Source organism: Arenimonas sp. MALMAid1274 (genome assembly GCF_049195245.1).
Lineage (GTDB): Bacteria > Pseudomonadota > Gammaproteobacteria > Xanthomonadales > Xanthomonadaceae > Arenimonas.
The window spans coordinates 1-110,485 of the sequence record NZ_JBMIRR010000027.1; the positions used below are offsets into that span (position 1 = coordinate 1).

Below are 110,485 nucleotides of genomic sequence, written 5' to 3' on the forward strand. Positions count from 1 at the left end.
GCTGAAGCCGCTGCCGCCGAAGCCGCTGCCGCCGAAGCCGCCGCCGCCGAAGCCGCCGCCGCCGAAGCCGCCGCTGCCGAAGCCGCTGCTGCCGACGCAGCGGTTTTGGGCAATGACGATTTCTATGGCATGAGCCTGGAAGAACTCGAGGCGCTTACCTCGCCTGAGCCCGCCACGCCGCTCGCCACGAATGAGGCGACGATCGACTCGGAGGCCACCGAGCGCGCCGATCTCGACCTGGTCGGATTCGAGGTTTCGGATCTGGGCATCGACGAACGCGCGCTTTCCGACGCGCTGGCCGCCGAAATTCCGGAGGGGGTCCTCACCGACACCTCTACCGAAGGGGCTGCTGCGGAAGCCGCTGCTGCGGAAGCCGCTGCTGCTGAAGCCGCTGCTGCCGAAGCCGCTGCTGCCGAAGCCGCTGCCGCCGAAGCCGCTGCTGCCGAAGCTGCCGCCGCAGAGGCTGCCGCCGCCGAAGCAGAAGCCGCCGAAGCGGCTGAAGCCGAAGCCCAGGCCGCTGCCGCCGAAACCGCGGCTGCCGCTCTCGCGGCCGCCACGACCGGGGCAACCGCAACTGACGAACCCCAGCCCGCCAGCCGCGTGCAGGTGCCCCTGGCCCTGGATCCGGACGATCCGGACGCGGAGCTCGACACCAGCGACATCGATGTGGACCTGCTGGACATCTTCCTGGAAGAGTCCGGCGACCTGCTCGACCATTCCGACGGCCTGCTCGCCAACCTGCGCGAGAAGACCACCGACCGTGAGCTCGTGGTCGGCCTGCAGCGCGACCTGCACACGCTCAAGGGCGGCGCACGCATGGCCGGCATCTTCGCCATCGGCGAGCTGGGCCACGCCATGGAGTCGCTGCTCGAGGTCGTGGCCGAAGGCCGTCGCGAGCTGACCCAGACCGGCGTGGTCGTGCTCGAGCGCGCTTTCGACCGCCTGCACGGCATGGTGACCCGCGTCGCCGACCGCAAGGCGATCGTGCTGCCGGCCAACCTGATCGGCCAGATCGATGCCCTGGCCAAGGGCAAGGCGCTGTCCGAGGTCGAGACCAGCGCCCCGGTCGCGCCCATCACCGAACGCACCAACACCGCCACCACCGCGCTCGACCGCAAGGCCGCCGCCGCGGAGGAAGCCGCCGTCGCGCGTGTCGCGCCGGTGCGTACCGGTGCGGCCAACGAAATGGCGCCGCTGTCGGCGCCGATCGAAGGCCTGGGCGAGGAAGACGACGGCACCGGCGTGCGCGCCCCGCAGGAACAGGTGCGCATCCGCGCCGACCTGCTCGACCGCCTGGTGAACTACGCCGGCGAGGTGGCTATCTACCGCGCCCGCCTGGAACAGCAGCTTGGCGCCTTCCGCGCGAACCTGGGTGAACTCGGCCAGACGACGACCCGCCTGCGCGAACAGCTGCGCAAGCTCGACATCGAGACCGAAGCCCAGATCATGGCGCGCTACCAGCGCGAGGGCGAGACCAACGAGGAAACCTTCGATCCGCTGGAGCTCGACCGCTTCACCACCCAGCAGCAGCTGTCGCGCTCGCTGGCCGAGTCCGCGGCCGACCTGGTCAGCCTGCAGGGCTCGCTGGACGACCTGACGCGCCAGTACGAAACCCTGCTGCTGCAGCAGTCGCGCGTCAGCTCGGACCTGCAGGAAGGCCTCATGCGCACGCGCATGGTGCCCTTCGATGCCCTGGTGCCGCGCCTGCGCCGCGTGTTGCGCCAGTCGGGCAGCGATACCGGCAAGCAGGTCAACCTGAAGGTGGACGGCGCCGCCGGCGAAATGGACCGCAACGTCCTGGACCGCATGACCGCGCCGCTGGAACACATGCTGCGCAACGCCGTCGCGCACGGCCTGGAAGTGCCGGCCGATCGCCGCAAGGCGAAGAAGGCCGAAGAAGGCACGGTCCGCATCCAGGTGCAGCGTGAAGGTTCCGAAGTCGTGCTCAAGGTCAGCGACGATGGCCGCGGCCTGGACAAGGAAGCCATCCGCAGGAAGGCGATCGAGCGCGGCCTGCTCAAGGCCGAGGCCGAAGTCTCCGACGCCACGCTTTACGGCTTCATCCTCGAGACCGGTTTCTCCACCGCCGAATCGGTCAGCCGCCTGGCCGGTCGCGGCGTCGGCATGGACGTGGTCTACAGCGAAATCCGCCAGCTCGGCGGCTCGCTCAGCATCGAGTCCGAAGTCGGCAAGGGCAGCACCTTCACCATCCGACTGCCGTTCACGCTCGCCGTTACCCAGGCCGTGTTCGTCAAGATCGGCGACACCAGCTTCGCGGTGCCGATCGCCTCGGTGCAGGGCGTGGGCCGCATGGGTCGCGCCGAGCTCGAGAAGCAGCTGGCCACCGACACGCCCAGCTTCATGTACGCCGGCGAGTCCTACGCCATCCACGACCTGGGTCGACTGATCGGCCATGCGCCGGCCAAGGCACAGGACAGCCTGCAGATGCCCGTGCTGCTCGCCCGTTCCGGCGACCTGCGCGCCGCGATCTGCATCGACCAGGTGCTGGGCAGCAAGGAAATCGTGGTCAAGCCGGTGGGTCCGCAGGTCAACTCGATCCCGGGCATCTTCGGCGCCACCATCATGGGCGACGGCCGCGTGGTGGTGATCCTGGACGTCGCGCCGCTGGTGCGCCGCCAGGCCAACATCGACCGCAACGCGATCGTGGTCGCGCCGGCCCCGGCCGCGCCGGTCCGCCGCATCCCGGCGGTGATGGTGGTGGACGACTCGATCACCATGCGCAAGGTCACCGGCCGCGTGCTGGAACGCCACAACATGGAAGTGCTGACGGCGAAGGACGGCGTGGACGCGATCGAGAAGATGGCCGAGCGCGTGCCCGACCTGATGCTGCTCGACATCGAAATGCCGCGCATGGACGGCTACGAGCTCGCGCAGAACATGAAGTCCGACCCGCGCCTGAAGGACGTGCCGATCATCATGATCACCTCGCGTACCGGCGACAAACACCGCCAGCGCGCGTTCGACATCGGCGTCAACCGCTACCTCGGCAAGCCGTACCAGGAAGTGGAGCTGATGCGGAACGTGTTCGAAATGCTGGGCGTGGAGCCGGTCAATGCTTGAGTCGCCGGTTCGTGTAGCGCTGCTCGCCCGCCCGGGCGAGGCCCGTGACCAGCTGCGCCGCGCCCTGGCCGAACTGGGCGCGCAGATGGTGGCCGAAGGCGATCCGGCCGAGCTCGATCCTGGCATCGTCGCGGGTGAAAACCCGTCGGTGGTGCTGGTCAGCCTCGAGCCGGCGATGGAGGATGCGCTGGCGCGTTTCGACGACCTGCTGGCGGCGCCCGGCATCGAAGTGATGTACGACGATGCCGAAGTCACGCGCCTGCTCGATGGCTGGGACCTGGCGCGCTGGGCCCGCCACCTGGCCGCGAAGCTGGTCGGCAGCGACCTGCTGCCGCCGCCGCCCGGTGGCGCCGACCACCTGCCCGAATTCGACCTGTCGCTGGAGCCCGGCGCACCGCCGACGCCCGCGCAGGAAATGCAGCACGAAAAGCTTGAGGACTACGCGGCCGAATCGCTGGACCTGTCGGACTGGGTGCCCAGCAATCCCTCGCTCGCCAGCGAGCCGGTGGCGGCGGAAGACGCGCCAACCGCTGCGGCATCCGCGGACGAGGATCTCGCGCTCGACCTGGACCTGGACCTGGGCGATCTCGAGCAAGCCATGGGTCGCCTGCAGGAAGACGCGCCCGCCGCGCCTGCCGCCGGCAGGTTCCCCGAATCCACGCTGACGCTGGAAGACGTGCCCTCGGAAACGATGGACGCCGCGGCGCCGGAGCTGTCGCTGGAAGACGAGCCGACGGACGCCGTTACCCCGGCGTCGTCGGACAGCACACTGTCCCTGGAAGACGAGCTGTCGTTCGATGCCGGTGCGCTGGACATCGACCTGTCGGCCCTGCCGGAGGACGGCGCGCCGATGGCGGTCGCCGCCGACGAGCTGAGCCTGGCCGACGAAGAACCGCTGCTGGTCGACATGGAGCTGCCCAGCGAACCCGTGAAGTTCTCGTCCTACAGCGATGAGGAAACCTCGCTCGGCGAGCAGATGGACGACGACGTCGCGGCGCTGGCCGCGCAGCTGGAAGCCTTCGAGGCGCAGGACCAGCGCCAGTCGGCCAGCCAGCCCGACTTCATGGCCGCCGCGCCCACCGAACGCGCCGAGCCGGCGTCGGAGCCTGCGAAGGCCGCCGCCGCGCCCGGCTTCGGATCCAGCTTCGGCTCGCTCGAACTGATGCCGATGGACGCCGATGTGTCGGCCCCGGCACCCGCCGCCGAGCCGCCCCCGCTGATGCCGGCCGCGCCGCCGCCGCCGCGCTCGGCCACGCTGAGCCTGGCCGACGCCGAATCCACCGGCAACAACGCCACCGCACGCGGTGCCCTGCTGGTGCTCGCCGGTCTGGGCGGTCCCGATGCGGTGCGCCAGCTGCTGGCCGTGCTGCCGCCGACGCTGCCGGTGCCGGTGTTGCTTTACCAGCACCTGGATACCGGCAAACACGACCGCCTCGTCGGGCAGCTGGCCAAGGCCAGTGGCCTGCCGTTGGACCTGGCCGCCGAAGGCAAGTTGGCCTTCCCGGGCCGGGTGGCCGTGCTCCAGCCCGGCGTCGGCGTGCACTTCAGCGAAGACAGTTTCACCTTCACCCGTGTCGAGCAGCTGGCCAGCGTGGTGTCGGCGCTGCCCGCGGCCGACAGCGCAGTGCTGGTGCTCAGCGGCGCCGACCCGGCCGTGCTGCCGGCGGTGCTGGCACTGCAGTCCGAAGGTGCCTTCATCCTGGCCCAGGACCCCAGCCTCTGCTTCGACGCAGTCTCGGCCCAGGCCGTGATCGACGCCGGCGCCATTGCCGCCAGCCCGTCGGAACTGGCGCGCCTGGTCATCGAACGCTGGAAATGAAGAACGTTCCCGGAGCCTACCCATGACTACCCAGCGCGATATCCGCGGCGTGTTGATCACGGTGACCCACGGTCGCCTGCTGTTGCCCAATGCCAGCGTGGCCGAGGTCATCACCTACTCCGAGCCCGAAGCGGTCGAGAATGCACCCGAGTGGCTCCTGGGCCGCGTGCGCTGGCGCGGCTGGCGGCTGCCGCTGCTGTCGTTCTCGCGCCTGGCCGGCTGGTCGGAGGAAGACGGCCACCTGGGCGCGAAGGTGGCCGTGCTCAAGGCCCTGGGGAACAACCCCAAGCTGCCCTTCTTCGCCATCCTGTCGCAGGGCTTCCCGCGCCTGGTCACGGTGTCCACCACCGCGCTCAATGAGCTGCACGATATGAAGCAACTGCCGCTGGGCGTGCACTCGCGGGTGACGCTCAACGATGATCCGGCGGCGGTGCCCGACCTGATGAGCGTGGAGCTGATGATTTCCAAGGCGCTGCAGCAGGCCGCCTGAGTCCGCCGCGCTTTCTTCCACGACGCCCGCCTCGCGCGGGCGTCGTCGTTTCCGGGTTCAGCCGGCCAGGTCGCCGTGCAGCACCTGCAGCGCGGCGATGGCGGCCAGCCCGGCGGTTTCGGTGCGCAGCACGCGCGGACCCAGGCGCAGGCCGCGGAAGCCGGCCGCGCGCAGCGTGGCCAGGTCGCGTTCGGACAGTCCGCCTTCGGGGCCGACGACCAGGGCCACCGTGTCGCCGGGCTTCAGCGTGAGCCCACGCAGGTCGAGTTCGCCGCTGGGATCCAGCGCCAGTCGGTGCGTGGCGGACTCACGCGAGGCGTACTCCGCCAGGGCGACCGGCTCGGCCAGCGCGGGCAGCACGGCACGGCCGCTCTGTTCGCAGGCGGCAGCCACCACGCCTTGCCAGTGCGCCATGCGCTTGGCCGCGCGCTCACCGTCGAGCTTCACCTCGGTGCGTTCGCTCACCACGGTGGCGAAGGCCGCCACGCCCAGCTCGGTGGCCTTCTGCAGCACCAGGTCCATCTTCTCGCCGCGTGCCAGGCCCTGGGCCAGGGTGATGTGCAGCCCGGATTCGCGCGCGACCGGCTCGCGCGACAACACTTCGGCCTCGGCGCCGCGCTTGGCGGCGGACAGCAGGCGGGCTGCATAGTCGTAACCATCGCCATTGAACAGCTCGAAGCGGTCGCCGGGGGCCAGTCGCAGAACGCGCACCAGGTGGGTGCTGGTGTCCTCGGGCAGGTCGAGCCGACGGCCGATGGCCAGGGGCTGGTCCACGTGGCAGCGGATGGTCCTCATGCGCGGGTCGCCTCTTCGATGGCCGAGGCTGTGACCGCGGCGAGGTGTTCGAGTTCCGCGTCGCCCACGCAGTACGGGGGCATCCAGTACAGCACGTCGCCCAGCGGGCGCAGCAGCACGCCGCGCTCCAGCGCGTGCCGGTAGGCGCGCAGGCCGCGGCGCTCGGCGGCGGGGAAGGGCGCGCGCGTGCGCCGGTCCGCCACCAGCTCGATCGCCAGGATCATGCCGGTCTGGCGCAGGTCCGCCACGTTCGCATGCGCCGCGAAGGGCCGGGCCAGCGCCGCCATGCGGGCGGCGGTGGCGCGGTTGCGCACCAGCACGTCGTCGCTGTCGAAGATGGCCAGCGAGGCCAGGGCCGCGGCGCAGCCCAGCGGGTTGCCGGTGTAGCTGTGCGAATGCAGGAAGCCGCGCTCGCGCGCGTCGTCCAGGAAGGCGTCGTACACCGCGGCGGTGGTCAGCACCGCCGACATCGGCAGGAAGCCGCCGGTCAGGCCCTTGGACAGGCACAGAAAATCGGGCGTGATGCCGGCCTGCTCGCAGGCGAACAGGGTGCCGGTGCGACCGAAGCCGACTGCGATCTCGTCGGCGATCAGGTGCGCGCCGTGGGCGTCGCAGATTTCGCGCGCGCGCCTCAGGTAGGCCGGATGGTGCATGCGCATGCCGCCCGCGCACTGCACCAGCGGCTCCAGGATCAGGGCGCAGACCTGGCCTTCGTGCGCCGCGAACAGGTCCGCCAGCTGCCCGGCGCGACGCAGGGCGCAGGCCTCGGCCGATTCCCCGGGCTCGGCCTCGTAGGCGTCGGGCGAGGGCGCGAACAGCGGCTCCAGCAGCAGCGGCGCATACACGCGGCGGTACAGCGGAATGTCGCCCATCGACAGCGCGCCGAGGGTTTCGCCGTGGTAGCCGTTGCCCAGTGCGATGAAGCGCGTGCGCCCGGCCTGGCCGCGGTTGGCGTGGCTGTGGAAGCTCATCTTGAGCGCGATTTCCACCGCCGCCGAGCCGTTGTCGCCGTAGAAGACCCGCGCCAGGCCAGGCGGCGCCTTGGCCAGCAGCGCCTCGGCCAGGGCAAGCCCGGGGGCGTGGGAAAACCCGGCGTAGATCACGTGCTCCAGTTCGTGCGCCTGGGCGGCGATGGCGTCGGCGATGCGCGGCTCGGCGTGGCCGAACAGGTTGGTCCACCAGCTGCTGACCGCGTCCAGGTAGCGGGTGCCGTCCACGCCTTCAAGCCAGGCGCCGCGGCCGCGCCGGATCGGCACCAGCGGCAGCGTGTGCGGGTGCTCCTTCATCTGCGTGCACGGGTGCCAGACCACGGCCAGGTCGCGGTCGCGCCAGGCCTGGGCTTCGGCGCGTTGCCGCGCGGTGTCGGGGTCGGCCCCGGGAACGAGAGGTGGCTGCGTCATGCCGGGGATGATCCGTGGCCCGGCCCGGCCTGTCCACGCCGACGGGACGGGTGGCCGGGCAGCGGCTAGAATCGTCCCATGCCCGATCATCCCACGCCCCCGCGCGACACGGCCGCGCCGCGCGCCCTGCCCACCATCCACGGCATCGAGACCCAGGACAACGGGCACTCGCGCCGCGAGCTGCTGGACCTGGAGTTCAGCAACGGCGAACGCCGGCGCTACGAGCGCATCAAGAGCGGCGGGCACGGGTCGGTGATCATCGCGGCTATATCCGACAAGGACACGGTGCTGCTGGTGCGCGAATACTCGGCGGGCGTGCACCGCTACGAGCTGGGCCTGCCCAAGGGCCGCATGGACGCCGGTGAATCGGTGCTCGACGCCGCCAACCGCGAGCTGAAGGAGGAAGTGGGTTTCGGCGCGCGCAAGCTGACGCGCCTGCGCTCGATCACGCTGGCGCCGGGCTACATGAACCACGAGATCCACCTGGTGCTGGCCGAGGACCTGTACCCCGAGCGGCTGCCCGGCGACGAGCCCGAGGAGCTGGAGGTCGTGCCCTGGCGCCTGGACGCGCTGCACGAACTGATGCTGCGCGAGGACTGCTCGGAAGGGCGTTCGCTGGCATCGCTGTTCGTGGTGCGCGAAGTGCTGAGGCTGCGGGCATGAGCACGCTGCGCGAGGGCTGCATCGCGCTGGCGCGGGCCGCCGGTGACGCCATCCTGGTTGTGTACGCGCAGGACTTCGACGTCGTCAGCAAGGACGATGCCTCGCCCCTGACGCAGGCCGACCTGGCCTCGCACCACATCATCGTCGAGGGACTGAAGGCGCTGGCGCCGGACATCCCGGTGCTCAGCGAGGAGGACGCCGGCATCCCCTGGTCGCAGCGGCGGGCCTGGACCCGGCACTGGCTGGTGGATCCGCTGGACGGCACCCGCGAGTTCGTCAAGAAGAACGGCGAGTTCACCGTCAACATCGCACTGATCGAAGACGGGCGGCCGGTGCTGGGCGTGGTCTATGCGCCGGTCACCGACTACCTGCTGCATGCCGAGGCGGGCGTCGGCGCCTTCCTTCGGCGCGACGGGCAGGACATCGCCATCACCACGCGGCGCCCGGCCACCACGCCGCTGCGCGTGGCGGCCAGCCGCTCGCACCTGGACGAACGCACCGCCGCCGCGCTGGAGCGCATGGGCGAGACCGAACGCCATGGCCTGGGCTCTTCCCTGAAGTTCTGCCGCATCGCCGAGGGCCGCATGGACGTTTATCCGCGCTTCGGCCCCACCAGCGAGTGGGATACCGCTGCCGCGCAGTGCGTTCTCGAGGCCGCGGGCGGCGCCGTGCTGCGTCTGGACGGCGCGCCGCTGGACTACAACCGCAAGGAAAACATCCTCAATCCCGACTTCATCGCGCTGGGCGACGTGGACCTGCCCTGGCGCGACTGGCTGGGCGGACCCGTGCATGGCTGAGATCGACGAACTGCTCAGCATCATGGCGCGCCTGCGCGATCCCGAGCGTGGCTGCCCCTGGGACGTGGCGCAGGATTTCAGCACGGTGGCGCCCTACACGATCGAGGAAGCCTACGAAGTGGCCGACGCGATCCAGCGCGGCGACATGGCCGAACTGCGCGACGAGCTGGGCGACCTGCTGCTGCAGGTGGTGTTCCATGCGCGCATGGCGGAAGAGGCGGGGCATTTCGCCTTCGGCGACGTGGCGGCGGCGATCAACGAGAAGATGGTGCGCCGGCATCCGCATGTGTTCGGCGATGTCGCGGCGCAGGCCGATGCCGAATCCCAGCTGGCCAACTGGGAAGAGCTCAAGCGCGCCGAGCGCAAGGCGCGTGGCGAAGAGGACACCAGCGTGCTGGCCGGCATTGCCCGCGGCCTGCCGGAATGGCAGCGCGCGGTGAAGCTGCAGAAGCGCGCGGCCACCGTGGGCTTCGACTGGCCGGGGCCGGCGCCGGTGATCGCCAAGCTGCACGAGGAGATCGAGGAAGTGCGGGTCGAGTTCGACGCGGTGGCCGCAGGCGATGCCGCCGCGCGCGACCGGCTGGAGGACGAGCTGGGCGACGTGCTGTTCGTGGTGGCGAATTTGACGCGCCACGCGAAGGTGGATTTCGGGGCGGCGCTGCGGCGGGCCAACCAGAAGTTCGAGCGGCGGTTCCGGCGGATGGAAGCGCTGGCGGCCGCGGACGGCGTGAACCTGGCCGACCTTTCGCTGGACGATCAGGACGCCTACTGGAACCGCGCCAAGGCCGAGGAAAAGCCGGCCTGATGCCACAGGGCTGGTTTTGCGCCAGAATCAGGCATCGCCCCGCCGGAGCCACGCCATGAGCCAGGCCTTCGCCAGTTTCCGCGAGTTCTATCCCTACTATCTTTCCGAACATTCCAACCAAACGTGCCGTCGCCTGCATTTCGTCGGCAGCTGCATCGTGCTTGGCTTCGTCGCCGCCGCCATTGTGACGCTCAACGCCTGGTGGCTGCTGGCGGCCCTTTTCAGCGGCTACGCCTTCGCTTGGGTCGGGCACTTCTTCTTCGAGAAGAACAAGCCCGCCACGTTCAAATACCCCTTCTATTCCTTCGCCGGCGACTGGGTCATGTTCAAGGACATGCTCACCGGCAGGATCAGGCTTTGATCGGAGCCCAGGCGCACCCAGGGGTGGCCATCTTGCTGGCAGTGAGCATGATTGGCTGTGCTCAAGGCCCCAGCCGGGTTGAAGACGATGCTGTGCCACCCATCGAAGCGTCACAGTTCGCGCTTTCCGCGCAATGCTTCGACGCATGGGATCGGCTTTTGGACGAGTGGCTGGCTCAGGGAGGGGGTGTTCGAGCCACTATCGCCCAAACCAGAGCGGAGATCGGATCGAACGGCTCACGGCTGGCGGATATTCTTCGCGAGGCGTGGAGCGTTGCGTCGACGGCGGAGCATGGGGACTTGAAGGTATCGGTTCCTGGCATCTCGTTCTCGAATGCGGCGAGGCGTCACGTCCCCAAGGACTGCGCCGCTTACGTGTGGCTCGTGCCGCTGTTCAACAACCGCACCGATGTTTTTCCTGCGCCGGTCGAAGCTTCCCTTCTCCAGCAAGCACCCATCGCATCGCGGGAAGACAGGCCGGCGATGGCTCAGTGGGTGGTGACCCAACTGCTGGCGCCGGGCCAGCCGCACTGACTACTCCAGGAAGATCAGGAACGCGGCGACGATGATCAGGGCGAAGCCGGCGATGTGGTTCCACTTGATCTGCTCGCCCAGGTACCAGATCGAAAACCCCGCGAAGACGACCAGGGTCAGGATTTCCTGCATGCCCTTGAGCTGAGGCGCGGTGTAGACGGCGTGGCCCATGCGGTTGGCGGGCACCTGCAGGCAGTACTCGAAGAAGGCGATGCCCCAGCTGGCGAAGATGACGATCCAGATCGGGCTGGCCTTGTACTTCAGGTGCCCGTACCAGGCGAAGGTCATGAAGACGTTGGAAGCCAGCAGCAGCAGGATCGGGGTGACGTAGGCGCTCAGGGTCGGCATGGGGGCGGCACGTGGGAAGGGTGGGGATAGCCTAGCCTCACGCGGGCTTGCCGAGTCTTTCACACCGGAATCACCGTCGCCCCGGTGTAATCTTCACAAAGCTGAAGACATTCTCTTCACATCGGAGATCCCCATGCGACGCGACGATCCGGCCGGCCTCATCCTGGTGGTGGAAGACAACCGCAACCTGTCCGAGATGGTGGGCGAGTACCTGGAATCCAAAGGTTTCGGCGTGGACTACGCCGGCGACGGCATGGACGGCTACCGCCTCGCCGCCGACAACAGCTACGACGTGATCGTGCTCGACCTGATGCTGCCGCGGCTGGACGGCCTGGAAGTCTGCCGCCGCCTGCGCAACGAAGCCAAGAAGTCCACGCCGGTGCTGATGCTGACCGCCCGCGACACCCTCAACGACAAGGTCAACGGCCTCGAGGCCGGCGCCGACGACTATCTGGTCAAGCCCTTCGCGATCCAGGAACTCGAGGCCCGCGTGCGCGCACTGATCCGCCGCGACCGCCGCCAGGTCAGCGCCGAAGTGCTGAAGGTGGCCGACCTGGTGCTCGACACCGCCAGCCTGCGCGTCACCCGCGCCGGCCAAGAGATCGCGCTGTCGCCGATCGGCCTGCGCCTGCTCACGATCCTGATGCGCGAATCGCCGCGCGTGGTGACCCGCCGCGACATCGAGCGCGAGATCTGGGGCGACGGCCTGCCCGACTCCGACACCCTGCGCAGCCACCTGTACAACCTGCGCAAGGCCATCGACCGTCCGTTCGACCGGCCGCTGCTGCACACCGTGCAGACCGCCGGCTACCGCGTGGCCGACCTCGACGCGCCGCCCGCCTGATCCGGCGACGCAAGGATGCCCAACGCCCGCACCGGCCTGCGCCGCAAGATCTGGGTCGCCTTCATCCTGCAGGCGGCGGCGATCAGTTTCGCCGCCGTGCTGGGCGTGTATGGCGCCTCGGCCGTGCTCAAGCATGTCCTGATCCAGCGCGCGCTGCAGGAAGAAGCCTCCCATTACTGGGAGCGGCTGGCGAAGGACAGCCAGGCCCAGGTGCCCGACACCTACAACATGACCGGCTTCCTGATCCCGGCCGGTGGCAGCACCGATCCGTTGCCGGGCCCGCTCAGGCAGCTTCCGGTCGGCTTCCACAGCCTGCCGCGCGCGCAGGGCGGGTCGCTGGTGCTGGTGGAGAAGGATTCCAATGGCCACCTGCTGTACCTGCTGTTCAAGCAGGAACAGGTGGACAGCCTCGCCTTCTGGTTCGGCATGGCGCCGCTGGCGATCGTGCTGGTGGTGATCTACGTGATCGCCTGGAGTACCTACCGCACGTCCAAACGCGCCGTGTCGCCGGTGATCTGGCTCGCCGGCCAGGTACAGCGCTGGGACCCCAAAAAACCCGAATCCAGCGCGCTGCGTCCCGAGAACCTGCCGGTGGACGTGGAAGGAGAAACGCTGGTGCTGGCCTCGTCGCTGCACGACTTCGCCAGCCGCATCGAAAGTTTCGTCGAACGCGAGCGCGACTTCACCCGCGACGCCTCGCACGAGCTGCGCACGCCGCTGACCGTGATCCGCGTTGCCGGCGACATGATGGAAAGCGACGAGGGCCTGACGCCGATGTCGCGCCGCGCGCTCAAGCGCATCCAGGGCGCGGGTCGCGACATGGAGGCCTTGATCGAGGCCTTCCTGATCCTCGCGCGCGAAGGCGACACCGGCCTGCCCGACGACGACTTCGCGGTCAGCGAGGTCGTGACCGAGGAGGTCGACAAGGCCCGCACCCTGCTGGGAAACAAGGACGTGACGCTCGAGCTGGTGCAGCAGGCCGACTTCCAGCTGCATGCGCCGGCCCGCGTGCTGTCCGTCCTGCTGGGCAACCTGCTCCGCAACGCCTGCCACTACACCGACGAGGGCCGCATCACGGTCACGGTGCGGCGCGGCAGCATCGCCGTGACCGATACCGGCGTGGGCATGAACGAGGAAGAGCTTTCGCGCGTGTTCGAGCCCTTCTATCGCGCCGGTGACCGCAAGAAGGACGGCCAGGGCATCGGGCTGTCGATCGTGCAGCGCCTGTCGCAGCGCTACGGCTGGCCGGTGCGCCTGGACAGCGAGCCCGGTCGCGGCACCACGGCCACCATCAGCTTCCCGCACGTGCCGACCGCCGGCTGAGGCTGGTGCTGAACCGATCCGTGATCGCGGCGACCGCCCGGTCAACGCATCCGCGGCCCGGACGTTATCCTCGCCACAGCCCCGCTTCGCTCCGGAGATACGATGTCGTCCACCCCGCGCAAACCCCGCTCCACCTTCCGCTGGTGGGCAGTGATCGTGATCCTGGCCCTCGCGGCCGCCGCCTGGTGGACCTGGGGCCGGGGGCAGGGCGATGCCGCCGGCGGCTTCCGGACCGGTGCGGTGGAACGCGGCGAAGTGCGGGTGGTGATCTCGGCCACAGGCACGCTGCGCGCGACCACCACCGTGGCGGTCGGCTCGCAGGTGTCGGGGCAGGTCAAGTCGGTGGCGGTGGATTTCAACGACACCGTGACCCGCGGCCAGGTGATCGCCGAACTGGATCCGGCGCCGCTGCAGAGCCGGCTCGAGCAGGCGCAGGCCGACCTGGCCAGCGCGCGCGCCGCGGTGAATGAAGCGCAGGCCACGCTGAAGAACGCCGAGGCCGACTACTCCCGCAAGAGCGACCTGGTGTCGCGCCAGCTGATCGCCCGCAGCGAGGCCGACCTGGCCCTGGCCGCCCGCGACCAGGCCCGTGCCCGCGTCACCTCGGCCCAGGCCGCGGTGCTGCAGCGCCAGGCCGGCGTGGACAACGCGCGCCTGGACGTGGACTACACCGTCATCCGCTCGCCGGTGGACGGCGTGATCCTGCTGCGCGCGGTCGAGCCGGGCCAGACCGTGGCAGCGAGTTTCCAGACGCCGGTGCTGTTCCAGATCGCCGAAGACCTGGCGCAGATGCAGATCGACCTGAGCATCGACGAGGCCGACGTGGGCCAGATCAAGGAAGGCCTGGCGGTGTCCTTCACCGTGGATGCCTTCCCGGACCGGCAGTTCCGCGGCGAGGTGAAGCAGGTGCGGCTGTCGGCCACGTCCAATGCCAACGTGATCAGCTACCCGGTGGTGGTGCAGGTGGACAACGCCGACCAGAGCCTGCTGCCGGGCATGACCGCCAGCGCCGAGATCGTGGTCAGCCGGCGCGACGACGTGCTGCGCGTGCCCAATGCCGCGCTGCGCTTCACGCCGCCCGGCGAACAGGCACCGGCCGCGGCGGGCGGTGGCCGCGGCGGCCTCGTGCAGGAGCTGCCGCGCGTGGCCGAATCCCTTCAGCTCGACGCCACCCAGCGCGCGGCCTTCGATGCGGCGCTGGCCGAGGTTCGCGAGCGTGCTGCCGCGCGTGCCGCAGGTCGCGCCGCAACGCCGCCGCAGGGCGGCGGCATGGGCCGCGGTCCGGGCGGCGGCCAGGGCCAGGCCGCCGGCGGCGCGGGACCATCGCCTGAAGCGATGCGCCAGCGCATGGCCGAAGCGATGAACCGCAGCTTCGCGGCATTCCGCGCCAGCCTGTCGCCAGAGCAGCAGGGCCGTTGGGATGCGGAGCTGCGCGCGCTGGCCACGGCGCGCCGCGGCACCGTGTGGAAGCTGGTGGACGGCGTGCCCACCGCGGTGGCGGTGCGCCTGGGCGCCTCCGATGGCACCGTGACCGAAGTGGGCGGCGACATCGCCGAAGGCGACCAGGTCATCACCGGCCAGGAGCGCCCGGCGGCATGAGCAGCCCGGCGCCGATGATCGAGCTGACGGCACTGGGCAAGGTGTATTCGCCCGGCACGCCGGCCGAAGTGGTGGCCCTGCGCCACGTTGACCTGGTGGTGCCGCGTGGGCAGTTCCTGGCCATCATGGGCCAGTCGGGGTCGGGCAAGTCCACGATGATGAATGTCATCGGCTGCCTGGACCAGGCCAGCAGCGGCCGCTACGCCTGCGACGGCGTGGACGTGGCCACGCTCGACGCCGAGCAGCGCGCCAAGCTGCGGCTGGAGAAGATTGGCTTCGTGTTCCAGGGTTTCAACCTGCTCTCGCGCCAGACCGCGCTGGAAAACGTGATGATGCCCCTGGTGTATTCGGGCGTGCCGGTGGCCGAGCGCGCACCGCGCGCGCTGGCGGCGCTGTCGGAAGTGGGCCTGGCCGATCGCGCCGGGCACAAGCCCAGCGAGCTCTCGGGCGGACAGCAGCAGCGCGTCGCCATCGCGCGTGCGCTGATCAACCAGCCGCCGCTGCTGCTGGCCGACGAACCCACCGGCGCGCTCGACACCCGCACCGGCGAAGAGATCATGGCCCTGTTCGAACGGCTCAAGCAGGGCGGGCGCACCATCGTGCTGATCACCCACGAGCGCGACATCGCCGACCACGCCGACCGCGTTGTGGTGATGCGCGACGGCGAACTGCATGAAGAGACCGCCGCGGAGGCCGCCGCATGAAGACCTCCGACGTGCTGCGCTCGTCCATCTTCTCCCTGCGCGGCAACTGGATGCGCAGCATCCTCACCGCGCTGGGCGTGATCATCGGCATCGCCGCCGTGATCGTGATGGTGTCGGTGGGGCAGGGCACGCAGTCCGAGCTCGACCGCATGATTTCCAGCCTGGGCTCGAACCGGCTGGAGGTGTTTTCCTCGTCCTCGCGCCAGGGCAATGTGCGCGGCGGCGCGGGCAGCGCCGCCAGCCTGACCGACGACGATGCCGAGGCGATCCGCAACGAGCTGCCGGAAGTGCAGTACGTGGCCACCTCGATCCGCGGCGGCGGCCAGGTGGTGTTCGCCGAGAACAACTGGTCCACCAGCTGGCAGGGCGTGAACCCGGACTACTTCCCGGTGAACGACTGGAAGTTCGCGCTGGGCGAGGGCTTCACGCCGCGCGATTTCAGTTCGGCCGCCAAGGTGGTGGTGCTGGGGGAGACCGTACGCCGCGAGCTGTTCGGCGACGCCGACCCGATCGGCGCCACGGTGCGCCTGGGCCGCGTGCCGCTGCGGGTGGTGGGCGTGCTGTCGTCCAAGGGCCAGGGCAGCTGGGGCAATGACGCCGACGACCTGATCCTGGTGCCGCTGGAGACCGGCCGGCGCCGACTGGCCACCGCACCCTCGACCGGCGCCGTGGCGGCCACCGCCAGTGCCGCCACCACCACCGCCACGCCGGCGGCGGCACCACGGCAGGCCAACACGGTGCAGCAGATATCGGTGTCGGTGGCGCGGGCCGAGGACCTGGCTTTCGTCGAAGAGGAAATCAATGCGCTGATGCGCCAGCGCCACCGCATCAAGCCGGGCGCCGAGGACGATTTCGCGGTGCGCAACATCGCCGAGATCGTCAGCACGCGCACCGAGACCACGCGGCTGATGTCGCTGCTGCTGGGCGCCGTGGCCAGCATCTCGCTGGTGGTCGGCGGCATCGGCATCATGAACATCATGCTGGTGTCGGTGACCGAGCGCATCCGCGAGATCGGCCTGCGCATGGCCGTGGGCGCGGGGCCGCGCGAGATCCAGGCGCAGTTCCTCACCGAGGCCATGCTGATCTCGCTGGGCGGTGGATTCATCGGCATTGCGCTGGGAACGGGCGGTGCGTTGCTGGCCAGCAAGTTCGCCACCCTGCCGGTGCAGCTGGACCTGCAGGTGGTGCTGATGGCGGCGGGCTTCTCGGTGGCCACCGGCCTGTTCTTCGGCTATTACCCGGCGCGCAAGGCGGCCCAGCTCGATCCGATCGAGGCGCTGCGGCACCAGGGGTAGACTGGGGCCTGGACTGTCTGCCCGAGGCTGCCGCTGCCATGATCCGTGTCGCCCTTCTCCTGATCGGATGCCTTGCCATGCCCACGCTGGCTGCCGGATCCCGCACCGCCCTGGTCATCCACGGCGGTGCCGGCGTGATCGACCGCAACAGCCTTTCGGCCGATGACGAACGCGCGGTCCGCGCCGACCTGGATCGTGCGCTGGACGCGGGCCATGCGGTGCTGGCGCAAGGCGGCAGCGCGTTGGACGCGGTGTCGGCGGCGGTGGTGGTGCTGGAGGAGTCGCCCTGGTTCAACGCGGGCAAGGGCGCGGTGTTCAACGCCGAGGGCGGGCATGAGCTGGATGCCGCCATCATGGAGGGACACACGCGGCGTGCCGGCGCGGTGGCCGGCGTGCGTACGGTGCGCAATCCGATCCGGCTGGCGCGCGCGGTGATGGAGCATTCGCCGCACGTGATGCTGGCGGCGGGCGGGGCGGAGGCCTTCGCCGATACGCGGCCCGAGATCGCCCGTGTGGCGCCGTCGTGGTTTGACACGCCGCGGCGCCTGCAGCAGCTGGAGCAGGCGCGCCAGCGCGAGCGCAGCGGGCAGGCACAGGCGCCGGGCACCTACTTCGGCACGGTCGGCGCGGTGGCGCTGGATGCGCAGGGCCGCATCGCGGCGGCCACGTCCACCGGCGGCATGACCAACAAGCGCTGGGGCCGGGTCGGCGATGCGCCGCTGATCGGGGCCGGCACCTGGGCCGACGACCGCTGCGGCGTATCGGCCACGGGCTGGGGCGAGTTCTACATCCGGGCGGCAGTGGCGCACGACGTCTGCGCGCGCGTGGCCTACCGCGGCGACACGCTGGCGGCGGCGATGGAGGAAGTGGTGAACCGCGTCGTGCCCGCGCTGGGCGGCGATGGCGGCGCCATCGCGCTGGACCGCGAGGGCAACATCGCCATGCCCTTCAACACCAGCGGCATGTACCGCGGCTGGATCCGGCCCGACGGCAGCCGCGGGACCGCCGTGTTCGCCGAGTAGCTTACGTACCAGGTATGTTTAATTTCCTTCACACCCCGTGCCCTCGGGCACGGGGTGTGAAGGAAATTAAACATACCTGGTACGTTGGCTTCGTCGGCTTTACGACCGGAACCGGGCCCGCACCTCGGCCTTGTTGATCAGCACCAGCGTAGCCACGCCGAGGAAAGTGCCCAGCGGCACCTGCAGGCAATTGATGCCCGACACCACCGCGCACAGCATCCACTGCCGGCGCGCGGCCAGGGCCTGGGCGGCCAGCACGTTCAACACGATGCCCAGTACGCATGAAAACGCCATCACGGCGTACACGCCACGCACCAGCGACAGCACGGCGATGCCCTGGACGTCGGCGCGCGCCTGCCAGCTGCCGGGGTTGATGAAGGTGATGACCGCCCAGTAGTGCAGGCCGATGAACACCAGGCCCAGCAGGGTCATGCCCGCGAGGATGTAGTGGAAGATCACCAGCAGGCGCAGGTGTTCGTCGGTGCGGTCCATGAGCGGGTCTCCCGGGAAGACAGGCCCGTGTGGCCCGGGCGCGCGGTCCGCGAAAATATACCCGGTACACTCGGGTGTCTTCATCGGGAGCGGGATTCGGGGGCATGGATCTTGCGGGCTACCAGCGGTTGCGGGCGCAGGCGCGGCAGCTGTCGCGGCGCGAGGCCGACGTGGACGACCTGGTGCAGGACACCCTGCTGGCCGCGGTGGAGGCCGGGCGCGAGGACGAGGCCTGGCTGGCCGGCGTGATGCGTCAGCAGGCGGCGATGGCCGCGCGGGGCGCCCTGCGCCGGCGGCGGCGCGAACAGGCCGCCGGGCAGGACAGTGGCGATGCCCCGCCCGACGTGCGCCCCGGGGCCGCCGACCCGCTGCTTCGGAAGCTGCCGCCTTCGGCGCGCCGGGTCGCGGTGCTGGCCCTGCATGGCCTGCCCGCCGACGACATCCGCTGGATCCTGGGCATCGCGCCCACCGCCTTCCGGCAGCGCCTGACGCGCATCCGCCGGGCCCTGGGCGAACTGCCGCCGGCACAGCAGGCCGATGCGCTGGCCCTGGCCTACCTGCGGGATCCGGCGCGGGCGGCGGACCTGCAGTTCGGGCTGGTGCGGCGGGCGCTCAAGGCGGCCCTGGCCGGACGCGCCGGGCTGGGCACCCACGATGCCGACGGTCACCTGCTGGTGATCCGTGCTCACACCCTTTCCCCCGGCGGCAACGGATAGGCGGGAACAACCAAAAGGAGGCGTCCCATGCTCAAGGATTGCAAGGTAGGTGCGATAGTTTTCTTCGTGCTGCAGCTGGAGCGTTCGCTGGCTTTCTACCGCGACACGCTGGGCCTGGAGGTCGAGGCGGGGGAAGGCCACGACGGCCCGTTCGCGGTCGGCCAGGTCGGCGAGCTGACGCTGGTGTTCATTCCACGCCAGGCCAAGGCCGGCGACAGCCCGGTGGTGGTGTTCAACCTCGACGGCGGCATCGACGACTACGCCGAGGCCCTGGCGCGCCGAGGCGTGGAGATCGTGGTGCCGGTGAGCGAGGCGCCCGACGGCGGCCTGAGCCTGGACTTCGTCGACCCGGACCGCAACGTGCTGAGCCTGTACCAGCCCGCCGGCGCCACGCGCCGACGCTGAGACATCGAAGCCGAGATTTCGTACCAGGTATCTTTAATTTCCTTCACACACCGTGCCCTTGGGCACGGTGTGTGAAGGAAATTAAAGATACCTGGTACGTTTTCCTTAGAAGCCGCGGTCGCCGGAGATGATGCCCCCGAGCCCGCCCAGCACCGAGCCTTCGCCCTTGCTGCCGCCCTTCTGATAGGCGGCGCTGAGCATGCGGCCGGCCAGTCGCGAGAACGGCAGCGACTGCAGCCACACCTTGCCCGGGCCGGTCAGCGTGGCCAGGAACACGCCTTCGCCGCCGAACAGCATCGACTTCACGCCGCCCACCGGCTTGACGTCGAAGTTGACCGTGCTGGTCATCGCCACCACGCAGCCCGTATCCACGTCCAGGCGCTCGCCGGGGCGCAGTTCGCGCTCCATGATGGTGCCGCCGGCATGCACGAACACCAGGCCGTCGCCCTCGAGCTTCTGCATGATGAAACCTTCACCGCCGAACAGCGCCGTCATGATCTTCTTCTGGAAGAACAGCCCGATCGACACGCCGCGCGCCGCGCAAAGGAAGCTGTCCTTCTGCGCGATGATGGTGCCGCCGTAGTTGCTCAGCGTCATCGGCACGATCGTGCCCGGGTACGGCGCCGCGAAGGCCACCTTGGCCTTGCCGCTGGCGCCGGCATGCGAGAACACCGTGGTGAACAGGCTCTCGCCGGTCACCAGGCGCTTGCCCGCGCCCACCAGCTTGTCCATGAAGCCGCCGCCGGACGAGGCCGAGGAGCCATCGCCGAACACGGTTTCCATGTTCACGACCGAATCCTTGTACATCATGGATCCGGCCTCGGCGACCGCACTCTCGCCCGGATCGAGTTCGATCTCGACGAACTGCATGTCCTCTCCGTAGATGCGGTAGTCGATCACGTCACTGCGCTGGCCTGCGACCGCGCGCGGCGGCGGCACGGGGATCGGCATCGCGCCCGGCGCGGACTCGGCGCGCAGCTCGGTGCAGGCGCTGATCGGAATCCACTCGGCGAAACCCTGGCGCCAGCAGTGGCCGGACGGATCCCGGGCCGCCTGGGCGCTGGCCGCCGCCTGGTCGAGCGGGCCCATCTGCTGGCCGTTGTAGCTCAGATACCACTGGTGCATTGCAGGTCTCCTGGTTTCGGGGGGGGGCGGTTCAGGCGAAAGGTGGAGCCGAGCGCGAGTGCGGGGGCCGCTCCGTGGGAATCACAGAGCGGCGCGCAGGCCCAGCTGACCGTGGATGTCCGCGCGCGAGGCATCGTCGAGCCCCAGCTGGCCGGCCAGTCGATCCAGGAATGCGCGTTCGGCCTCGGTGTCGGCGGTGATGGCGATCAGCGCAGCCGCATAGACCTCGGCGCGCTGGTGGGCGGGCGTGCGCACGGCCAGCTGTTCCAGCGTCAGCGGCGCGCGGATCTCGGCGTCCAGGGCCTGCAGGCTTTCCGCATCCATGCCGGCATCGCGCGCGCGGCCGAGGATGGCTTCGCGCTCGGTGCCGTCGATCAGGCCATCGGCATGCGCCGCAGTGATCATCGCGCGCAGCAGGTGCATGGCCTGCTCCTGGCGCGCGGGCGTGGCGGCAGGCGGCGGCGGAGGCGCCTGGGCCGCGGCCGGCGGGGGCGGCGGCGGACCCATGCCGGCCGCCGGCAGCGGCGGCGTTGCGCCGGCGCCCGACAGCGGATTGGCCTGGTTGCCCGACGACTGCTGGTAGTGCTGGTAGGCCGCCACCGCGATGCCCAGCAGGCCCAGGCCCAGCTTGGCCTTGGTGCCGGTCGACAGGCCGCCGGAGGAGCCGCCCAGCAGGCCGCCCAGGCCCGAGCTGCGCTTGCGCTTGCGGCCGCCCAGCTGTCCCGACATCGCGTCGCCCATCAGCTGGCCGAGCAGTTTTTCCGGGTTGAACATCGCGCGCTCCTGGCAGGGAATGAGGGTTCTTCGAGGGTGGGGACGTTCCGGGGCCGGGACAAGGGCCCGAAGGTCACGGTCCGGCCGGGCACCGCGCGGACTGTGGCAAAATGCGCGACCTATCGCGATCCACGAGTCCCCGCCCACGATGGCCGACAGCACCGGCAGTCACGCCCCGCGCAGCCCGTTCCGGGCCTGGCAGGCGTTCCTGTGGTCGATGAAGGGGCTGCGTGCCACCTGGGACGTGGAATCTTCGTTCCGACTCGAGGTCTACCTCTTCATCGTGCTGGCGCCGCTGGCGCTGTGGCTGGGGCAGGGCGGCGTCGAGCAGGCGATCCTGGTGGGCTCGATGGTGCTGGTGCTGGTGGTCGAGGTGCTCAATTCGGCGGTCGAGGCGGTCGTGGACCGCTGGGGCAACGAGCACAACGAACTGGCCGGCCGCGCCAAGGACATGGGGTCGGCCGCAGTGTTCCTGGCCGACATGAACGTACTGATCTGCTGGGGCCTAATCCTGGGTCCCCGTTATCTCACCTGAGGCGGCGTCACGATGGAATGGATGTACGACACTGAAATCTGGATCGCGTTGTTCACGCTGGCCACGCTCGAGATCGTGCTGGGCATCGACAACCTGGTCTTCATTTCCATCGCCGTCAGCAAGCTGCCGCCCGAACAGCGCCCGAAGGCGCGCAAGTTCGGCCTGGCGCTGGCCTGCGTCACGCGCATCCTGCTGCTGCTGTCGCTGGCCTTCCTGGCCAGCATGGAGAACGACCTCTTCAGCCTGTTCGGCCAGGACTTCTCGGTCCGCGACCTGGTGCTGATCGCCGGCGGCCTGTTCCTGCTGGTCAAGGGCACCATGGAAATCCACGACTCGGTCGAAGGCCGGGGCGAGGAAGAGGACATCGGCACCAAGCCCTCGGCCGTGTTCGGCTACGTGATCGCGCAGATCGCCGTGATCGACATCGTGTTCTCGCTCGACTCGGTGATCACCGCGGTCGGCATGGTCGACAACCGCTGGGTGATGGTGGCCGCGATCCTGATGGCCGTGGCGGTGATGCTGTTCGCGGCCAATCCGATCGGCGATTTCATCGACCGGCATCCGACGGTGAAGATGCTGGCGTTGTCCTTCATCATCCTGGTGGGCGTGGCGCTGATCGCCGACGGCTTCGATTTCCACATCGACCGCAAGTTCCTGTACTTCGCGATGGCCTTCTCGGCCGGCGTGGAAACACTCAACATCCTGGCGCACCGAAAACAGAAGCGACGGGGCTGACGGCCGCCGTCGCCGGGAGACCGCATGACCCTGCTGCACGACATCGATCCGATCGCGGTGCCGCTGCCGTTCTGGCCGCACGGCATCCACTGGTACGGCCTGATGTACCTGCTGGCCTTCGGCGTGGCCTGGTGGATCGGCCGCCGCCGCGTACGTGCCGGCAGGCTGCCGGGCGTCAACGAGGACGGATTCGGCGACCTGCTGTTCTACGGCATGCTGGGCGTGGTGCTGGGTGGCCGCCTGGGCTACGTCTTCTTCTACAACTTCGATGCCTTCCTGGCCAACCCGCTGATGCTGCTGCGCATCAATGAGGGAGGCATGAGCTTCCACGGCGGCCTGATCGGCGTGATGGTGGCCGCGGCGCTGTGGTCGCGCAGCAGGAAGCTGCACTTCTTCGACACCATGGACTTCGTGGCGCCGCTGGTGCCCGCAGGCCTGGGCCTGGGCCGGCTGGGCAACTACATCGGCGGCGAGCTCTGGGGCAAGCCCACCGGCGGAAGCTGGGGGGTGGTGTTTCCCGACAGCCTGCCGGCGGACATGGCCGCGCTGCCGATGGAGCGCCTGCGCGAGCTGCACGCCTCCGGCGCGCTGGATCCGTTCGCGCGCCATCCCTCGCAGCTCTACCAGGCGGCGCTGGAGGGACTGGTGATGCTGGTGGTGCTGCTGACCTACTCGCGCAAGCCGCGTCCGCGCTACGCCATCTCCGGCCTGTTCGCGCTGATGTACGGCAGCTTCCGTTTCCTGGTCGAATTCGTGCGCGAGCCCGACGCCCACCTCGGCTACCTGGCCTTCGGCTGGCTGACCATGGGCCAGGTGCTGTCGCTGCCGCTGGTCGCGCTGGGCCTGTTCCTGCTGTGGCTGTCGCACCGCTCGCCCACGCTGCAGCCGGTACCGCCGCCGGCCCCGGATCCGGCCCCATGAAGCAGTACCTCGACCTCCTGCGCCACGTGATGGAGCAGGGCACGGAAAAGTCCGACCGCACCGGCACCGGCACCCGCTCGGTGTTCGGCTGGCAGATGCGCTTCGACCTGGCCCAGGGCTTCCCGCTGGTCACCACCAAGAAGCTGCACCTGCGCTCGATCATCCACGAGCTGCTGTGGTTCATCCGCGGTGAAACCAACACCGCCTACCTGCGCGACAACAAGGTCAGCATCTGGGACGAATGGGCCGACGCGCAGGGCGACCTGGGCCCGGTGTACGGCAAGCAGTGGCGCCGCTGGACCGGCAGCGACGGCCGCGAGATCGACCAGTTGCGCTGGGTGGTGGACGAGATCGGGCGCAACCCGGATTCCCGCCGCCTGATCGTCAGCGCCTGGAACGTGGCCGAGCTGCCGCAGATGGCGTTGATGCCCTGCCACACGATGTTCCAGTTCTACGTGGCCGACGGACGGCTCAGCTGCCAGCTCTACCAGCGTTCGGCCGACATCTTCCTGGGCATGCCCTTCAACATCGCCAGCTATGCGCTGCTGACCCACATGGTGGCGCGCCACTGCGGGCTGGGCGTGGGCGATTTCGTGCACACGCTGGGCGATGCGCACGTCTACAGCAATCATTTCGATCAGGCGCGCGAGCAGCTGGCGCGCACGCCGCGGCCGCTGCCGACGCTGGAGCTGGCACCCACCGCGACCGACCTGTTCACGATGGGCTACGACGACATCCGCATCACCGGCTACGACCCGCACCCCGCCATCAAGGCGCCGGTGGCGGTGTGAGCCAGGTGGTGATGGTGGCCGCGCTGGACCGTCGCCACGGCATCGGCCGCGGCAACGCGCTGCCGTGGCGGCTGCCCGATGACCTCAAGCGATTCAAGGCGCTGACGCTGGGGCATCCGGTGCTGATGGGCCGCAAGACCGCGCAGTCACTGGGCCGGCCTTTGCCCGGTCGCCTGAACCTGGTGCTGACCCGCTCGGGCGTGGTGCCGTTCGACGGCATGCAGGCAGTGGCGTCGCTCGACGACGCGATCGCACGGGCCGGTGGCTCGCCGCTGTTCGTGATCGGCGGCGGCGAAATCTATGACTTGGCGCTGCCGCGCGCCGACCGCCTGCACCTGACCTGGGTGGACACCGTGGTGGCCGACGCCGACGCCTTCTTCCCGGCCTTCGAGCCAGCGCACTGGCAGGTGCTGTCGCGCGAACGGCATGCCGCCGATGCGCGCCACGCCTTCGACTTCGAATTCGTGGACTACCGCCGCATCGCGGCGGCTCAGTTGCCCAAGGGGTAGGTCGCCGCCAGTTCGTAGCGCAGCAGCGCGGCCACCTGGGCCTCGAGCTGCACGAACTTGAGCGCCTTGGACGGCGGGATCACGCGGCTGAGCCGGCTGTAGGTGCGCTCGGTCAGCCCGGCCTCGTCGGCGTCGATCTCCAGCGCCTCCTCGGCGATGTCCTCGTACTCGTCGGCCTCCAGGGTGCCGGCCGTGGCCGCGCGTGCGGCGGCGGCCGCGTTCTCGCGGCGGCGCTGCACCAGCTCGGCCAGGTCCTTCTGGTGCTGGTCGTAGTGGGGCCAGAAGCTGGCCTCTTCGGCCGGCGTCAGGCCCATCTGGCGGGCGATGAAGGTCTGCTTGCCCGGCGCCAGCTGCGCCCGGAGCGCGGCCATGTGGGCGGCGGGGTCGCCGGCCTGGGCGCGCGCGGGGGCGGCGGCCCAGGGGCCGGCGAGGGCCAGCAGGGCGGCCATCAGGAAGGGAAGGATTCGGATCATGGCGGGTTGCTCCTGCAGCGTTGTCACGAAGCTTACAGCGGGTGAAAAGAGGCCAGGCACTAATGCCGGCGGGGGCGGGCTCAGTCCTCGACCCGGGGGCCGCCGGCGGGCAGGTCGCGACCGGCCACCTGGTGCAGGCGAAGTTCGGGGCCCAGCTCCATTGCGGTGAGCTTGCCGCCCCACACCGCGCCGGTGTCGATGGCATAGATGCCCAGGCCCATGAACAGGCCCAGCGTGGACCAGTGGCCGCACACCACCGGCAGCTCGCGCGGCGCATGGCCGGGCACTTCGAACCAGGGATACATGCCCGGCTTCTGCGTGCCCGGGCGGCCCTTGTCCTCGAAGCCGATGCGGCCGCTGGGCGTGCAGTAGCGCAGGCGGGTAAAGATGTTGATGATCGCGCGGTAGCGGTCCACGCCGGTGAGCTTGGGCGACCAGGCCGGCTTGTCGCCGTACATGTTCTTGACCAGCTTGAAGAAGGCATCGGACTGCAGCTTGTCCTCGACCTCGCGCGCGCGCGCCTCGGCCAGCGACAGCGTCCACTTCGGCGCCAGGCCCGCATGCACCATCGCGAAGCCCAGCGTGCGGTCCACGTGCAGCAGCTTCTGCCGGCGCAGCCAGCCGATCAGCAGCTCCTGGTCGTCGGCGAACAGCACGCGCTGCAGGTCGGGGTTGACCTTGCGCTTGTCGGCCTCGCGCCGGGTGGAGATGGCCAGCAGCGAGAGGTCGTGGTTGCCCAGCACGATGGTGCTGTGGATGGCCAGCGAATGCACCAGGCGCAGGGTCTCCAGCGACTGCCCGCCGCGGTTGACCAGGTCGCCGCAGAACCACAGGCGGTCCACGGCCGGGTCGAAGCGGATCTTCTCCAGCAGCCGCTGCAGCGCGTCGTAGCAACCCTGCACGTCGCCGATGGCATAGGTGGCCATCAGTGCAGGGTCCGCGGAATGGTGAGGGTGAAGGGGTCGATCACCGCGTCGAAGGTGGTGCCGTCGTCGGCCAGCATTTCGTAGCTGCCGCGCATGGTGCCCAGCGGCGTCTCGAGCACGGCGCCCGAGGTGTATTCGAAATGTTCGCCGGGGCGCAGCCAGGGTTGCTCGCCGACCACGCCTTCGCCGCGCACTTCCTGCACCTTGCCGTTGGCGTCGGTGATCAGCCAGTGGCGGTTGATCAGCCGCGCCGGCACGGTGCCGACGTTGTGGATGCGGATGGTGTAGGCGAACACATAGCGGTCGTCGTCCGGGATCGACTGGTCGTCGAGGAAGCGGGTGGCGACGATCACCTCGATGGCGTGCAGGGGCGAGTCCATGCCCGCCATTCTACGCAGGACGCGCGTCCGGGGGCAGCGCGGCCAGGTGCGCGGTCAGCGCGATGAATTCGTCCACGTGCAGCTGCTCGGCGCGGGCATCGGGACGCAGGCCGGCGGCCTCGATGTCGGCGCCGCTGCACAGCTGGGACAGGGCATTGCGCAAGGTCTTGCGGCGTTGCCCGAAGGCGTCGCGCACCACACGCTCGAACAGCGCGCGATCGCCGATGCCGATCTCGTCCGGCGCCTTGGGCACCAGCCGCACCACCGAGGAATCGACCTTCGGCGGCGGCCGGAACGCGCCCGGCGGCACGTCGAACAGCGAGGTGACGCGGCAATAGGCCTGCAGCATCACGCTCAGCCGGCCATAGACCTTGCTGCCCGGATCGGCGGCCATGCGGTCCACCACTTCCTTCTGCAGCATGAAGTGCATGTCGCGCACCGCGCCGGCGTGCTCCAGCGCATGGAACAGGATGGGCGAGGAAATGTTGTACGGCAGGTTGCCGACCAGCCGCAGGGGGCCCTCGTCGCCGGCAAGGCGGCTGAAGTCCACCTGCAGCACGTCCTTGTGGATGATGGTGAGCCGGCCCACGCCTTCGGACGCCTCCATCAGCGGCGTGATCAGGTCGCGGTCGAATTCGATCACGGTCAGCTCGCCCTGCCCGCGCAGCAGCGGGAAGGTGATGGCGCCCTGGCCCGGGCCGATCTCGACCAGGCGGTCGCCGGCGCGCGGATTCACCGCCATCACGATCTGGTCGATGTAGGTGCGGTCGGCGAGGAAATGCTGGCCCAGGTTCTTTTTCGGCGGGGCCTTGAAGCTGCTCATGCCGGCATCCTGCGGGCAGCCAGCCGCGCGCACAAGTCGGCCGCGGCGTACAGGCTGGAAGGATGGGCCAGGCCGCGGCCCGCGAGTTCAAGCGCAGTGCCGTGGTCCACGGCCACGCGCGGGTAGGGCAGGCCCAGGGTGACGTTGACGGCGTTTTCGAAGCCGGCGTGCTTGAGCACGGGCAGGCCCTGGTCGTGGTACATCGCCAGCACCGCGTCGAAGCCTTGCAGCTTCGCCGGCAGGAAGGCGGTGTCGGCCGGCAGCGGACCCGGCAGGTCCATGCCTTGCGCGCGCAGCGCCTGCAGCACGGGCGTGATCACCTCGATCTCCTCGTGGCCCAGGTGGCCGTCTTCGCCCGCATGCGGGTTCAGCCCGAGCACGGCGATGCGCGGCGAGGCCAGGCCGAAGTCGCGCCGCAGCGCCGCGTGCATCACCTGCAGGGTGCGGGTCAGGCCTTCGTGCGTGATGGCGTCGGACACCGCCCGCAGGGGCAGGTGGGTGGTGGCCAGCGCCACCCGCAGGGTCGGGTTGGCGAGCATCATCACCACCTCGCAGCCGGCCTGCTTCGCCAGCAGTTCGGTGGTGCCCGAATAGGGAATGCCGCCTTCGTTGATGCTGGCCTTGTGCACCGGGCCGGTGACCAGGCCCTGCAGCTGGCCCGACAGGCAGGCGGCGCCGGCCTGCTGCAGCGCGGCGATGACGGCAGGGGCATTGGCCGGATCCGCCTGGCCCCAGCGCACGGGACGCGGCTGCGGAATGGAGTGCAGCGACAATTCGCCGGGTCCGCAAGGCTGGTCCGGGTCGCGCAGCCGCAGCGGGAGTCCAAGCGCGGCGGCGGCCGCGCGCAGGGTGTCGGGATCGGCGTAGGCCAGCCAGTGCACCGTGCGCTCGCGCTGGGCGAGCCGCACGCAGAGTTCGGGCCCGATGCCGGCCGGCTCGCCTGGAACCAGGGCCAGCCGGACGCTCACCGCGCTCAGGGCGTGGTGGCGGGCGCGGCTTCGGCCGGCGCCTCGGGGCCGTCGAGGCGGCTCTCGACGTAGGCTTCGGAGCGGATCTGGCGCAGGAAGCGCTCGAACTCTTCTTCGGACTTGCGCTGGGCGATCACTTCACGCGCCTGGTTGCGGCGGTTCTGCTCGGTGACGTCCTGCTCGCGGGTGCCCAGGCGCTGGATGATGTGGAAGCCCACCTCGCTCTGGAACGGCGCCGACAGCTGGCCATCGCTGAGCGTCTGGATCTGGTTGCCGATGGCGCTGCCCCAGGCATTGATCGCGAACCAGCCCATGTCGCCGCCTTCGGCGCGCGTCAGGGTGTCGTCGGAGTTCTCGCGGGCGATCGTGCCGAAGTCTTCGCCCGCCACGAGGCGGCGGTGCAGGTCTTCGGCCTTCTGGCGCGCCGCTTCCACCGGCAGGGTCGGAGTGACGCGCACCATGATGCCCTGGGCCTGGTATTCGGTGACGGTCTGCTGGCCGGCCTCGCGGGTCTCGATCAGCTGGATGATCTGGTAGCCGCTGGGGCCACGCACGGGCTCGCTGATGTCGCCGGGCTTCATGGCCTGGATGATGCCCACGAAGTTGGGCGGGATCGCGTCGAGCGCGCGCCAGCCGATCTCGCCGCCTTCCAGCGCGTTCTGCGAATCGGAGTAGCGGATGGCCGCGGCGCGGAAATCCATTTCGCCGCGCACGATCAGGTCGCGCACGCCCTGCACCTTCTTCTGCGCGGTGGCGACCTGGTCCGGGGTGGCGCCGTCGGGCAGCGCGACCACGATGTTGGCCAGGCGAACCTCCGGGCCGCCGATGGCGCGCACGGCCAGCAGCTGGTCGATCTCGGTCTCGCTGACCTGCACGCGCGACTGGATGTAGCGCTGGCGCAGGCGCTCGACCAGCATTTCCTCACGCAGGCTGGTGCGGAATTCCTCGTAGCTCAGGCCGTCGGCGGCCAGGCGCTGGCGCAGCTGGTCCTCGGTCATGCGGTTGCGCGAGGCCACGCTCTGCACGGCCTGGGCCAGTTCGCCGTCGGCGACGCGGATGCCGGTGTCGGCCGCGCGCACCAGCTGCAGGCGCATGATGACCAGGCGGTCGAGCACCTGCTTCTCGAGCACGGCACGCGGCGGCAGCTGGCCGGGCTGGGAGGCGTACTGCTGCATGATGTTGTTGACCGCGCGGTCGAGTTCGCTGCGCAGGATCACGTCTTCGTCCACGACCGCGACGATGGTGTCGATCGGCGTGGTGGCCTGCGCGCGCGCCGCGGCGGGCGAGAGCAGGGTACCCAGGACCAGCAGGCCGGCGAGGAGGGAATGCAGGGCGTTCTTCATGCGTTTCATGGCTCCGGCGCCGGGGCCGGCGCCATGGGTTCAGCGTGAATATCGGGAATAATCAAGGATAGCATCATCAAGCAAACGGGCCGTGTTGCGGCCCAGGCCGCCGACGCCGTTCAGCTCCAGCTCAAGATAAATGCCCGTGGTGGAATCGCCCCCGAACTCGCGGATGTAGCGCCGGCCCAGCACGCGCAGGGCGACGCAGCAGCTGCGCCATTCGAAGCCGCCCAGCGCCTCCAGGGTCTGGTCGTCGCGCAGGGAGTAGTTCCAGCGGCCCATCAGGCGCCAGCGGTCGTTCAGGGGCAGCACGAAGGACAGGTCGGTCTGCTCGAGCAGGTCGGCGCGGTAGCGGTACGCGGCGTTGAGCAGGCCGCCCTGGCCGAAACGCCACTGGCTGCGGACCGCCGACAGCGTGGTGCGCTCGGTGTCCGGATCCCACTGCTGGGCCAGGCCCAGGCTCCAGCGCTCGCCCAGCGCCAGGCTGGCCTCGGCCACCCAGGCCGAGCCATCGTCCGAGAGCGGCGGCGCACCGGGCACGGTGACCCGCGGCGCATCGAAATAATGCACGCGGCCGATGCCGGCGCTGAGAATCTCGCGGCCATCGTTGGCGCTGAGGATGCGGCTGCTCAGGGCCAGGGTGACCTGGTCGGCATCGCCCTGGCGGTCGGCGCCGCCGAAGCGGTTGTCGCGGAACAGGCCGGGCCAGCTGAAGGTGAGGGGCTGGGTGTCGAACAGCGGCAGCTCGTCCTGGTCGCGGTAGGGAACATTGAGGTAGTACAGGCGCGGCTCGAGCGTCTGCAGGAACTTGCCGCCGCGCCAGTTGAGCTCGCGCTCGAAGAAGGCACCGGCGTCCAGGCTCATGATCGGCAGGCTGCGGCTGGGGCTGTCGCTGCCGCCGGCCGGCACAAGCGCGTCGTCGAGCGAGTAGGCGGTGTAGCGCCACGCCAGCTCGGGCGTGGCGAACCAGGCCGCGCCACCGAAGGGCAGGCGCAGGTAGGGCCGCAGGTCCACGCGCGATCCGCCATCCAGCGACTCGTGCTCGAAGCGCACCGCTTCAGCGGCGATGCCGAGCTCGAGCCAGTCGGCGAACGGACGGTTCCACTGGGCCTGGGCCGTGGGCAGGCGGCGGTAGGGTTCGGTGCCCGGCACCACGATCGGATTGGCGATCTGCCAGTCCTGCGCCACCAGGCTGGCGGTCCAGCCCAGGCCGCGGCCGTAGATGCCGGCATCGCTGGCCAGCAGGGACACCGTGGCATTGGCCAGGGAGTCGCCGAAGTCCTCGAAGTAGCGGTCGTCGCTGACGTGGTTGAGGTTGGCGCTGGCAAACCACTGCGGGCTGATCGCCGTGAAATGCTGGTAGCTGACCAGGCCGCGGTCGCGGCCGGTGACGTCGTCGTCGGGCAGCCAGGTGCCGTCGAGTACGCCGCGGCTGCGCGCAGTGAGGTAGCGGAACTCGCCGCCCAGCATCAGGCCGCGTTCCGACATCCAGCGCGGCTTGAGGGTGGCGTCGTAGTTCGGTGCCAGGTTGAGATAGATCGGCTGCTCGTATTCGAACCCGTTGCGGTCGTCGTGACCGATCGTGGGCGACAGCAGTCCGGTGCGGCGGCGGTCGTCGGTGGGGAAGCGCAGGTAAGGCAGCCACATCACGGGCACGCCGCCCAGGCGCAGGGTGGCGTTGCGGGCGGTGCCCATGCCTTCCTCCTGGTCCACGTCGATGCGCGCCGCGCGGAACTCCCACTGGCGCTGGCCCGGCGGGCAGGTGGAATAGGTGCCGTTGTCGAGCCGGCCCAGGTCGCCCTGCATGGTCAGCGTGTCGGCGGTTCCGTTGCCCAGCTGCGTATTGAACTGGTACTGCACCTTGTCCAGGCGGACGGTGTTGGCCTTCTGGTCGCCTTCGGCCTTTTCGGCGATGAAGCGCAGGCCGCGGTCCTGGTACTGCACCGGGCCTTCGGTGCTGAAGCGCTCGGAGTCGCTGAAATAGGTGAGCTTGTCGGTGCCCAGCCACTGTTCGCCGCGCAGCAGTTCGACCTTGCCGCTGAGCACCGTGACTTCCTGCTTGCTGACGTCGAGGTTCTCGGCGCTCAGGTCGGTGGGCAGCGTGGCCGGATCGGCGGCGGGAGCCGGATCGGTGGGCAGCGGGCGGAACAGCGGAATCGCATCCGGCGCCGGGCACAGGTCCCAGGTGGGCGGGGCGACTTCCTGGGCGCGGGCGGCGCAGGCCAAGGCCAGGCAGAACGGAAGCAGGCGAAGGACTGGACGGCGCACGGAGGCATCCCGGGAAAAAGGCATGATAGCTTGGCCCATGGCGGGGTGGGGGGCAACACGACGCACCGGCGATACCGCCTCAGGCGGCGACGGCACCCAGTCCCTGCAGGTGCGCCACGCTGCATGCGCGCAGCGCCGCCAGGCTGTAGCCACCTTCCAGCAGCGAGACCAGCCGGCCCTGCGCATGGCGCCCCGCCAGCGCAGCCAGCTCGGCGCTGATCCAGCGGTAGTCGTCGGCTTCCAGCGACAGGTCGGCCAGCGGGTCGAGCCGATGGCCGTCGAAGCCGGCCGAGACCAGCACCAGCTGCGGGCGGTAGGCCTCGATGCGCGGCAGCAGCAGCTCGCGCCACGCGTGCCGGAAGGCCTCGCTGCCGGCACCGGGCGCCAGCGGCGCGTTGGCCAGGTTGCCCACGCCCACGTCGCTGGCCAGTCCGGTGTTGGGATACAGCGGCGACTGGTGCGAGCTGGCGTACATCACGCGCGGCTCGGCGGCGAAGATGTCCTGGCTGCCGTTGCCGTGGTGCACGTCGAAGTCAGCGATCACCACGCGCTCCAGGCCGTGCGCGTGCACGGCATGCGCAGCTGCCACGGCCACCGCGTTGAACAGGCAGAAGCCCATTGCCACCGGGCCGGTGGAGTGGTGGCCCGGCGGACGCACCGCGCAGAAGGCCAGCCTGCTTTCGCCCGACATCACCGCGTCCACCGCGGCGATGCCGGCGCCCGCGGCGCGCAGCGCGGCCTCGGGCGAATCGGTGGACATCGCGGTGTCTTCGTCCAGTCGCACGTGGTGCGGGATCGGCGTGTCCAGCAGGCGGGCCACCAGGTCGCGGCTGTGCACGCGCAGCAGGGCATCGCGCGAGGCCTTGGGCGCATCGCGCCAGGGCAGCAGCGGATAGGCGGCGCGTACCGCGTGCAGCACCGCCTCCAGCCGCGCCGGGCATTCCGGGTGGCCGGCGCCCGGGTCATGTGCCAGGCAGGCGGGATGGGTGTAGAGCAGCACGCCTAGCCTTTCCGGCGCTCGTGGTTCCAGAGCACCTCGCCGTGGCCGCTGGCGCGGGCGAGCACGCGGGCCAGCACGAACAGCAGGTCTGACAGGCGGTTGAGGTAGCGGATGGCTTCGGGCCGCACGGCATCGTGGTGAGACAACGTGACCGCTTCGCGTTCGGCGCGGCGGCAGATGGTGCGCGCCAGATGGCAGTGCGCGGCGGCCAGGCCACCCCCGGGCAGGATGAAGTCCTTTAGCGGCGGAAGGTCGGCGTTGAAGGCGTCGAGCTGGTCTTCCAGGCGCTGGATGTCGGCGTCGAAGATGGCGGCGTGGCCGGGAATGCAAAGCTCGCCGCCGAGATCGAACATCTGGTGCTGCACCGACACCAGCACCGTGCGCACGTCTTCGGGCAGGTCGGCGGCCAGCACCAGGCCGATGGCCGAGTTGGCTTCGTCGACGGTACCGTAGGCGGTGACGCGCGCGGAATCCTTCGACACGCGCGAGCCATCGCCCAGTCCGGTGCTGCCGTCGTCGCCGGTGCGGGTGTAGATCTTGGACAGGCGGTTGCCCATCGCCGCCTCAGCCGACGCTGCGGTCGGCGGCGGACGTACCCGGGCGCAGCACGGCCAGCATGGCCAGGTGCACCACGGTGGCGAGCGCGACGTACATGCCGGTGGTGCGCAGGTAGGGCAGGAACCAGTCGGCGTAGTTCTTGGCCCAGCCGGCCAGGGTGGGATCGGCCACGCTGTTGCTCAGCCAGTAGAAACCGCCCTGGGCGAACAGGTGGCAGGCCGCGACGCTGGCCACCACGGCCAGCACCAGCAGCGCGAGCGCGTTGGCAGTGGGCTCGGGGGCGTAGCGGCGCAGCAGGCTGCCGCCGGCCCACAGGCTGAAGTGCGCGGGCAGCAGGAACCAGTAGCCCGGCGAGACGCAGTAGTGGGTCCAGAAATTCTGGCCGGTGGCCGAGATGACCAGGTAGTCGACGGCCACGGCGATCGCCATCAGCGCCGGGAAGGCCCAGCGCACGCTGCCGCGCAGCTGGTAGCCGGCGATGAAGAACACCGCCCACGAGGCATCGGGCACGCTGCCGAAATGATTGAACCGGGTGGCCGCCATGACGAGGGCGAGCACCGAGAACAGGGCCAGGCGCGAGCGGAGGGAGAGGGGCATGGGCGAGGGGCTTCCGGAGGTCAGGCCGGCATTTTAACGGAACTGCGGGGCCAGCGGGCCATCACGACGGGCGGCATGGCGGGCCGGGTATCATCCGGCCATGGCGCATCAAGACGACTTCGACCACGACATCCTGATCCTGGGCGGTGGCCTGGTGGGCAGCGCGCTGGCCTGTGCACTGCATGGCCGCGGCTGGCGCGTGAGCCAGGTGGAAGCCAGCCTGCCGCAGGACGGCGCGCCCGGCTTCGACGAGCGCAAGCTCGCCCTGGCCCTGGCCAGCCTGAATGCGCTGCAGGCGCTGGACGTGCTGCCGCGGCTGGCGACGCCGCCCGCCCCGATCCGCCGGGTGCAGGTGAGTCGCGTGGGCGACTTCGGCAGCGTGCGGCTGGAGGCCAGCGACCACGGCCGCGAGCAGTTCGGTGGCGTCGTGCTGGCGCGAGAACTGGGCCAGGCGCTGGAATCCCGGCTGCGTGACTGCGACGGCCTGGTGCGACACCGGCCGGCGCGGGTGACCGCGGTCCATCCCGGTGCCGAAGGGCCCGAGGTGCAGCTGGACGGCGAGGCCGGCGCACGACGCCTGCGCACGCGCCTGCTAGTGGCCGCCGACGGCACCCGGTCGCTCGTGCGCGCGGCGCACGGCATCGGCGTGCGCGAACATGACTACGGCCAGACGCTGCTGGTCTGCAGCCTGGCCACCGACCAGGCCCCCGATGGCACGGCCTACGAACGATTCAGCGCGCAGGGGCCGGTGGCCCTGCTGCCGATGGCTGGCGGTCACTACGGCGCCATCTGCGCCGTCGCGCGCGAGGAGGCGGCGCAGGTGCTGGCGCTGTCGGATGCCGACTATGCGGCCTATTTCCAGCAGCGCTTCGGCTGGCGTGCAGGCCGCGTGCGCCGGGTCGGTGCGCGTTCCGGCTATCCGCTGGTGCAGGTGGTGGCCGAGCGCCTGACCGCGCCGCGCTGCGTGCTGGTGGGCAATGCGGCGCAGACCCTGCATCCGATCGGAGCGCAGGGCTTCAACCTCGGGCTGCGCGACGCGCTGACGCTCGCCGAGACACTTTCGGGCGCGGACCCGGGGCAGCCGGCGCTGCTTGCGGCCTACGCGCAGGCACGCAGCGAAGATCGCGCGCAGACGCTGGCCTTCAGCGACGGACTGGCGCGCGCGACGGCCAACGCTTCGTTCCCGATGCACGTGCTGCGTTCGATGGGGCTGCTGGCGCTGGGACAGGTGCCCGGCCTGGCCGATCCGCTGGTGGCGGGCGCGATGGGATTCCGGGGCCGCGTGCCGGCCCTGTCGCGGGGTGGCGCATGAGCCGCCGTGATCCGTGGGACCTGGTGGTGGTTGGCGCCGGCGTGGTCGGCAGCGCGGCGGCGCTCGCCGCCGCGCGCGACGGCCTGCGGGTGGCGCTGGTGGAAGCGCATGCGCCCGAGGCGTGGACGCCCGCTTCGACGGACCTGCGCGTCTATGCGTTTGCGCCCGACAGCGCCGCGCTGCTGCAGTCGCTCGATGCCTGGGACGCAGTGCGCGCCGCCCGCGCGCATCCCTATCGGCGCATGCGGGTATGGGATGCCGCCGGTGGCGCCGAACTCGACTTCGACGCGCAATCGCTCGGCCGCGACCATCTGGGCCACATCGTTGAACATGCGCTGCTGGTGGACCGTCTCTGGGCGGCCTGCGGGCGCGAGCCGGGGGTGCAGCGCTACTGTCCCGACAAGCTGGTGGCGCTGGAGCAGGACGACAACAGCGTCACGGCGGTGCTCGAGGGCGGACAGCGACTGCGGGCGCGGCTGCTGCTGGGCGCCGACGGCGCCGCCTCGCGGGTGCGTGAGCTGGCCGGGCTGGACGTGGACCGGCATGACTATGGCCAGCAGGGCTTGGTCGCCTACGTACAGACCGAACACCCGCATGAAGACACGGCCTGGCAGCGCTTCCTGCCGTCCGGGCCGCTGGCCTTCCTGCCCTGCGCCGATGGCCGCAGTTCGATCGTGTGGACGCAGCCCGAGGCCGAAGCGCGGCGGCGGTTGGCCCTGGAACCGGAAGCGTTCGAACGCGAGCTCACGCGCGCCTTCGATGCCCGCCTGGGTCAGGTGCGGCTGGCGTCGGCGCGCGTGGCATTCCCGCTACGGCGCCAGCTGGCGAAGGCTTACGTGGCCGGTCGCGTGGCCCTGCTCGGCGACGCCGCGCACGCGGTGCATCCGCTGGCGGGGCAGGGCGTGAACCTGGGGCTGCGCGACGTCGCGGCGCTGCGCGCGGAGCTGCAGCGTGCGTCCGCGCGCGGCGCCGACCTGGGTGCCGCACACCGGCTGGCGCGCTGGGAGCGCGGCCGCCGCAGCGACAACGCGCTGGCCGCGTACTCCTTCGAAGCGATCAACCGCGTCTTCAGCAACGATGCGATGTGGCCCACCCTGGTGCGCGGGCCGCTGCTCGGCCTGGCCGGCAGGGTCCCGGGCGTCGCCCGCCTGCTGCTGCGCCAAGCCTCCGGCCGCTAACCCGAAAACATACCAGGTATGTTTATTCCGCGAGGCGGGAATTCATACCAGGTATGTTTATTCCGCGAGGAATGCACACACCCGGTACGAGGTCGCGGGTTCAGGCGGCTTCGGCGCGGGCGGCGCGGGGGCCGTGCAGCAGGGCCTGGCGGATGTGTTCGATCACCAGGTCCACTTCCTCGCTGGTGACCGCGAAGTGCGGGGTGAAGCGCAGCGAGTTGGTGCCGCCATGGATCACGCCGATGCCGCGCTCGCGCATGTATTCCTCGGTGGAGCCCACGCCGAAGCACTTGAACGAGGGGTCGAGCTCGCACGAGAACAGCAGGCCGGTGCCCTGAACCTGGGTGATCAGGCCGCCGCCGAGTTCGTCCTTGAGCCGGTTGATCTTGTCCACGAACTCCCGGCCGCGCTCGCGGATGTTGGCGCGCAGTTCCGGCGTCAGCAGGCCCAGCACGGTGGCGGCGATGTCCAGCGCGCGCGGGTTGGCGGTCATGGTGTTGCCGTACACGCCCTTGCGATACAGGCCCGCGGCGCGCTCGTTCACCGCCAGCACCGACAGCGGATACTGGCCGCCATTGAGCGCCTTGGAATAGGTCTCCATGTCCGGCGCCTCCAGGCCCTCGAAGCCCGGATAGTCCACCACCGACAGCACGCCGTGGGCGCGGATGCCGGCCTGGATGGAGTCCACCAGCAGCAGGGTGCCGTGCGCCTTCGTCAGCTCGCGCGCGACCGCATAGAACTCCGGCGGCACCGCGCGGCCCGGGTCGCCTTCGCCCATCACCGGCTCCAGGAACATGGCCTCGAAGTACCAGCCATGGGCGTCGGCGTCGGCGAAGGCCTGGCGCAGCCCCTCGATCGAGTAGGGCTCGATGGTCACCAGCTGGTCGCTGTGGTGCTTGTAGCTGGCCAAGTGCTGCTGGTAGGCCTTGCGCGAAGAATCCGAGTACAGCGCCGGCAGTTCGGTGCGGCCGTGGAAGGCGCCCTTGACCGCGATGCGCTTCACCCGCTTGCCCGCGTGGCGGCCACCGGCATCGGTGTGCAGCTTGGTATTGACGTCGGCGATGCGGCCGGCCAGCGACACCGACTCCGAGCCCGAGTTCAGGCACAGGAAACGGGCATACGGGCAACCGCCGCGGTTGTGGCCGATCTCGGCGCGCAGCGCGCGCACGATGCGCAGCTGCGACAGCGAAGGCGTCATGACGTTGGCCATGACCTGCGGGCGGGCCATGGTCTCGAGCACGGCCTGCGGCGTGTGGCCGAAGCCGATCATTCCGTAGCCACCGGAGTCGTGCACCACGGCGCCCTTGAGCGTCACCACCCAGGGACCGCGCGCCGCGAGGGCGACGTAGGGATTCACCGCGTCCTCGGGATAGAAATTGACGAAGCCGCCCTGCACGGCGTCGATCTGCGCCTGCTCGTCGAGCTCCAGCAAGTCGCTGAACTCGGCTCGGATGGCTTCGTACTGGGTCGCCGCAGCCTGCACTGCCTGCGCCAGCTCGGGGAAGCGCGCGGCCAGGCGCAGCACGGTGGCGTCGTCCAGACCGGCGGTGCGGACGGTCCCGGCATGGCTGCGCAGGGGCTTGAGGGTCTCGATCAGATTCATGGCGCTCTCCCGGCCCAAACAAGAACGCGAGGAAGGTCCTCGCGCGTTGGGTCTTGCGTTGAAAATCAAATACTTGGCCGCGATGTTACCACCGCGCCCATGGCCGCGTAACCCCCATCCGTTTGAATCCCGGGCGCCCCGGTGACAGCTGTCACCCGCGATGGCTGACGGCCTCCACTGGGGCGGCCTGTGCCCGCCGGCAAGACTGGCGCCACAACCTGGAGGTGCGCGATGTCCCAGCTGTCCCCAAGCCCGATGCCCCTGGCCGCCCTGCGCGGCGCGGTCAAGCGCTACGGCGCGATCACCGCGCTCGATGGCGTGGACCTGCAGGTGCACGCCGGTGAAGTGCTGGCCGTACTGGGCGCCAACGGTGCCGGCAAGACCACGGCGCTGGGCCTGCTGACGGGCCGCCTGGGCCCCGATGCCGGCACGGCCGAACTGTTCGGCGGCGACCCGCGCGACGCGGCGATGCGCCGCGGCATCGGCGTGATGCTGCAGGAGGGCTCGCTGGGCGACACGATCCGCGTCGCCGAGCACGTTCGCCTGTTCTCCAGCTACTACGCCCGGCCGCGGCCGGTGGCCGAAACCCTGGCCCTGGCCTGCCTCACCGACCTGGCCCGCCGGCCCTACGCCGATCTGTCCGGCGGCCAGCAGCGGCGCGTGCAGTTCGCGCTGGCGATCTGCGGCCGTGCGCCCCTGCTGTTCGTGGACGAACCCACGGTGGGCCTGGACGTGGAATCGCGCCGCGCCTTCTGGGACGTGATCCGCCAGCTGCGCACCGAAGGCACCGGCATCGTGCTCACCACGCATTACCTGGAGGAGGCCGATGCCCTGGCCGACCGCGTGGTGCTGATGGCCGGTGGCCGCGTGTTGGCCCAGGACACGCCGGCCGGCATCAAGGCCCGCGCCGCCGGCAAGCGCGTGCGTGCCCGCAGCACGCTCGGCCTGGCCCAGGTGCAAGCCTGGCCGGAAGTGGCCAGTGCCGAGGCCAGCGATGGCCACCTGCAGGTGCTGAGCAGCGACGTGGAAGCCCTGCTGCGCCGCTGGCTGCAGGCCGACACCGGCCTGTCCGACCTGGAAGTGCGCCCGCTGAGCCTGGAAGACGCCTTCCTTTCCCTGACCGCGGCCCCGGCCGCCCCCGAGGTGACCCGATGAACCCGTCCCTGCATCCCGTGCTCGCCGGCCTGGGCCGGCCCTCGTCGCTGCGCATCCACGCGCTGGAAGCCTGGTTCGAATTCCTGCGCGTGCTGCGCACGCCTGCCTTCGCGGTCCCTACGCTGACCTTCCCGCTGGTCTTCTACGTGGTGTTCGCCCTGCTGGTGCCGGGCCAGTGGGGCAGCCTGGACAAGGCGGCCTACCTGTTCGCCACCTACTGCGCCTTCGGTGTCATCGGCCCGGCACTGTTCGGCTTCGGCGTCGGCCTGGCGATCGAACGCGAGCAGGGCTGGCTCGACCTAAAGCGCGTGTCGCCAATGCCGACCAGCGCCTACTTCCTGGCCAAGATCGCGATGAGCCTGGCCTTCGCGATGGCGGTGGTGGGGCTGCTGACGATCGCGGCGGTGGGTTTCGGCGGCGTGGACATCAGCCTGGTCACCTGGCTCAAGCTGGCCGCCACGCTGGTACTCGGTACGCTGCCCTTTTGCGCGATCGGCCTGTGGATCGGCGCGCTGGTGAAGGGCCAGGCGGCGGTCGCGGTGGTGAACCTGGTGTACCTGCCGATGGCGCTGCTGTCGGGCCTGTGGATTCCGCTGTTCGTGTTTCCCGCCGTGATGCAGAAGTTGGCCGTGCTGTGGCCGGCCTGGCACCTGGGACAGATGACTCTGGGCATCGTCGGCCAGGCCGAGGGTGTGCGTTACGGCCTGCATGCCGCGGTGCTGGCGGTGATGACCCTGCTGTTCCTGTCCCTGGCCGCGCTGCGGCTGCGCAAGGCCTGAGGTGGCCATGAAACTGATCAAGCTCACGGTGGTGGCCAGCGCGCTCGCGCTGGGGGGATTGTTCTGGGCCTTCCAGGCGCCGGCGCCGGTGCAAGGGTCCGCTCCGGCCGAAGCCGGTGCGAGCGAGTTCGTCGTACGCGACGTGCGCGTGTTCGACGGCGAGGCCTTCATCGATCGCAGCCACGTGCACGTGCGAGACGGCCTGATCCACGCCGTGGGCCCCGATATCGCGATTCCGGACGGCGTGGCGATCGTCGAGGGTCGCGGGCGCACGCTGTTGCCTGGCCTGATCGATGCCCATGTGCACACCTGGGGCGAGGCCCGCGCCGACGCGCTGCGCTTCGGCGTCACCTCGCAGATCGACATGTTCAGCGACCCGGCGCAGTTGCCCGAGGCGCGCCGCCAGCGCGCTTCGCTCGACGCGACGGCGCAGGCCGACCTGTGGTCGGCGGGGCTGCTGGCCACCGCCGACGGTGGCCATGGCACGCAGTTCGGCGTGACGGTGCCGACGCTGGCCGCGCCTGCCGACGCCTCGGGCTGGGTCGCCGACCGCCAGGCCGAAGGTTCGGATTTCATCAAGATCGTGCGCGAGGATCTGCAGGTTTACGACAGCAGCCGCACGCTGCCCAGCCTGGATGCCGACACTGCCGCCGCAGTGATCGCCGCGGCCCACGAACGCGGTCTTCGCGCCGTGGTTCACGCTTCGGCGCAGGAGGCTGCGCGCGAATCGGTGCGCGACGGCGCCGACGGGCTGGTGCACGTATTCCAGGACGCGCCCGCGGATGCGGCGTTCGTCTCGCTGGCGCGGGACAAGGGCGCGTTCGTGGTGCCCACGCTGAGCGTGGTCGCGTCCATCGCCGGACGCCACAGTGCGCTGGCGCAGGATCCGGCGCTGTTGCCCTTCCTGTCGCCCGGGCAGCGGCAGACGCTGTCGGCCCGCATGGCGTTCGGCGAGGGCAATCCGGCCCTGCTGGACAACGCGCTGGAATCCGTCCGTCGCCTGCACGCCGCGGGCGTGCGCGTGCTGGCCGGCACCGATGCGCCCAACCCCGGCACGGCGCACGGCGTGTCCATGCACGACGAACTCACCTGGCTGGCGCAGGCCGGGCTGACGCCTGCCGCCGCGCTGGCTGCAGCCACCTCCGGTCCGGCCGATGCCTTCGGCCTGGCGGATCGTGGCCGCATCCGCGCAGGCCTGCGCGCCGACCTGGTGCTGGTGGAGGGCGATCCTTCCACCGACCTGAGCCGCACGCGCGCCATCGCAACGATCTGGAAAAACGGCCGCGAAGTGGACCGCCGCTACAAGACCGCCGACGTGCCCGTCATCGCGGCCGGACCGGTCAGCCACTTCGACGGCGCGACCCTGGACAGCCGGCTCGGCAGCGGCTGGTCCGCCACCAGCGACCGCATGGCCGGCGGACAGTCCGAGGCCGGCGTGGCGCGTGTTGCCGGTGGCGCCGAGGGCAGCGAAGGCGCGCTGCGCGTGCAGGGCCAGGTCCGGCCGGGCGCGGCGCAGCGCTGGGCGGGGGCCTTCTTCAATCCCGGCGACCAGATGATGCAGGCGGTGGATGCCCGCGCGGTATCGTCGCTGGTGATGCACGTCCGCGGCGATGGCCGCCGCCTCAGCGTGCTGGTGTTCTCGGGCGGGCAGGGCACGCCGCCCGCCGCGCGCAGCATCGAAACCACGGGGGAGTGGGCCCGGGTGGAGCTGCCGCTGGCGGAGTTCACCGGCGTGGATGCGGGCCAGCTGCGCGCCATCGCCATCACCACGGGCGAGCCCGAAGGCGCGTTCTGGTTTGAACTCGACGGCGTCGAAATCCGCTAAGGTCTGCCCACCCACGGAGCCCTCCCTTGAACGCCCTCACCGGACCCAAGGCCCAAGAACGCAGCGACATCCACGACAGCCCGTGGGTCAGCCTGGCCTACCTGGTCTTCGTGTTCGTGCCGCTGGCCTTTTCGGGCCGCTGGTCCGCGACGGCGTGGATCGCCAGCGTGGGCGCGGTGCTGGTGTTCCTGCCGATGCACTTCGGTTTCTACCGCGCCACCGGCCGTCGCCGCGGCGTGCTGGCGCTGGCTGTGGCAGCCCTGGGCTTCGCGCTGATCCCGTTCAACCCCGGCGGCCATACCTTCATCATCTATGCGGCCGGCATGCTGGGCTGGGCGGTGCCGGCGCGCTGGGCGATCGGCCTCACCGTGCTGCTGGTCGCGCTGGCGTCGCTGGAATTCTGGTGGACGCTGCCCAACGTGGCGCTGGCCATGGGCTGGAGCACCATGCTCGCGGTGATCGCCATCCTGGTGCTGGCCGGCACCCTGTTCGGCCGCGCCAAGGCGCGGCGCGATGCCGAGCTGCGCCTGACCCAGGACGAGGTGGGCCGCCTGGCCGCGATGGCCGAGCGCGAGCGCATCGGTCGCGACCTGCACGACCTCTTGGGCCACACGCTGTCGCTGGTGGCGATCAAGAGCGAACTCGCGGGCCGGCTGGTCGAACGCGACCCGCAGGCCGCGAAACGCCAGATCGGCGAGGTCGAAGCCGTGGCCCGCCAGGCCCTGGCCCAGGTGCGCGAGGCCGTGGTCGGCATCCGCGCGACCGGGCTGCAGGCCGAGCTGGCGGCCACGCGCCTGGCCTTGCTGTCGGCCGACATCCGGCTCGACCAGAGCCTGGCGCCGCTGGCGCTGCCGGCGAACGTGGAATCGGCGCTGGCGATGGCGCTGCGCGAAGCCACCACCAACGTGCTGCGTCACGCCCGGGCCAGCCGCGTGGACGTGGAGCTGGCCCAGCACGGCGGCGAGTGGCGGCTGAGCATTGCCGACGACGGCCGCGGCGGCATCGTGACGCCGGGCACCGGACTGGCCGGCATGCGCGAGCGGGTAGCGGCCTTCGACGGCCGCGTGGACATCGACAGCCCGGCCGGCGGCGGCACCCGGCTCACCGTCAGCGTGCCGGTCACCGCCTTGCCGGGGCCGGCGCCGTGATCCGCCTGGTGCTGGCCGAGGACCAGGCCCTCGTCCGCGGCGCGCTGGCCGCGCTGCTGGGGCTGGAAACCGACCTGCAGGTGGTGGCCGAAGCCGGCGACGGTGAAGCGGCCTGGCGCGCGGTGTCCGGGCACGCGCCCGACCTGCTGGTCACCGACATCGAAATGCCGCACCTCACCGGCCTGGACCTGGCCCTGCGCGTGCAGGAGGCGGGGCTGCGCACGCGCGTGGTGATCATCACCACCTTCGCACGCGCCGGCTACCTGCGCCGCGCGCTGGACGCCGGCGTGCGCGGCTACCTGCTCAAGGACGCGCCCTCGGAGCAGCTGGCCGCAGCGCTGCGGCAGGTGCACGCCGGCGGCCGCGTGATCGACCCGCAGCTGGCAGTGGCGGCCTGGGGCGAAGAGGACCCGCTCACCGAACGCGAACGCCAGGTGCTGCGCCTGGCGGGCGAGGGCGCCAAGAGCGCCGACATCGCGCAGCGCCTGCATCTTTCCCAGGGCACGGTGCGCAATTACCTGTCCGAGGCGATCGGCAAGCTGGGCGCCGCCAACCGCATCGAGGCCTACCGCAGCGCGCGGGCCAAGGGCTGGCTCTAGGCGCCGGGAACGCGCAGGAAACCGCGCGTGGCGCGCCAGTCTCGGGGCGGGCACGGGCAACACGGGGCGATTCGGGGCGATAATGCCGCCCCGCCGCACCCACCGTCCTGCGCCTTGAAGAAGTCCGATTTCCATTTTGACCTGCCGCCGGAGCTGATCGCCCAGTCGCCGCTGGCCGAGCGTTCGGCCAGCCGCATGCTGGTGGTGCCCGACGATGCGCCGCCCTACCAGGACCGCCAGGTGCGCGACCTGCCGGAGTACCTGCGCGCCGGCGACCTGCTGGTCTTCAACGATACCCGCGTGATTCCGGCCCGCCTGCACGGCAGCAAGGAAAGCGGCGGCCGGGTTGAGATCCTGCTCGAGCGCGTCACCGGCGCGCACGAGGTGCTGGCCCAGGTCGGCGCCAGCAAGTCGCCCAAGCCGGGCGGCCGCATCACCCTGGATGAGGGCACCGCGCTGACGGTGCTGGGCCGCGAGGGCGAGTTCTACCGGCTGCGCTTCGACACCGACGAGCCGCTGGAAAAACTTCTGCTGCGCGCGGGTCGCATGCCGCTGCCGCCCTACATCCAGCGCGAGGCCGGCGAGGCCGACCTGCAGCGCTACCAGACCCTGTTCGCGCGCCATGCCGGCGCGGTGGCGGCGCCCACGGCCGGCCTGCACTTCGACCAGCCGCTGCTCGATGCGCTGGCCGCGAAGGGCGTGGCCTTCGGGCACGTCACCCTGCACGTCGGCGCCGGCACCTTCCAGCCGATGCGGGCCGAATCGGTGCACGACCACCAGATGCACAGCGAGTGGCTCAACGTCGGCGCCGAACTGTGCCAGCAGATCGCCCGCACGCGAGCCGCCGGCGGCCGCGTGGTGGCGGTGGGCACGACGGTGGTGCGCGCGCTGGAATCGGCCGCACGCGACGGCGAGGTGGCGCCGTTCGCCGGCGAAACCCGCATCTTCATCTTCCCCGGCTACCGCATCCGCACCGTGGATGCACTGCTGACCAATTTCCACCTGCCCGAGAGCACGCTGATGATGCTGGTGTCGGCCTTCGCCGGCCGCGAGCGCATCCTGGCGGCCTACGCGCATGCGGTGGCCCAGCGCTATCGCTTCTTCAGCTATGGCGACGCCATGCTGCTCACGCCTGATCCTGCCGACCGCACTGCGGGCCCGGCACCTGTTGGAACGTCCCGATGAGCCGCATGCGCTTTGAAAAACTGGGCCAGGACGGCGCCGCGCGCCGCGGCCGGCTGCATTTCCCGCGGGGAAGCGTCGAGACGCCGGCCTTCATGCCGGTGGGCACCTACGGCACGGTCAAGGCCATGCTGCCCGAGTCGCTGCGCGCGATCGGCGCCGAAATCATCCTGGGCAACACCTTCCACCTGTGGCTGCGCCCGGGCATGGAGGTGATCGACCTGCACGGCGGGCTGCACCGCTTCTGCGGCTGGGACGGGCCCATCCTCACCGACTCCGGCGGCTTCCAGGTGTGGTCGCTGGCCAAGCGCCGCAAGATCACCGAGGAGGGCGTCACCTTCGCCTCGCCCACCGACGGCGCCAAGGTCTTCCTGTCGCCGGAAGTCAGCATGCAGGTGCAGCGCTCGCTGGACTCGGACATCGTGATGATCTTCGACGAGTGCACGCCGTACCCGGCCACCGAGCCGGTGGCCCGCAAGTCCATGGAGCTGAGCCTGCGCTGGGCTGAACGCAGCAAGCGCGCCCACGAGCGCAACGACGCGGCGCTGTTCGGCATCGTGCAGGGCGGCACCCACATCGACCTGCGGGCGCGCTCGGCCGAGGGGCTCAAGGCCATCGGCTTCGACGGTTATGCGGTCGGCGGCCTGGCCGTGGGCGAACCGCCCGAGGAGCGCAACGCCACCCTGGACGCGCTGGTTCCCCTGCTGCCCCAGGACCAGCCGCGTTACCTGATGGGCGTGGGCAAGCCCGAGGACATCGTGGAGGCGGTGGCGCGCGGCATCGACATGTTCGACTGCGTCATGCCCACCCGCAACGCCCGCAACGGCCACTACTTCGTGCGCGGCGGCCAGGTGCGCATCCGCAACGCGCAGTACGAGAAGGACCTGCGGCCGATCGAGGAGAGCTGCACCTGCTACACCTGCGCCAGCGGCTACACCCGGTCCTACCTGCGCCACCTGGACCGCTGCAATGAAATCCTCGCCTCGATGCTGGGCACCATCCACAACCTGCACCACTACCAGCAGCTGATGCGCGAGATCCGGGCCGCGATCGAGGCCGGGCGCTTCGAGGGCTTCCGGGCCGCCTTCCACGCCGCCCGGCAGCCCTGAACCGGCCGGCCCGGGCGGGGTTCCCGGCCGGCGGGGCGGGGCGGAGGGCGGCTGTGGCATACTTTTGCGCTTGATTCCCTGTCGGACCGTCCAAGCCCATGTCCCTGCTCGATATCCTGATTTCGCCGGCCGCCGCCCAGGCCGCCGCGCCCGCCCCCAGCCCGCTGCCCAGCTTCATCCTGATGGGCGTGGTGTTCCTGGCCATGTATTTCATGATGATCCGGCCGCAGATGAAGCGCGCCAAGGAGCATCGCGAGCTGCTGTCCAAGCTGCAGAAGGGCGATGAAGTGATCACCAGCGGCGGCATCGCCGGCCGCATCGAGGACCTGGGCGAGAGCTTCGTCACCGTCGAGGTCGCCGACCGGGTGACCATCAAGGTCCAGCGCGGCGCCGTCACCGCGGTCCTGCCCAAGGGCACGTTGAAGTCCGCCTGAACCGTCCCCATCCGAATCACCCACGGCCCTGACCGGGCCGCCACCGGTTGTCGCCCATGCTTCAGTATTCCACCTGGAAATACGTCGTAGCCGCGCTGGTCATCGCGCTCTCGCTGCTCTACTCGCTGCCCAACATCTACCCGCAGGACCCGGCCGTGCAGATCGCCGCCAACCGCGGCGGCGTGGTGGACGACGCCCTGGTGCTGCGCGTGCGCGGCCTGCTCGACGGCGCCAAGCTGCCGGCCAAGCAGGTGGCGATCGAGGACGGCAGCCTGCTGATCCGCACCGGCAGCGCCGACGTGCAGACGAAGGTGGCCGACACCCTGCGCGCCGACCTGGGTCGTGAATACACGGTCGCCCTGAGCCTGGCGTCCACCGTGCCCGACTGGCTGCTGAGCATCGGCGCCCGGCCCATGTCCATGGGCCTGGACCTGCAGGGCGGCGTGCACTTCATGCTCGAGGTGGACAAGCAGGCGGCGATCGAGAAGCGCACCAATGCCTTCGCCGAGGAGATCACCTCGGTGCTGCGCACCGGCAAGTTCGCCTACACCAGCGTCTCGCGCGCCACCGACGGCATCCAGGTCGTCATCAAGGACCCGCAGGACATGGCGGCCATCCGCGCTGCGATCACCCGCGAAGCCCCGGAGCTGGAGCTCAGCGTCGCCGGCAATGACCCGACCCGCCTGATCGCCCGCGTCACAGAGGCCCAGGTCAAGGCCATCATGGACGCGGCGATCGAGCAGAACCGCACCACGCTCGACAACCGCATCAACAGCCTGGGCGTCGGCGAGCAGGTGATCCAGCGCCAGGGCGAAACCCGCATCGTGGTGCAGCTGCCCGGCGTGCAGGACACCGCCCAGGCCCGCAACCTGATCGGCGCCACCGCCACCCTGGAATACCGCCACGTCATCGACTACGGCATGGAGGCGGTGGAAGCCGCCCGCACCGGCGTGATCCCGGCCAATGCCAAGCTCTACTACTCGCGCGACCTGGGCGCCGACGGCAAGCGCCGGCCGATCCTGCTGGCACGCCGCTTCATCGTCTCCGGCGACCAGCTGGTCAGCGCCACCTCCAACCCCGACCCGCAGGGCGGCGGCCCGGCCGTGCAGATCGAGCTCAACAACGCCGGCGGCAACCGCATGCTGGCCCATACCCGCGACAACGTCGGCAAGCTGATGGCCGCGGTGTACATCGAGTCCATCCCCGAAGTGCGCATGGTGGACGGCAAGGAAGTGCTGACCTCGCGGGTGGAGGAGGAAGTGATCAACGCCGCCACGCTGCAGGGCGTGTTCGGCAAGAACTTCCAGACCACCGGCCTGGACAGCCAGGACGAGGCCGCCAACCTGGCCCGCCTGCTGCGCGCCGGTTCGCTGGCGGCGCCGATGGTGATCGTCGAGGAGCGCATCATCGGACCCAGCCTGGGCGCCGAGAACGTCGAGCGCGGCCTCACCGCCGTGTTCTGGTCCTTCGCCTTCGTGCTGGTGTTCTTCCTGGTCTACTACAAGATGTTCGGCATCGTGACCAACCTGGCGCTGCTGCTGAACCTGCTGATGGTGGTGGCGGTGATGTCGGTGATCGGCGCCACGCTGACCTTGCCCGGCCTGGCCGGTATCGCATTGACGGTAGGCATGTCGGTCGACGCCAACGTGCTTATCAACGAGCGAATCCGCGAAGAGCTGCGCGACGGCAACACGCCGCTGGCCAGCATCGCCAACGGCTACGAGAAGGCCTCCGGCACCATCACCGACGCCAACACCACCGCGCTGCTGGCGGGCCTGGCGATGGCGGTGTTCGGCTCCGGCCCGATCCGCGGCTTCGGCATCACGCTCATCATCGGCATCCTGACCTCGCTGTACACGGCGGTCTCGGTGTCCCGCGGCATCGCCACCCTGATCTACGGCAAGCGCAAGAAGCTCGCCAAGATCTCGATCTAAACGTTTTCCAGGAGGCGGCGTGGAACTGTTCCCGTCCAACAGCAAGATCAATTTCATGGGCATCCGGCATGCTGCCCTGGTGGTGTTCTTCTCCCTCGCGGCGATCGCGGCCGGCATGCTGGCCACGCGCGGCTTCAACTACGCGCTCGACTTCACCGGCGGCAGCGTGGTGGAGATCATGTTCGAGAAGCCCGTAGACGTGGAAGGCGTGCGCGAGCGGCTGGACGCGGCGGGCTACGAAAGCCCGATCGTGCAGACCTTCGGCGCCGGCACCGACATCGTGATCCGCCTGCAGCCGCCGGAAACGGAAGGCGAAGGCGAGGGTCCGCAGGCGGCCACGCCAAGCGAGCAGACGGGCACCGCGATCCTTCGCGCCGCCCAGACCCCCGACAATCCGGGCCGGGTGATCCGCAGCGACTTCGTCGGCCCCCAGGTCGGCAGCGAGCTGGCGCTCAACGGCGTCTACGCGGCCATCTTCGTCGCCATCGGTTTCCTGGCCTACATCGCCCTGCGCTTCGAGTACAAGTTCGCGATCGCGGCCGTCACCGCCACCCTGGGCGACATCCTGCTGGTCTGCGGCTGGTTCGCCTTCAACCAGCACGAGTTCGACCTGACCGTGCTGGCCGGCATCCTGTCGGTGATGGGCTTCTCGATCAACGACAAGATCGTGGTGTTCGACCGCGTGCGCGAGAACTTCCGGCTGCTGCACAAGCTCGAGGCCAAGGAAGTGCTGAACCGTTCGGTCAACCAGACGCTGTCGCGCACCATCATCACGTCCTTCGTGGCCTTCCTGACGGTGGTGGCGCTGTACCTGTACGGCGGCAATTCGCTGCAGGGCATGGCCGAATCGCAGATGGTCGGCATCGTCATCGGCACGCTGTCCTCGATCTTCGTGGGCTGCCCGCTGCTGCTGCTGCTCGGCGTGACCAAGCAGGACCTCATGCCCAAGGCCAAGGACGACATCGAAGCCGAGCTCGCCCGGCGACCCTGATTCCGGCGCCGGGTTTCGCGGCGCCGGTCGTTGCGGCGCCGGTCGGGCCGCGGAGGCGAAGGTCACTTTCTGCTCAGAGAGGCCTTTTATTTCGCAGAAAGTGACCTTCACCTCCGCGACCCGCCCGGTGCACATCATCCGGGCTGCTGTAGGGAAGGCCCGTGGCACCGCGCTCCGATGCTTGCGCGTGTGCGATCCGGGTCGAGGCGGGTCATCTCTCCTGCCGATCGCGCGGTTAAACATTTCTCTCCACTTCCCACCCACGCGTCAACGCGTGCGTGTCCACCTGGACACGCGATTCCCTTGGTCGCGAGTTGGATGGACGGCAAGTTCGGAACACCTGTCCGCCCGGCGGCGGGTGTGAGTTCGGGGCGAGGGTGAGGAGCAAATCCGGCATCTCACAGGCCGTGTCGCGACTTTGAAGGTCCGCGTGCGGACCACGTCGGATTCTTGCCGTCCAATGTTCAACGTAGGACGAGCCATAAGCGTGTGCGGCGTCGCACAGCGGAGGCGCGGGAGCTTTTCGCTTTTCCCGCCGGATGCGCGTCTCGGGATCGCCACGAACCCACACCCGCCGCCGGGCGGACAGGTGTTTCGGTCTCGACGTCCATCCAGTGCGCGACCAAGGGGATCGCGTGTCCAGGTGGACACGCACGCGTTGACGCGCTGGTGGCAGGTGTACCGCGTCGTTTAACCGCCGGATCGGCAGGAGAGATGCCCCGCCTTGATCCTGATCCCACACGCGAAAGCATCGTAGCGCGCGGCCACGGGCCTTCCTGTGAGAACCCATGCGGAATGCACCGGCGGCGCCGTGGAAGCGAAGGTCACTTTCTGCGAAATAAAAGGCTTCCCTGAGCAGAAAGTGACCTTCGCTTCCGCGGTGACGCCGGCGCCAGACCCACAACGCGCGAGCTTCAGACCGAGAAAGCCGCCGCGTAGTTCGAAGCGACGATCGCCCGCTGCAGCGAGTCGCTGATCTTCAGGTTGCCGGCCACCAGCTGGCCGGACATCAGCAGCTTGTCGCCGCCGCCCCGGAAATCGCAGACCCGGCCACCGGCCTCGCGCACCAGCAGCATGCCGGCGGCGATGTCCCAGGGCTTCACCCCGGCCTCGAAGTAGGCGTCGGTCCGGCCGCAGGCCACGTAGGCCAGGTCCAGCGCCGCCGAACCCGTGCGCCGGATGTCCTCGGCCTCGGCCAGCAGGCCCTTGAGGCAGTCCAGGTGCGGCGCCAGGCGCGCCCGCTCGCGCGGCGGGAAGCCGGTGATCACCAGCGCGCCCTGCAGGTCCTTGCGCTCGGCCACGCGGATCTTCTTGTCGTTGAGCACGGCGCCGGCACCGCGCGAGGCGGTGAACAGCTCGTTGCGCAGCGGATCGAAGATGACGCCGTGGATCGGCTCGCCGCCCTCGCACAGGGCGATGGACACGCAGAAATGCGGCAGCCCGCGCAGGAAGTTGGAGGTGCCGTCCAGCGGGTCGATCACGAAGGTGTAGCGGCCACTGCCCATCGCGCCCGTTTCCTCGCCAAGCACGGCGTAGTCGGGGAAGGCGCGGCGCAGCTCGCGTATGATCTCCGCCTCGGCCTGGGAATCGACCTCGCTGGCGTAGTCCTGCTTCGATTTCTCGAAGACGTTCAGGCTGTCGAGCTTGCCCATGTGACGCAGGATCAGGTTGCCGGCCGAACGGGCCGCCTTGACCATGACGTTGACGACAGGTTTCTGCATATGCCCGTCCAATGACCGCTGGATTGTGAGAAGAACAAGGGGCCGGTCGAGCCGGCGCGGCGCGAATAATAGCAGGTTGGCCCGAGTGGGGGCTCTAGGCATCGATGACTGACATCCAAGCAAGCCTCCGCATCGTCCTGGTGGGCACCCAGCATCCGGGCAACATCGGCTCGGCCGCGCGGGCGATGAAGACCATGGGCCTGTCGGGCCTGCACCTGGTCGCCCCCGAGCGTTTCCCGGACGTGGAGGCCAATACCCTGGCCGCGGGGGCCGACGACCTGCTGGCCTCGGCCGCGGTGCATGCCGACCTGGACGCGGCCCTGGCCGGCTGCCATTTCGTGCTGGGCACCAGTGCCCGGCGCCGGCACGTGCCGCTGCCGGAGCTCAGTCCGCGCCAGGCCGCGGCCCAGCTGGTGGAAGCGGCGGCCCGCGGGCCGGTGGCCCTGCTGTTCGGCCGCGAGCGCACCGGCCTGGAAAACGAAGAGCTGCAGCGCTGCCATGCCTCGGTGGGCATTCCCACCAACCCGGGCTTCAGCTCGCTCAACCTGGCGGCGGCGGTGCAGGTGCTGTCCTACGAACTGAGGCTGGCCTGGCTGGCCACCCAGGGCCCGGAGGCACCCTCGGGCCGTCCCGTGCCCGGCGCCGAGCCGGAGCCGCCGGCCACCGCCGACGAGCTGGAGCGCTACTTCGCCCACCTGGACCAGGCCCTGCACGACATCGACTTCCACAAGGGCAAGCCACCGGAGATGGTGATGGCCCGGCTGCGGCGCCTGTACCTGCGGGCGGGACTGGACGCCCGCGAGCTCAAGATCCTGCGCGGAATCCTGGCCGAGGCCCAGCGCATGGCCCGGCTGGCGCGCGGCGGCCCGATGAAGGCTTGACCACGCCCCCCGGTGGCCGGGGCATGCATCCTGCCTAGCGCCTTCGCGGCCGGACGCATACAGTAGCCATGCCCGCCGACGAGCTGCCCCCGAGCCCTTTGTGACGCCAACGTTTTCCAGTGCCTCGCCCGGCGGTCTCCGGCCCCTGATCCTGCTCTGCCTGCTGCTGTGCGCGGGCCTGGCCCCTGCGGCCGACGGTGTGCTGGTGCTGGGCCGCATGAGCGATGACCCGCGCAAGCACTACGAGCAGCTGCAGCCGCTGCTGGACTACGTGGTGCCGCGCATGCGCTCGGTGGGCATCACCGAGGGCCGCGTGCTGATGGCGCGCGACCCGCAGCAGATGATGAGCTACCTGCGCCGCGGCAAGGTCGACTGGGTCACCGAAACCCCGGGCACCGGCCTGCTGATGGCCGACCGCGCCGGCGCCCGGCCGCTGCTTCTCACCGAACGCAGCGGCGCCCGCGAATACCGCAGCGTCATCTTCGTGCGCCGCGACAGCGGCATCACCGAGCTGTCGCAGCTGCTGGGCAAGACCATCGCCTTCCAGTCGCCGTCCTCCACCAGCGCCTACCTGGTGCCGGCCATGGTGCTGCGCGAGCAGGGCCTGCCGATGAGCCTGATGGTCTCGCCGCTGGAAGACGCCGACAGCAACAGCGTGGGCTATGTGTTCGCCAACACCGACTCCAACCTGGCGGCCTGGGTGCACAAGCGCCTGGTGGACGCCGGCGGTTTCAGCGACCAGGACTGGGATTCGCTGCAGCGCGTGTCCGAGGCCTTCCGGCGCGACCTGGTGGTGATCCACACCACGCCGCCGGTGCCGCGCGCGATGGAGCTGGTCAGCGGCAGCATGGACCCGGCGGTGGCCGAGCGCCTGAAGCAGGTGCTCCTGGGCGCCAGCACCGATCCGCAGGCGCGCGACGCGCTGCGCCAGTTCTTCCGCACCACCGGCTTCTACGAACCCGACGCCGCCACCCAGGCCACGCTGGACAACCTGCGCCGCGGTGCCCGCGACGTGCGCGAGGCGCTGGAGTGAGGCTGCCGTTCCGGTTGGGCCTGCGCGGCGAGCTGCTGCTGATGATGGGCGGCGTGCTGATCGTGGTGGTCACGCTGTTCGCGGCGCTGTGGTGGCACGAGAAGCGCAGCAACCAGGATGCGCGCGAACTGAGCGCCAGCGCCATGCGCGAACTGGCCCGCGAAGGCCTGCTCAGCCGCGGCCAGACGCTGTCGAGCCAGCTGGCCGACGCTGCCACCAACCCGCTGTATTACCTGGACCTGGCCAAGCTGGGCGAGCTGGCACGCGCCACGCTGCGCCAGCCCGACGTGGTGTACGTGGTGATCCACGACGCCGATGGCCAGGTGGTGCACGACGGCTCGGGCGACATCCCGGCCTTCGGCCAGCCGATGTCGGACCCGATGGCCTACGAGGCGCTCAACGCCGAAGCCGTGCACGGCCAATGGAGCGACAAACTGCTGGACGTGGCCAGCCCGATCCGGATCGGCGGCCAGCGCATCGGCGGCGTGCGCGTGGGCCTGTCGCGCGACAACGCCAACCGGCGCGAGCAGGAAATGCTGGTGCCGCTGGCCGAACGCCTGCAGGCCGCCAGCAACGAACACCTGGGCTGGCTGCTGGCCCTGCTGGCCGCCTTGGCCCTGATTGCGGTGGCGGCGATGGTGCTGCTGCAGCGGCGCATCGTGCAGCCGATCACCGAGCTGGCCGACGCCGCCGCGCGCATCGAGGAAGGCCGCTATGCCGAGGTGCGGGTGCAGTCCAGCCGCCAGGACGAGATCGGCGAGCTGGTGCGCGCCTTCTCGCGCATGAGCGAAAGCGTGGCGCGGCACGATCGCGACATCCGCCGCATGGCCTACACCGACTCGCTCACCGGCCTGTCCAACCGCCTGGCCTTCCGCGAGGCGCTGGACGAGCGCCTGATGACCCTGCAGGCCAGCAGCGGCGAGCTGGCCCTGCTGTTCGTGGACCTGGACGACTTCAAGCGCGTCAACGACACCCTGGGCCACGAGGCCGGCGACGAAGTGCTGGGCCAGCTGTCGATGCGCATCCGCATGTCGGTCGAACGGCTGGGCGGCGTCGGCGCCGAGATCGCGCGCTTCGGCGGCGACGAATTCATCGTGCTGTTCATGGCCGAGGACATCCGCGCCAGTTCGGGCCGCCTGGCCGAGGTGCTGATCGAGGAGATCCAGCGGCCGCTGGTGCTGCGCGGGCGGCAGGTGTTCCTGGGCGCCTCGGTGGGCATCACCCTGTTCCCCTTCGATGCCTCCAGCGCCGGCCAGCTGCTCAAGAACGCCGACATCGCCATGTACCAGGCCAAGGTCGCCGGCAAGGGCTGCTACCGCTTCTACAGCAAGGCCATGGACCAGGCGGTGGAGCGCCGCGTGCAGCTGGAGGAAGAGCTGCGCGGGGCCTGGGACCGCGGCGAGCTGAGCCTGCACTACCAGCCGATCTACCGCCTGGCCGACCGCCGCCTGATGGGCGCCGAGGCACTGTGCCGCTGGCAGCATCCGCGCCTGGGCGTGGTGCCGCCCTCGGTGTTCATCGAAGTGGCCGAGCAGAGCGGCCTGATCGAGGCCCTGGGCCGGCACGTGCTGGTGCAGGCCTGCAAGGACGCGGCCGAGTGGTCGCAGCCGGGCATGGAGCCGCCGTTCGTGTCGGTGAACATCTCGCCGCGCCAGCTGCGCACCGGCGACCTGCCCGACGTGGTGGCCAGCGCCCTGGCCGCCACCGGCGTGCTGCCGCGCCAGCTGCACCTGGAGCTGACCGAGACCGCGGTGCTTGGCGACGAGGTGCAGGCCAGCGCCCTGCTGTCGCGCCTGAGCGCCACCGGGGTGAAGGTGTGGCTGGATGATTTCGGCACCGGCTTCTCGGGCCTGAGCCACCTGCGCCGGGTGCCGGTGGATGGCGTCAAGATCGACCGCAGCTTCGTCGCCGACGTGCTGCGCGATCCCGATGACCTGGCGCTGACCTCGGCCATCATCGCCATGGCGCATTCGCTGGGCATCACCGTGGTCGCCGAAGGCATCGAGGCCGAAGGCCAGTACGAAGTGCTGCGCGAGCGCGGCTGCGACCAGGGCCAGGGCTTCTGGCTGGGCCGGCCGGTGCCGGCGGCGGAGATCCTGCGCAGTTTCCGCGAGTAGGGACGGGGGCGCGAAGGCGCCCGCCGGTCGCGGTCAGTGGAACAGGGCCATGACCCAGCTGACGATCTGGCCGGAGAACACGCCCATCACCACCAGCTGGGCGATGCCCAGGGCCCAGGCGATCAGCATCAGGCGGCCGTCACGTTCGATCAGCGCGATGGCGTAGGCCAGCAGGATCAGGCCGAAGGGATAATTGGTCGCCGGCAGCGGCAGCGCCAGCAGGAAGCCCAGCAGTACCAGCAGCAGGCCGGTGAAGGTCTTGGCAACCGGGTGGTCGATCACCGGTTCGGCGCGCGGGCGGCTGACCTTCTCCAGCCATTTGAGCAGGCGCGAGGTGCGGTCGCGGAATTTGGTCACGCTGCTGCGCGACAGTTCGCGTTTCGACAGGAAGCGCGGCACCCAGGGGTGCTCAAGCTGGAACAGCAGCTGCAAGCCGATCAGGCTGACCAGCGGGCCGCTGATGGCGCCGGCGCCGATGGGCAGCGGCACGAAGGCCGGCAACACGCTGATCAGCAGGAACACGCCAAAGGCGCGCTCCTGGAACTGGTCCAGCAGGTCGCCCAGGCTCAGGTCCCGGTCGCCGCTGCCTTCCACCAGGGCGTGCAGCAGGGCGCGGGTGCTGATTTCGGGGCTCATTGCGGCGAGTGTGGCGTCGGCCGGCTTTATCGGTCCTAAACCTTCAGCTGCCCTCGGCCAGTTCGGGGTCGGGCAGGCGCGCGATCAGCAGCTTGTCGATACGGGCGCCGTCCAGGTCCACCACCTCGACCCGCCAGCCCTGCCAGTCGAACAGCTCGCCCGCATGCGGGATGCGGCCGAAGCGCGCGATCACCATGCCGGCCACCGTGTGGTAGTCGTGCTCCTCTTCGCCGGGCAGGGCGTTGAGAGACAGCAGCTCGCGCAGGTCTTCGGTGGACAGGCGGCCGTCCACCAGCAGCGAGCCGTCCTGGCGGGTAATCACCAGGGCCTCGTCCTCGCTGGTTTCGGTGGCCTGCACGCGGCCCAGCACGGCGCCCAGCAGGTCGGTGACCGAGACCATGCCCTGGATGTCGCCGTATTCGTCCACCACCAGGGCCAGGGTCTGCTGCTCCTCGCGGAAGATTTCCAGCAGCTTCAGCGCATGCGTGGATTCGGACACGAACAGGGCCGGGCGCAGGTTGCGGAACAGGTCGGGCGGGCCGTCGGTGCCGGCGGCGATCAGGCCGGTGAGCGACTTCACTTCCAGGATGCCCAGCACTTCGGTGTCGTTGCCACGGTAGACCGGGTAACGCGCATAGGGCGTCTCGCGCATGGTCGCCAGGTTTTCCTCGGCGCTGGCGGCGGCGTCGAGCCAGGTGATGCGCGTGCGCGGCGTCATCAGGCCGGCGCTGCTGCGGTCGCCCAGGCGCAGCACGCGGTTGATCATGTTGCGCTCGTCGGAGTCGATGACGCCCTGTTCGTGGCTTTCGGCCACCAGCAGGCGGATTTCCTCTTCCGAGACCTGGTTGTCGCTGCCCTGGTTCAGGCCCAGCAGCCGCAGGATGGTGCGGGTGCTCAGCGACAGCAGCCAGACGAAGGGCGCGGCGATCTTCGAGACCCAGGACATCGGGAGCGACACGCCGCTGGCGAACTTCTCGGGCGCCAGCAGGGCGATGCGCTTGGGCACCAGTTCGCCCAGGATGATCGAGAAGTAGGTGATCAGGATCACGGCCAGGGCGGTGCCCAGGGCCTGGTTCACGTCCAGGTTCATGCCCAGCCACGCCAGAACCGGCTGCAGGCCGCCACCAATCAACTGCTCCAGGCCCAGCGGTGCGATCGCGGCCGCAATGCCATTGCCCAGCGCATCGCCGCCGAACATGCCGGTGAGGATGCCGATGGAGGTGATGCCCACCTGCACCGTGGACAGGAAACGCTCCGGGTGCTCGGCCAGGGCGAGAGCGGCCTGGGCGCGGCGGCTCTCCTGCGCCATCTGGCGCAGCTTGGGCTTGCGGGACGCGACCACGGACATCTCCGACAGGGCGAAGAAGCCGTTGCACAGGATCAGGAACAGGACGATGGCTAAAGCAAGGGTCATGGGCCGCCGGCAGGGGCCGGCACGGGCTTCCGTTCAGGGGTGGCGGGGAGGGGCAACTATGCCACAGGCGGTCGGACGGTCCGGTGTCGGCAGCCGGGCCGGCGCCCGGCCGGGCCCGTGTTGCACCGGGGTTTCAGCCGCGTTGCCGGGGCTTGGCCCCGGGCCTGAGAGGCCTGCCGTACGGTCGCTGAGCGGGCGGGCGTTGTAATATTGCCGTCATCTTGAGGGCCGGGGCGTTCCCGGCCAGCCACGGGGCCCCGCATGTTTTCCCTCCAGACCATCTTCGGCAAAGGCGACAAGTTCTACGGCCTGCTCGAATCCAGCGCCGCCGCCGCCCGCGAAAGTGCCCGCGCCCTGGGCGAACTGCTGGCCACGCCGCCGGCCCAGCGTTCGCTGGAGCGTTTCAAGCTGGCCCGCCAGCGCGAGAAGGGCCTGGCCGCCGAGATCAGCCAGGAACTGGTCAACACTTTTGTGACCGCGCTCGAGCGCGAGGACATCGAGGCGCTATCCAACGCCCTGTACAAGATCCCCAAGGTGGTCGAGAAATTCGCCGAGCGCTACTCGCTGGCGCACGAGCGCGTGGGCGACGTGGACTTCGTCTCGCGCGCGGCCATGCTCGAGCGCGCCTGCGCGGTGCTGGAGGAAATGGTGGGCCTGCTGCGCAAGGGCATGAACCTGGAAACCACCAAGGTCCTCAATGACAAGCTGCAGGCCATCGAGGCCGAAGCCGACCGCCTGATCCTGGAGCTCTACCGCGACACCTACACCCACGAAACCGACCCCATGCGCTACCTGATCCTGAAGGACCTGTTCGAGATCCTGGAGAAGGCCATCGACCGCTGCCGCGATGCCGGCAACGTGATCTACGGCGTCGTGCTCAAGAACGCCTGATCCCATGACCGCCGCCCTGATTCTGGTGCTGGTCGTCATCCTGACGGCCCTGGTGTTCGAGTACATCAACGGTTTCCACGACACCGCCAATTCCATCGCCACCGTGGTGGCCACCAAGGTGCTGAACCCGACCCAGGCCGTGGCCCTGGCGGCCTTCATGAACCTGATCGGCGCCCTGGCCGGCACCGCCGTGGCCAAGACCATCTCCTCGGGCCTGATCGACGACCAGGTGGTGGAGGTCACGTCCCAGCTGATCATCTGCGCGCTGTCGGGCGGCATCATCTGGAACCTGATCACCTGGTGGTTCGGCCTGCCGTCCTCCTCCAGCCACGCCCTGATCGGCGGCCTGTGCGGCGCGGCGCTGGCCGCCGCCGACAACAGCTTCGACGCCCTGATCTGGTCGCGGGCGGCCGAGGACTGGACCAAGAGCCAGGGCATCTTCTGGAAAGTGGTGGTGCCGATGATCAGCTCGCCGGTGGCCGGCTTCACGCTGGGTCTGGTGCTGATGGGCGCGCTGATGGCCATCATCAGCGCGATGAACGGCGCCGGCGGCTGGATCGCGCGCATCTCCCGGCCGCGCTGGGTGAACACGGTGTTCGGCAAGGCGCAGATTGTCAGCGCGGCCTACATGGGTTTCGCGCACGGCACCAACGACGCGCAGAAGACCATGGGCATCATCGCGCTGGCCCTGATCGGCGCGGAGGCGGCGGGCACGCTGGACAACCTGCCGTCCTGGCTGGCCTTCATGCATCCGGGCGACGGGGACGGCATCGAGCTGTGGATCGTCATCACCTGCGCCATCGTGATGGCGGCCGGCACCGCCGCCGGCGGCTGGCGCATCATCAAGACCCTGGGCCACAAGATGGTGAAGCTGCATCCCATCCACGGCTTCGCGGCGGAAACCAGCTCGGCCACCATCCTGACCCTGGCCGCTCACTTCGGCATGCCGGTTTCGACGACCCACAGCATCTCCACCGCCATCATGGGCGTGGGCGTGGCCAAGAACCCGCGCGCGCTGCAGTGGACCGTCATCCAGAAGATCGTCTGGGCCTGGATCCTGACCATCCCGGCCGCGGGCGGGCTGGCCTACCTGCTGCTGAAATTGCTCATGGCGCTGGGGTGGGATTGATTTTTGCCGCGGATTTGCGCGGATGGGCGCGGATAAAAGCGGATAGGGCATTTGACGCGGAATGACGCGGACAAGAGCAGATCAATCAGGAAGCCGAAGTGCTTTTCGCCGCCTCCGGACGTCGGCCGGGATCAACCGCTATTTGCTCTATCCGCGTAATCCGCGTTAATCCGCGTCAAAAAAATCCGCTCTTATCCGCGCCATCCGCGCAAATTCGCGGCAAAGCGTTTAAAGCAGATCCCCACCCGCCGAAAGCATGCGTTCCATCTGGTCGCCCAGGCCGCCGATTTCCAGCACCAGGCGGTCGAGTTCGGCGGCGGTGAGGGTGTCGTAGGGGCGGTTCTCGCACAGCTGCAGGTAGGGCACGGAATCGAGCTCGCCGATGGCGAGATAGCCCACGCGGCTCTGCCAGTTGAACGACAGCATGCGGCGCGGGTCGATGCCGGTCATCGGCGCCAGCACGGTGTTCACGCGCAGGTAGGCGCGTCCGTCGTCGCCCACCAGCTCCGACAGGAAGATGCTCTGGTGGCGGCGGCCCTGGGCCATCGAGAGCTGCACGCACAGCAGGTAGGGTTCGCTGGCCGTGAGCTTGTACTTGCCCTGGACGTGGCCGCGGATCTGTTCGAAGTTCTGCATGGGGGGGTCGGATTCGGAAAGCGTGGGGAGCGTTATCCTAAACCCGCATGCCCCGAAAGCCTAACCCCGAGACCCCGGCCGAACGCTCCCGCCGCCTGATCCTGGCGGCGGTGCGCGCGGTGCCGCGCGGCGAAGTGGCGGGCTATGGCGAGGTGGCCCGGCGCGCCGGCCTGCCCGGGCGCGCGCGGCTGGTGGCGAAGGTGCTGTCGGCGGGCGACGAGCCGGGACTGCCCTGGCATCGCGTGCTGCGCTCGGACGGCCGCATCGCCTTCCCGGACGGATCGCCCGGCTTTGACGAGCAGGTGCAGCGGTTGCGCGCCGAAGGCGTGGTGGTCGAGGCGGGAAGGGTGCGCGGCCAGCGCGCCGCCGCGACCTTGGACGAACTGATGTGGGCGCCGCCGCTCAGCCCGCGCGCGGACGCTGCCGGAACCAGGCGGCGACGCTGAAGCGCGGCCGCGTCGCCGGCCGCACCTCGTGCTCGATGCCGTCGCTGAGGAAGACGGCCAGCGTGCCCTGCCGCGGCGCGATGTCCTGCGGGCCCTCGGGCAGGTGCAGGCGCAGCGCGCCGCCGGCGTCCCCAGGCCAGTCGGGGTTGAGGTAAACCACCAGCGACAGCACGCGCGCGTCGTCGCTGCGGAAGCGGTCGCGATGGCGCGCGTAGGACGCGCCCACCGGGTAATGCGCGAAGTGCGCCTCGACCTCATCCAGGCCCAGCAGCAGGCGGCGGTTGAGCTCGACCCGCAGCTGGTCGAGTCCCGCCAACAGGGCGCGCGCTGCGGCGCCGCAGGCGGGATCGTCCAGCCACAGCGTGGCGTCGCCGCGCAGGCCGGCGTGGCGGCGATCGCCGGCGCGTCCGGTGGCCGCGGGCTGCAGCCGCCCGGACGCGGCATGGGTGATCGCTTCTTCACGCGCCGCGACCAGCAGCGCGGTGTCCGGCGGAAGGTCCAGCGTGGCCCAGTCGTGCGTGCGCAGGCGCGCGGCCAGCGCGTCGGTCAGGCGGTCGTCGGCCAGCGGGGAAGGCGGGGCGGGCATGCCGGTATGATACGGGCTGGTTCCTGTCCGGATGCGCCAACGATGCAGTTCCCTCCGCTTACTAAGAAGCTGCTCTGGGTCCTCGCGGCGATGCTGCTGCTGCCGCTGGTGCTGCCGCGCAGCCTGGCGCCGCACCTGATGCTGTGGCCGCTGGGCGACGACGGTTCGGCGATGGCCTCGCAGTACGGCTTCGCGCCCTGGCAGGTGCTGACGCACGTGGTGCTCGACACCGCGCCGATGCACCTGATCTTCATCGCGCTCACTGTGGTGTTCTTCGGCTCGCAGCTGGAGATGATGTGGGGCGAGCGGCGCTACGGCCTGTACCTGCTCACCTGCGCGGCGGGCGGCGGCGTGTTCCAGCTGCTGGTGATGAGCATCGGCCTGCGTTATGGCGTGATTCCCTACCTGCCGTCGGCGGGCGCCAGCGCGGTGGCGTTCGGCATCCTGTTCGCGTGTGCCTATCTGAATCCGCACCAGCGGGTGATGCTGCTCATTCCACCGATCCCGATGAAGATGTGGGTGCTGGTGGCGGTGATCTGCGGCATGGAGCTGGCGTTTGGCGTGTTTGCGTCTGACAACGGGCTGGCCCACCTGGGCTTTCTGGGCGGCATGCTGGCGGGGTGGCTGCATATCCGGTACTGGCGGGGGTTGCCGCCGTTCCGGCCGAGGCGGCCGCCGGGGCCGCGCCTGGTGCGTTGATCTGGCGTTGGTTTTTTTTGACGCGGATGAACGCTGAAAAACGCGGATAACTCTACCGGCTGCTTACTGACGTTTGGGGGCGCCTTGGCGATGGGTCTTCGTTGCGCGCATTGCGAGGCTTCGTTGGGTCAGTTCCGGCTGTTTAGTCAAAGTTGTGGGCAGTGCGGAAGCAAATACGTGGCACGTCCCGGGTTCTCGCCACTGCGAGGCATCCTGGGAATGCTCCTTCCCGCGATCTGGTTCGCGTCCTTGTTCCTGCCAGTTCCGATGTCGATCAAGCTGATCGGCGTGCCGCTGCTGCTGGCGGTCGCTGCGATCTGGCTGACGCTCGGCACCCAGGTGTGGGTGCATTCGCGTGGGCAGTCAGGGTCGGCGGCGCCGAAGATGGAGCGTTGAGGCGAAAGGGCTATCGGCGCAGCTGCAGGAAGTCGGTGCTGGCGACGAGGCGCAGGCTGTCCAGGCGCGGGCGGGCGGTGGGCAGGGCGGCGCGCAGGGCGTCGAGTTCGGATTCCAGCGCGGCGATTTCTTCGGGGCGCACGGCGGGGTTGACCTGGGCCAGGGCGCGCAGGCGGTCGATCTCGTTGCCCAGCAGCTGGTCGGCGGTGGTCAGGGCCGATTCGATGCGTTGGGCGGCCTGCAGCAGGGCTTCCTCCCGGGCGCGTTCCAGCATCGGCGGCACCAGGGCCGCGAGCACCTTGCGCTGGGGCGAGAGGTCGAAGACGCGGTCGCCGGCACGCAGGCGGGCGCGTTCGCCGGGCGCGAAGTCGGGGCGCAGCTGCAGGCGGGTGTCCACCGCCACCACCAGGGGCGCGGGCGGCAGGTAGCGCTCCACGTCCAGGCCGCGCGGGGCCACGCACTCCAGCACGCTCACGGCTTCCATCACCACGGTGCGCGGCGGCAGGCTGTCGTCCACCAGGAAGGCGGCGTTGCCCGATTCGCCCGAGACCAGCAGTTCGCCGGCCGAGAGCAGCAGCGGGTGATCGGCGCGCAGGTAGAGCAGGTCGTCGCGGCCCAGTGCGGTCATGCGGTCGAAGGTGGCGGTGCGCGGGCCGTTCTTGAACTCTTCGAAGCCGTCCACGGTGACGTGTTCGGGATCGAGCAGCCACAGGTTGGCGGCCAGCGGCTCGTTGTGGATGCCGAAGTGCTCCAGCAGGCGCAGCGCGTGGTCGTCCATCGCGGCGTGGTGGTCGTCCTCGCGCAGCGCGGTGAGCAGGCGGGTGGACGGATGGCTGCGGCTGCCCAGTTCGAGCAGGCGGTCGCGGCCTTCGGCGATGATGCGGGCCAGCTCGGCGTGCTTGTCGCGCGTGCGCTTGATCAGCTCGGTCAGCGCGGGTTCGCGGGCGTCGCCGTCCTGGGCGGCCAGCTGCAGCAATTCGGCGCCGAAGCTGCGCAGCAGCTCGCGGCCGTCGGCCAGCACGCCGCGGAAGGCGTCCAGGCCTTCGTGCACCCAGCGCAGCAGCACGTCCTGCGCGCTGCCCGCCACTGCGGCGGCGTGGATGTTGACGTCGCCGCGCTGGCCGATGCGGTCCAGGCGGCCGATGCGCTGTTCCAGCATGTCCGGGTGCAGCGGCAGGTCCCACATCACCAGGTGCTGGGCGAACTGGAAGTTGCGGCCCTCGGCGCCGATCTCGCTGGCGATCAGCAGGCGCGCGCCTTCCGGATCGGCGAAGTAGGCGGCGTTGCGGTCGCGCTGCAACAGGTTCATGTCTTCGTGGAAGCGGGCGACCGGCAGGCCGCTGCGCAGGCGCAGCGCCTCTTCCAGTGCCTGCACCTTGGCGCGCGAGCGGCACAGCAGCAGCACCTTGGCGGGCGCCACGGCCTCGAGGATGCCCAGCAGCCAGTCCGTGCGCGGGTCGCGGGCATAGTCGTGCGCGGGCTCGTCGTCGGTTTCGCCGACATCGTGCGCGAACTCGGCGCGCAGGCGGCCGAGCACGGTGGGATCTTCCGGCACGTCGAGCGCGGTGAGGTGGGGCAGGCGCACGGGGAAGCCGCCGATCGCCGCGCGGCGGTTGCGGATCATCACTCGGCCGGTGCCGTGGCGGTCCACCAGGTCCGACAGCAGGGCGTCGCGCTCGCGGGTGTCGCCGGCGGCGATGCGGCCCAGCCGGCCGACCAGGGCCTCGTCGTCGCCGGGGAACAGCGCCGACAGGGTGGCCATGTCCTCGGTGGTGAGAGCCTGGTCCTCGAGCAGGCGTTCGGCCAGCGCCGAGAGCTCCAGGTAGCGGCGCGATTCTTCGCGGTAGCTTTCCAGGTCGGTGTAGCGGGCGGGGTCGAGCAGGCGCAGGCGGGCGAAGTGGCCGCCCAGGCCGAGTTGTTCCGGCGTGGCGGTGAGCAGCAGCAGGCCCGGCGTCTGCAGCGACAGCGACTCCACCAGCGCATAGCCGGGGCTGGAGAATTCCGGCGTCCACACCAGATGATGGGCCTCGTCCACCAGCAGCAGGTCCCAGCCCGCGGCCAGGGCCTGGCGGGCGCGCTTGTCGTGGCTGGCCAGCCAGTCCACCGACGCGATCACGCACTGCTCGTCCTCGAAGGGATTGGCCTTGGGCTCGGTCAGCTCCAGCGATTCGCAGCGCTCTTCGTCGTAGATGGCGAAGGGCAGGTTGAAGCGGCGCAGCAGCTCGACGAACCACTGGTTGACCAGGCTTTCCGGCACCAGCACCAGCACGCGGCGCACGCGGCCGCTGGCCAGCTGCTGGGCGGTGATCAGGCAGGCCTCGATGGTCTTGCCCAGGCCCACTTCATCGGCCAGCAGCAGGCGCGGCGGCCGGCGCTGGCTGGCGCGCTCGGCCACCTGCAGCTGGTGCGGGATCAGGTCGATGCGCGCGCCCAGCACGCCCCAGCCCGGATGCGCGCGCGCCTCGGCCCGGCGCTGCAGGCACTCGCGCCGGAATTCGAACTGGTCGTTGCGGTCGACGCGGCCCGACAGCAGGCGCGAATCGGCCTGCGACACGGGCTGCTCGGCGTCGAGCTCGCCCTCGGCATGCGCCTGGCCGTCGCAGGTGTAGTGGATCAGCGCATCGTGCAGCTCGGCGCTTTCCACCGTCTTGTCCTGGCCGCCGATGCGCACGCGCTCGCCGGGCCGGAACACGGCGCGCAGCAGGGGCGCCGAGCCCAGTGCGTACATGCGCACCACGCCGGTGCCGGTGAACACGATCTGCACCTGCCGACCCGCCAGCCGCAGCACCGTGCCGAGCCCGAGTTCGGGTTCGGCGCTCGAGAACCAGCGCTGGCCGGGGGCGAAGGTGTTCATCAGCGCCAAAGGGCAACCTGCTCCTTGGCGGTGCGCTGCATCGGCACCTTGCCCTTGCAGCCGTACGCCTGGCCGAAGGCGGGCAGGTTGGACAGCGGGCCGTTCACGCGCCACTTGGAAGGCGCATGGATGGCGCTGGCCTGCGCGGCCGCCAGCACGGTGTCCTTGTCCTGGCGCGCCCACAGGTTGGCCCAGCCGGTGAAGAAAGCCTTGGACGCGGCGGCGTCGGGCGTGCCCTGCGCATTCAGCGCGGCCCAGGCGATCTCCAGGCCGGCCAGGTCGGCCTGGTTCTGCGCGAAGCTGCGGGTACCGTTGACCTTGGTGGCGCCGCCCGTGGCGGAGTAGGCGTTGTACTGCGCGATCAGCGGCGTGGCGCGCTTGCCCCAGGCGGCCGCGTCCGGGCCGTCCCACGTCTGCAGCGACAGGCTGAGCTGCTGCGCCACCAGCGCACCGAAGCCGCCGAAATCAGCGGCGCTGCCGCCGTCGTCGAGGATGGGCGGCTGCAGCGTGCCCGAGGTCACCACCAGGCGGTTTTCCTGCGGCAGCAGCGCCACCAGCGGCTGCCACTGCTCGGCCGGCCAGGCCATGCGCGCGCGCACCAGCGCGTACTTCTGCAGCCAGCGGCGCAGCGCCAGCACGTTGCCGGCCAGCTCGTTGCGCTTGAACTTCAGGTCGTCGAACACGTTGTCGGGCACTTCGCTGCCGACCTGGATCACCATGGCCTGCAGGCGCGCGCGCGCCGAGGCCTTGCCGCCTTCGCTCAGCCACGGCGCGCGGTCCACCGAGGCGATGGCGCTGGCGCGCACGGCCTCGGCGATGGCCTTGGCGCGCTCCTGGCGCGGCACCGGCAGGAAGCGCTGGGTGTAGGCGGCGTCGAGCAGCTCGGGCACGCGCGATTCAAGCACCCAGCGGGCGCGCAGCGCGCGCGGCGTCGGCGCCGCCTGGCCGGCCAGGGTCACTTCGTACAGCTGGCCCCAGGGATCGTTGAAGCCCTTGGACAGCGTGGGCGCCATGTCGCGCGCGATCTGCGCACGCAGGTAGACCTTCCACTGCTCGGGCTTGGTCTTGGCGATCAGCTGGTTGAGCGCCTGGAAGAAGCCCGGCGCGGTCATCGCCACCTGGCTGGCCTTGAGGCCGTGCGCGGCCAGCAGGCGTTCGAGTTCGAGCGCACCGGCCACGCCGGAAGCGTCCTTGGTGGACATGACCTGGAACGGCGTGCCGGTGAGCGTGGCCTTGGCCAGGGTGCGCTCCATCTGCATCACCCAGCCCACCTGCTCGGCCAGCTTGGCCTCGGGCGTGCCGGTGAGCCGCAGCCATTCCCAGACCGCGGCGCCGTAGCGCTTCTCCACCGGCTGCACCAGCGGGTCGGTGCTGTCGTAGAAGCCGGGGTCGGGCAGGCCGATGCCGCCGGCGCCGATCTGGGCGTAGGGCGTGCCGGTGTTGTCGCGCAGCACCTGCAGGTCCACCAGCACGGGCATGCCGGCCGCGTGCAGCGCGGCAATGGCCGGGGCCACGTCGCGGGTGCGCTTGATCTTGTCGACGATGGCCAGCAGCGGCGCCAGCGGCTTGGCGCCGGCGGCTTCGATCGCGGCTTCGTCCTGGGCGCTGGCGAACAGGTCGGCCAGCCGCACCGACACCATGGCCTGCGCCGGCGCCGTGGTGGCCGACAGCACCTGGTCGCGCTGGGCCTGGTTCTGGGCGTACAGCTGGTCCCAGCGGCTGAGCGAGCTGGCATTGGCAGGCAGCTTGTTGCCGGCCAGCCAGGCCGCATTGGCGTGGCCGTAGAAGTCGGTGCAGGCGGCGGGGGTGGCGGGCGCGCGCTGCGCGGCGGCCGGGCCGGCGGCCAGGGTGAGCATCAGGGCGACGACCAGGGGCGAGACCAGGGGCAGGCGGACGGGCATCGCGGACTCCAATTCAGGGGACCGCGATTCTACCGCCCCGGCCGGGCCCGGCCCACCCAATTCGCGCCCAAAAAGAAAACGGCCCGGGCAAGCCGGGCCGTTCCCTTACCTGAACGCAGGGGCGTGGCGGCTTACCAGATGGCAACCTTCACGTCGTCGGCCCGCACCATGGCGTCGCCGGCCTTGCAGCCGAAGGCGTCGGCGAAGGCCGGCAGGTTGGACGGCGCGCCGATGGCCCGGAAGTTGGCCGGGGCGTGCGAATCGGTCTGCAGGCGCACCTTGAGCTCCTCGGGCTTGTAGTTCACGCGCCAGACCGTGGCCCAGTTCATGAAGAAGCGCTGGTTGGGGCCGTAGCCCTCGATCTCGCCGACGCGCTTGTTCTCCAGCTCGCGCTGCAGGGCGTCGTAGGCCACCGCCAGGCCACCCAGGTCGGCGATGTTCTCGCCCAGGGTCAGCTTGCCGTTGACGGTTTCCCCGTCAATGGAGTGGTAGCCGTTGAACTGCGCCACCAGCTTGCCGGTGAGCTCCTCGAAGCCGGCCTTGTCCTTGTCGCTCCACCAGTTCTCGAAGTTGCCGGTCGGTCCGAAGCGGCTGCCCTGGTCGTCGTAGCCGTGGATCATCTCGTGGCCGATCACGGCGCCGATGCCGCCGTAGTTCACCGCGTCGTCGGCATTGGGGTCGAAGAAGGGCGGTTGCAGGATCGCGGCCGGGAACACGATCTCGTTGGCCAGCGGGTTGTAGTAGGCATTCACCGTCTGCGGGCTCATGCCCCACTCGGTCTTGTCCACCGGCTCGCCGATCTTGGACAGGTTCCACTTGTGGTTGAACTCGTTGGCGGCCATCAGGTTGGCCACGTAGCTGTCGCGGCTGGTCTGCAGGCCGCTCCAGTCGCGCCACTTGTCCGGGTAGCCGATCTTGGGCGTGAACGAGGCCCACTTCTCCAGCGCCTTGGCCTTGGTCTCCGGGCTCATCCAGGCCAGGCCCTCGATGCGCGTCTTCAGCGCCGCGCCCAGGTTGCTCACCAGCGACTGCATGCGCTCCTTGGCCTCGGGCGAGAAGGCCACCTCGACGTACTCCTCGCCCAGCGCTTCGCCCATCTGGCCGTTGATGGTGTTGAGCACGCGCTTCCAGCGCGGCTGCATCTCGGCCTGGCCGCGCAGGGTCTTGCCGTAGAAGTTGAAGTTCTCGGTGGCGAAGTCATCCGAGAGAAAGGGCGAGGCATTGCTGATCGCCTGCGTGCGCAGGTAGGCCTGCCAGGTCGCGGCGGGCACGTCGGCCAGCATCGCGCTGACTTCCTTGTGGAAGGCGGGCTGGGCCAGCGAGAACATCTCCGGCGCCTCCAGGCCCTGCGCGCTGAAGAAGGCCGACCACTTGAAGTTCGGGGTCAGCGCGTCGGCGTCGGCGACGCTGACCGGGTTGTAGTACAGCGAGACGTCGCGCGACAGCTCCTCGGCCGACGAAGACACCTTCGCCAGGCGGGTTTCGAAGGCCATCACGGCCTGGGCCTGTTCGGCCGCGGTGGCCTCGTCGGCGCCCGCCAGCTTGAGCAGATTGGCCAGGTAGCCCACATAGGCCTCGCGGATGGATGCGTGCTTCTCGTCGAAGTAATAGCCCTTGTCCGGCAGGCCCAGGCCGCCCTGGGTGGCATAGGCGATGTTGAGGCTGGAGTTCTTGAAATCGGCCAGCGGTCCGAAGCCGAACACGTAGGCCTGGCCCTTGGCGTAGCTGTTGGCGATGTAGGCGGCGATGGCCTCGCCCGAGTCGAGCGCAGCGATCTCGTCGAGCATCGGCTGGATCGGGGTGATGCCGGCGGCGTTCACCGCGGCCTCGTCCATGCCGGTGGCCCAGACGTCGCCGATCAGCTTGCCGGTGCCGGTGGCATTGGGCTGCGCGGCCAGGTTCTCCACCAGCTTCTGCTGGATTTCCAGCGAGCGTTCGGCCAGGACCACGAACGGGCCCCAGGTGGTGCGGTCGGCCGGGACCGGATTGGCGGCCAGCCACTTGCCGTTGACGAAGCCGTTGAAGTCGGTGCAGGCGGCGACATTGCTGTCCAGGTCGCTGGCCTGCAGCGAGATCGCGGGGATCTTCAGGCTGGACAGGTCCACCACGGGCTTGGCCGGGGCCGTTTCAGGCGCAGCGGCGGTTTCCGCTGGCGCGTCGGCCTTCTGGCAGGCGGCAAGCGCGACGCTGACCGCGAGGGCCAGGGCGAGGGGTTTGATCGAGCGTAGGTTCACGTGAAGCTCCAGGCCGGTGCGGCCGTGTTGGGAAAGGGGAGGGGAATCACCAGATGACGACGCGGTCGGCGGCCGGGCGCACCATCTTGTCGCCTTCCTTGCAGCCGAAGGCGGCGGCGAAGGCGGGCAGGTTGGAATGCGGGCCGATGGCGCGGAACATGCCGGGCGAATGCGGGCCGACCGTGATCTGCTGCTTGAGCTGGGCCTCGGTGAAGGCCACGCGCCAAACCGTGGACCAGTTCATGAAGAAGCGCTGGTCCTGGCTGTAGCCGTCGATCATCGGGTCGGTGAAGCCGGGGCCCTGCGCCTGTTTCAGCGCGTCGTAGGCCACGGTGACGCCGCCCAGGTCGGCGATGTTCTCGCCCAGGCCCAGACGCCCGTTGACGAACAGCCCCGGCAGCGCCTCGTAGCCGCTGTACTGGTCGGCCAGCTTGGTGGTCGCGGCCTCGAACTTGGCGCGGTCCTCTTCGGTCCACCAGTTCACCATGTTGCCCTGGGCGTCGAACTTGCTGCCCTGGTCGTCGAAGCCATGCAGCATCTCGTGGCCGATCACCGCGCCGATGCCGCCGTAGTTCAGCGCGTCGTCGGCGTTGGCGTCGAAGAAGGGCGGCTGCAGGATCGCCGCCGGGAACACGATTTCATTGGCGGTGGAGCGGTAGTAGGCGTTCACCGTCTGCGGGCTCATGCCCCACTCGCTGCGGTCCACGGGCTTGCCGATCTTGTCGAGGTTGAAGCGCGTGTTGAAGGCCATGGCCGCCATCACGTTGTCGGCGTAGCTGGCGCGCGCCACCGACAGGCCGCTCCAGTCGCGCCACTTGTCCGGGTAGCCGATCTTGGGCGTGAACGACGCCCACTTCTCGAGCGCCTTGGTCTTGGTCTCGGCGCTCATCCAGTCCAGGTTCTCCAGGCGTCCCTTGAGCGACTGCATCAGGTTCTGCACCAGGGCCTCCATCTTGGCCTTGGATTCGGGCGGGAAGGCCTGCGCCACGTAGATCTGCCCGAAGCCTTCGCCCATGGCGCCGTTGAGCGTGCCCAGCACGCGCTTCCAGCGCTCCTGCAGCTCGGCCTGGCCGCCAAGCGTCTTGCGGTAGAAATCGTAGTTGGCCTGCACGAAGGGCTGGCTGAGGTAGGGCGCGGCATTGTCGATGGCGCGGAAGCGCAGCCAGGTCTGCCACTGCTCCAGCGGCACGTCGGCCAGCATGGCGTCGAATTCCTTGAAGAAGCCCGGCGTGGCCAGCGAGAAGGAGGCCGGCGCCGGCACGTCAAGGGCGGCGAAGAACGCGGTCCAGGAAAAGTGGGGCGTGCTGGCGTCGGCATCGGCCAGCGCGACCGGGTTGTAGCGCGTGGCCGGGTCGCGCATCTCGACGCGGCCCAGCGAGGCCTTGGCCAGGCGGGTTTCGAAATCCAGCACCTGGCGGGCCTGGGCCCGGGCGCTTTCGGCGTCGGCTCCGCCCAGCGTCAGCACCTTGGCCACGTGCTCGAGGAAGGCGGCGCGCGCGGTCTGGTAGTCCTCGCGGTCTTCCAGGTAGTACGCGCGTTCGGGCAGCGACAGCCCGCCCTGCACGGCATAGGCGATGTTGGTGCCGGAGTCCTTGTAGTCGGCCATCGAGAAGAAGCTAAAGAGCATGCCCTGGCCGCGCGCGTAGGCGTCGCCCAGGTAGGCGGGGATGTCGGCGTTGGCCTGGATCGCCGCGATGCGGTCGAGTTCGGGCTGCAGCGGCGCCAGGCCGGCCGCTTCGATCGCCGGCTCGTCCATGCCCGAGGCGAAGAAGTCGCCGACCTTCTGCTCCATCGAGCCCTGCGGCCAGGTACTGGCGGCCGCGGCCTTGGCCAGTTCGTGCTGCACCTGCAGGGAGCGCTCGCCGAGGGCCGCGAAGGCACCCCAGACCGTGCGGTCGCCCGGCACGGGGTTGGCGGCTAGCCACTTGGCATTCACGAAGTCGTTGAAGTCCTGGCAGGCCTGCACCTGCGTATCGATGTCGGCCAGCTGCAGCGAAATCGGCTGCTGGCTGACCTTGCCCAGGTCGATGCTCAGCTTGGGCACTTCCGGCGCCTCGGGCGCGGCCGCGGTTTCGACCGGCGCCGGCGCGCGCTGGCAGGCCGCCAGGGCCAGGGTGATGGACAGGGCGAGCAGGAGCGGCTTGGGCGCGAAGGTCATGGCGTTTCCAGGGAGGGAGCTAGCCGACAAGGCTAGGCGCTGCGCGTGGGCGTGGGTACGGGCCATTGGTCATGGCCGCGGCGGGGTTGCCGAAAGGCGCCGGGGCGGACATCGGGCGGGCCGGTTCCCTTCGCTGCCCGCAGCGGGTAAGGTAGGGGCGTTGGTCCTGGACTCCCATGCTCATGAAGCCCCGTCTCCAGACCCGCGGACCGACCGGTCCGTTCCACACTGATTTGCCGGTCGTCCGATGGTCACAGCGCAATCGCGCGATTCGACAGCCTCCCGGCGTCGTCTTCTCTTGCCCGCACGTTCGTGCGCCGGCAGACGGTGGATTCCATGCGTAGGCAAACGGCCGCCCTTGCGGCCGACGGCGTTTCCGCGACCTGAATCCGGGGCTTGTTGCCTGTCCCGGTCCGGGGCATGGCGGCGGGCCTCCCACCGCTGTTGATCCAGGAGAAAGGCAATGCGCGTTTTGGCTTGTGATGGCATCCATGAAGACGGTCTGGCCCTGTTCCGCGATGCGGGCTGGGACGTCGAGATTTCCGATCCGATCAAGGACCCCAAGGTCCTGGCCGCGAAGCTCGAGGGCTTTGATGCCGTGCTGGTGCGTTCGGCCACCCAGGTGACGGCCGAGTCGCTGGCCCACGCCAGCGCGTTGAAGGTGATCGGCCGCGCCGGCGCCGGCGTGGACACCATCGACGTGGACGCCGCCACCGCGCGCGGCATCGCCGTGATGAATGCCCCCGACGGCAACACCCTGGCCGCTGCCGAACACGCGATCTCGCTGCTGTTCGCGCTGGCCCGGCACGTGCCGCGCGCCGATGCCGGCATGAAGGCCGGCGAATGGCCCAAGGCCGGCCTCACCGGCTTCGAGCTGGAAGGCAAGAAGCTGGGCGTGATCGGCCTGGGCCGCATCGGCGCCACCGTTGCGCGCAAGGCGCAGGGCATCGGCATGGAAGTGGCCGCGCACGACCCCTTCCTGCCGGCCTCGGCCGCGGGCAAGGGCAGCGTGGCGCTCAAGCCGCTGGAGGAACTGCTGGCCTGGGCCGACGTGGTGACGCTGCATATCCCGCGCACCAAGGACACCACCAACCTGCTCAACGAGGCCCGCCTGCGCGGCATGAAGAAGGGCGCCTTCCTGATCAATGCCGCGCGCGGCGGCCTGGTGGACGAGGACGCGCTGCTCACCCTGCTCGAGGAAGGCCATCTGGCCGGCGCCGCGCTCGACACCTTCGTGACCGAGCCGCTGCCCAAGGACTCGGCGCTGCGCGGCAACGCCAAGCTGATCCTCACGCCGCACCTGGGCGCCAGCACCGGCGAGGCGCAGCAGGCGGTGAGCACCATCCTGGCGCGCCAGATCATCGATTTCGTCGCCACCGGCGCGGTCGCGGGCTGCGTCAACCTGCCGCCGCTCACGCCCGAGACCGCGCGCGAGGTCGGTCCTTGGATGCCGCTGATGACCGCGCTGGGCAAGCTGGCCGCGCGTCTGGTGCCGGCGCCGACGAAGCTGCAGGTCACCTACGCCGGCCGCACCGACGGCCTGGACACGCGGCCGCTCACCCGCTTGCTGGTGGCCTCGCTGCTGGGCCCGGCCTCGGGCCGCGTGACGCCCGTGAATGCGCTGCATGAAGCCGCCTCGCGCGGCCTGGAAGTGGCCGAAACCCTGGGCGGCGACGGCGACGGTTTCGACCGCCTGCTGCGCATCCGCGTGCAGGGCGCGGCCGGCAGCCGCGAGATCGAGGCGACGCTGCATCGCGGTCCGCGCGTGGTGCGGCTGGACGGCGTCGAGCTCGACTTCGATCCGCTGGCCCACATCCTGCTGATGCGCAACGAGGACAAGCCCGGCGTGATCGGCCTGGTCGGTTCGCACCTGGGCGCGGCCGGCGTGAACATCGTCAATTTCTCGCTGGGCGCCACCGGCGACGGCGGCGCGGTGGCGGCGATCACGGTCGACCGTGAAGTGCCCGAGGCGCAGCTGGCCTCGCTGCGCGGCATCCCGGGCATCGTCGCGATGGAGCAGGTCTGATGAAGGTACTGCTCGCGCGTCACGGAGAAACACCCTGGAATGCCGAAGGCCGCTACCAGGGGCAGCGCGACATCGCGCTGTCGGAGGTCGGTGAAAACCAGGCGCGGCTGCTGGGCGAACGCCTGGCGCAGGTCGCCATCACCCGCGCGGTGGCGTCGCCGCTGGCGCGGGCGCGGCGCACGGCGGAACTGGCGCTGGGTGCGGAGCGTGCGTCGCAGCTTCGGCTGGACGAAGGCCTGAAGGAAATCGCCCACGGCGACTGGGAGGGGCTGCTGGCCGCCGAGATCCGCGAAAGGGATCCGGCACGCCTGCGCGCCTGGCGCGAGACCCCCGAGACGGTGCAGATGCCCGGTGCGGGTGGCGAGTCGATCGTCGAAGTGCTGGACCGCGCCTGGCCCGCGTTCGCGCGTGCCTGCCGTGGGCTGGGCGCGGACGACACGCTGCTGGTCGTGGCCCACGACGCGGTGAACCGCGTGATCCTGTGCCGCATCCTGGGCCTGCCGCTGTCGCGGCTGTGGACCTTCCGGCAGGCACCGACCACGATCAACCTGCTCGAGGGACCGGACGTGAATTCACTGGAAGTGGTGCGCCTGAACGACTGCGGGCACCACACCGCGCTGTTCGGCGAGGCGGTGCATCGGGCGCTCTAGTTTTCCGGACGGGCGCCGCCGTGCGGCGCCCGTGGCCCGAAGCCGGGGCCGTGCGCTCAGTCCTGCGGCGGCGCCGACTCGTCGGCCTCGGTGTCCGCCGCCTCGGCGGGTTCGCCGGCGCGCTTGCGGGCGGCCTTCTCGGCGTCCTTCTCGGCCTTCTTCTTCTGCTTGGCCAGTTCGCGCTGGCGCTTTTCGAAGGAATAGTTGGGCTTGGCCATGGGCGCGCTCGGGCTGGGGAATGCCGCCAGTTTACCCCGTCGACGGCCCGCCCGGGCGCTGCGTGGCGCCCGCCATGGGCGATAATCGCTGCATGGCACGCACGCTTTCCCAGTGGCTCGAGTACCAGCAGGCCGTCCATCCCAAGAGCATCGACATGGGCCTTGAGCGCGTGGGCGAGGTGGCGCGCCGGCTGGGCGTGGGTCGCGCCGGGCGGCACGTGGTCACCGTGGCGGGTACCAATGGCAAGGGCTCGACGGTGGCCTTCCTCGAGGCCATTGCCCGCGCGGCCGGCCTGCGCGTGGGCGCCTACACCTCGCCGCACCTGCTGCGCTACAACGAACGCGTGCGGGTGGACGGCGTGGACGCCGACGATGCCACCCTGGTGGCCGCGTTCGAGCGCATCGAAGCCGCGCGCGGCGAGGTGCCGCTGACCTATTTCGAGTTCGGAACGCTGGCGGCCCTGCTGGTGTTCGAGGCCTCCGGGCTTGACCTGGCGGTGCTGGAGGTGGGGCTGGGCGGCCGCCTGGACGCCACCAACCTGGTGGACCCGGACGTGGCCGTGATCACCACCGTGGACCTGGACCACCAGGACTACCTGGGCCATGACCGCGAGACCATCGGTGCCGAGAAGGCCGGCATCCTGCGCGCGGGCAAACCCTGCGTGCTGGCCGAGAAGGATCCGCCGTCGTCGGTGCTGCGCCGGGCCTACGCCCTGGGCGCCTTCGCGATCCGTGGCCATTCCGACTACCTGGTCGAGGCGCGGCCGGGCGGCTGGCGCTGGCGCGAGCCCGGGTACCGCATCGACTTGCCCGATCCCGGCCTGCAGGCGCCGGCCCAGCGCGACAATGCCGCTGCCGCGATCGCCGCGCTGCGTGCGCTGGACCTGCCGATCCCGGATGCGGCGATCCGCCGCGGCGTGGCGGGCGCGCGCGCACCGGGCCGCCTGCAGATCCAGACGGGTCCGCCGCAGCGCGTGCTGGACGTGGCGCACAACCCGCAGGGCGCGCGCCAGCTGGCGCAGTGGCTGGCGGCGAACCCGCGGCCGACCGTGGCGGTGTTCAGCGCGCTGGCCGACAAGGACCTGGCCGGCATCGTCACGCCGGTGCAGCCGCATGTGCGGGCCTGGCACCTGGGACCGATCACCGACGCCGGGCCGCGCGGGCTGGACGTCGGCACGCTGGCAGCACGCCTGCGCGAGGCGGTGCCCGACGCGGTGCTGCATGCGCATGCCAGCCTCGCGCAGGCCCTGTCCGCCGCCACCGAAGCGGCGGGAACGGAGGGCCGCGTGCTGGTGTTCGGCTCATTCCACACGGTGGCTGAAGCGCTGGCCGCGGAATGAGCCGGGCGGCCGGCCATCCCGGCTATAATTCACGCCACTCCCCGGCCGGACCGACGACCCGATGGATTCCGCCCTGAAACAGCGCCTCATCGGCGCCGCCGTCCTGGTGGCGCTGGCCATGATCTTCCTGCCCATGCTGCTGCGTGGGCCCGATGCCGAGCAGCCCGATGCCGCGCAGGTGCCGCTGGACATGCCGGCCGCGCCCGACCAGGAATTCGAAACGCGCGAGCTGCCGCTCACCGTGCCGCAGCCGCAGGCGCCCGAAGGCGGCGTGGTCGGCATGGACACCGGACCGCGTCCCAGCGACGACCCCAATGCCGTGGCCACCGTGGACCAGACCGGTGCGCCGGCCGCGCGCACCGACTATGCGCCCGTGCCCGAAGGCGAAGACGGCACGCTGGCGCCGGTCGATGCCGCCACTGGCCTGGCCCAGTCGCCTTCGCCTCCGTCCGCGCCCGCGCCGACCGCGCCGGCGGTGCCGCCCGATGCGGCCAGCCCCGTGACGCCGCCGGCCGCGGCACCGCCGCCGGTCGCGTCCACCCCGGCCGCCGCCGGCGGACGCTACATGGTCAATGTCGGCAGTTTCTCCAACCTGGCCAATGCCCGCGCCCTGGCCGACAAGCTGCGCTCGCGCGGCCTGCCGCTCACCAGCGAGTCGGTGGACGTGTCGGGCAAGCCGGCGATGCGCCTGCGGGTCGGCCCGTACGGCGATCGCGCCGCGGCCGAAGCGGCGCGCCTGCGCGTGGATTCGGTCACCGGCGGTGGCGCCAACGTGATCGCGCTTGACGGTTCCGCCGCGCCCGCGCCGGCGCGCGCCACCCCGGCCGCTGCGGCGGTGGCCACGCCGGCCCAGGTGCCCGTACCCGCGCGCGCCAGCACCGCCGCCAATGTCGGTTTTGCGGTGCAGCTGGGTGCGCTCAGCTCCGAGGCCGATGCCAGTGCGCTGCGCGACCGCGCCCGCGCCGCCGGCTTCGTGGCCTTCCACCAGCGGGTGAACACCGAACGCGGCGCCGTCTGGCGCGTGCGCGTGGGGCCCGAAGCCGACCGCGCCGCCGCCGAGCGCCTGCGCGAATCGGTGGCCGGCAAGCTGGGCATGAAGGACGCGATCGTCGTCCCGCACCCGTGATCCGCTGCCTGCGCCGATGCTGAACTGGGCCGACTACGCGCTGCTGGCCGTGCTGGCCGTGTCGATGGGCGTGGGCCTGTGGCGCGGCTTCGTGGTCGAGGTGTTGTCGCTGACGGTGTGGGTGGCGGCGTTCTGGCTGTCGATCGGTTTCGGCGATGACGCGGCCGCGCGGCTGACCGGCGTCGAACAGGTATCGGCCCGGCTGTTCCTGGGCTATGCCGGCGTGTTCCTGGGCGTGCTGATCGTGGGCGGGCTGGTCACCTGGGGCATCGGCAAGCTGATCGCCAACACCGGGCTGTCGAGCACCGATCGCGTCCTCGGCCTGGGCTTCGGCCTGGCCCGCGGCGGCGTGCTCGCCTGCGTGGCCGTGCTGCTGCTGGGCTTCACGCCGGTGCCGCGTGATGCCTGGTGGTCGGAATCGCGGCTGCTGCCGGGGGCGCAGCGCGGCGCGGAATGGATGGCCGCTTTCCTGCCGCCGGCGGCCGCCGAACACCTCAGCTTCGCACCGGCGGGCGATGCGCCCGACGCATCCCGCACCGAACCCGAGTCCCCGGCCACCGACGCCGTGGCCGAAGAACATCCTTCCAGCGCGGCCCCGCAGGCCAGCGCAAGCATCGATCCGGAGACCTGACCCATGTGCGGCATCATTGGAATCGCCAGCGCCAGCGACGTCGCTGCCGCGCTGTACGACGGGCTGACGGTGCTGCAGCACCGCGGCCAGGACGCGGCCGGCATCGCCACCATGGACGGCAACAAGGTGCGCCTGCACAAGGGCAACGGCCTGGTGAAGGAAGTGTTCGACGAGGCGGCGATGACGCTGCTGACCGGGCGCGTGGGCATCGGCCACTGCCGTTATCCCACCGCGGGCTCGGAAGGCTCCGACGAGGCGCAGCCCTTCTACGTCAACTCGCCCTACGGCATCGCGCTGGCCCACAACGGCAACCTGATCAACACCGACGCGCTGCGGCGCATGGTGTTCGAGCAGGACAAGCGCAACGTGAACACCGAATCCGATTCCGAAGTGCTGCTGAACGTGTTCGCGCACGAACTGCAGGCGCAGGGCGCGCTAACGCCGCAGGCGGCCGTGGCTGCCGTCGCCGGCGTGCATCGCCGCTGCACCGGTGGTTACGCGGTAGTGAGCATGGTGCTGGGCCTGGGCCTGGTGGCGTTCCGCGATCCCTACGGCATCCGGCCGCTGGTACTGGGCAAGCGCGAGCGCGCCGATGGTGGCACCGACTACGCGGTAGCCTCGGAGAGCGTGGCGCTGGATATCCTGGGTTTCGTGCGCGAGCGCGACATCAAGCCGGGCGAGGCGGTGGTGATCACCGGCAACGGCCAGCTGCATGCCGAGGTCTGCGCGGCGCCGCGCGAGCATGCGCCCTGCATCTTCGAGTACGTCTACTTCGCGCGCCCCGATTCCATGATCGAGAACATCTCGGTGCACAAGGCGCGCATGCGCATGGGCGTGACCCTGGGCCAGAAGATCCTGCGCCTGCGGCCCGACCACGGCATCGACACGGTGATCCCGATCCCCGACACCTCGCGCGACGCTGCGCTGGAAATCGCCAACGTGCTGGGCGTGAAGTACCGCGAGGGATTCATCAAGAACCGCTACGTCGGCCGCACCTTCATCATGCCGGGGCAGGGCGAGCGCGTGAAATCCGTGCGCCGCAAGCTCAACCCGATCCCGCTGGAGTTCAAGGATCGCGTGGTGCTGCTGGTGGACGACTCGATCGTGCGCGGCACCACCAGCCAGCAGATCGTGCAGATGGCGCGCGATGCGGGCGCCAAGAAGGTCTACCTGGCCTCGGCGGCGCCGCCGGTGCGTCACCCCAACATCTACGGCATCGACATGCCCTCGGCTGACGAGCTCGTTGCGCATGGCCGCACCGAAGCCGAGATCGAGAAGCTGCTGGGCTGCGACTGGCTGATCTACCAGGACCTGGCCGACCTCGAGGCCGCCGTCGCGGGCCCGAAGTTCCCGGGCAAACGATTCGACAGTTCCTGCTTCAGCGGCGAATACGTCACTGGCATCGAGCCGGGTTATTTCGAGCGCATCCAGCAGCTGCGTTCGGACGACGCCAAGCGCAAGCGGCGCGCGTCGTGATGGCTTAGGCGCGGTCGGACGCCCATGCCCAGCCTCCACGCCGCGGCCGCCGACTGTCTCGCCGCGTCTGATCCGGATGAAAAGCTGCGGCTGACGCATGCCGCCGCGGCGGCGTTCAGGCGCGGCGAACTGACGGTGCCGGCCAGCGCGCCGCCGCCTTCGCCGATCCGTGCGCCCGGCCGGCCCGCGCGTCCGCAGCTGATTTCGCCGCGCGACCTGCCCCAGCGCGGGCTCGGCAGCCCGCAGGGACGCGCGGCCTTCCTGCACGCGGTGGCGCACATCGAATTCAACGCCGTGAACCTGGCCTGGGATGCGGTGTACCGGTTCCGCGGCATGCCGGCCGCGTTCTACGCCGACTGGGTGGGCGTGGCCGATGACGAGGCGCGGCATTTTTCACTGCTGCAGCAGCGCCTGGCCAGCCTGGGCCAGGCCTACGGCGATTTCGACGCGCACAACGGCCTGTGGGAAATGGCCGAGCAGACCGCCGACAGCTGCCTGCGGCGCATGGCCCTGGTGCCGCGCGTGCTGGAGGCGCGCGGCCTGGACGTGACGCCCGGCATGATCACGCGCCTGCGCCAGGCCGGCGATGCCGACTCGGCCGACGTGCTCGCCCTCATCCTGGACGAGGAAGTGGCGCATGTGGCCGCCGGCACGCGCTGGTTCCACTGGTGCTGCGAGCGCGAGGGCCTGGCGCCCGGGCGCGAGTTCATCCGCCTGGTGCGCGAGGTCGCGCGCGGCTCGCTGCGCGGTCCGTTCAATCGTGCGGCGCGGCGCGAGGCCGGGTTCGACGACTTCGAGATGGCGGAACTGGAATCCATGGAGCCTGCGCGATGAACAGATTGTCTTGCCTGCTGCTGCTGGCCGCACTCACCGCCTGCCAGCCCGCGCCGGTGGATCCGGCCTTCGACGAGGAAAAAGCGGCCGAGCTGCTGGCCGGCTACGAGGCCGCGCGCGCCGAGCAGGATTTCGAGATCGCCGAAGCGCGCGGCGACGAGCTGCGCCAGCGCCACGGGGAAACCCGCGCCGCCGAGACGGTGCGCGCGACCCTGGACGAAGTGCGCGCGGGCGCCGAGGCGATGCGCGAGTCGCGCCGCCTGAAGGCCCTGTGGGATTACCAGGCGATTCCGGCGGCGGGCGGCACCCAGCACACCGCCGCGATCTCCAGCCGCGTCGAGGTCGGCGAAGATGCCGACCTGTCGCTGGAAGAAGAAGTGCAGGTGGCGCCGATCCCCGATGCCAAGCTGATCCTGCGGCGGCACCCGGAGTGGGGCGACAGTGTGTACCTGGTGCTGACCCAGCGCGATCTGGACTGTGGTCCGCCGTGCTCGCTGCAGATTGCGTTCGACGACGGCGACTTCGAGCGCTTCGAAGGCGACCCGGCCGACACCGGCACCGGGCCGGCCCTGTTCATCGTCGAGCGCGAGCGTTTCCTGAAAGCGATGCAGGCCGCCAGGCGCGTGCGCATCAAGCTGCCGGGCAGTGCGCACCTGGCGCCGGCCTTCGAGTTCGAGGTGGGCGGCTTCCGCGCCAGGCCGGGCCTGCTCGACTGATCCCCGTGCTCACGTCGAGAGCGCGGGGCGAATTCCTACCCCGGGTGACTGCGGGCTCCGATGGGATCACGACGGCGGCGTCGGCAATCTGCGGATCCGGGTGACGGGCGGCGCGGCCGCCGGCCCCGCACGAGGAGCCGCCGCATGCGCCTGCCCTGGCATCGTCATCGCGCCCTGCAGCGCAGCCGCATCGAAGCGGTCGACGCGCTCTGGCAACAGCTTCGCGATCCGGCACGGTCCGGCTGCCGGTTCCGGCGCCAGCATCCGATCGCCGGCTACGTGGCCGACTTCGCCTGCGCCGAGGCTGGGCTGGTGGTGGAGGTGGATCGCGGCGACGTCCCCGAACGCCGTGATTACGACCGTCGCCGCACCGAGATCCTGGGCGTCGCCGGCTATCGCGTTCTGCGGGTGACGGGCGCGCAGGTGCTGTGTGATCCCGGATCGGTGCTTGCCTTGATCGCCGCGCACGTCGCGCAGCTGCCGCCGCGGCCTGCCGAACGGGCGCAGCGTGGCTAGAGCCGGCTCAGCGCGATGCCTTCGGCCTGGACGCGCAGCACCGAGCCCTGCTCGTACCAGTCGCCCAGCACGATGCGCGTGGCGGGCCTGTCATCAAGCTGCAGCCGGTGCACGGCGGGGCGGTGGGTGTGGCCGTGGATCAGCCGGTCCACGCCGTAGGTGTGCATCAGCGCCTGCACCGCGTCCGGATTGACGTCGGTGATGGCCTCCGACACGCCGGCCTGGTGCTGCTGGCTGGCGGCGCGCGCCTGCGCGGCAAAGGCCTGGCGCGCGGCCAGCGGCTGGGAGAGGAAGGTGGACTGCCACGCGGGGTCGCGCACCTGGCGGCGAAAGGCCTGGTAGGCCGTGTCGTCGGTGCACAGCAGGTCGCCGTGCATCAGCAGGGTGGGGTGGCCGGCCAGCGACACCACGCAGGGATCGGGCAGCAGCTGCACGCCGCTGCGTTCCCGGATGCCCTGGCCGTAGAGGAAGTCGCGGTTGCCGCGCATCAGGTACACCGGCACGCCGGACTCGACCAGCGCACGCAGGCCGGCGCAGACCGCCGCGCCGGGTTCGCCCGGATCGTCATCGCCGACCCAGGCCTCGAACAGGTCGCCCAGGATGTACAGGGCTTCGGCCTGCCGCGCCTCGCCGGCCAGCAGCGACAGGAACTGCTGCGTGATCGCGGGGCGCGACGGATCCAGATGCAGGTCCGACACCAGCAGCACCGTCATGGCTGCGCCGGCTCGTCGGCAGGTGCAAGCGTGGCGCTGCCGGCGGCCACGGATGGCAGCACCTGCACGCGTTCGATCACCACCGGCGTCACCGGCACCCAGGCGGGGAAGGGCGGCTGGGCCGAGGTCGGCACCGCGGCAATGCGGTCCACCACGTCCAGGCCCAGCACCACGCGTCCGAACACGGTGTAGCCGGCGGTGTAGGGACTGTCGGTACCGCTGGCATCGAGCTTCGGGTTGTCGACCAGGTTGATGAAGAACTGCGACGTGGCCGAATCCACCACGCCGCGGTCGCGCGCGGCGGCCAGCGTGCCGCGGCGATTGGACAGGCCGTTGCCGGCCTCGCTGCGTACCGGCGCGCGGGTGGGCTTCTGCTGCAGGTCTGGCGTGAAGGCCCCTGCCTGCACCAGCAGTCCCGGGATGACGCGATGGAAGATGGTGCCGTTGAAGTGGCCATCGCGCGCATAGGCCAGGAAATTCTCGACCATGCGCGGCGCGGCGGCGGCATCGAGCTCGAGGGTGATCTCGCCCAGGCTGGTCACCACCAGCACGCGCGGCGATGCGGCCACTGTCGTCGGCGAGGGCAGGGCATCGGCGGCGGGCGCGCCTGGGGATGCGGGCGGGGCGGGCGCAGGCGTGGCGGCAGGCGCGGGCGGATTCGGGGAAGGCGCTGCGGTGGCCGGCGGCGCAGGCGTGGCGGTGGCCTGGGCATCGGCATTCGCCGACACCAGCAGCAGGCTCAGGCAAAGCAGGCAACGCAGCAGCATCCGGCCTCCGGGCCCGGCGAATCAGGCCACCATGGTAGCGCAGGCGCCGGTCGGCACCGGCGATGGCCCCGCGGGCGGGCCGGTCAAATGGCGTAAAATGTGCGCCATTCCCTGCTTCCAGAGCGCGCCGCGATGACCTGCCGCACCCGTTTCGCCCCCAGCCCCACCGGCTTCCTGCACATCGGCGGTGCCCGCACGGCGCTGTACTGCTATCTGGAGGCGCGCCGCCGCGGTGGCCAGTTCATCCTGCGGGTCGAGGACACCGACCGCGAGCGCAGCACCCAGGAAGCCATCGACGCCATCCTGCTGGCGATGGACTGGCTGGGCCTGGAGTACGACGAGGGCCCGGTCTTCCAGACCCAGCGCCTGGACCGCTACCGCGAGGTGGCCGAAAAGATGGTTGCCGACGGCACCGCCTACTACGCCTACGAAACCCGCGAGGAGCTCGACGCCGCGCGCGACGCCGCCATGGCCGCCAAGGAGAAACCGCGCTACAACGGCCACTACCGCGACCTCAATGCGCCCTGGCGCGACGATCCCAACCGGGTCATCCGCTTCAAGAACCCGATCGGCGGCAGCGTGGTGTTCGAGGACAAGATCAAGGGCCGCATCGAGTGGAGCAATGACGAGCTCGACGACCTGGTGATCTTCCGTCCCGACGGCTACCCCACGTACAACTTCGCGGTGGTGGTGGACGACCTGGACATGGGCATTACCGACGTCATCCGCGGCGACGACCATGTGAACAACACGCCGCGCCAGATCAACATCTACAGGGCGCTGGGCGCGACCGTGCCGCACTTCGCGCACATGCCGATGATCCTCGACCCCGAGGGCGCCAAGCTGAGCAAGCGCTCGGGCGCGGCGAATGTGATGTCGTACAAGGAAGAGGGTTACCTGCCGCATGCGCTGGTCAACTACCTGGCGCGGCTGGGCTGGTCGCACGGCGACCAGGAGATATTCAGTCGCGACGAACTCAAGTCGCTGTTCGCGATCGAGGACGTCAACCAGAAGGCCTCGCGCCTGGACCCGGCCAAGCTGGGCTGGCTCAACCAGCACTATCTCAAGACCGACGATCCGGCCGAGGTGGCGAAACATTTCGTGCCGCAGCTGCTGGCGCACGGATACGACCTGGCCCTCGGCCCGGATCCGGCCGACGTGGTGGTGGCGCTGCGCGACCGCGTGCAGACGCTGAAGGAAATGGCCGAGCGCGCTGCCGTCTGGTACCAGCCCCTGGTCGAATACGATGCGGCGGCTGTCGCCAAGCACCTGGTGCCGGCCGCCGCCGCGCCGCTGTCGGCGGTGCGCGAGCACCTGGCCGCGCTGCCGCAGTGGACCGTGGAAGCGGTGCACGGCGCCATGCAGGCCACCGGCGAGACGCTGGGCCTGGGCCTGGGCAAGATCGCCCAGCCCCTGCGCGTGGCGATCACCGGCACCCAGGTCAGCCCCTCGATCGACCACACGGTCTACCTCGCCGGCCGCGACCAGGCGCTGGCCCGCATCGACGCGGCCCTGGCCCGGATTGCCGCCTGAACCGCGGCCCGGGCGGCGCTTGCCGCGAATTGATTTAGTCACGCCCAGGGCCCACCCTAGACCCATGTCCAAGACCGCCCACGCGCACGACTGCACCAGCCCCGAGCACCACGTGCACGATGCCGGTGGCTACCTGCAGGCGGTCGGCCAGGCCTGCGAAGCCCGCGGTGTGCGGCTTACCCCGCTGCGTGCACAGGTGCTGGGCCTGATCGCGGAAGCCGGCAAGCCGGTGAAGGCCTACGACCTGCTCGATTCGATGAAGGCGCTCAACGGCACCAGCGCGCCACCCACGGTGTACCGCGCGCTCGACTTCCTGCTCGAGCAGGGCTTCATCCATCGCCTCGCCTCGGTCAACGCCTTCGTCGGCTGCCACCATCCCAACGAGCCGCACTCGGTCCCTTTCCTCATCTGTGACCAGTGCCAGGCGGCGGTCGAGCTGGAAGGCGAGCGCATCCCGCGGCTGCTCGACGCGCAGGCCAAGGCGCTGGGCTTCGTCCCGCGTGCGCAGACGCTGGAAGTGCACGGCCTGTGCGCGGCATGTTCGGCGGCCTGAGCCGCCAGGGCCTGGCCCTGGCCTTGGGAATGCTGGCCGGCGCGGCCGCAGCGCAGGACTTCCCGGTCGATCCGCCCGCCGGCGCGCAGCCCGCCACCACGCCGCCCGCCGGCATCGCCAAACCCGAACTGCCGCCGGCGCCTGAACTGGTCACGCCGCTGGCGATCCTGGACCGCCTGGTGGTGCCGGGCACGCGGCTGCAGCTGGAATGGCGCCCCGGCGGCGGCATCAGCAATGCCGAGATTCCCAGCCCGGTGATCGTGGCCCGCGGCGCGATGGCCGGCCCGGTGCTGTGCCTCACCGCCGGCATCCACGGCGACGAGATCAACGGCGTGGAGATCGTGCGCCGGCTCTCGCATTCGGTCGATCCGACGCGGCTGGCGGGCACGGTGATCGGCGTGCCGATCGTCAACGTGTTCGGCTATTCGCGCGGCTCGCGCTACCTGCCCGACCGGCGCGACCTCAACCGCTATTTCCCGGGCAGCCGCCACGGCAGCATCGCCTCGCGCATCGCCAATGGTTTTTTCCAGGACATCGTGCGCCACTGCGACATGCTGGTGGATTTCCACACCGGGTCGTTCGAACGCAGCAACCTGCCGCAGGTGCGCGCCGACCTGACCAACCCCGAAGTGCTTGAATTCACGCGCGGCTTCGGCTCCACCGTGGTGCTGCACAGCGACGGCAACAAGGGCATGCTGCGGGTCGCCGCCACGGCCGTCGGCATTCCCGCGGTGACCTTCGAAGCCGGTGCGCCCACCCGGCTCGAGCCGGCGGAGATCGCGCAGGCGGTGTCCGCCATCGAGCGGCTGATGATGAAACTGGCCATGCGCGAAGATCCGCAGGCCAAGTCCGATTCGCCGATCGACATCACCAGCGTGATGCTGGAAGCGCCCGAGCCGGCGCCGATCTTCCTGGATTCCCGCTGGGTACGCGCCAATTCCGGCGGGCTGCTGATCAGCGACGTCAGCCTGGGCCAGCGCGTGCTGGCGGGTCAGCGCCTGGGTCGCGTGATCGACCCGGTCAGCAACGTCGAGCGCTTCATCCTGGCGCCGGTGCCCGGCCGCGTGATCGGCATGTCGCAGAACCAGGCCGTGCTACCCGGCTATGCCGCCTTCCACCTGGGAACCGAAACCAGCGAACAGCAGGCCGTGCGCGAAGCGGCCGAACCGCAGCCGCCGGCCGCAGTGGCCGAGGATCCCGAGGACCGCCCGGAGGCGGCCGACAGCGACGACGGCGCCGACTTCGAGTGAAGCCGGCACCGCGGGCCCTCAGAAACTGACGCGCAGGCCCACCGCCAGGTTGCGCCCGGGCAGCGGCGCAAAATCCTTCAGGTAGGACGTGTGCACGCGGGCCTCCTCGTCGGTGAGGTTGCGGCCTTCCAGGAAGGCCTCCCAGCCGGTTCCGCCCACGTCCCAGTGGTAGGCCAGGCCGGCGTCGATCAGGGTGTAGCCGTCGGTTGCCGATTCGAGTTCGGCGACGTCGTCCTGGTCGGCGACGCGGATCGCGCCGATGCGGGCGCGCCATCCGTCCATCGACCAGTTCAGGTCGGCGCCGACGCGGCCCGGGGCGATGCGCGGCAGGCGGCCACCGCCGTCGAGCTTCGCGTCCACGCCATCGGCGAACACGCGCAGGGCCCAGAGGCCGCTGGCGTTCTCGAACAGCTCCACCGTGCCTTCCGCTTCCCAGCCGGTGAATTTCGCGTCGCCCTGCACCCAGGCGCGCACCGGCAACTCGTCTTGCTCCAGGCCGGTCTCGGCCAGGTAGATGAAGTCGTCGTAGCGCGACTGGTACACCGAGACCTTGCCCTCGAAGCGGCCCTGGTGCAGGTGCAGGCCGATCTCCCCGCTCACCGCCGTCTCGGTGTCCAGCGTGGCGTCGCCGATCTCGAAGCTCTGGGTGGCGATGTGCGGGCCGTCCGAGAACAGTTCTTCAGCGGTCGGCGCGCGCTGCGCGCGGTCGAGGTTGACGCTCAGGTGCATCAGGTCGCTGAAGTGCCACAGGCCGCCGACCGCCAGGCTGGTGGCGTTGTGGTCGCGGCCCGGGCCGTTCTCGGGATCGATGCTGACGCGGTCGTGGCGCGCGCCCAGCTCGATCTTGAAGTCGCCGAACTCACGCTCCTGCAGCACGAACAGGCCGACGTCGCGGGTGATGGACGGCGGCACGAAGGCCTCGTCGCCGATCGCCTCGAAATCGCGGTGGCCGTACTGCAGGCCGAACGCGCCGCGCCAGCCGTTGATCTCGTTCTGCACGGCTTCGATGCGGCCTTCGGTGCCCACGTTCTCGAACACCGTGCCCACCTCGTCGCCCTCGAACTCGGTGTGCTCGTAGTGGCTGCGGGTGACGCGGTAGCTGATCTCCTGCAGCGGGCCGACGCCGCGCACGCCGCCGCGGAACTCGAAGCGGTCCTGGCGCATGTCCAGGCGCACGACCTCGCCTTCTTCCCCGGCTTTCGCGCCCAGCACCTGGTCCTCTTCCTCATGTTCGTGTTCGTGCGCACCGGGGGGAATGCCGTAGTTGGTGCGGTAGGTGCTGGCCGCCGCGCCAAACCACGCCTTGTCACCGAGCCAGCTGCCGCCGAGGGCGCCGCCCTCGGTGGTCAGCGAGCTGTTGGGCAGGCGGCCCCGCGCGAAGTGGTCCGGGTCTTCTCCCTCGGCCAGTTCCTCGGCGACCAGCTCCGGCGAGAAGGCGTAGCCGGGGATGCGGTAGTCGCCGCTGTCGCGCCGGAACAGGTCGGCATGGAAGGTGACCTGGCCGGCATCGGCATCCAGGCGTGCCATGCCGGTGCTCTCGTCGGCGGCGCTGCCGTGCCGGATCTCGGCGCGGCCGCTCATCGCGCGCCCGGCCGGCGCGGTGGGCACGCGGCCGTCGACCACGTTGACGGCGCCGCCGATGGCGCCGCTGCCGTAGAGCAGGGTGGCCGGACCCTTGAGCACTTCAATCTGGTCGGCCAGGAAAGGCTCGATGGTGACGGCGTGGTCCACGCTGACGGTGGACACATCCAGCGCGGAGGTGCCGCCGCTGAGGACCTGCACGCGCGCGCCGTCCTGGCCGCGGATGATCGGGCGGCCCACGCCGGCGCCGAAGTAGGACGACTGCACGCCGGTCTGGCGCTCCAGCGTCTCGCCCAGGGTGCCGGCCTTGCGCGCGTCCAGGGTCTCGCCGGTCAGCACGTCCACCGGGCGCGCGAGGTTCTCGATGGCGTTGCGCAGCGGGGTGGCGGTGACTTCGATCTGGTCCAGGGTGCGGGCGGTGTCGTGGCCGTGGTCCTCGGCGTCGGTGGCATCGGCCGGGGCGCCCTGGGACTGGGCCAGGGCCAGTCCGGGCAGGGCCAGAAGCACGGCCATGACGAGGGGAGCGCGGCGCAGGGATCGGGTCATTGTTATATAGTCCGGTTGCTGGAGAGTGGGTGCAATGTTATATTATTCCAACTCAAGGGCAATCCCCCGGACGTCATGGTCGCCATAGTGAAATCAAGCAAGCTGCACCTGCCGCCCTGGGCGGACCGCCTCGGCGCGGTCGGCGCCTTCATCTGCGCGCTGCACTGCGCGCTGGTGCCGGTGGCGCTGGCGGTCGTGCCGGCGCTGGGCATGGGCCTGGTGGCCTGGCATGGTTTCGAGGTGGGCTTCAGCGTGTTCGCCACCGTGCTGGCCGTGGTCAGCCTGGTGCTGGGCTATCGCAACCACCGCGCCTACCACGCCTGGCTGCTGGTCACGCCGGGGCTGGTGCTGATCTGGGGTTCGCTGCTGGTGCCGGCCCTGCATGCCTCCACCACCTGGCACGGCGTGGCGATGGCGGTGGGCGGCGTGCTGATCTCGGCCGCGCACCTGGTCAACCTGCGACTGTCCTACGGCCACACGCACTGAGCCCGGTGGCCGGCCATCTTGGTCGGCAGGGCCCGCGGTGATAGGCTACGCGCCTCACCGCACATCATTTCAAGGAATCACCATGGGTAGGGGCGACAAGAAAACCGCCAAGGGCAAGCGTTTCACCGGTAGCCACGGCAACAGCCGCCCGCCGACCGTCAAGAAGTCCACCGCCGGCAAGACGGCCGCCACCGTGAAGGCGCCTGCCGCTGCCGCCAAGGCGCCGGCCAAGAAGGCCCCTGCCAAGAAGGCCGCCGCGGCCGCCAAGTAATCCTGGCGCGCACCGCTGCAAGCACGAAGCCCCGCCGATGCGGGGCTTCGTCGTTTCAGGATGCTGCGCAGGCGGCAGAGCCGTCGGGCCGCGCGCGGCTCAGTCGCAGACGCGACGACCGGCGATGTGCAGCGAGTGCAGCAGGTCGCCCGCCAGCCAGTAACAAAGCTCGGCCGGGTGGCCGACGTTCCACTGCACGAAGTCGGCGCGCTGGCCCGGCAGCAGCCGTCCGCGGTCGTGCAGGCCGAGGGCGCGCGCGGCGTGCATGGTGGCGCCGCGCAGCGCTTCCTCGGGCGTCAGCCGGAAGTGCGTGCAGGCCAAGGCCATCGCCAGCCGCAGCGACTGCAGCGGCGAGGTGCCGGGATTGAGGTCGGTGGCCACGGCCATCGGCACCGCGTGCTCGCGCAGCAGCGCCATCGGCGGCAAACGCGTTTCGCGCAGCACGTGGAAGGCGCCGGGCAGCAGCACGGCCACCGTGCCGGCCTCGGCCATCGCACGCACGGCGGCCTCGTTGCTCCATTCGATGTGGTCGGCCGAGAGGCCGCCGAACTCGGCGGCGAGCGCGGCGCCGCCCAGGTCGCTGAGCTGGTCGGCATGCAGCTTCACCGGCAGGCCCAGCGCGCGCGCGGTTTCGAACACGCGCCGGGTCTGTGCCGGGCTGAAGCCGATGCCTTCGCAGAAGGCATCCACCGCATCCACCAGGCCCTCGGCGTGCAGCACCGGCAGCCAGGCGCAGACCTGGTCGATGTACTCGTCGGGACGGCCCGCGAACTCCGGCGGCAGCGCATGCGCGGCCAGGCAGGTGGTGCGCACGGTCATGCCGAGCTGTTCGCCGACCCGGCGCGCGACCCGCAGCATCTTGCGTTCGTTGTCCAGGTCCAGGCCGTAGCCGGACTTGATCTCGAGCGTGGCGACACCGTCGGCACGCAGCGCGCGTGCACGCGGCAGCGCCATCGCCAGCAGTTCGTCCTCGCTGGCGGCGCGGGTGGCGCGCACGGTGGAGACGATGCCGCCGCCCTCGCGCGCGATCTGCTCGTAGCTGGCGCCCTGCAGCCGGCGCTCGAACTCGACCGCGCGGTCGCCCGCGAACACCAGGTGGGTGTGGCAGTCCACCAGCGCCGGCGTGATCCAGCGGCGCTGCGCGGAATCCACGCGCGCGGCCAGCTGTGCCGGTTCGCCGGGCAGCTCGTTGCGCGGGCCGGCGTAGGTGACCAGGCCATCCTTCCATGCCAGCGCGCCGTCCTCGACCACGCCGTAGGCACCCAGGTCATCGCGCAGCGTGGCCAGCCGCGCATCCAGCAGCAGGCGGTCCCAGGGCGGCGCCAGGCGGCCGATCACCGGATCGCTCCCGCCAGGCGAAGGGCTTCGGGTTCGAAGCCGCATCCGCGCGCGATCTCGTCGCTGTGCTGTCCCAGCGCGGGCGGCGCGCGTTCGAGCCGGGGCGGCGAGGCGGACAGCTTCAGCGGACTGCCGACCATCGGAACGCCCTCCATCAGGATCCGCATGCCGCGCGCGTGCGCGACCGGATGGTCCAGCGCCTGCCGCACCGAGTTGATGGGCGCGGCCGGCACGCCGGCGCCGGCGAACAGGCCCAGCCAGTGCGCCACCGGCTGGCCGATGAAAAGCGCCGCGAGCTCCGCGCAAAGCGCCTCGCGATGTTCGACCCGGCTGGCGTTGTTGACGTAGCGCGGATCGCGCAGCCAGTCCTCGCGGCCGAGCAGGTGGCAGGTTTCCATCCAGAGTTTTTCGCTGGCCACCGCCAGCACGAACTCGCCGTCGGCAGCATGGAAGGCCTGGTAAGGCACGATGCTGGCGTGCGCATTGCCGTGCCGCGCCGCCTCGCCGCCGGTGAACAGCGCGGCGCTGCCCACGTTGGCCAGCAGCGCCAGCTGGCTGTCGAACAGCGACACGTCGATGCGTTGGCCCTTGCCGGTGCGGTGGCGCTGCATCAGCGCCGCCAGGATCGCGGTGGCCGCGTTCTGCCCCGTGGCCAGATCGGCCACCGCAACGCCGACCTTGTACGGTTCGCCGTCGGCGGGGCCGGTGACCGACATCAGCCCGGCTTCGGCCTGCACCACGTAATCGTAGCCGGGCCAGGCCGCGCCGGGACCCTGGCGGCCGTAGCCCGAGATCGAGCAGTAGACCAGCCGCGGATTGATGGCCGACAGCGCGTCGTAGCCCACGCCCAGCGCTTCGGCGCCGCCGGTGCGGTAGTTCTCCACCAGCACGTCGGCTTCGCGCACCAGGGCTTCGACCAGTGGCCGTGATTCGGGTGTGCGCAGGTCGATGGCGAGCGAACGCTTGTTGCGGTTGCAGCAGGCGAAGTAGGCCGACATGCCGTCAAGGAAGGGCGGGCCCAGGCCGCGGGTGTCGTCGCCGTCGAAGGACTCGAGCTTGATCACGTCGGCGCCCAGGTCGGCCAGGATCATGCCGCACCACGGGCCGGCGAGGACCCGGGACAGTTCCAGCACGGTGATTCCGGACAGGGCGCTCATCGCGGCCATTGTATGCGGGCCGCGTTGGCCCATGCCAAACTTGCGGCCATGCCCAGCCAACGCGCCGACCACGCCTTCCTGCCCCGCGGTTGGGCGGCCGACCACACCGTGCCGGTGGCCGCCGGCGGCAGCGATGCCGTGGCCTGGCGGCTCACGGGCCTGCCCAACCTGCACTCGCACGCGTTCCAGCGCGCCATGGCCGGCCTGGCAGAACGCCAGAGCCATCCCGAGGACAGTTTCTGGACCTGGCGCGAGCTGATGTACCGCTTCGCCGGCCGCATCACGCCCGAGGCCCTGCACGCCATCGCCAGCCAGCTCTACGTCGAGATGCTGGAAGCCGGCTACACCAGCGTCTGCGAGTTCCACTACCTGCACCACCAGCCCGACGGTCGGCCCTACGACGATGCCGCCGAGATGTCGAATGCACTGATCGCGGCGGCGCGCGACACGGGCCTGCGGCTGACGCTGCTGCCGGTGCTGTACATGAGCGGCGGCTTCGACGGCCGCCCGCTGTCGGAGCGCCAGCGCCGCTTCGGCCACACGCTCGAGGCCTACCAGGCGCTGCTGTCCGCGCTGCGCGCGCGTGCCGGCGACACCCTGGCGGTGGGCATCGCCTTGCACAGCCTGCGCGCAGTTCCGGAAGGGCCGATGCGCGAGCTGCTGGACGACGTCGGCGACACGCCGATGCCGATCCACATCCACATCGCCGAACAGATCGGCGAAGTGCAGGACTGCCTGGCCCTGCGCGGTGCGCGGCCGGTGGAATGGCTGCTGGACCACGCGCCGGTGGACGCCCGCTGGACCCTGGTGCACGCCACCCATCTCGAGCCGTCCGAAGTGCGCGGCATCGTCGCCAGCGGCGCCACGGTCGCCCTGTGCCCGACCACCGAGGCCAACCTGGGCGACGGCCTGTTCCCGCTGCGCGATTACCTGCAGGCGGGCGGCCACTGGGGCATCGGTTCGGATTCACATGTGTCGGTGTCGCCGGTGGAGGAACTGCGCTGGCTCGAATACGGCCAGCGCCTGGTGACGCGCCGCCGCAACATCGCCGTCAGCGCCACGCAGTCCAGCACCGGCGAGCTGCTGTACGCGCAGGCGCTGCAGGGCGGCCTGCGCGCCTGCGGCCAGCCCGGTGCCGCCGATGATTTCATCGTGCTCGATGCGCAGGCGCCGGCGCTGGCAGGTGCCACCCGGGACGACCTGCTGGACCGCTGGGTGTTCGCGGGCAATCGCAGTCTGGTGCAGGAAACGCACGTGGCCGGCCAGCGCCTGGTCAGCGGCGGCCGCCACCGCGACCGCGATGCGGTGGCCGCCGGCTATGTGCGCGCGATGCGCACGCTGCTGGCGTCGTGACCGCGACCGGCCGCTGGCCCCGAATCCGGTGGCATCGCTCCCCGCGTCCGGGCTTCCGTCGCCGGATGGCCGGGGTTCGTCGCAAGGCCCGGCAGGCAGGGCGCGGTGGCGGCAGTCTGGCGCGGTCCCTCCCTGGAGCCATGCCATGAGCCTTACCCCCACCGCCTTCGCCTTCGCCACTGCGCTGGCCCTGTCCGCCCCGCTGGCTGCCCTGGCCGCACCGCAGTCTGCGGCTGCCGGGGCGTCCAAGGGCGCGGCGCCCGACACGATGACCGACGCCGCGCTGCAGGCCATCGTGCAGCAGCGCCTGCAGGGCGACCGCACCGGCGCCTGCTTTGCGGTGGCGGTGATCGGCGCGGAAGTGGCGCGCGCCTATGCCTGCGCCGATGCCGCCGATGCCGGCCGGATCGATGCGCGCACGGCGTTCGAGATCGGATCCGTCAGCAAGACCATGACCTCGGCCCTGCTGGCCGACCTGATCGGGCAGGGCAAGGGGTCGCTGGACGACCCGCTGTCGGCCTGGCTGCCGGCGGGTACGAAGGTGCCGGCCTACGAAGGCCAGCCCATCCTGCTGCGCCACGTGGTCACCCACACCAGCGGCCTGCCGGCGCTGCCGCCCGGCGTGGAAATGGTGGACGCGAGCGACCCCTATGCGCCGGTGGACGCGAAGATGCTGCTCGCCTCGCTGGAGCGTACGCCGCTGACGCGGGCGCCGGGCCAGGGCTTCGAATATTCCAACTTCGCGTCGATGCTGCTCAGCTACGCCGTGGCGCAGCGCGCCGGACAGGACCTCGAAACCCTGCTCGATGCCCGGCTGTTCACGCCGCTGGGCATGTCGGGGGCCTACATCAACGAGCGGCCCGAGGGCGTGCGCGCCGCTGCCGGGCACCTGCCCAACGGTAAAGCCACGCCGGCCTGGCGCTTCAAGACCGACGTCGCCGGCGTCGGCGGCGTGCGCGCCACGCTCGACGACATGGTGCGCTACGTGCAGGGCCAGCTGGGCCAGGTACAGGCGCCGATCACGCCGGCGCTGAAGTTGAGCCAGCAGGCGGTGAATCCCGGAGCTACCCCCGCGATGGCGATGAACTGGATGCTGGCACCGCTCAACGGACGCACCTGGCTGGCGCACGAAGGCGGCACCGGCGGCTTCTCGTCCTTCGTGGCCTTCGATCCGGCGCAGCAGCGCGGCGTGGTGGTGCTGTCCGACACCGCGCTGCATTCACTCGGCGGCCTGGGCAGCCTGGGCCTGCACCTGGCCGACCGCTCGGTGCCGCTGGGCAAGCCGCGCAAGGCGGTGCCGGCGCCCGCCGGACTGATCGACGCACTGGTGGGTGAGTACACGCTGCAGGGGGGCATGAAGATGAGCCTGGCCCGCCGCGGCGACCAGCTCACGATCCAGGCGCAGGGCCAGCCGGCCTTCGTGATGGGCCATGACGACGCGGGCGATTTCTACCCGCTCGAGTTCGACGCGCTGCTCAAGCCGCAGCGCAAGTCGGACGGCCGCTACGGATTCACATGGATGCAGATGGGCGGTGCGATGGCCGCCGTGCGCACCGATGGCGACTCCGGCGCTGCCTTTCCGACGCCGCCAGCGGCCCAGCTGCAGGCGTATGCCGGCGACTACCCGCTGATGCCGCAGTTCACCCTCAAGGTGTTCGAGAAGGACGGCACGCTCTACATCCAGGGCACCGGGCAGCAGGCGCTGCCGACCGCGGCGACGGCCAAGGATGTGTTCACCGTGGACCAGGTCGGCGCCGAGTTCCGCTTCGAGCGCGACGGCCAGGGCAAGGTGAGCGCCGTGACCCTGCTGCAGGGTGGCCAGACGCTGCGCGGCGAAAAGCAGTAGTCGCGGCACGGATCCGGACCGAACATGCGCACCGACGAGACCTACCCGCTCAACCAGCCGCTGCCCGCCGAAGTGCTGGTGGGCGGCAACGCGGTCTGGAGCCGCTACCGGCAGTACCCGGTGTTCAGCGGCGCCTGGCTGCGCGGCCGCAGCCTGCTGTTCGGAAGCATCATCGCGCTGTTCGCGGTGGTGTCGGGCATCGGCGTGGGCGCCGCGGGGCGCGACTATGCGGTGGGCATGCTGGCCGGCGCGCACCTGTTCGTGGCCTTCCTGCTGATGGCCACCGCCGGACCGGGCTTTGCCGCGTGGGTGCGCGCGCAGCGCTGGCCGCTGCCGCGCGAGCGGCGCGGCGTGGTGGTGGCGGTGCTGCTGGGCATGGGCGTCAGCGCGGCGGCCGACTACTGGGCCTCCAGCTACGTGGATCGCGAGGTCAACCGGTCCATCCACCGGGCGCGGGCGGTGCAGACCGAACTCAAGTTCGACCCCGGCGAACGCGCGATGGTGATGGCGCTGAACCTGGCGGTGCTGGCGGTGGTCTACGGCCTGTTCGGCGGCGGCCTGGCCCTGCGTGCGTACTTCAGCGAAGGCCGGCGCTGGCGCGAGGACCGTCAGCGCAAGGAGCTCACGGCGCTGCGCACGCAGAAACAGCAGGCCGACCTGCGCCTGGGCCTGCTGCAGGCGCAGGTGGAGCCGCATTTCCTGTTCAACACCCTGGCCTCGGTGCGCGCGCTGGTGCGCCAGGATCCGGCGCAGGCCGAGGCCACGCTGGATGCGCTGGTGGACCACCTGCGCGCCACCATTCCCAAGCTGCGCGATGGCGAAGCCAACCTGCATTCGACCCTGGGCCAGCAGTTGGACATCTGCGCCAGCTATCTCGAACTGATGCGCCTGCGCATGGGCGGCCGGCTCAGCTACGCGGTCGAGGCCGAGGCGGCGCTGCGGGCGCGCCCCTTCCCGGCGCTGCTGCTGATCACCCTGGTGGAGAACGCGATCAAGCACGGCATCGAACCGCGGCCGGGTGCCGGCCGCATCGAAGTGCGCGCCAGCCTGCGCGGCGAGCGCCTGGTGCTGAGCGTGGTGGACGACGGTGCCGGCCTGCAGCCTGGCGTGGGCGGCGGCATGGGCCTGGCCAACGTGCGCGAGCAGTTGGCCAACCGCTACGGCGACCAGGCCACGTTCAGCCTGCGCAGCCTGTCAGGCCAGGGCACCGTGGCCGAGATCGTGGTGCCGCTGGAGCCGGGCGCATGAGCGCGGTCACGGCCTTGGTGGCGGAAGACGAGGCGCCGCAGCGCGCCGCGCTGCTGGACATGCTGGCGTCGGCCTGGCCGGCGCTGTCGGTGGTGGCCGCCTGCGAGGACGGCGTTTCGGCGCTGGAAGAGGCGGCGAGGCATCGGCCCGCGGTCGCCTTCCTGGACATCCGCATGCCCGGCGTCAGCGGGCTGGACGTGGCGCGCGCGGTGGTGGCCGGGGGCGGCCTGGTCGTGTTCACCACGGCCTACGATGATTACGCCATCCGTGCTTTCGAAGCTGGCGCCATCGACTACCTGCTCAAGCCCGTGGCCCCGGCGCGGCTGGCGCAGGCGATCGAACGGCTGCAGCAGCGCCTGGCCGCACCGCGTGGCGACGCGGATGCGTCGCTGCAGGCGCTCGAGGCCCGCCTGCGTCCGCAGGGCGAGCGACAGATCCGCTGGATCAGCGCCAGCGTCGGCGACAGCGTGCGCATGATAGGCATCGACGAGGTGCTGTTCTTCCAGGCGCAGGACAAGTACGTGCGCGTGGCCACCGGCACGGGCGACGCCATCATCCGCACGCCGGTCAAGGACCTGCTGGCCGGGCTGGATCCGGACACGTTCTGGCAGGTGCACCGTGGCGTGGTGGTGCGCGTGGCCGCGATCGACCGGCTGCGCAAGGACGAGCTGGGCAAGGCCAGCCTCAGTCTTAAGGGTCATCCCGAGCAGCTGCCGGTCAGCAGCGCCTTCCTGCATCGCTTCCGCGGCATGTGACCCGCCCGCGGTGGGCGGGTGGCGGGGTCTTTGGGTACAGTGGCCGCGTTCCCCCATCGCGAGGCCAGACTTGATTCCGCGCCTGTTTGCCGTCCTGCTGCTGGCGCTCGCGCTGGGCACGCCCTGCGTCGCCAGCGAGACCGCGCCGGCGCGCATCACGGTGTTCGCCGCCGCCAGCCTGCAGGAAAGCCTGGACCAGGCGGCCCGGCGCTGGATGCGTCGCAGTGGCCAGGAGGTGGTGGTGTCGTACGCGGCCAGTTCGGCGCTGGCCCGCCAGATCGAACAGGGCGCGCCGGCCGACGTCTTCATTTCCGCGGACGGTGAATGGATGGACTACCTTGAGCAGCGCGACCTGATCGCGCCGGCCACGCGGTTCGATGTGGTGGGCAACGCGATGGTGGTGGTCGTTCCGGTTGGGTCGCCGGTGCGGTCGCTGTCGCTCGACACGCCGGCCACGCTGATCGCGGCCCTGGGCGACGGAGGCCGGCTGGCAATGGCGGAAACCACGGCAGTCCCGGCCGGGCGTTACGCGCGCGCCGCCCTTGCCAGGCGCGGGCTGTGGCCAGCCGTGCAGGACCGCCTGGCGCAGGGCGACAGCGTGCGCGGTGCGCTGGCCTTCGTCGCGCGCGGCGAGGCGCCGGTGGGCATCGTGTACGCGACCGACGCTCTGGCCGAACCGCGGGTGCGCGTGGTGGCCCGCTTCGATCGCAGCGACCATCCCGCCATCCGCTATCCCGCCGCACGCGTGGCGGCATCGGCGACACCGCAGGTCGACGGTTTCCTGGCCTTCCTGCGCAGCGCGGAAATGCAGGACGTGTTCAAGCGCGCCGGCTTCTCGATCCCGTGACGTGCTGACGCCCGACGAAGTCACCATCATCGCGCTGAGCCTGCGCGTGGCCGCGCTGGCGGTGCTGCTCGCGCTGCCGTTCGCGCTGGCGGCCGCGTACGCCCTGGCGCGCTGGCAGTTCCGCGGCAAGGTGCTGTTCGATGCGCTGGTGCACCTGCCGCTGCTGCTGCCGCCGGTGCTGACCGGCTACGTGCTGCTGGTGCTGTTCGGTCGGCAGGGCTGGATCGGGCAGGCCCTGGAGCAGTGGTTCGGCATCAGCCTGGCCTTCCGCTGGACCGGCGCGGTGATCGCGGCGGCGGTGATGGCCTTCCCGCTGTTCGTGCGTTCGATCCGTCTGTCCATCGAGGCCATCCCGATCGAGGTGGACGAGATGGCGTCCAGCCTGGGCGCGCGACCCTGGGCCAAGTTCTGGCAGGTGGTGCTGCCGCTGAGCCTGCCAGGCGTCGCGGCCGGCATGGCCCTGGCTTTCGCCAAGGCGCTGGGCGAGTTCGGCGCCACCATCACCTTCGTGTCCAACATCCCGGGCGAAACCCGCACGCTGGCGCTGGCCATGCACACGCTGACCCAGCTGCCGGGCGGCGAGGGCGGCATCGCGCGACTGGCGGTGGTGTCCATCGTGCTGGCCGTGGGCGCGCTGCTGGCCTCGGAATGGATGGTGCGGCGCTCGGCCTATCGGCGTTCCAGTGAGTGACGGGGTGTGCGGCGTGTCGTGGCTTGGACAAGAGCGGATTTTTTGACGCGGATGAACGCGGATTACGCGGATAGAAGCGAAGCGGGGTTTGTCACGATGCTGCCGGCGAACGCCGGCATTGGCGCGGAGCCCCAGCTAGCCGCGTCCCTCTAAAGCATTGCTCTATCCGCGTAATTTGCCCTTATCCGCGTCAAAAATCTCTCCCACCCGATCGCGAAATCGCAGCCAACGACGACGTCAGAACGACAGCGCGCCCTGGCCGATGCCCTCGTGCGAGAGCAGCCACTGTTTCAGGGGCAGGCCGCCGCCGAAGCCCGTGAGTTGACCGTCGGCACCGATGACGCGATGGCAGGGCAACACGATCGGCAGCGGATTGCGGCCATTGGCGGCGCCGACCGCGCGCACCGCGGCGGGCTTGCCGATGGCGCGCGCCAGGTCGGCGTAGCTGCAGGTGCGGCCGAAGGGCAGCCCGGCCAGGGCGCGCCAGACCGTTTTCTGGAAGTCGGTGCCGACCGGATGCAGCGCCAGCGTGAATTCCTGTCGCCGGCCTGCGAAGTAGTCCTGCAGTTGCCCGCGCGCGTCGGAAAGGGTCACGGGGTCGTGTATCCACGCCTCGATTCCCTCGGGCGGATAGCGGTTCTCGGGAAAGAGGATGTGGCGGAGGCCGAACTCGTCGCGCGCCACCGTGAGCGGGCCAATCGGCGTGTCGAAGCGGTCGAATCGCAGGGACTCGTGTTGTTTCATGCGCGCGCCGCCTTCTCGTCGTTGGCCAGATGCCACAGGTGCAGCACGGCGTAGGCGCGCCACGGCCGCCAGGCCTGCGATCGCGCCTGGGTGTCGCGTTCGGACAGGCGTCCGTCGCGACCGCCCAGCACCTGCTGCAGCACCAGGTCACCGGCGGGGAAGGCATCGGGCTGCTGCAGCGCGCGCATGGCCACGTAGTGCGCGGTCCACGGCCCCAGGCCGGGCAGGGCGGTGAAGTCGCGCACGAAATCCTCCAGGCGCTGGCCGGCGCGGAAATGCACGTGGCCATCGGCCACGGCCGCGGCCAGTGCGCGCAGGGTGGCGGCGCGCGTGCGCGGCAGGCCGATGGCTTCCAGCGGTGCGTCGCGCAAATGTGCGGGCGTCGGAAAGCGCCGGTCGAGGCCCGCGGCCTCCGCCGGTGATGCCAGGCCATGTGCCTGGACCAGCCGGCGCGCCAGCGTGGTCGCGCCCGCCACGCTGACCTGCTGGCCCAGCACCGCGCGAACTGCGACTTCAAAGCCATCCCAGCCGCCCGGCACGCGCAGCCCTGGCCGGCGCCGGATCGCCTCGGCCAGCATCGGGGTCTGCCGCAGCAGCGCATGCACCGCGCCCAGGTCGGCATCGAGGTCGAACACGCGGCGCACGCGGCGCACGATGTCGGGGATCATCCGGGGATCGGCATCGCGGATCTCCAGCCGCAGTTCCCCTCGGGCGACATCGGCGCTGACGCGCACCGTGCACGGCCGGTCCACGGGACCCAGCACGCGTTCGTACGCGTCCTCGTGCACACGCTCGATCCCGTCGATGGCGCGCTTGCGCAGGAACGCGAGCATCAGGCCGAAGTCCAGCGGCGGGCGATAGCCGAGCCGCAGGCTCAGCTGGCCGGACGGCGCGTCGCGTCGCAACCGGCGGATCGCACCCGGCGCCATCGCGCAGCCCTGCTGGAAGGCGGCATTGAAGCGGCGCACGCTGTTGAAGCCGGCGGCCAGGGCCACCTGCGTCACCGGCAGCGCGGTTTCGGTGAGCAGTTGCTTCGCCAGCAGCAGCCGATGGGTGCCGTGCACGGCCAGCGGCGTCGCGCCGGCCTCGGCCAGGAACAACCGGCGCAGCTGCCGGCCGCCGACGCCGACCTGCGCCGCCAGCGCCTCGACGCCGCCCTCGGACAGCGCGCCGTCTGCAATCAGCGCCAGCGCCCGCTGCACCGTCGCCGCACTGCCCGAAGCCGGTTGCCCCGGTGCCAGCTCCGGGCGGCAGCGCAGGCAAGGGCGGTACCCGGCCGCCGCCGCCGCGGCCGCGCTGGCGAAGTAGCTCACGTTGGCGCGCTTGGGCGCGGGCGCGGGGCACACGGGCCGGCAGTAGATGCCGGTGCTGCGCACGGCGGTGAAGAACAGCCCGTCGAAGCGCGCATCCCTGGCCGCGCGGGCGCGGTCACAGGCATCGGCGGGCGGAAGGTGGGTCGGGGACATGGCGGCATCCTAGCCGGCCCGCCGGCCTCGCACTGGCCGTTTTCGGACACCAATGCCGCGTCCCGGCCGGGAAACCTATAATCGCCACCTGCCTCTGGGAGCGCCCGATGTCCGACCCCCGTACCGACCCCACCCGCCGCATCCGTGCGCCACGCGGCAGCACGCTGAACTGCCGCAGCTGGCTGACCGAAGCGGCCTACCGAATGATCCAGAACAACCTGGACGCCGAGGTGGCCGAGGATCCCACCGCCCTGGTGGTGTACGGCGGCATCGGCCGCGCCGCGCGCGACTGGGCCTGCTACGACGCGATCCTGGCGTCACTGCGTACCCTGGGCGACGACGAGACGCTGCTGGTGCAGAGCGGCAAGCCGGTGGGCGTGTTCCCCAGCCATCCCGACGCGCCGCGCGTGCTGATCGCCAACTCCAACCTGGTGCCGCACTGGGCCACGTGGGAGCACTTCCACGAGCTCGACCGCAAGGGTTTGGCCATGTACGGCCAGATGACGGCCGGCAGCTGGATCTACATCGGCAGCCAGGGCATCGTGCAGGGCACCTACGAAACCTTCGTCGAGATGGGGCGCCAGCACTACAACGGCGACCTGACCGGCAAGTGGATCCTCACCGCCGGTCTCGGCGGCATGGGTGGTGCGCAGCCGCTGGCGGCGTCGCTGGCCGGCGCGAGCTCGCTCAACATCGAATGCCGGCAGAGCAGCATCGACATGCGCCTGCGCACGCGCTACGTGGACGAGCAGGCCGCCGACCTGGACGACGCGCTGGCGCGCATCGCGCGCTACACCGCCGCCGGGCAGGCGCGCTCGATCGCGCTGCTGGGCAACGCGGCCGAGATCCTGCCCGAGCTGGTGCGCCGCGGCGTGCGGCCCGACGCGGTCACCGACCAGACCAGCGCGCACGATCCGCTGGTCGGCTACCTGCCCGCGGGCTGGACGCTGGAGCACTGGTTCGCCGAACAGAAGGCGAACCCGCAGGGCGTGGCCGCCGCCGCCAAGCAGTCCATGCGCGTGCACGTGGAGGCGATGCTGCACTTCCTGCGCCAGGGCATCCCCACCTTCGACTACGGCAACAATATCCGCCAGATGGCCAAGGACGTGGGCTGCGCGGACGCGTTCGATTTCCCGGGCTTCGTGCCGGCCTACGTGCGGCCGCTGTTCTGCCGCGGCGTGGGTCCGTTCCGGTGGGTCGCGCTCAGCGGCGACCCCGAGGACATCTACCGCACCGATGCCAAGGTCAAGGAACTCATTCCCGACAACCCGCACCTGCACCGCTGGCTGGACATGGCGCGCGAGCGCATCGCGTTCCAGGGCCTGCCGGCGCGCATCTGCTGGGTCGGCCTGGGCGATCGCCATCGCCTGGCCCTGGCCTTCAACGAGATGGTGCGCAGCGGTGAAGTGAGCGCGCCGATCGTGATCGGCCGCGACCACCTCGACAGCGGCAGCGTGGCCAGCCCCAACCGCGAAACCGAAGCCATGCTCGACGGCAGCGACGCGGTGTCGGACTGGCCGCTGCTCAACGCCATGCTCAATGTCGCCGGCGGCGCCACCTGGGTGTCGCTGCACCACGGCGGCGGTGTCGGCATGGGCTACAGCCAGCACAGCGGCGTGGTGATCGTCGCCGACGGTACCGACGCGGCGGCCGCGCGCCTGAAGCGCGTACTGTGGAACGATCCCGGCACCGGCGTGATGCGCCACGCCGACGCCGGCTACGAAATTGCCCGCGACTGCGCACGGCAGCAGGGCCTGAAGCTTCCGATGCTCTGATCGCGCGTCCCCACCGGAGAAACCCATGATCGGCTACGTCACCCTGGGCACCCGCGACCTCGCGCGCGCCGCCGCGTTCTACGACCGCCTGCTGGAAGGCCTGGGCGCCAAGCGCTTCATGGACACGCCGCGCTTCATCCTGTGGTCGGCGGGCCGCGGCACCGCGGGCCTTTCGGTGGCCTTGCCCTACGACGGCCAGCCGCACGATCGCGGCAACGGCCAGATGGCGGCGCTGGCGGTCGGCAGCCGCGACAACGTCGACCGCCTGCACGCGCTGGCGCTTGAAATGGGCGGCACCGACGAAGGTCCGGTCGGCGAGCGTTTCCCGGGTTTCTATGCCGGCTACTTCCGCGACCTGGACGGCAACAAGCTCAACGTGTTCCACATGGGGCGCTGAGCCGCAGGCGGGCCGGTGCTAAGCTGCCCGGCAATCCAACGGCCGGGAGCGCCTGCGCATGCTGCACATCCTCTGGACCATCCTGATCGGCTTCGTCATCGGCCTCGTGGCCCGCTTCCTGAAGCCGGGCAACGACAAGCTCAGCCTGCTGTGGACAATGGTGCTGGGCGTCGGCGGCTCGCTGCTGGCGAAATACGTGGGCCAGTCGCTGGGCTGGTATGACGAGGGCGAGCCCGCGGGCTTCATCGCCTCGGTGCTGTTCGCGATCCTGCTGCTGGCTCTCTACGCGGCGCTGCGCAAGAAAAAGGGCGCCTGACGCGGATCAGCCGCCGCGTCGCACCGGCGCGGGCTTGGGCATCGGCGTTTCGCCCGGCGCGGCACCTTCGCGCACCGGCAGCTTGTCGCCCTGCAGGCTGCGGCGGAATCGCGGCTTGGCCTGCACGATGCGCAACAGCTTGCCGTTGCCCGAGTCGGTGAGCACGTAGAGCGCGCCGTCCGGACCGTTGCGCACGTCACGCACGCGATGGCCCATGCCGGTCAGCAGGCGCTCCTCCGCCACCACGCGGTCGCCGGCGATTTCCAGCCGCACCAGCTGCTGCGCGGCCAGCGCCCCCACGAACAGGTCGCCCTGCCAGTCGAACAGCTCCAGCCCGGTGTAGAAAGCCATGCCGCTGGGCGCGATCGACGGCGTCCACTGGTGCACCGGCTGCTCCATGCCCGGCGCGCTGGTGCCCACCGACTCCGGGATCGGCTGGCCGTTGTAGTCCAGGCCATGGGTGATGCGCGGCCAGCCGTAATTCTTGCCGGCCTGCGGGATGTTGATCTCGTCGCCGCCCATCGCGCCGTGCTCCACCGTCCACAGCGCGCCGGTCCAGGGGTTCAGCGTCGCGCCCTGCGGATTGCGATGGCCATAGGACCACAGGTCTTCCAGCGCGGTGGGATGGCCGACGAAGGGGTTGTCGGTGGGAATGTTGCCGTCGGGCCACAGCCGCACCACCTTGCCCTGGTGCTGGTCCAGGGCCTGCGCGCTGATGCGCACGTTGTTCTCGCCCAGCGTGATGAACAGGTGGCCCTGGCGGTTGAACACCAGTCGCGATCCGAAATGGTTGCCGGTGCTGAGCTTGGGTTCCTGGCGGAAGATGACAAGCACGTCCTGCAGCGCGCTGCCGACCAGGCGCGCACGCATCACCGCGGTGCCCGCCTTGCCGCCGCTGCCGGCTTCCGCGTAGCTCAGGTACAGGCGCTGGTTCCGGGCGAAGTCCGGGTCCAGCGCCACGTCGAGCAGGCCGCCCTGGCCTTGCGCCCATACCGCAGGCAGGCCGGTTATCGGCGCCGACAGCGTGCCGTTGGAATAGACCCGCAACCGTCCGGGACGTTCGGTGATCAGCAGCCGGCCATCGGGCAGGAAGGCCATGGCCCAGGGGTTCTGCAGGCCGCTGGCCAGGGTGGTGACGCGCAGCGGGCCCAGGCTGCTGGGCGCGAGCACTTCGTTGCTCTGTGCGGCGGCGGGGCCGGCGACGCAGGCGGCCGCAAGCAGCAGGGGGATCAGGGAGGAGGCTAGGGGACCACGCATGGCGATTCTCCAGGCGGGCGCGACGCGGGGGCGGCGCGGGGCAGCGGCCGGCGGGGGTACCGGCCCGGTCGATGATAGTCCCGTCCCGGGCCTCCGGCGTGAGCGTGCCGCGGGTCGCTCAGGCAGCGATGACGCGGATCTCGGTCCCGTCCAGCCGCACCACCTGGCCCGCGCGGATCTTGCAGGTCTTGCGCAGCTCCTGCACGCCGTCCACGGTCACCGCGCCGCTGGCCACTATGGCCTTGCCCTGGCCGCCGCTGTCGCAGAGGCCGGCCAGCTTCAGCAGCTGGTTGAGTTCGACGTGGTCGCGGTCGAGTTCGAAGTCCAGGACGGTCATGTCATTCCAGGGGAAGCGGGTCGGGGCCGTGCGTGGCCACGTCGGCCAGCAGCCAGTCCACGAAACTTTGCGCGGCCGGGCGCAGGCGCCGGTGCGCAGGATAGACCACGTGGTAGCCCCAGCGGGCGGCCAGGGTGGGGCCGGGCAGGCGCACCAGCTGGCCGTCGCGCAGGAACGGGGCCAGCAGCCGGCCGCGGGCCAGCACGGCACCGAGGCCTTCGACCGCGGCCTGCAGCGCGCCGGTGCTGTCGCTGAAGCGGTAGCGTTCTTCGGGCGCGGGTTCGTGCAGTCCAGCTGCACGGAACCAGTCGGGCCAGCCCTGTCGCGCGAGGTCGGCAATCAGGGGCAGGGCGCGCAGGTCGGACGGCGTGCGCAGGGTGGCCACGCCGGCCAGGCGCGGCGAGGCCACCGGGTAGAGCTGCTCGTCCATCAGCGGATGCGCGCTCAGGCCGTTCCAGTGGCCGGGCCCATGGCGGATCCCGAGGTCGGGGCCGCCGTCGTCGAAGCGCGCCAGTCCCGCGTCGGTTTCGATGCTCAGGCCGATGTCCGGGTGCAGGGCGGCAAAGCGCGGCAGCCGCGGCGTGAGCCAGGTGAAGCTGAGCGAGTGCAGGGTGGTGATGCGCACGCGCGGCGGCGTGCGGCGGCTGGCGCGCAGCGCATCCACGGTGCCGTCCAGGTCGGCGAGCGCGTTGCTGGCGGCATCGGCCAGTTGCCGGCCTTCCGCGGTCAGCGACACCCCGCGCGCATGGCGCTGGAAGAGGGCCACGCCCAGCCGCGACTCGAGCTTGCGCACGTGGTGGCTGACCGCACTGGCGGTGAGGTGCAGGTCTTCCGCGGCGTGCGCGAAGTTCTGGTGCCGGGCGGCGGATTCGAAGGCCGCCAGGGCCGACAGCCATTCGGATCGCAGGGTCATCGTTAGCCCCAAGCAGGATTTGTGGCTGGCCTTGAAAGTATGCGCTTGTCCGGCTTGCGGCCTCAAGGACAATGGCCGCCAGACACGAACCGGCCTTGCCCCGCCCATGAAGAATCCGTCGCCCGCCGTCCTGCCGGTGCAGCCCGCCGCCGTTGCCGCCTGGCGCACGCCGGTGGAGCTGGGCGTGCTGGCGCTGATCTGGGGCGCCTCCTTCCTGTTCCAGCGCATCGCGGCTCCCGAGTTCGGCGCCAGTGCGCTGGCCGAGATGCGGCTGCTGCTGGGCGCGGCCGTGCTGCTGCCCTTCCTCTGGCTGGCGCGCGCGGAGTTCCCGGCGCGCCTTTGGCCGCGGCTGGCGCTGCTGGGCGCGATCAATTCGGCGGTGCCGTTCGCGCTGTTCGCCTGGGGTGCGCAGCGCGCGCCGGCGGGCGTGGGCGCCATCACCAATGCGATGGCCGTGCTGTTCACCGCGCTGGTCGCCTTCCTGTTCTTCCGCGAGCGCATCGCGGCGCGCAAGGTGCTGGCGCTGGTGATCGGCTTCGTCGGCGTGGTGGTGCTGGCCAGCGACAAAACCGAAGGCGCCAGCGTCGGCTGGGCCACCGCGGCTGGCGTGGCGGCGGCATTGATGTACGGCGTGGGAGCCAACCTGGTGCCGCGCCTGCTCACCGGCCTGCCGCCGTCGGCGGTGGCCGCGGCCACGCTGGGCTGCGCCGCGCTGCTGCTGCTGCCGTTCTCGATCTGGCAGTGGCCGCAGCAGTCGGTGTCGGTCGCGGCCTGGGGTTCGGCGATCGCGCTGGGCGTGATCTGCACCGGGCTGGCCTACGCCATCTACTACCGCCTGATCCAGCGCATCGGCGCGGCGCGTGCGGTCACGGTGACCTACCTGGTGCCGCTGGCGGCGGTGGCCTGGTCCTGGAGCCTGCTGGGCGAGCGGCTGACCTGGCCGATGGGCATTGCCTGCGCGCTGATCCTGGGCAGCGTGGCGATCAGCCAGCGCGGGCCTGCGGTTTCGCGGTAAGGCTTCGGGCGTTCATCGCGCCGATGCCGGAAACACCCGGAACGGGGGACAAAAAAATGGCAGGGCCGCCTGTCCCGAAAACAGTCGATCGCCCTGCCCAAGGTGGTCAACGCCAGGGGGCTGTTGACTTGCAAGCGTGACGGTCGGGGCTCGACGAGGTGAGTCCTGACCGCAACGTGCAGCGAATGGACCACTCCGGCCCGGTGCCGCGCAAGGGCGTTCTGCCCGGGGGCGGATTGTTTGTGGGCTTGAACTGCTCACATCCGCTAACGGGCCGGTCGCAAGCTGCGGTTTTTGCCGGGTGTGGCTGGGTTCATGTAGCAAATCCGGACAAGACATGCCCAGCAAGGCTTACCTGGTGCTTATCCGCTAACAGCCCCTGCATTTCCCCGCCCGCGCAAGCAAGCGCTTGAATTTGCGGAAGACCCCGTCGCGGCCGGACAATGCCGGCATCCTGAGGAGCCTGCCTTGAGCAACGACGCCGAAGTCACGTCCGTCCCCGTCAACCTGCGCCAGCTGTGCGCGCGCTTCGCCCAACCCCATCTCGGCAAGGCCGTCTGGCAGCTGCTCAACACGCTGCCGCCGTTCGCGGCGATCTGGGCCCTGATGGCCTGGAGCATCCACGCCGAATGGAACTACTTCCTCACTCTGCTGCTGGCGCTGCCGGCGGCGGGACTGTACGTGCGCACCTTCATCATCCAGCACGACTGCGGGCATGGCTCCTTCTTCGCCAGCGGTAAGGCCAACGACACCGTCGGCCGCTGCCTCGGGCTGATCACGCTGTTCCCGTACGGCTACTGGAAGAAGACCCACGCCGTGCACCACGGCACCTCGGGCAACCTCGACCGCCGCGAGATGGGCGACATCGAAACCCTCACCGTGGCCGAGTACCAGGCCATGCACTGGTTCAAGCGCTTCTGCTACCGCTTCTACCGCAGCACCCCGGTGCTGCTGGGCATCGGTCCCGCGTACCAGTTCGTGATCAAGCACCGCTTCCCCTTCGACCTGCCGTTCTCGTGGAAGAAGGAATGGGCCAGCGTGCTGCTCAACAACCTGATGCTGCTGGTCGTGGGCGGGCTGATGGCCTGGGCCATCGGCTGGAAGACGGTGCTGATGGTGCATCTGCCGATCGTGCTGATCGCCGGCGCGCTGGGCGTGTGGCTGTTTTACGTGCAGCACACCTTCGAGGAGGCGTACTGGACCAAGGGCAAGGAGTGGGATTCGAACCAGGCGGCGATTTCCGGAAGCTCGTTCTACGACCTGCCGCGCGTGATCCACTGGTTCACCGGCAACATCGGCTACCACCACATCCATCACCTGGCCAGCCGCATCCCCAACTACAACCTGCGGGCGGCGTTCGAGTCGCACCCGCTGCTGCAGGCGGCGCCGCGGCTGACGTTCTGGACCAGCCTGAAGTCGGCGCGGCTGAAACTGTGGGATGAAGAGCTCAAGCGCATGGTGGGTTTCCCCAAGCGCGTCCGCGCCAACGGCTGAGCGCGCGCGCGATCAGTCGGCCGGGACGCGCATCCGGTCGGCGAGCGCTTTCTGCTGGCGCGCGAGCGACCAGCCTGTCCAGGCCCAGACCAGCGCCAATCCGGCGCCGGCCACCGCCACGATGGCCGGATGGCTGGCGATGGCATCGATGCCGGCCTTGACCCAGCCGCTGACCGCATCGGCGCCTCGATAGACGGCGGTGTCGATCACGTTCTTGGCCTTGTACTTGGCCTCGGGGTCCACCACGGTGAACAGCATTTCGCGACCGGGGCGTGCCAGGGCGTACTCGCCGGCGCGGCGGGTCACCATCACCAGCGCGAACACGGCGAAGGTGGGCGCCAGCGCCAGCCACAGGAAGCCCAGCGCCATGACCAGTGGCACCGCCGTCAGCAGGACCACGAGGCCCAGGCGCTGCACGATGCGGCCGGTCAGGAAGATTTGGGTCAGCAGCGCTAGCGACTGCACGATGAAATCCAGCGTGCCGAAAACGCGCGTCTGGTCTTCGCGGTCGGGGAAGTTGATCTCGACCAGGCGTGCCTGTTCGAAGTACAGGAAGGTGGTGACGCTGGCCAGCAGCACCACGAAGCCGGCGATGCCCATCAGGTAGCGCGAGCCGAGCACGGTGGTGAGGCCCTTGAAGGGATTGCCGCCCAGGGGCTGCTGGCGCGCCCGCGGCTCGTCCTCGGACAGCGGATGGCGGTCGCGCCAGCGCTGCAGACCCATCGCCGCCATCGCCGAGCCCAGCAGGAACACGGTGGCGACCACCATCAGACCGGGCAGCCCCACCGGACCGACCAGGAGCACGCCCAGCAGCGGACCGACCAGGCCACCCGCGCTCAGTCCGGCCGCGATCAAGCCGAACAGGCGCTTGGCCTGCACCACCGAGAACAGGTCGGCCAGCACGCTCCAGGCCACCGACACGCTGAGCAGGCTGAACACCGACAGCCAGATGTAGAAGCCCCGTGCGATCCAGGCGTTGTCCGGCCGGCTGGCGATCGCCGCCGCGAAGGCAAGCAGGTTCAGCGCAAAAAACGCATAGGTCCACGGCAGGATGCGCCGGCGCGCCGCGCGTGCGGCGATCCAGCCGAAGGCGGGGATCGCGACCAGCGTGGCGACGAAGGTGCCGGTGAACAGCCACTGCAGGTTGTCGACGCCGCCCGCGATACCCATGGTCTCGCGCACCGGCCGCAGCATGAAATAGCCGGCAAAGAGCAGGAAGAACATCGCCAGCCCGCCCGCGACGGCGGGCGCCTCGTCCTCGGAAACGTCGAACAGCCCTGACAGCCCGCGCGCGACGATCCCGGTGGCGGCCATGTCAGGCGAACATCGTCACGAGTTCGGCCCGCTCGGCCTCGGTAAGGTCGCGGCCGAGGCCGGCCTTGAGGTTGTCGCTCTGGCGATCCGGCTTGCCCGTGGCCGGGATGACGACCGTCACCGCGGGATGGCCGGTGGTGAACTTGAGGAACATCTGCGCCCAGGACGTGACGCCCGCCTCGGCGGCCCATCCCGGCAGCGGGCGGTCGGCGACGCGGCTGAACAGGCGGCCGTCGTCGAAGGCGCGGTTGATCATCACCGCCACGCCCAGGTCCCTGGCCAGCGGCAGCAGCGCGCGCTCGGCATTGGGTGCGCCGACGGAGTAGTTGATCTGGATGAAGTCGGGCTTCTCGGCGGCCATGATGCGCGCCAACTCGTGGTGGGCGCTGTCCTGGTAGTGGGTGAGGCCGATGTAGCGGGTCTTGCCCTGTTCCTTCAGGTCGCGGGCGAGCGTGAGCTGGTTGCGCCAGTCGCGCAGGTTGTGCACGGCCAGCAGCTCGACCTTGTCGGTGCGCAGGCGCTTGAGCGACTGCGCGAACTGCGCTTCGCCCGCGGGTCGGTCGTCGGCGGCCAGCTTGGTGGCCAGGAAGATGCGGTCGCGCAGGCCGAGTTCAGCCAGCAGGTCGCCCAGCACGTCCTCGGCATTGCTGTAATTGGGCGAGGTGTCGATCACGCTGGCGCCACCGGCGACGAAGCGGCGCAGCACTTCCTCCAGCGGCTCGCGGCCGGCGGCATCGACTTCGAAACTGCCCGAGGTGCCCATGCCGATGATCGGGATGCGCTCGCCGGACGAGGGAATGGCGCGTGTGGCGAGTGCGGACTCGCGCGGCACCGGGGAAGCGGCGAACACCGGCAGCGGCCGGAGCGCGGCGGCGGCCGCGGCAACCGCGGCGGCGGACAGGAAGGCACGACGGCTGGTCATGGCAAACCTCGCATCAGGACGGTCCCGCATAGTCCCTCACCCTACGTGAAACTTCCGTTCAACCCCCCTGCCAGACGACATCCCCTCGTACCAGGTATGTTTTCGTTTTCGGTCAGGCGAGGTGGGTGCGGTTGCGGCCGGCGGACTTGGCGGCGTAGAGGGCGCGATCGGCGCGGCGCAGCAGGTCGTCGAAGTGGGTGTCGTCGGCGGTGAGCACGGCCACGCCGATCGACACCGTGAGCGGCAGCGGCGCGCCCTGGACGTGCAGCGGGTGCGCCTGCAGGTCGGCCTGCAGGCGGGCGGCGGCGGCCAGGGCCTGGGCGGCGTCGGCGCGGTCCCACAGCAGCACGAATTCCTCGCCGCCGAGCCGGCCGGGCAGGTCGCTCTTGCGGCAGACCTGTTCGAGCCGCTGTGCGAGGTGCTTGAGGGCCAGGTCACCCACGGCATGGCCATGGCGGTCATTGATGCGCTTGAAGTGGTCCACGTCCAGCAGTCCCAGCGCCAGGCCATGGCCCTGCCGGCGCGCCGCGTGCAGCGCGCGCTCGCCGGCCTGCGCCACCGTACGCCGGTTGGCCAGGCCGGTGAGGTAGTCCATCGACGCGGCCTGCTGCCACTGGCCGCGGATCCGCTCCAGGCACATCAGCACGAAGGCCGTGGTGCCAATCACCGGTACCGTGGTCACCAGCAGCAGCGTCACCGCATTGATGCCGTCGCGCAGCTGCAGGAGTGTGCCCACGTCCGGCGGTGCCACGGCGGCCACGCCCGCCCGCAGCAGCATCAGCAGGCCGATCGCCACCATGATCGCCACCAGTACGCCGCGGCTGGTCGTGGCTTCGCCCTTGCCGTGGCGCATCAGGCTCAGCGCACT

The 110,485-nt window shown here is 70.4% G+C and carries 106 protein-coding genes (1 of these 106 cut by a window edge); 66 read left to right on the forward strand and 40 right to left on the reverse strand.

Features of this window, described 5'->3' with window-relative positions; translation table 11 throughout:
* From ACOQFR_RS08320 to ACOQFR_RS08330, 3 genes are all read left to right on the forward strand, one after another.
* Positions 1-3,081, forward strand: a 3,081-nt coding sequence (locus ACOQFR_RS08320; protein ID WP_421380676.1) for a response regulator, incomplete at its 5' end; no start/stop codon positions are given.
* Entirely contained in the window at positions 3,074-4,900 is a 1,827-nt protein-coding gene (locus ACOQFR_RS08325; RefSeq protein ID WP_421380679.1) for a chemotaxis protein CheB, read from the forward strand. The genes ACOQFR_RS08320 and ACOQFR_RS08325, both read left to right, overlap by 8 nt.
* A 22-nt stretch (positions 4,901-4,922) precedes the next feature.
* Positions 4,923-5,390, forward strand: coding sequence for a chemotaxis protein CheW (locus tag ACOQFR_RS08330; RefSeq protein ID WP_421380682.1), 468 nt, complete (start codon positions 4,923-4,925; stop codon positions 5,388-5,390).
* A 57-nt stretch (positions 5,391-5,447) separates the two neighbouring features.
* Here ACOQFR_RS08330 and ACOQFR_RS08335 read toward each other — a convergent pair whose 3' ends face one another.
* Both ACOQFR_RS08335 and bioA read right to left on the reverse strand, forming a co-directional pair.
* On the reverse strand, positions 5,448-6,185 hold the full coding sequence (locus tag ACOQFR_RS08335) for a 16S rRNA (uracil(1498)-N(3))-methyltransferase (RefSeq protein WP_421380685.1): 738 nt from the start codon (positions 6,183-6,185) through the stop codon (positions 5,448-5,450).
* Positions 6,182-7,585, reverse strand: a complete 1,404-nt coding sequence (bioA, locus tag ACOQFR_RS08340; protein ID WP_421380688.1) for an adenosylmethionine--8-amino-7-oxononanoate transaminase — start codon at positions 7,583-7,585, stop codon at positions 6,182-6,184. Before bioA ends, ACOQFR_RS08335 begins: the two co-directional genes overlap by 4 nt.
* Before the next feature lie 78 nt (positions 7,586-7,663).
* Between bioA and nudE the strand changes: the two genes are divergently transcribed.
* Genes nudE through ACOQFR_RS08365 form a run of 5 tightly spaced genes read left to right on the forward strand, consistent with a single transcriptional unit; the run spans position 7,664 to position 10,744 of the window.
* A complete protein-coding gene (gene nudE, locus ACOQFR_RS08345) occupies positions 7,664-8,248 on the forward strand; it encodes an ADP compounds hydrolase NudE (RefSeq protein ID WP_421380691.1) in 585 nt (194 codons plus the stop codon).
* Entirely contained in the window at positions 8,245-9,045 is an 801-nt protein-coding gene (gene cysQ / locus ACOQFR_RS08350) for a 3'(2'),5'-bisphosphate nucleotidase CysQ (RefSeq protein WP_421380694.1), read from the forward strand. The genes nudE and cysQ overlap by 4 nt, the downstream gene beginning before the upstream one ends.
* The gene (gene mazG / locus ACOQFR_RS08355) at positions 9,038-9,850 is read left to right on the forward strand and encodes a nucleoside triphosphate pyrophosphohydrolase (RefSeq protein ID WP_421380697.1); all 813 of its coding nucleotides are present in this window, start codon (positions 9,038-9,040) and stop codon (positions 9,848-9,850) included. The genes cysQ and mazG overlap by 8 nt, the downstream gene beginning before the upstream one ends.
* 55 nt (positions 9,851-9,905) lie before the next feature.
* Complete coding sequence (locus tag ACOQFR_RS08360; protein WP_421380700.1) at positions 9,906-10,211, forward strand: Mpo1-like protein; 306 nt, start codon at positions 9,906-9,908, stop codon at positions 10,209-10,211.
* A 23-nt stretch (positions 10,212-10,234) separates the two neighbouring features.
* A complete protein-coding gene (locus tag ACOQFR_RS08365) occupies positions 10,235-10,744 on the forward strand; it encodes a hypothetical protein (RefSeq protein ID WP_421380703.1) in 510 nt (169 codons plus the stop codon).
* Here ACOQFR_RS08365 and ACOQFR_RS08370 read toward each other — a convergent pair whose 3' ends face one another.
* Entirely contained in the window at positions 10,745-11,092 is a 348-nt protein-coding gene (locus ACOQFR_RS08370; protein WP_421380706.1) for a DMT family protein, read from the reverse strand.
* 133 nt (positions 11,093-11,225) lie between these two features.
* On the opposite strand from ACOQFR_RS08370, the gene ACOQFR_RS08375 reads away from it, so the two are divergent.
* The 6 genes from ACOQFR_RS08375 (at position 11,226) to ACOQFR_RS08400 (ending at position 17,879) form a co-directional block, all read left to right on the forward strand.
* A complete protein-coding gene (locus tag ACOQFR_RS08375; RefSeq protein WP_421380709.1) occupies positions 11,226-11,936 on the forward strand; it encodes a response regulator transcription factor in 711 nt (236 codons plus the stop codon).
* Between the two features lie 15 nt (positions 11,937-11,951).
* Entirely contained in the window at positions 11,952-13,259 is a 1,308-nt protein-coding gene (locus ACOQFR_RS08380; protein ID WP_421380712.1) for a sensor histidine kinase, read from the forward strand.
* A 102-nt stretch (positions 13,260-13,361) separates the two neighbouring features.
* Entirely contained in the window at positions 13,362-14,858 is a 1,497-nt protein-coding gene (locus ACOQFR_RS08385) for an efflux RND transporter periplasmic adaptor subunit (protein WP_421380715.1), read from the forward strand.
* On the forward strand, positions 14,855-15,562 hold the full coding sequence (locus tag ACOQFR_RS08390) for an ABC transporter ATP-binding protein (protein ID WP_421380718.1): 708 nt from the start codon (positions 14,855-14,857) through the stop codon (positions 15,560-15,562). The genes ACOQFR_RS08385 and ACOQFR_RS08390 overlap by 4 nt, the downstream gene beginning before the upstream one ends.
* Positions 15,559-16,857: an ABC transporter permease gene (locus tag ACOQFR_RS08395; RefSeq protein ID WP_421380721.1), complete on the forward strand. Its 1,299-nt coding sequence runs from the start codon at positions 15,559-15,561 to the stop codon at positions 16,855-16,857. Before ACOQFR_RS08390 ends, ACOQFR_RS08395 begins: the two co-directional genes overlap by 4 nt.
* Before the next feature lie 77 nt (positions 16,858-16,934).
* On the forward strand, positions 16,935-17,879 hold the full coding sequence (locus ACOQFR_RS08400) for an isoaspartyl peptidase/L-asparaginase family protein (RefSeq protein ID WP_421380724.1): 945 nt from the start codon (positions 16,935-16,937) through the stop codon (positions 17,877-17,879).
* 99 nt (positions 17,880-17,978) lie between these two features.
* Here the strand turns inward: ACOQFR_RS08400 and ACOQFR_RS08405 are convergent, their stop codons facing one another.
* Positions 17,979-18,371, reverse strand: a complete 393-nt coding sequence (locus ACOQFR_RS08405) for a hypothetical protein (RefSeq protein ID WP_421380727.1) — start codon at positions 18,369-18,371, stop codon at positions 17,979-17,981.
* Positions 18,372-18,475: 104 nt separating this feature from the next.
* Here ACOQFR_RS08405 and ACOQFR_RS08410 point away from each other — a divergent pair, with 104 nt between their 5' ends.
* Together ACOQFR_RS08410 and ACOQFR_RS08415 are read left to right on the forward strand one after the other, a co-directional pair.
* Positions 18,476-19,087 carry an RNA polymerase sigma factor gene (locus ACOQFR_RS08410; protein WP_421380730.1) on the forward strand — a complete coding sequence of 204 codons (612 nt, stop codon included), beginning with the start codon at positions 18,476-18,478 and terminating at the stop codon, positions 19,085-19,087.
* Positions 19,088-19,114: 27 nt separating this feature from the next.
* Positions 19,115-19,492: a VOC family protein gene (locus ACOQFR_RS08415; RefSeq protein ID WP_421380733.1), complete on the forward strand. Its 378-nt coding sequence runs from the start codon at positions 19,115-19,117 to the stop codon at positions 19,490-19,492.
* A gap of 105 nt (positions 19,493-19,597) precedes the next feature.
* Here ACOQFR_RS08415 and ACOQFR_RS08420 read toward each other — a convergent pair whose 3' ends face one another.
* Positions 19,598-20,617, reverse strand: a complete 1,020-nt coding sequence (locus ACOQFR_RS08420; protein WP_421380736.1) for a TIGR00266 family protein — start codon at positions 20,615-20,617, stop codon at positions 19,598-19,600.
* Positions 20,618-20,698: 81 nt separating this feature from the next.
* Positions 20,699-21,391, reverse strand: a complete 693-nt coding sequence (locus ACOQFR_RS08425) for a DUF533 domain-containing protein (protein WP_421380739.1) — start codon at positions 21,389-21,391, stop codon at positions 20,699-20,701.
* 148 nt (positions 21,392-21,539) lie between these two features.
* On the opposite strand from ACOQFR_RS08425, the gene ACOQFR_RS08430 reads away from it, so the two are divergent.
* From ACOQFR_RS08430 to ACOQFR_RS08450, 5 genes are read left to right on the forward strand one after another with little or no spacing between them, the layout of a single operon-like run.
* On the forward strand, positions 21,540-21,926 hold the full coding sequence (locus tag ACOQFR_RS08430; protein ID WP_421380742.1) for a diacylglycerol kinase: 387 nt from the start codon (positions 21,540-21,542) through the stop codon (positions 21,924-21,926).
* Positions 21,927-21,947: 21 nt separating this feature from the next.
* A complete protein-coding gene (locus tag ACOQFR_RS08435) occupies positions 21,948-22,661 on the forward strand; it encodes a TerC family protein (protein ID WP_421380745.1) in 714 nt (237 codons plus the stop codon).
* A 24-nt stretch (positions 22,662-22,685) separates the two neighbouring features.
* On the forward strand, positions 22,686-23,582 hold the full coding sequence (gene lgt / locus ACOQFR_RS08440) for a prolipoprotein diacylglyceryl transferase (RefSeq protein ID WP_421380748.1): 897 nt from the start codon (positions 22,686-22,688) through the stop codon (positions 23,580-23,582).
* Positions 23,579-24,373 carry a thymidylate synthase gene (locus ACOQFR_RS08445; RefSeq protein ID WP_421380751.1) on the forward strand — a complete coding sequence of 265 codons (795 nt, stop codon included), beginning with the start codon at positions 23,579-23,581 and terminating at the stop codon, positions 24,371-24,373. The genes lgt and ACOQFR_RS08445 overlap by 4 nt, the downstream gene beginning before the upstream one ends.
* Positions 24,374-24,384: 11 nt before the next feature.
* Positions 24,385-24,882: a dihydrofolate reductase gene (locus ACOQFR_RS08450; RefSeq protein ID WP_421383245.1), complete on the forward strand. Its 498-nt coding sequence runs from the start codon at positions 24,385-24,387 to the stop codon at positions 24,880-24,882.
* Here ACOQFR_RS08450 and ACOQFR_RS08455 read toward each other — a convergent pair.
* The 10 genes from ACOQFR_RS08455 to ACOQFR_RS08500 all read right to left on the reverse strand — a co-directional run bounded on the left by ACOQFR_RS08455 (position 24,864) and on the right by ACOQFR_RS08500 (position 34,218).
* Positions 24,864-25,355: a hypothetical protein gene (locus tag ACOQFR_RS08455; protein WP_421380754.1), complete on the reverse strand. Its 492-nt coding sequence runs from the start codon at positions 25,353-25,355 to the stop codon at positions 24,864-24,866. The two genes, ACOQFR_RS08450 and ACOQFR_RS08455, sit on opposite strands and share 19 nt — an antisense overlap.
* 80 nt (positions 25,356-25,435) lie before the next feature.
* The gene (locus ACOQFR_RS08460) at positions 25,436-26,281 is read right to left on the reverse strand and encodes a symmetrical bis(5'-nucleosyl)-tetraphosphatase (RefSeq protein ID WP_421380757.1); all 846 of its coding nucleotides are present in this window, start codon (positions 26,279-26,281) and stop codon (positions 25,436-25,438) included.
* Positions 26,281-26,661 carry a Co2+/Mg2+ efflux protein ApaG gene (gene apaG, locus ACOQFR_RS08465; protein ID WP_421380760.1) on the reverse strand — a complete coding sequence of 127 codons (381 nt, stop codon included), beginning with the start codon at positions 26,659-26,661 and terminating at the stop codon, positions 26,281-26,283. Before apaG ends, ACOQFR_RS08460 begins: the two co-directional genes overlap by 1 nt.
* A 10-nt stretch (positions 26,662-26,671) precedes the next feature.
* Complete coding sequence (gene rsmA / locus ACOQFR_RS08470; protein WP_421380763.1) at positions 26,672-27,484, reverse strand: 16S rRNA (adenine(1518)-N(6)/adenine(1519)-N(6))-dimethyltransferase RsmA; 813 nt, start codon at positions 27,482-27,484, stop codon at positions 26,672-26,674.
* On the reverse strand, positions 27,481-28,452 hold the full coding sequence (pdxA, locus tag ACOQFR_RS08475) for a 4-hydroxythreonine-4-phosphate dehydrogenase PdxA (RefSeq protein ID WP_421380766.1): 972 nt from the start codon (positions 28,450-28,452) through the stop codon (positions 27,481-27,483). Before pdxA ends, rsmA begins: the two co-directional genes overlap by 4 nt.
* Positions 28,453-28,457: 5 nt before the next feature.
* The gene (locus ACOQFR_RS08480) at positions 28,458-29,795 is read right to left on the reverse strand and encodes a peptidylprolyl isomerase (protein WP_421380769.1); all 1,338 of its coding nucleotides are present in this window, start codon (positions 29,793-29,795) and stop codon (positions 28,458-28,460) included.
* A 39-nt stretch (positions 29,796-29,834) separates the two neighbouring features.
* Positions 29,835-32,063, reverse strand: a complete 2,229-nt coding sequence (gene lptD / locus ACOQFR_RS08485; protein ID WP_421380772.1) for an LPS assembly protein LptD — start codon at positions 32,061-32,063, stop codon at positions 29,835-29,837.
* A gap of 79 nt (positions 32,064-32,142) precedes the next feature.
* Positions 32,143-33,063: a histone deacetylase family protein gene (locus ACOQFR_RS08490; RefSeq protein WP_421380775.1), complete on the reverse strand. Its 921-nt coding sequence runs from the start codon at positions 33,061-33,063 to the stop codon at positions 32,143-32,145.
* A 2-nt stretch (positions 33,064-33,065) separates the two neighbouring features.
* Positions 33,066-33,620: a cob(I)yrinic acid a,c-diamide adenosyltransferase gene (locus tag ACOQFR_RS08495; protein WP_421380778.1), complete on the reverse strand. Its 555-nt coding sequence runs from the start codon at positions 33,618-33,620 to the stop codon at positions 33,066-33,068.
* Positions 33,621-33,627: 7 nt separating this feature from the next.
* Entirely contained in the window at positions 33,628-34,218 is a 591-nt protein-coding gene (locus ACOQFR_RS08500; RefSeq protein WP_421380781.1) for a hypothetical protein, read from the reverse strand.
* Positions 34,219-34,318: 100 nt separating this feature from the next.
* Between ACOQFR_RS08500 and ubiH the strand changes: the two genes are divergently transcribed.
* Positions 34,319-35,530, forward strand: coding sequence for a 2-octaprenyl-6-methoxyphenyl hydroxylase (gene ubiH, locus ACOQFR_RS08505; protein ID WP_421380784.1), 1,212 nt, complete (start codon positions 34,319-34,321; stop codon positions 35,528-35,530).
* Complete coding sequence (locus ACOQFR_RS08510) at positions 35,527-36,708, forward strand: FAD-dependent oxidoreductase (RefSeq protein WP_421380787.1); 1,182 nt, start codon at positions 35,527-35,529, stop codon at positions 36,706-36,708. The genes ubiH and ACOQFR_RS08510 overlap by 4 nt, the downstream gene beginning before the upstream one ends.
* Before the next feature lie 100 nt (positions 36,709-36,808).
* Here the strand turns inward: ACOQFR_RS08510 and ACOQFR_RS08515 are convergent, their stop codons facing one another.
* Entirely contained in the window at positions 36,809-38,311 is a 1,503-nt protein-coding gene (locus ACOQFR_RS08515) for an aminotransferase class III-fold pyridoxal phosphate-dependent enzyme (protein ID WP_421380790.1), read from the reverse strand.
* A 231-nt stretch (positions 38,312-38,542) separates the two neighbouring features.
* On the opposite strand from ACOQFR_RS08515, the gene ACOQFR_RS08520 reads away from it, so the two are divergent.
* The 10 genes from ACOQFR_RS08520 to secF all read left to right on the forward strand — a co-directional run bounded on the left by ACOQFR_RS08520 (position 38,543) and on the right by secF (position 49,467).
* Entirely contained in the window at positions 38,543-39,466 is a 924-nt protein-coding gene (locus ACOQFR_RS08520) for an ABC transporter ATP-binding protein (RefSeq protein WP_421380793.1), read from the forward strand.
* On the forward strand, positions 39,463-40,245 hold the full coding sequence (locus ACOQFR_RS08525) for an ABC transporter permease (protein WP_421380796.1): 783 nt from the start codon (positions 39,463-39,465) through the stop codon (positions 40,243-40,245). The genes ACOQFR_RS08520 and ACOQFR_RS08525 overlap by 4 nt, the downstream gene beginning before the upstream one ends.
* Positions 40,246-40,252: 7 nt before the next feature.
* Positions 40,253-42,070 carry a CIA30 family protein gene (locus tag ACOQFR_RS08530; RefSeq protein WP_421380799.1) on the forward strand — a complete coding sequence of 606 codons (1,818 nt, stop codon included), beginning with the start codon at positions 40,253-40,255 and terminating at the stop codon, positions 42,068-42,070.
* Between the two features lie 26 nt (positions 42,071-42,096).
* Entirely contained in the window at positions 42,097-43,218 is a 1,122-nt protein-coding gene (locus ACOQFR_RS08535; RefSeq protein WP_421380802.1) for a sensor histidine kinase, read from the forward strand.
* On the forward strand, positions 43,215-43,817 hold the full coding sequence (locus ACOQFR_RS08540; protein ID WP_421380805.1) for a response regulator transcription factor: 603 nt from the start codon (positions 43,215-43,217) through the stop codon (positions 43,815-43,817). The genes ACOQFR_RS08535 and ACOQFR_RS08540 overlap by 4 nt, the downstream gene beginning before the upstream one ends.
* A gap of 114 nt (positions 43,818-43,931) precedes the next feature.
* Positions 43,932-45,002, forward strand: a complete 1,071-nt coding sequence (gene queA, locus ACOQFR_RS08545; protein ID WP_421380808.1) for a tRNA preQ1(34) S-adenosylmethionine ribosyltransferase-isomerase QueA — start codon at positions 43,932-43,934, stop codon at positions 45,000-45,002.
* Positions 44,999-46,108: a tRNA guanosine(34) transglycosylase Tgt gene (gene tgt, locus ACOQFR_RS08550; RefSeq protein WP_421380811.1), complete on the forward strand. Its 1,110-nt coding sequence runs from the start codon at positions 44,999-45,001 to the stop codon at positions 46,106-46,108. Before queA ends, tgt begins: the two co-directional genes overlap by 4 nt.
* A 98-nt stretch (positions 46,109-46,206) precedes the next feature.
* Positions 46,207-46,542, forward strand: a complete 336-nt coding sequence (gene yajC, locus ACOQFR_RS08555; RefSeq protein ID WP_421380814.1) for a preprotein translocase subunit YajC — start codon at positions 46,207-46,209, stop codon at positions 46,540-46,542.
* Positions 46,543-46,598: 56 nt separating this feature from the next.
* Positions 46,599-48,476 (forward strand): protein translocase subunit SecD, encoded by a 1,878-nt coding sequence (gene secD, locus ACOQFR_RS08560; RefSeq protein ID WP_421380817.1) that lies wholly within the window; start codon positions 46,599-46,601, stop codon positions 48,474-48,476.
* A 55-nt stretch (positions 48,477-48,531) separates the two neighbouring features.
* Positions 48,532-49,467, forward strand: coding sequence for a protein translocase subunit SecF (gene secF / locus ACOQFR_RS08565; RefSeq protein ID WP_421383247.1), 936 nt, complete (start codon positions 48,532-48,534; stop codon positions 49,465-49,467).
* Between the two features lie 914 nt (positions 49,468-50,381).
* Here the strand turns inward: secF and ACOQFR_RS08570 are convergent.
* Positions 50,382-51,188, reverse strand: coding sequence for an inositol monophosphatase family protein (locus ACOQFR_RS08570; RefSeq protein WP_421380820.1), 807 nt, complete (start codon positions 51,186-51,188; stop codon positions 50,382-50,384).
* Between the two features lie 104 nt (positions 51,189-51,292).
* On the opposite strand from ACOQFR_RS08570, the gene ACOQFR_RS08575 reads away from it, so the two are divergent.
* The 3 genes from ACOQFR_RS08575 to ACOQFR_RS08585 all read left to right on the forward strand — a co-directional run bounded on the left by ACOQFR_RS08575 (position 51,293) and on the right by ACOQFR_RS08585 (position 55,219).
* Positions 51,293-52,069, forward strand: coding sequence for an RNA methyltransferase (locus ACOQFR_RS08575; RefSeq protein ID WP_421380823.1), 777 nt, complete (start codon positions 51,293-51,295; stop codon positions 52,067-52,069).
* 100 nt (positions 52,070-52,169) lie between these two features.
* Entirely contained in the window at positions 52,170-53,102 is a 933-nt protein-coding gene (locus ACOQFR_RS08580) for a phosphate/phosphite/phosphonate ABC transporter substrate-binding protein (protein ID WP_421380826.1), read from the forward strand.
* A gap of 41 nt (positions 53,103-53,143) precedes the next feature.
* Entirely contained in the window at positions 53,144-55,219 is a 2,076-nt protein-coding gene (locus ACOQFR_RS08585; protein WP_421383249.1) for a putative bifunctional diguanylate cyclase/phosphodiesterase, read from the forward strand.
* A gap of 33 nt (positions 55,220-55,252) precedes the next feature.
* Here ACOQFR_RS08585 and ACOQFR_RS08590 read toward each other — a convergent pair whose 3' ends face one another.
* Together ACOQFR_RS08590 and ACOQFR_RS08595 are read right to left on the reverse strand one after the other, a co-directional pair.
* The gene (locus ACOQFR_RS08590) at positions 55,253-55,855 is read right to left on the reverse strand and encodes an exopolysaccharide biosynthesis protein (RefSeq protein WP_421380829.1); all 603 of its coding nucleotides are present in this window, start codon (positions 55,853-55,855) and stop codon (positions 55,253-55,255) included.
* Positions 55,856-55,898: 43 nt separating this feature from the next.
* Positions 55,899-57,269 carry a hemolysin family protein gene (locus ACOQFR_RS08595; protein ID WP_421380832.1) on the reverse strand — a complete coding sequence of 457 codons (1,371 nt, stop codon included), beginning with the start codon at positions 57,267-57,269 and terminating at the stop codon, positions 55,899-55,901.
* Between the two features lie 261 nt (positions 57,270-57,530).
* Between ACOQFR_RS08595 and ACOQFR_RS08600 the strand changes: the two genes are divergently transcribed.
* A complete protein-coding gene (locus ACOQFR_RS08600) occupies positions 57,531-58,160 on the forward strand; it encodes a DUF47 domain-containing protein (RefSeq protein WP_421380835.1) in 630 nt (209 codons plus the stop codon).
* A 4-nt stretch (positions 58,161-58,164) separates the two neighbouring features.
* Positions 58,165-59,289 carry an inorganic phosphate transporter gene (locus tag ACOQFR_RS08605; RefSeq protein WP_421380838.1) on the forward strand — a complete coding sequence of 375 codons (1,125 nt, stop codon included), beginning with the start codon at positions 58,165-58,167 and terminating at the stop codon, positions 59,287-59,289.
* Positions 59,290-59,517: 228 nt separating this feature from the next.
* Here the strand turns inward: ACOQFR_RS08605 and ACOQFR_RS08610 are convergent, their stop codons facing one another.
* Positions 59,518-59,925 carry a hypothetical protein gene (locus ACOQFR_RS08610; RefSeq protein ID WP_421380841.1) on the reverse strand — a complete coding sequence of 136 codons (408 nt, stop codon included), beginning with the start codon at positions 59,923-59,925 and terminating at the stop codon, positions 59,518-59,520.
* A gap of 47 nt (positions 59,926-59,972) precedes the next feature.
* Between ACOQFR_RS08610 and ACOQFR_RS08615 the strand changes: the two genes are divergently transcribed.
* On the forward strand, positions 59,973-60,371 hold the full coding sequence (locus ACOQFR_RS08615; RefSeq protein WP_421380844.1) for an MGMT family protein: 399 nt from the start codon (positions 59,973-59,975) through the stop codon (positions 60,369-60,371).
* Here ACOQFR_RS08615 and ACOQFR_RS08620 read toward each other — a convergent pair.
* Positions 60,328-60,957, reverse strand: coding sequence for a 2OG-Fe(II) oxygenase (locus ACOQFR_RS08620; RefSeq protein WP_421380847.1), 630 nt, complete (start codon positions 60,955-60,957; stop codon positions 60,328-60,330). The genes ACOQFR_RS08615 and ACOQFR_RS08620 overlap by 44 nt on opposite strands.
* Positions 60,958-60,999: 42 nt before the next feature.
* On the opposite strand from ACOQFR_RS08620, the gene ACOQFR_RS08625 reads away from it, so the two are divergent.
* Both ACOQFR_RS08625 and ACOQFR_RS08630 read left to right on the forward strand, forming a co-directional pair.
* Positions 61,000-61,656, forward strand: coding sequence for a rhomboid family intramembrane serine protease (locus ACOQFR_RS08625; RefSeq protein WP_421380850.1), 657 nt, complete (start codon positions 61,000-61,002; stop codon positions 61,654-61,656).
* A 219-nt stretch (positions 61,657-61,875) separates the two neighbouring features.
* A complete protein-coding gene (locus ACOQFR_RS08630) occupies positions 61,876-62,052 on the forward strand; it encodes a hypothetical protein (protein ID WP_421380853.1) in 177 nt (58 codons plus the stop codon).
* Positions 62,053-62,062: 10 nt separating this feature from the next.
* On the opposite strand, the gene rapA is transcribed toward ACOQFR_RS08630, so the two are convergent.
* From rapA to ACOQFR_RS08650, 4 genes are all read right to left on the reverse strand, one after another.
* Positions 62,063-64,906 (reverse strand): RNA polymerase-associated protein RapA, encoded by a 2,844-nt coding sequence (gene rapA, locus ACOQFR_RS08635; RefSeq protein WP_421380856.1) that lies wholly within the window; start codon positions 64,904-64,906, stop codon positions 62,063-62,065.
* The gene (locus ACOQFR_RS08640) at positions 64,906-66,807 is read right to left on the reverse strand and encodes a M13 family metallopeptidase (RefSeq protein ID WP_421380859.1); all 1,902 of its coding nucleotides are present in this window, start codon (positions 66,805-66,807) and stop codon (positions 64,906-64,908) included. The genes rapA and ACOQFR_RS08640 overlap by 1 nt, the downstream gene beginning before the upstream one ends.
* 131 nt (positions 66,808-66,938) lie before the next feature.
* Positions 66,939-69,041 carry a M13 family metallopeptidase gene (locus ACOQFR_RS08645; protein WP_421380862.1) on the reverse strand — a complete coding sequence of 701 codons (2,103 nt, stop codon included), beginning with the start codon at positions 69,039-69,041 and terminating at the stop codon, positions 66,939-66,941.
* 46 nt (positions 69,042-69,087) lie between these two features.
* On the reverse strand, positions 69,088-71,199 hold the full coding sequence (locus ACOQFR_RS08650) for a M13 family metallopeptidase (protein WP_421380865.1): 2,112 nt from the start codon (positions 71,197-71,199) through the stop codon (positions 69,088-69,090).
* Between the two features lie 463 nt (positions 71,200-71,662).
* Here ACOQFR_RS08650 and serA point away from each other — a divergent pair, with 463 nt between their 5' ends.
* Together serA and ACOQFR_RS08660 are read left to right on the forward strand one after the other, a co-directional pair.
* Positions 71,663-73,225, forward strand: a complete 1,563-nt coding sequence (gene serA / locus ACOQFR_RS08655; protein ID WP_421380868.1) for a phosphoglycerate dehydrogenase — start codon at positions 71,663-71,665, stop codon at positions 73,223-73,225.
* Positions 73,225-73,875 (forward strand): histidine phosphatase family protein, encoded by a 651-nt coding sequence (locus ACOQFR_RS08660; RefSeq protein WP_421380871.1) that lies wholly within the window; start codon positions 73,225-73,227, stop codon positions 73,873-73,875. The genes serA and ACOQFR_RS08660 overlap by 1 nt, the downstream gene beginning before the upstream one ends.
* Before the next feature lie 56 nt (positions 73,876-73,931).
* Here the strand turns inward: ACOQFR_RS08660 and ACOQFR_RS08665 are convergent, their stop codons facing one another.
* Positions 73,932-74,093, reverse strand: coding sequence for a hypothetical protein (locus ACOQFR_RS08665; RefSeq protein WP_421380874.1), 162 nt, complete (start codon positions 74,091-74,093; stop codon positions 73,932-73,934).
* A 92-nt stretch (positions 74,094-74,185) separates the two neighbouring features.
* On the opposite strand from ACOQFR_RS08665, the gene folC reads away from it, so the two are divergent.
* The 7 genes from folC to ACOQFR_RS08700 all read left to right on the forward strand — a co-directional run bounded on the left by folC (position 74,186) and on the right by ACOQFR_RS08700 (position 80,732).
* Positions 74,186-75,433 (forward strand): bifunctional tetrahydrofolate synthase/dihydrofolate synthase, encoded by a 1,248-nt coding sequence (gene folC, locus ACOQFR_RS08670; protein ID WP_421380877.1) that lies wholly within the window; start codon positions 74,186-74,188, stop codon positions 75,431-75,433.
* A 61-nt stretch (positions 75,434-75,494) separates the two neighbouring features.
* Positions 75,495-76,559, forward strand: a complete 1,065-nt coding sequence (locus ACOQFR_RS08675) for an SPOR domain-containing protein (RefSeq protein WP_421380881.1) — start codon at positions 75,495-75,497, stop codon at positions 76,557-76,559.
* 16 nt (positions 76,560-76,575) lie between these two features.
* A complete protein-coding gene (locus ACOQFR_RS08680; RefSeq protein ID WP_421380884.1) occupies positions 76,576-77,190 on the forward strand; it encodes a CvpA family protein in 615 nt (204 codons plus the stop codon).
* Positions 77,191-77,193: 3 nt separating this feature from the next.
* Positions 77,194-78,666: an amidophosphoribosyltransferase gene (gene purF, locus ACOQFR_RS08685; protein WP_421380887.1), complete on the forward strand. Its 1,473-nt coding sequence runs from the start codon at positions 77,194-77,196 to the stop codon at positions 78,664-78,666.
* 24 nt (positions 78,667-78,690) lie between these two features.
* A complete protein-coding gene (locus ACOQFR_RS08690) occupies positions 78,691-79,500 on the forward strand; it encodes a ferritin-like domain-containing protein (RefSeq protein ID WP_421380890.1) in 810 nt (269 codons plus the stop codon).
* Positions 79,497-80,216, forward strand: a complete 720-nt coding sequence (locus ACOQFR_RS08695) for a hypothetical protein (RefSeq protein ID WP_421380893.1) — start codon at positions 79,497-79,499, stop codon at positions 80,214-80,216. The genes ACOQFR_RS08690 and ACOQFR_RS08695 overlap by 4 nt, the downstream gene beginning before the upstream one ends.
* A gap of 144 nt (positions 80,217-80,360) precedes the next feature.
* A complete protein-coding gene (locus tag ACOQFR_RS08700; protein WP_421380896.1) occupies positions 80,361-80,732 on the forward strand; it encodes an endonuclease domain-containing protein in 372 nt (123 codons plus the stop codon).
* Here the strand turns inward: ACOQFR_RS08700 and lpxH are convergent.
* Both lpxH and ACOQFR_RS08710 read right to left on the reverse strand, forming a co-directional pair.
* On the reverse strand, positions 80,729-81,445 hold the full coding sequence (gene lpxH, locus ACOQFR_RS08705; RefSeq protein ID WP_421380899.1) for a UDP-2,3-diacylglucosamine diphosphatase: 717 nt from the start codon (positions 81,443-81,445) through the stop codon (positions 80,729-80,731). The genes ACOQFR_RS08700 and lpxH overlap by 4 nt on opposite strands.
* Positions 81,442-82,212 (reverse strand): peptidylprolyl isomerase, encoded by a 771-nt coding sequence (locus ACOQFR_RS08710; protein ID WP_421380902.1) that lies wholly within the window; start codon positions 82,210-82,212, stop codon positions 81,442-81,444. The genes lpxH and ACOQFR_RS08710 overlap by 4 nt, the downstream gene beginning before the upstream one ends.
* Before the next feature lie 132 nt (positions 82,213-82,344).
* Here ACOQFR_RS08710 and gltX point away from each other — a divergent pair, with 132 nt between their 5' ends.
* The 3 genes from gltX to ACOQFR_RS08725 all read left to right on the forward strand — a co-directional run bounded on the left by gltX (position 82,345) and on the right by ACOQFR_RS08725 (position 85,548).
* On the forward strand, positions 82,345-83,745 hold the full coding sequence (gene gltX / locus ACOQFR_RS08715; protein WP_421383251.1) for a glutamate--tRNA ligase: 1,401 nt from the start codon (positions 82,345-82,347) through the stop codon (positions 83,743-83,745).
* Between the two features lie 64 nt (positions 83,746-83,809).
* Positions 83,810-84,298, forward strand: a complete 489-nt coding sequence (locus ACOQFR_RS08720; RefSeq protein WP_421380905.1) for a transcriptional repressor — start codon at positions 83,810-83,812, stop codon at positions 84,296-84,298.
* Complete coding sequence (locus ACOQFR_RS08725; RefSeq protein WP_421380908.1) at positions 84,283-85,548, forward strand: succinylglutamate desuccinylase/aspartoacylase family protein; 1,266 nt, start codon at positions 84,283-84,285, stop codon at positions 85,546-85,548. The genes ACOQFR_RS08720 and ACOQFR_RS08725 overlap by 16 nt, the downstream gene beginning before the upstream one ends.
* 18 nt (positions 85,549-85,566) lie before the next feature.
* On the opposite strand, the gene ACOQFR_RS08730 is transcribed toward ACOQFR_RS08725, so the two are convergent.
* Positions 85,567-87,675: a TonB-dependent receptor gene (locus ACOQFR_RS08730; protein WP_421380911.1), complete on the reverse strand. Its 2,109-nt coding sequence runs from the start codon at positions 87,673-87,675 to the stop codon at positions 85,567-85,569.
* An 87-nt stretch (positions 87,676-87,762) separates the two neighbouring features.
* On the opposite strand from ACOQFR_RS08730, the gene ACOQFR_RS08735 reads away from it, so the two are divergent.
* A complete protein-coding gene (locus ACOQFR_RS08735; protein WP_421380914.1) occupies positions 87,763-88,161 on the forward strand; it encodes a MerC domain-containing protein in 399 nt (132 codons plus the stop codon).
* 82 nt (positions 88,162-88,243) lie between these two features.
* On the forward strand, positions 88,244-88,432 hold the full coding sequence (locus ACOQFR_RS08740; protein WP_421380917.1) for a 30S ribosomal protein THX: 189 nt from the start codon (positions 88,244-88,246) through the stop codon (positions 88,430-88,432).
* Positions 88,433-88,531: 99 nt separating this feature from the next.
* Here ACOQFR_RS08740 and hutI read toward each other — a convergent pair whose 3' ends face one another.
* Together hutI and ACOQFR_RS08750 are read right to left on the reverse strand one after the other, a co-directional pair.
* Positions 88,532-89,770: an imidazolonepropionase gene (gene hutI / locus ACOQFR_RS08745; RefSeq protein ID WP_421380920.1), complete on the reverse strand. Its 1,239-nt coding sequence runs from the start codon at positions 89,768-89,770 to the stop codon at positions 88,532-88,534.
* On the reverse strand, positions 89,767-90,927 hold the full coding sequence (locus ACOQFR_RS08750; RefSeq protein ID WP_421380923.1) for a CaiB/BaiF CoA transferase family protein: 1,161 nt from the start codon (positions 90,925-90,927) through the stop codon (positions 89,767-89,769). The genes hutI and ACOQFR_RS08750 overlap by 4 nt, the downstream gene beginning before the upstream one ends.
* A 48-nt stretch (positions 90,928-90,975) precedes the next feature.
* On the opposite strand from ACOQFR_RS08750, the gene ACOQFR_RS08755 reads away from it, so the two are divergent.
* The 6 genes from ACOQFR_RS08755 (at position 90,976) to modB (ending at position 97,667) form a co-directional block, all read left to right on the forward strand.
* Positions 90,976-92,280, forward strand: a complete 1,305-nt coding sequence (locus ACOQFR_RS08755) for a formimidoylglutamate deiminase (RefSeq protein ID WP_421380926.1) — start codon at positions 90,976-90,978, stop codon at positions 92,278-92,280.
* 145 nt (positions 92,281-92,425) lie between these two features.
* A complete protein-coding gene (locus ACOQFR_RS08760; protein WP_421380929.1) occupies positions 92,426-94,126 on the forward strand; it encodes a serine hydrolase in 1,701 nt (566 codons plus the stop codon).
* Between the two features lie 24 nt (positions 94,127-94,150).
* Entirely contained in the window at positions 94,151-95,374 is a 1,224-nt protein-coding gene (locus ACOQFR_RS08765; RefSeq protein ID WP_421380932.1) for a sensor histidine kinase, read from the forward strand.
* The gene (locus ACOQFR_RS08770; RefSeq protein WP_421380935.1) at positions 95,371-96,129 is read left to right on the forward strand and encodes a LytR/AlgR family response regulator transcription factor; all 759 of its coding nucleotides are present in this window, start codon (positions 95,371-95,373) and stop codon (positions 96,127-96,129) included. Before ACOQFR_RS08765 ends, ACOQFR_RS08770 begins: the two co-directional genes overlap by 4 nt.
* A 70-nt stretch (positions 96,130-96,199) precedes the next feature.
* Positions 96,200-96,976: a molybdate ABC transporter substrate-binding protein gene (gene modA, locus ACOQFR_RS08775; RefSeq protein ID WP_421380938.1), complete on the forward strand. Its 777-nt coding sequence runs from the start codon at positions 96,200-96,202 to the stop codon at positions 96,974-96,976.
* Between the two features lies 1 nt (position 96,977).
* A complete protein-coding gene (modB, locus tag ACOQFR_RS08780; RefSeq protein ID WP_421380941.1) occupies positions 96,978-97,667 on the forward strand; it encodes a molybdate ABC transporter permease subunit in 690 nt (229 codons plus the stop codon).
* Positions 97,668-97,904: 237 nt separating this feature from the next.
* Here modB and ACOQFR_RS08785 read toward each other — a convergent pair whose 3' ends face one another.
* Together ACOQFR_RS08785 and ACOQFR_RS08790 are read right to left on the reverse strand one after the other, a co-directional pair.
* Entirely contained in the window at positions 97,905-98,411 is a 507-nt protein-coding gene (locus tag ACOQFR_RS08785; RefSeq protein WP_421380944.1) for a methylated-DNA--[protein]-cysteine S-methyltransferase, read from the reverse strand.
* The gene (locus ACOQFR_RS08790; protein ID WP_421380947.1) at positions 98,408-99,877 is read right to left on the reverse strand and encodes an AlkA N-terminal domain-containing protein; all 1,470 of its coding nucleotides are present in this window, start codon (positions 99,875-99,877) and stop codon (positions 98,408-98,410) included. Before ACOQFR_RS08790 ends, ACOQFR_RS08785 begins: the two co-directional genes overlap by 4 nt.
* 107 nt (positions 99,878-99,984) lie before the next feature.
* Here ACOQFR_RS08790 and hutU point away from each other — a divergent pair, with 107 nt between their 5' ends.
* From hutU to ACOQFR_RS08805, 3 genes are read left to right on the forward strand one after another with little or no spacing between them, the layout of a single operon-like run.
* Positions 99,985-101,652, forward strand: coding sequence for a urocanate hydratase (hutU, locus tag ACOQFR_RS08795; protein ID WP_421380950.1), 1,668 nt, complete (start codon positions 99,985-99,987; stop codon positions 101,650-101,652).
* Positions 101,653-101,677: 25 nt separating this feature from the next.
* Complete coding sequence (locus ACOQFR_RS08800; protein WP_421380953.1) at positions 101,678-102,049, forward strand: VOC family protein; 372 nt, start codon at positions 101,678-101,680, stop codon at positions 102,047-102,049.
* 58 nt (positions 102,050-102,107) lie between these two features.
* Positions 102,108-102,365 (forward strand): GlsB/YeaQ/YmgE family stress response membrane protein, encoded by a 258-nt coding sequence (locus ACOQFR_RS08805; protein WP_421380956.1) that lies wholly within the window; start codon positions 102,108-102,110, stop codon positions 102,363-102,365.
* 6 nt (positions 102,366-102,371) lie between these two features.
* Here ACOQFR_RS08805 and ACOQFR_RS08810 read toward each other — a convergent pair whose 3' ends face one another.
* The 3 genes from ACOQFR_RS08810 to ACOQFR_RS08820 form a co-directional block, all read right to left on the reverse strand.
* Positions 102,372-103,622, reverse strand: coding sequence for a PQQ-dependent sugar dehydrogenase (locus ACOQFR_RS08810; RefSeq protein ID WP_421380959.1), 1,251 nt, complete (start codon positions 103,620-103,622; stop codon positions 102,372-102,374).
* 118 nt (positions 103,623-103,740) lie between these two features.
* The gene (locus ACOQFR_RS08815; RefSeq protein ID WP_421380962.1) at positions 103,741-103,959 is read right to left on the reverse strand and encodes an RNA-binding S4 domain-containing protein; all 219 of its coding nucleotides are present in this window, start codon (positions 103,957-103,959) and stop codon (positions 103,741-103,743) included.
* Position 103,960: 1 nt separating this feature from the next.
* On the reverse strand, positions 103,961-104,872 hold the full coding sequence (locus tag ACOQFR_RS08820; RefSeq protein WP_421380965.1) for a LysR substrate-binding domain-containing protein: 912 nt from the start codon (positions 104,870-104,872) through the stop codon (positions 103,961-103,963).
* Positions 104,873-104,978: 106 nt separating this feature from the next.
* Between ACOQFR_RS08820 and ACOQFR_RS08825 the strand changes: the two genes are divergently transcribed.
* Together ACOQFR_RS08825 and ACOQFR_RS08830 are read left to right on the forward strand one after the other, a co-directional pair.
* Positions 104,979-105,887 (forward strand): DMT family transporter, encoded by a 909-nt coding sequence (locus ACOQFR_RS08825; RefSeq protein ID WP_421380967.1) that lies wholly within the window; start codon positions 104,979-104,981, stop codon positions 105,885-105,887.
* A 468-nt stretch (positions 105,888-106,355) separates the two neighbouring features.
* A complete protein-coding gene (locus ACOQFR_RS08830) occupies positions 106,356-107,381 on the forward strand; it encodes a fatty acid desaturase (protein WP_421380970.1) in 1,026 nt (341 codons plus the stop codon).
* Positions 107,382-107,393: 12 nt separating this feature from the next.
* Here the strand turns inward: ACOQFR_RS08830 and ACOQFR_RS08835 are convergent, their stop codons facing one another.
* The 3 genes from ACOQFR_RS08835 to ACOQFR_RS08845 all read right to left on the reverse strand — a co-directional run.
* Positions 107,394-108,695: an NTP/NDP exchange transporter gene (locus ACOQFR_RS08835; protein ID WP_421380973.1), complete on the reverse strand. Its 1,302-nt coding sequence runs from the start codon at positions 108,693-108,695 to the stop codon at positions 107,394-107,396.
* A 1-nt stretch (position 108,696) separates the two neighbouring features.
* On the reverse strand, positions 108,697-109,617 hold the full coding sequence (locus ACOQFR_RS08840; protein WP_421380976.1) for an aldo/keto reductase: 921 nt from the start codon (positions 109,615-109,617) through the stop codon (positions 108,697-108,699).
* A gap of 112 nt (positions 109,618-109,729) precedes the next feature.
* Positions 109,730-110,485, reverse strand: the 3' portion of a protein-coding gene (locus tag ACOQFR_RS08845; RefSeq protein WP_421380978.1) for a GGDEF domain-containing protein. 417 nt of this gene lie beyond the right edge of the window; 756 of the gene's 1,173 nt are visible here — the last part of the coding sequence; its start codon lies off the right edge, out of view; its stop codon occupies positions 109,730-109,732.

Excerpts from the sequence above, each read along its gene's own strand:
- ACOQFR_RS08325 (WP_421380679.1), top strand. The coding sequence starts at position 3,074 with ATGCTTGAGTCGCCGGTTCGTGTAGCGCTGCTCGCCCGCCCGGGCGAG.
- ACOQFR_RS08330 (WP_421380682.1), top strand. The coding sequence starts at position 4,923 with ATGACTACCCAGCGCGATATCCGCGGCGTGTTGATCACGGTGACCCAC.
- ACOQFR_RS08335 (WP_421380685.1), bottom strand. The coding sequence starts at position 6,185 with ATGAGGACCATCCGCTGCCACGTGGACCAGCCCCTGGCCATCGGCCGT.
- bioA (WP_421380688.1), bottom strand. The coding sequence starts at position 7,585 with ATGACGCAGCCACCTCTCGTTCCCGGGGCCGACCCCGACACCGCGCGG.
- nudE (WP_421380691.1), top strand. The coding sequence starts at position 7,664 with ATGCCCGATCATCCCACGCCCCCGCGCGACACGGCCGCGCCGCGCGCC.
- cysQ (WP_421380694.1), top strand. The coding sequence starts at position 8,245 with ATGAGCACGCTGCGCGAGGGCTGCATCGCGCTGGCGCGGGCCGCCGGT.
- mazG (WP_421380697.1), top strand. The coding sequence starts at position 9,038 with ATGGCTGAGATCGACGAACTGCTCAGCATCATGGCGCGCCTGCGCGAT.
- ACOQFR_RS08360 (WP_421380700.1), top strand. The coding sequence starts at position 9,906 with ATGAGCCAGGCCTTCGCCAGTTTCCGCGAGTTCTATCCCTACTATCTT.
- ACOQFR_RS08370 (WP_421380706.1), bottom strand. The coding sequence starts at position 11,092 with ATGCCGACCCTGAGCGCCTACGTCACCCCGATCCTGCTGCTGCTGGCT.
- ACOQFR_RS08375 (WP_421380709.1), top strand. The coding sequence starts at position 11,226 with ATGCGACGCGACGATCCGGCCGGCCTCATCCTGGTGGTGGAAGACAAC.
- ACOQFR_RS08380 (WP_421380712.1), top strand. The coding sequence starts at position 11,952 with ATGCCCAACGCCCGCACCGGCCTGCGCCGCAAGATCTGGGTCGCCTTC.
- ACOQFR_RS08385 (WP_421380715.1), top strand. The coding sequence starts at position 13,362 with ATGTCGTCCACCCCGCGCAAACCCCGCTCCACCTTCCGCTGGTGGGCA.
- ACOQFR_RS08390 (WP_421380718.1), top strand. The coding sequence starts at position 14,855 with ATGAGCAGCCCGGCGCCGATGATCGAGCTGACGGCACTGGGCAAGGTG.
- ACOQFR_RS08395 (WP_421380721.1), top strand. The coding sequence starts at position 15,559 with ATGAAGACCTCCGACGTGCTGCGCTCGTCCATCTTCTCCCTGCGCGGC.
- ACOQFR_RS08400 (WP_421380724.1), top strand. The coding sequence starts at position 16,935 with ATGCCCACGCTGGCTGCCGGATCCCGCACCGCCCTGGTCATCCACGGC.
- ACOQFR_RS08405 (WP_421380727.1), bottom strand. The coding sequence starts at position 18,371 with ATGGACCGCACCGACGAACACCTGCGCCTGCTGGTGATCTTCCACTAC.
- ACOQFR_RS08410 (WP_421380730.1), top strand. The coding sequence starts at position 18,476 with ATGGATCTTGCGGGCTACCAGCGGTTGCGGGCGCAGGCGCGGCAGCTG.
- ACOQFR_RS08415 (WP_421380733.1), top strand. The coding sequence starts at position 19,115 with ATGCTCAAGGATTGCAAGGTAGGTGCGATAGTTTTCTTCGTGCTGCAG.
- ACOQFR_RS08420 (WP_421380736.1), bottom strand. The coding sequence starts at position 20,617 with ATGCACCAGTGGTATCTGAGCTACAACGGCCAGCAGATGGGCCCGCTC.
- ACOQFR_RS08425 (WP_421380739.1), bottom strand. The coding sequence starts at position 21,391 with ATGTTCAACCCGGAAAAACTGCTCGGCCAGCTGATGGGCGACGCGATG.
- ACOQFR_RS08430 (WP_421380742.1), top strand. The coding sequence starts at position 21,540 with ATGGCCGACAGCACCGGCAGTCACGCCCCGCGCAGCCCGTTCCGGGCC.
- ACOQFR_RS08435 (WP_421380745.1), top strand. The coding sequence starts at position 21,948 with ATGTACGACACTGAAATCTGGATCGCGTTGTTCACGCTGGCCACGCTC.
- lgt (WP_421380748.1), top strand. The coding sequence starts at position 22,686 with ATGACCCTGCTGCACGACATCGATCCGATCGCGGTGCCGCTGCCGTTC.
- ACOQFR_RS08445 (WP_421380751.1), top strand. The coding sequence starts at position 23,579 with ATGAAGCAGTACCTCGACCTCCTGCGCCACGTGATGGAGCAGGGCACG.
- ACOQFR_RS08450 (WP_421383245.1), top strand. The coding sequence starts at position 24,385 with ATGGTGGCCGCGCTGGACCGTCGCCACGGCATCGGCCGCGGCAACGCG.
- ACOQFR_RS08455 (WP_421380754.1), bottom strand. The coding sequence starts at position 25,355 with ATGATCCGAATCCTTCCCTTCCTGATGGCCGCCCTGCTGGCCCTCGCC.
- ACOQFR_RS08460 (WP_421380757.1), bottom strand. The coding sequence starts at position 26,281 with ATGGCCACCTATGCCATCGGCGACGTGCAGGGTTGCTACGACGCGCTG.
- apaG (WP_421380760.1), bottom strand. The coding sequence starts at position 26,661 with ATGGACTCGCCCCTGCACGCCATCGAGGTGATCGTCGCCACCCGCTTC.
- rsmA (WP_421380763.1), bottom strand. The coding sequence starts at position 27,484 with ATGAGCAGCTTCAAGGCCCCGCCGAAAAAGAACCTGGGCCAGCATTTC.
- ACOQFR_RS08480 (WP_421380769.1), bottom strand. The coding sequence starts at position 29,795 with ATGAAGAACGCCCTGCATTCCCTCCTCGCCGGCCTGCTGGTCCTGGGT.
- ACOQFR_RS08495 (WP_421380778.1), bottom strand. The coding sequence starts at position 33,620 with ATGGGCAACCGCCTGTCCAAGATCTACACCCGCACCGGCGACGACGGC.
- ACOQFR_RS08500 (WP_421380781.1), bottom strand. The coding sequence starts at position 34,218 with ATGCCCCTCTCCCTCCGCTCGCGCCTGGCCCTGTTCTCGGTGCTCGCC.
- ubiH (WP_421380784.1), top strand. The coding sequence starts at position 34,319 with ATGGCGCATCAAGACGACTTCGACCACGACATCCTGATCCTGGGCGGT.
- ACOQFR_RS08510 (WP_421380787.1), top strand. The coding sequence starts at position 35,527 with ATGAGCCGCCGTGATCCGTGGGACCTGGTGGTGGTTGGCGCCGGCGTG.
- ACOQFR_RS08515 (WP_421380790.1), bottom strand. The coding sequence starts at position 38,311 with ATGAATCTGATCGAGACCCTCAAGCCCCTGCGCAGCCATGCCGGGACC.
- ACOQFR_RS08520 (WP_421380793.1), top strand. The coding sequence starts at position 38,543 with ATGTCCCAGCTGTCCCCAAGCCCGATGCCCCTGGCCGCCCTGCGCGGC.
- ACOQFR_RS08525 (WP_421380796.1), top strand. The coding sequence starts at position 39,463 with ATGAACCCGTCCCTGCATCCCGTGCTCGCCGGCCTGGGCCGGCCCTCG.
- ACOQFR_RS08530 (WP_421380799.1), top strand. The coding sequence starts at position 40,253 with ATGAAACTGATCAAGCTCACGGTGGTGGCCAGCGCGCTCGCGCTGGGG.
- tgt (WP_421380811.1), top strand. The coding sequence starts at position 44,999 with ATGAGCCGCATGCGCTTTGAAAAACTGGGCCAGGACGGCGCCGCGCGC.
- yajC (WP_421380814.1), top strand. The coding sequence starts at position 46,207 with ATGTCCCTGCTCGATATCCTGATTTCGCCGGCCGCCGCCCAGGCCGCC.
- secD (WP_421380817.1), top strand. The coding sequence starts at position 46,599 with ATGCTTCAGTATTCCACCTGGAAATACGTCGTAGCCGCGCTGGTCATC.
- secF (WP_421383247.1), top strand. The coding sequence starts at position 48,532 with ATGGGCATCCGGCATGCTGCCCTGGTGGTGTTCTTCTCCCTCGCGGCG.
- ACOQFR_RS08570 (WP_421380820.1), bottom strand. The coding sequence starts at position 51,188 with ATGCAGAAACCTGTCGTCAACGTCATGGTCAAGGCGGCCCGTTCGGCC.
- ACOQFR_RS08575 (WP_421380823.1), top strand. The coding sequence starts at position 51,293 with ATGACTGACATCCAAGCAAGCCTCCGCATCGTCCTGGTGGGCACCCAG.
- ACOQFR_RS08585 (WP_421383249.1), top strand. The coding sequence starts at position 53,144 with ATGATGGGCGGCGTGCTGATCGTGGTGGTCACGCTGTTCGCGGCGCTG.
- ACOQFR_RS08590 (WP_421380829.1), bottom strand. The coding sequence starts at position 55,855 with ATGAGCCCCGAAATCAGCACCCGCGCCCTGCTGCACGCCCTGGTGGAA.
- ACOQFR_RS08595 (WP_421380832.1), bottom strand. The coding sequence starts at position 57,269 with ATGACCCTTGCTTTAGCCATCGTCCTGTTCCTGATCCTGTGCAACGGC.
- ACOQFR_RS08600 (WP_421380835.1), top strand. The coding sequence starts at position 57,531 with ATGTTTTCCCTCCAGACCATCTTCGGCAAAGGCGACAAGTTCTACGGC.
- ACOQFR_RS08605 (WP_421380838.1), top strand. The coding sequence starts at position 58,165 with ATGACCGCCGCCCTGATTCTGGTGCTGGTCGTCATCCTGACGGCCCTG.
- ACOQFR_RS08610 (WP_421380841.1), bottom strand. The coding sequence starts at position 59,925 with ATGCAGAACTTCGAACAGATCCGCGGCCACGTCCAGGGCAAGTACAAG.
- ACOQFR_RS08615 (WP_421380844.1), top strand. The coding sequence starts at position 59,973 with ATGCCCCGAAAGCCTAACCCCGAGACCCCGGCCGAACGCTCCCGCCGC.
- ACOQFR_RS08620 (WP_421380847.1), bottom strand. The coding sequence starts at position 60,957 with ATGCCCGCCCCGCCTTCCCCGCTGGCCGACGACCGCCTGACCGACGCG.
- ACOQFR_RS08625 (WP_421380850.1), top strand. The coding sequence starts at position 61,000 with ATGCAGTTCCCTCCGCTTACTAAGAAGCTGCTCTGGGTCCTCGCGGCG.
- ACOQFR_RS08630 (WP_421380853.1), top strand. The coding sequence starts at position 61,876 with ATGCTCCTTCCCGCGATCTGGTTCGCGTCCTTGTTCCTGCCAGTTCCG.
- rapA (WP_421380856.1), bottom strand. The coding sequence starts at position 64,906 with ATGAACACCTTCGCCCCCGGCCAGCGCTGGTTCTCGAGCGCCGAACCC.
- ACOQFR_RS08640 (WP_421380859.1), bottom strand. The coding sequence starts at position 66,807 with ATGCCCGTCCGCCTGCCCCTGGTCTCGCCCCTGGTCGTCGCCCTGATG.
- ACOQFR_RS08650 (WP_421380865.1), bottom strand. The coding sequence starts at position 71,199 with ATGACCTTCGCGCCCAAGCCGCTCCTGCTCGCCCTGTCCATCACCCTG.
- serA (WP_421380868.1), top strand. The coding sequence starts at position 71,663 with ATGCGCGTTTTGGCTTGTGATGGCATCCATGAAGACGGTCTGGCCCTG.
- ACOQFR_RS08660 (WP_421380871.1), top strand. The coding sequence starts at position 73,225 with ATGAAGGTACTGCTCGCGCGTCACGGAGAAACACCCTGGAATGCCGAA.
- ACOQFR_RS08665 (WP_421380874.1), bottom strand. The coding sequence starts at position 74,093 with ATGGCCAAGCCCAACTATTCCTTCGAAAAGCGCCAGCGCGAACTGGCC.
- folC (WP_421380877.1), top strand. The coding sequence starts at position 74,186 with ATGGCACGCACGCTTTCCCAGTGGCTCGAGTACCAGCAGGCCGTCCAT.
- ACOQFR_RS08675 (WP_421380881.1), top strand. The coding sequence starts at position 75,495 with ATGGATTCCGCCCTGAAACAGCGCCTCATCGGCGCCGCCGTCCTGGTG.
- ACOQFR_RS08680 (WP_421380884.1), top strand. The coding sequence starts at position 76,576 with ATGCTGAACTGGGCCGACTACGCGCTGCTGGCCGTGCTGGCCGTGTCG.
- purF (WP_421380887.1), top strand. The coding sequence starts at position 77,194 with ATGTGCGGCATCATTGGAATCGCCAGCGCCAGCGACGTCGCTGCCGCG.
- ACOQFR_RS08690 (WP_421380890.1), top strand. The coding sequence starts at position 78,691 with ATGCCCAGCCTCCACGCCGCGGCCGCCGACTGTCTCGCCGCGTCTGAT.
- ACOQFR_RS08695 (WP_421380893.1), top strand. The coding sequence starts at position 79,497 with ATGAACAGATTGTCTTGCCTGCTGCTGCTGGCCGCACTCACCGCCTGC.
- ACOQFR_RS08700 (WP_421380896.1), top strand. The coding sequence starts at position 80,361 with ATGCGCCTGCCCTGGCATCGTCATCGCGCCCTGCAGCGCAGCCGCATC.
- lpxH (WP_421380899.1), bottom strand. The coding sequence starts at position 81,445 with ATGACGGTGCTGCTGGTGTCGGACCTGCATCTGGATCCGTCGCGCCCC.
- ACOQFR_RS08710 (WP_421380902.1), bottom strand. The coding sequence starts at position 82,212 with ATGCTGCTGCGTTGCCTGCTTTGCCTGAGCCTGCTGCTGGTGTCGGCG.
- gltX (WP_421383251.1), top strand. The coding sequence starts at position 82,345 with ATGACCTGCCGCACCCGTTTCGCCCCCAGCCCCACCGGCTTCCTGCAC.
- ACOQFR_RS08720 (WP_421380905.1), top strand. The coding sequence starts at position 83,810 with ATGTCCAAGACCGCCCACGCGCACGACTGCACCAGCCCCGAGCACCAC.
- ACOQFR_RS08725 (WP_421380908.1), top strand. The coding sequence starts at position 84,283 with ATGTTCGGCGGCCTGAGCCGCCAGGGCCTGGCCCTGGCCTTGGGAATG.
- ACOQFR_RS08730 (WP_421380911.1), bottom strand. The coding sequence starts at position 87,675 with ATGACCCGATCCCTGCGCCGCGCTCCCCTCGTCATGGCCGTGCTTCTG.
- ACOQFR_RS08740 (WP_421380917.1), top strand. The coding sequence starts at position 88,244 with ATGGGTAGGGGCGACAAGAAAACCGCCAAGGGCAAGCGTTTCACCGGT.
- ACOQFR_RS08750 (WP_421380923.1), bottom strand. The coding sequence starts at position 90,927 with ATGAGCGCCCTGTCCGGAATCACCGTGCTGGAACTGTCCCGGGTCCTC.
- ACOQFR_RS08755 (WP_421380926.1), top strand. The coding sequence starts at position 90,976 with ATGCCCAGCCAACGCGCCGACCACGCCTTCCTGCCCCGCGGTTGGGCG.
- ACOQFR_RS08760 (WP_421380929.1), top strand. The coding sequence starts at position 92,426 with ATGAGCCTTACCCCCACCGCCTTCGCCTTCGCCACTGCGCTGGCCCTG.
- ACOQFR_RS08765 (WP_421380932.1), top strand. The coding sequence starts at position 94,151 with ATGCGCACCGACGAGACCTACCCGCTCAACCAGCCGCTGCCCGCCGAA.
- ACOQFR_RS08770 (WP_421380935.1), top strand. The coding sequence starts at position 95,371 with ATGAGCGCGGTCACGGCCTTGGTGGCGGAAGACGAGGCGCCGCAGCGC.
- ACOQFR_RS08785 (WP_421380944.1), bottom strand. The coding sequence starts at position 98,411 with ATGAAACAACACGAGTCCCTGCGATTCGACCGCTTCGACACGCCGATT.
- ACOQFR_RS08790 (WP_421380947.1), bottom strand. The coding sequence starts at position 99,877 with ATGTCCCCGACCCACCTTCCGCCCGCCGATGCCTGTGACCGCGCCCGC.
- hutU (WP_421380950.1), top strand. The coding sequence starts at position 99,985 with ATGTCCGACCCCCGTACCGACCCCACCCGCCGCATCCGTGCGCCACGC.
- ACOQFR_RS08800 (WP_421380953.1), top strand. The coding sequence starts at position 101,678 with ATGATCGGCTACGTCACCCTGGGCACCCGCGACCTCGCGCGCGCCGCC.
- ACOQFR_RS08805 (WP_421380956.1), top strand. The coding sequence starts at position 102,108 with ATGCTGCACATCCTCTGGACCATCCTGATCGGCTTCGTCATCGGCCTC.
- ACOQFR_RS08810 (WP_421380959.1), bottom strand. The coding sequence starts at position 103,622 with ATGCGTGGTCCCCTAGCCTCCTCCCTGATCCCCCTGCTGCTTGCGGCC.
- ACOQFR_RS08815 (WP_421380962.1), bottom strand. The coding sequence starts at position 103,959 with ATGACCGTCCTGGACTTCGAACTCGACCGCGACCACGTCGAACTCAAC.
- ACOQFR_RS08820 (WP_421380965.1), bottom strand. The coding sequence starts at position 104,872 with ATGACCCTGCGATCCGAATGGCTGTCGGCCCTGGCGGCCTTCGAATCC.
- ACOQFR_RS08825 (WP_421380967.1), top strand. The coding sequence starts at position 104,979 with ATGAAGAATCCGTCGCCCGCCGTCCTGCCGGTGCAGCCCGCCGCCGTT.
- ACOQFR_RS08835 (WP_421380973.1), bottom strand. The coding sequence starts at position 108,695 with ATGGCCGCCACCGGGATCGTCGCGCGCGGGCTGTCAGGGCTGTTCGAC.
- ACOQFR_RS08840 (WP_421380976.1), bottom strand. The coding sequence starts at position 109,617 with ATGACCAGCCGTCGTGCCTTCCTGTCCGCCGCCGCGGTTGCCGCGGCC.